The sequence below is a fragment of the Amycolatopsis acididurans genome (assembly GCF_012328925.1).
In the GTDB taxonomy this organism is placed as follows: Bacteria; Actinomycetota; Actinomycetes; order Mycobacteriales; family Pseudonocardiaceae; genus Amycolatopsis_E; species Amycolatopsis_E acididurans.
In genome coordinates this window covers 55233-165715 of record NZ_JAAXLS010000010.1, presented here as the reverse complement: position 1 = coordinate 165715, position 110483 = coordinate 55233, and the positions used below count along the sequence as shown (strand labels likewise).

Here is a 110483-nt window from a genome sequence, read left to right as displayed (position 1 = left end):
CCCTGTTCGACAAGGTGATCGCGGTGAACCTCAAGGGCCCGTTCCGGCTGATGGCCGCCGCGGGCAAGCGGATGGTCGCGCGTGGTGGCGGGGTCATCCTCAATATCTCGTCGATGGGTTCGCAACGGCCGACCGCCCACGATCTGCCTTACACGGCGGCGAAATCCGCGCTCAACACGCTCACCGCCGGGTTCGCGCAGGAGTACGGGCCGAGTGTGCGGGTCAACACGATCCTGGCCGGGCCGTTCCTGACCGACATCAGCAAGGCCTGGGACATGGCCGCGGTGGAGGAGATGGCCAAGGACTGGCCGTCGAAACGCGCGGGCGACCCGGAGGAGATCGTCGGTGCCGCGCTGTACCTGTGCGGGCCGCACGCGACCTACACGACCGGTGCACTGCTGGCCGTCGACGGAGGAAGGCTGGCCGCACCGTGACGACAACCGTGGACGACTCCCTGTTCACCGAGACCGCGGACGGAATCGCTTTGCTCGGCAGCGAATGCACCGACTGCGGTGCGTACACGTTCCCGCGCCAGGGCGGCTGCCCGCGCTGCACGGGCTCGGCCATGCAGGACGTTCCCCTCTCCCGCAGGGGGATCCTGTGGTCCTGGACGATTCAGGGTTTCCGGCCCAAACCGCCCTACACCGGCGCTGACGACACCTACGGCGTGGGCTACGTCGAGCTGCCCGGGCAGTTGATCGTCGAGAGCAGGCTCACCGAGACCGATCCGGCGAAGCTGCGCATCGGGATGCCGGTGCGGCTGACGCTCGTGCCGTTCCGGCAGGACGAGAACGGGCAACCGGTGCACACCTTCGCTTTCGAGGCGGTGAACAATGACTGAGGTCGCGATCGTCGGGATCGGCATCCATCGCTTCGGCCGCACCGACAGGGTGTCCGGCCGGGCCCAGGCCGTGCACGCCGCGCGGGAGGCGTTGCGGGACGCGGGCGTGTCGTTCTCGGACATGGGATTCGCGTTCGGTGGCTCGCATTCGGCGGGCGATGCCGACACGCTCGTCTCCGAACTGGGGCTGACCGGATTGCCGTTCATCAATGTCTACAATGGATGCGCCACCGGCGGTTCCGCGTTGATCGCCGCGGATGCCGCGATCCGGTCCGGGCAGCACGATATCGGCATCGTGATCGGGTTCGACAAGCATCCGCGCGGCGCGTTCAACACCGATCCGGCCGAGCACGGCATCGGTTCCTGGTACGGCGAGACCGGCCTGATGGTCACCACGCAGTTCTTCGGCATGAAGATCCAGCGGTATCTGCACGAGCACGATATCGACCCCGGTGTGCTCGTGCGGATCGCGGAGAAGGCGTTCCGCAACGGTGCGCGCAACCCGATGGCATGGCGGCGCAAGGAGATCAGCGCGGCGGAGATCGCGGCCGCGCCGATGATCTCGCATCCGCTCACGCAGTACATGTACTGCTCGCCCGGTGAGGGTGCGGTGGCACTGGTGTTGTGCCGTGCGGACAAGGCACGCGAGTACACCGGGCGCCCGGTATTCCTCTCCGGTGCCGCGTTCCGCAGCCGCCGCTACGGTTCCTTCGAGGTGTTCTCCCCGTGGATCGCGGCCGAGCGGGCGGATTCGCCGACGGTGGAGGCGTCGCGGGCGGTGTTCGAGGCGGCCGGTGTCGATCCGTCCGAAGTGGACGTCGCGCAGATTCAGGACACCGAGACCGGCGCCGAGCTGATGCACATGGCGGAGACCGGACTGTGCGGCCACGGCGAGCAGGAGAAGCTGATCGCCGACGGGGAGACCGAGATCGGCGGCAAGAGGCCGGTCAACACCGACGGCGGCTGCATCGCCAACGGCGAGCCGATCGGCGCCTCGGGTCTGCGGCAGGTCTACGAAAACGTGCTCCAGCTGCGTGGCGCGGCCGGTGAGCACCAGGTTCCGGGAGACCCGCGAGTCGGGTTCACCCACGTCTACGGTGCGCCCGGCATCTCCGCCTGCACCGTGCTCACGCGTTAGGAGTGACCATGAGCTGGGGTTTCGAAACCGAACCCGAGGTGCAGCGCGAGCTGGACTGGGTCGAGGAGTTCGTGCGCACCGAGGTCGAACCCGTCGACCAGGTCGTCGAACACGCCTGGAATCCGCGCGATCCGGTGCGCAACGCGCTGATCAAACCGTTGCAGGAGCAGGTGCGCGAGCACAACCTGTGGGCGGCGCACCTCGGCCCGGAGCTGGGCGGCAAGGGGTACGGGCAGCTGCGGCTGGCGCTGCTGAACGAAAAGCTCGGCCGCACGCACTCCGGTCCCGTCGTCTTCGGCTGCCAGGCACCGGATTCGGGCAACGCGGAGATCCTCGCGCACTACGGCACCGAGCATCTGAAGAAGACCTACCTCGAACCGCTGATCGAGGGCGACATCGTGTCGTGCTTCTCGATGACCGAACCGCACGGCGGCTCGGATCCGACCGGGTTCCGCACCACGGCCAGGCTCGACGGCGACACGTGGGTGATCAACGGCGAGAAGTGGTTCTCCAGCCACGCGTTGTTCGCCGAGTTCCTCATCGTCATGGCGGTCACCGAGCCGGATGCGCCGCCGCACAAGAGCATGTCGATGTTCGTCGTGCCCGCGGACACGCCCGGCATCGAGCGCGTCCGCGACGTCAGCGTGTGGGGACACGAGGAACCCGTCGGCACACACCAGTATCTGCGCTACACCGACGTCCGGGTCCCGGCCGAGAACCTGCTCGGCGAGCGGGGGCAGGCGTTCGCGGTCGCGCAGACCCGGCTCGGCGGCGGGCGGATCCACCACGCCATGCGCACGGTCGGGCTGGTCACCTCGGCGTTCGAGATGATGAAGCGCCGCGCGGTTTCCCGCACCACCAGGGGCCAGCGGCTGGCCGACAAGCAGCTCGTGCAGGAGATGATCGCCGACTCGTGGATCCAGCTCGAACAGTTCCGGCTGCTCGTGCTGCGCACCGCGTGGCGCATCGACCGGTACAACGACTACAAGAAGGTCCGTGCGGACATCTCGGCGGTGAAGGCGGCGATGCCGAAGGTGCTCGCCGACATCGCCGGCCGCGCCATCCAGATCCACGGTTCCCTTGGCATCTCGAAGGAACTGCCGTTCGGCAAATGGGTCATGGAGTCGTTCCACATGGGACTCGCCGACGGGGCCACCGAGGTGCACAAGGTCAACCTCGCGCAGGCCCTGCTGCGCGGCACCCAGCCTGACGAGGGCCTGTTCCCGCCCTACATCCTGCCGACCCGCCGCGCCGAGGCCCGCGAACGCTTCGCCGACGTGCTCGCCGCTGCGGCCGACGACGGGGAGGATCTCCGTGTCTGAGCCGCGCACCCGCGAGGTCGACACCGCGCCCGTGCGCCCGGGGGAGGACCTGGATTGGCCGAGGGTGGAAGCGTATCTGCGCGAACAGCTGCCGGAGCTGACCGGCGCGTTCTCGGTGCTGCAGTTTCCCAACGGCTCCGCGAACCTGACCTACCAGATCCGCTTCGGCGACACCGCGCTCGTGCTGCGGCGGCCGCCGTTCGGCACGATCGCTCCCGGCGCGCACGACATGGGCCGCGAGTACAAGGCGCTGTCGCGGCTGTGGAAGGCCTACCCGCGTGCGCCGCGTGCGCTGATGCTGTGCACCGATCCCGACGTCGCGGGCTCGGATTTCCTGTTGGTGGAATACCGCTCCGGTGTCGTCGTGTGGGACTCGGTTCCGTCCTCGATGGAGGGGCTGCCGGAGGCGGGCCGCCGGATCGGTCTCGCCGTGATCGACGCGCTCGCGGACCTGCACCGCGTCGACCCACAGGAGTGCGGGCTGGGCGATCTCGGCCGTCCGGACGGGTTTCTGGAACGGCAGGTGCGCGGCTGGCGCAAACGCTGGGATCTGTCGGCGACCGACGACAGCGATCCGAACGCGGCGGTGCTCGGGGAACGGCTGGCGGACGCCCTGCCGCGTTCCGGGGCGCCGGCCGTGCTGCACAACGACTTCAAGATCGACAACTGTCAGTTCGCGGCCGGCGACCCCGACGAGGTCGTCTCGGTCTTCGACTGGGACATGGCCACGCTCGGTGATCCCCTCGTGGATCTGGGGACCCTGCTCAACTACTGGCCCGATCCGGAGTTCGGCGACGCCGGTGCGCTCGCCTCGCTGGGACTGTCCTCACTCGGCCTGCCCGCACGCGACGAGCTGATCGAGCGGTACTCGGCGCGCTCGGGTATCGACGTCGGCGACATCGACTGGTACGAGGCCTATGGCTGTTTCAAGACGGTCGTGATCCTGCAACAGCTCTACGCCCGCTACGTGCGCGGCGAATCCAGCGACGAACGCATGGCCTCCCGTGCCGATCACATCCCGGTACTGGTGCGGCGGGGACTGGCCAGGCTTGACCGTGCTAGTGGACGCTGACCGGGACGTCGGACGGTTCGACCGCTGCGGCACCGGCGCGCTGTTGCGAGGCGCTGCCGTTCGACGGTGAGGTGTTCGACCTGGGGCTGAGCACCATGTCGTTCACCGCTGGGCTGTTCGCCGACGCCTGCCTGTCCTCAGGGAACTAGCACGCACCGTCCGACGATCTCGCCGCGGTGCAGTCGTTCCATCGCCTCGGCGGCCTCGTCGAGCGGGGCGGCGGTCGCCTCCGTGCGCAGCGCGCCGCGTGCGGCCAGTGCGACGACCTCCTCCAGTTCGGTGCGGGACCCCCAGAACGGCACGGAAATCCGCAGCCCCTGGGGCAGTGTCCCGGCCTTGGTCACCTCGAACGAACCACCGCCGGAGCCGACGAGGACGAGTTCACCGGCGGTGCGCAGCAAACCGGTCCCGAACGCCGTCGTCGCGGGCACCCCGGCGAAGTCCAGCACGGCGTCCGCGCCCCAGCCGCCGGAGAGCCGGTGGACGGCGGCCGCCGCCTCGCGGCCGTCCCGCACCACCGCGTCCGCGCCGAGTGTCTCCGCGAGCCCCAACGCTTCGGGCCGGGTGTCGACGGCGACGACCCGCGCGTCGAACAACTCCTGCGCCATCTGCAGTGCGAGATGCCCGAGCCCGCCGACGCCGATCACGACGATCAAGGCGCCCTTTTCCAGCCCCCGCGCCGAAGTCAGCGCGTGATACGAGGTCAGCCCGGCATCGGTGAGGGTCGCCGCGAGGCAGGGGTCGATTCCCGGCGCGGGCACGACGGCACCGGCATCGACCACAATGGACTCGGCCATCCCGCCGTCGACCCCGAGCCCGATGCCCGCGGCCGGAAGCTCGCGGCGGCGATCGCAGTAGTTCGTCACGCCCGCGCGGCAGCGGGCGCACTCGCCGCAGCCAAGGGGAGCGTGCACCACGACCTGTGTTCCCGGCTCGAGCCCGCTCACGCCGTCACCGGCCTCGGCGACGGTTCCGCAGATCTCGTGTCCGAGGGTGAACGGCATTGCCCAGGCGGCGCCGACACCTTCGTGGATCACGTGCAGATCCGAGTGACAGACACCGGCCGCCGACACGGCGAGCCGCACCTGGCCGGGGCCGGGGGAGGGTTCCGGAACGTCACCAAGACGTGCGTCACCGGCCCCTACCAGGCGAAATGCGCGCATTAGATCTCCTTCCCTGCGCACGTCAGCGCGCGCTCCAGCCTCCGTCGACATAGAGCTCCGAACCCGTCGTGTAGCCGGAGTCGTCGCCGGCCAGGAACGCGACCGCGGCGGCGACCTCCTCGGGTTTGCCCAGCCTGCCCATCGGCGTGTTGGCGAGCATCGCGGTGTGCCGTTCGCTGCCGCCGTACCGGCTCAGCAGCTGCTCGGTGCCGATGAAGGCGGGCACCACCGCGTTCACCCGCACGCCGCGCGTGGCCCAGTGCAGCGCGGCGTTCATCGTCATCGAGCGCACCGCGCCCTTGGCGGCGGCGTAGGAAAAGCTGTTCGCCAGGCCGCCGGTCGCGCCGAGGATCGACGCGAGGTTCACGATCGAACCGCCGCCGCTGCGCTCGATCGCCGGGCCGGCATGTTTCATCCCGAGCCACGTGCCCGCCTGGTCGACCGCGACGACCTTCTCCCACTGCTCGCGCGTCTCGTCCTCGACCGTCGCGAGGCTGCCGATGCCGGCGTTGTTGACCAGCACGTGCAGCTCACCCCATTCGCGCAGCACCCCCTCGACGGTCTCGCGCCAGCCGTCTTCGTCGCGGACGTCCAGACCGAATACTGCGGTGGGCCCGTCGAGCTTCGCCGCGAGCGTGGCGCAGTCCGCCGCGCTGACGTCGCTCAGCGCCACCGCCGCGCCCTCCTCGCAAAGCCGTGTCGCGATCGCGGTGCCCAGGCCACCGGTCGCCCCGGTCAGCAGCACCTTCTTGCCCGACAGGCCCTTCATGGCGTTCCTCCCTGCCCTTGACATTCAAACCAAACTGAGCTTAGTTCAATTTATGGACGCTGACGAGATGCTGGCAACGACGCGCGCGGTCCGGAAGCGACTGGATCCCAGCCGCGAGGTGCCGGAGAACCTGATCCGGGAGTGTGTGGATCTCGCGCTCCAGGCGCCCGCCGGTTCCAACGTCCCGCGCACGAGGTTCGTCGTGGTGCGAGATCCGGAGTTGCGCGCCGCGATCGCCGAGATCTACTCCGACATCTACCTCAACAGCTACCGCGAATCGGCCGGCTACATCGGGCGGGTCGAGGCGAAGGACGCGGGCATTCAGCAAAGGACCGCCCGCTCGGCCGACGCGCTGGAACGCGCGCTGCACGAGGTGGGCACGATCGTCATCGCGTGCCTCGACGGAGTCCGGCTCGACGGGAGCCCGGCCTTCGCGAGCGCGTCGATGCTCGGGGGAGTGCTCCCGGCGATGTGGAGTTTCATGCTCGCCGCGCGTGCGCGCGGGCTCGGCACGTGCTGGACCACGATGCATCTGGCCAGGGAACGCGATGTCGCGGACGTGCTCGGCATTCCGTTCGACACGGTGCAGCAGGTCTGCCTGACCCCGCTGGCCTACACCAAGGGTGAGAAGTTCGGCCGCGCCGACAGGCCCGAGGCCGACGAGATCATTCACTGGGACCGCTGGGATTCCGGCAAACTCGCCGCGCCGCCGATGAACGGCATCGCGCGGGTGTCCTCTTGACATCGCATATCCAGGACCGCAACACTAAGATGAATTCAGTTCAATCGGAGGAATCAATGGCAGTCGAGGACGATCTCCAGTTCGAGCGGGACGGCCACGTCGCGCGGATCTGGTTGAACCGGCCGCACAAGCGCAACTGCATCACGGTGCCGATGCTGCACCGGCTCGACCAGCTCATCACCGAGATCGAGGCCGACCCCGAACTGCGAGTCGTCGTGGTCCGTGGTCGCGGCAACACCTTCTCGTCCGGGTTCGACCTGGACAGCCTGCAGTCGGACTTCATCGGCACCAGCACCGCGATGGACGTCGCGGTCGTCTCGGCGAAGGTCTGCGACCGGCTGTACAACATGTCGAAGCCCTCGGTCGCGGTGCTCGAGGGTTACGTGACCGCCGGCGGGTTCGAGGTCTCGATCTCGTGTGACTTCGCGATCGCCGACGAGACCGCACAGATCGGCGACTTCCACATCCGCCGTGCGCTCTTCGGCGGCGCGGGCCCGATCTACCGCCTGCCGCGCATGCTGGGCATCCGCAAGACCAAGGAGCTCATGCTGACCGGAAAGCTGTTGTCCGGCAAGGAAGCCGACGAGTTCGACCTGATCAACGCCAGCGCCCCGGCCGACAAGCTCGACGAGACGGTGGAGGAGTTCATCAGCCACCTGCTCGACAAGAGCCCGTTCCAGATGAAGCTCACGAAGATGGCCGTCGACCGCGGACTGGACGCCGACATCGCTTCGCTGATGGTGCTGGAGCACCTCGCCGTGGGCGTCACGCTGAACTCGCAGGATGCGGCGGAGGGCGTCGCGGCGTTCCTGGAGAAGCGCGAACCCAAGTGGACCGGACGCTGAGCGGATCCACGATGAGTGCACCGGTCCCTTCCCCCGCGGAACTGTTCGACCTCACCGGCCGGACCGCGGTGGTCACCGGTGCCTCGTCCGGACTCGGCGAGCGCTTCGCCGAAGTGCTCGCCGCCGCCGGTGCCACGGTGTGGATCACCGCGCGGCGCAGGGAAAGGCTCGCGGCACTGGCCGAACGGAGTCCGGCGCTGCGGCCCTTCCCCGCCGATGTCTCGGACGCGGCCGACCGGGAGGCCCTGTTCGACGCCGTGCGCGAGGAGTCCGGGACGGTCGACGTCCTGGTCAACAACGCGGGTGTGGACGGGCATGTGAAGCCGGAGCAGGAGACGCCGGCGGAGTTCGCCGGGGTGCTCGGCACGAACCTGGTCGGCCCATTCCACCTGGCGCAGCTCGCCGCCGCGCTGGGCGGACCGCTGTCGGTGATCAACATCAGCTCGATACTGGGACTCGTGTCGGCCGCGCCGCTGGGCACCGCGAGCTACGCCGCGAGCAAGGCCGGGCTGCTGGGACTGACCAGGGAACTGGCCGGGCACTGGGGCCGGCACGGAGTACGGGTCAACGCGCTGGTGCCGGGCTGGTTCCAGACCGAGATGAACGGCCGGCTGTTCGCCGACGAGCGCTCGGTCCGGTGGATCGAACGCAACACGATGGCGGGCCGGGCGGGACAACCGTCCGAACTGGACACCGCGTTGCTGTTTCTCGCTTCTCCGGCTTCGAGTTACGTCACCGGTCAGGTTATCACTGTGGACGGGGGGTGGACAGCCCGATGAGAATCACACCGGATCAGGACGCCGAGGCGCTGCGCGAGGTCGTACGCGACTTCCTCGGCGGCGACGCGACCTGGCAGCGCTTCGCCGCCGAGCTGGGGGTGGCCGCGCTCGACGTCCCCGAACGGCTGGACGGCGCGGGGGCGAGTTTCCGCGAGGTCGGCGTGGTGGCCGAGGAGATCGGCCGGGCGCTGTCCCCGCTGCCGTGGTTGTCGACCTCGATCCTCGCCGCCGGGGTTCTGTTGCACATCAAGGGATCCGACGACCTGCGCGCGCGGCTGTCGAGTCGGCTCGCGTCGGGGTGCATCGCGACGCTCGCGTACCAGGGACCTGAGGTCAGCGCCAGGCAGGACGGCCGGAGCTGGCGGCTGACCGGGACCAAGACGCTTGTCGTGGACGGTGCTTCGGCGGATTTCCTTTTCGTCGCAGGGAATTCCGGCGTATTCGTCGTCGAGGGCGACGCCGAGGGGCTCACCCGCACCCGAACGCCCGCCATGGACCTCACGCGTGAGCTGGCTTCCGTCACGCTGGCCGGCACCCCCGCCGTGTGGCTGGGCGAAACGACGCTCGAGCGGGTCCTCGACCGTGCGCGGGTCGCGCTGGCGTGCGAACAGGCGGGCGGTGCGGCCGCCGCGCTGGAGATGACGGTGGAGTACGTCCGGCAGCGGGTGCAGTTCGGGCGCCCGATCGCGACGTTCCAGGCGGTCAAGCATTGCTGCGCAGACATGCTCGGCCAGGTCGAAGCGGCCCGGTCGGCGTCGCTGTGGGCGGCGGCGGTCGCCGCCGACGAACCCGCGAACCTGCCCGCGGCGGCGGCCGCGGCCGCAATCGCCTGTGGCGACGCCTATTGCTGGGTCGCGGGGGAGACGGTGCAGTTGCACGGCGGGATCGGTTTCACCTGGGAGCACCCCGCACATCTGCACGTGCGGCGGGCGGCCACGGACGCTGTGTTGTTCGGCGACCGTGGCAGGCACGCCGAGACACTGATGACGCACGCCGCTCGCCAACCGGCGACGGTCTGACAACGGAGGCTGCGCGTGAAGGACAACGTCGACCTGCTCGTCGTCGGCGGCGGTATGGCCGGGCTGACGGCCGCCGCGCGGGCGGCGCGCCACGGACTGGACGTCCTGCTCGTGGACAGCGCGCCGAACCTCGGCGGCTCGGCGCTGTACGCCGGGTACCTCTGGACGGCGCCGACGATCGAGGCGATGGACGAAGCCAATCCCCACGGCGATCCGGCGCTCAATGCGGCACTCGTCGACGGGTTCGGCGGCGCCGTGGATTTCCTGCGCGGGCTGGAAGTTCCGTGCGGGCCCGCCGTTCCGATCCTCCGTTTCGGTCGCGGGCACCAGTTCGACACCGCGCTTTACGTCGACACGTGCCGGAAGATCGTGCAGGAGGGCGGCACTGTTCTCATGTCCACGACGACCGAGAAGCTCGTGGTCGATGCGGGCGTGGTGACCGGCGCGGAACTGACGCTCCCCGGTGGGGAGAGCCGCACCGTGACCGCCAGGGCGACGCTGCTCGCCACCGGTGGTTTCCAGGCCGACGCCGGGCTGCGGGCCGAGCTGGTGCACGACAGCGCGCGGGAGATCCCGCTGCGTTCCAACCCGTTCAGCCGTGGCGACGGGCTCCGGCTGGCGCAAGGCGCCGGGGGAGCGGCGGTCAACGAGCGCGGCGGGTTCTACGGTCACCTGGTGCCCGCGCACGTTCCGCTCGAACCGGACGTGTTCGTCGATCTTGCGTTGTACTACAGCGAGCACGCGCTGCTGTTCAACCTGGCAGGAGAGCGCTTCATCGACGAGACCGTGGGCGACCACCTCAACGCGATGGCGCTGCTCGACCAGCCGGAAGCACGCGGGCTGCTGGTCACCGATGCGCGTGGCTACCGCGAGTTCGTCACCGGTGCCTACGTCGAAGGCGCCCCCGCGACCGACAAGTTCGCCCTCGCCTGGCGCCGCGGCGGCCGCTGCGTGATCGCCGACGACGCGGAGGACTTCGCCGCGATGCCACCGGAATGGGGCTACGACGGGGCGCGGATCGCGGAGCAGGTCGCGCGGCTGGCGCGAGGCGAGGCAGCCGGTCCCGCTCGCGAGTTCGATCCCCGGCCGCTGGACGAACTGCCGTACTACGTCGTGGAGACCGTCCCGGCGATCACGTTCCCGTTCGCGGGCGTGCGGATCGATCCGCGCGGACGTGTCCTGTCGGCGACTGCCAAGGTCGTGCCGGGGCTGTACGCGGCGGGATCCGACATCGGCGGACTGTACGTGGGCGCCTACGCGGGCGGACTCGCCCCCGCCGTCGTGTTCGCGCTCGCCGGCGCTGACGACATCGCTGCGACCCTGAAGTGATCTCAGGCTACGGTTGCCCGAAAAGCGTCCGGAGGAGGGATCCCGAAATGAGCATCGAAGCAGTGACCGAGGCGGCCGACGGCCCGCGCTCGAAGCGGCCCGCCATTCTCGCTGCGGCGATGGAGCGCTTCGGCGAGGTCGGGTACGAGGCGATCAAATGGTCGGAGGTCGCCGATCGGGTCGGGATCGGCCAGACGGCGCTTTACCACTATTTCGAATCGAAGGCGCACTGCCTGCTGACGATCATGCGCCTGGCCCTGCGCAATTCGGACGAGGCGTTTCGCAAGGCCGTGGAGGATACGGACAGTTCGCTCGCCGCCCTTCGTGCCGCCGTGCGCGCAGCGTATGCGCTGACGCCGCTGGAAGTGCAGCAGAACCGGATCCTGCAGGCCAACATCTCCATCCTGGCCAACGAGCGCTCCTCGAAACGCGAGGAGAACGAGCGCGGGCTGTGCCGGGAACTGGTGGCCAAAATCGAACGGAACTGGTCGGAACTGCTCGAACAGGGAATGGCCGGTGGTGAGTTCGCCAAGCAGGATCCGCTGCTGATGGCGCGCAGTCTGCTCGGGCTCATCGTCAGCGTCTGGCGCTGGTACCGGCCGGACGGCCCGCTCACGCTGGAGACCATCGCCGCGTTCGTCGAGAACTCGTGCGTGCTGATGGCGACCGGCGACAAACCTCGCGAGTAGGTGTAAGCCAGAAAGGAAGTGCAGATGGTCATCGAGGACTACTACGCACGGCTCGACGGTCCGGAACCGCTGAGCGGGCTCGATCTCCTGGAGCCCGATGTGGAGTTTCTATTGGCGCTGCCGGGAAAAGAGGTCACCGGCCGCGGCCGTGATGACATGCGGGCCTACGTCGCCGGGCGGCCCGCGGTGGGCCGCAGGCACAACGTGGTGCGCCGCGGCAGCGACGGTGACCTGGAAATGGTGTACGGCTTCATCACCGAGCAGGACGGCAGGGGCACCGGCTCGTTCACCTCGGTCGTGCTGCTGTCCCCGGACAAGAAGATCGCACGCTACCAGTCGTTCTTCTCCCCGGCGTTCAACCTGTTCCCGCTGCCCGAGGGGGAGGCCGCGTGAGCGCCCCGTTGCTGACCAAGTGGTTCGAGGTGATCGACTCCGACCATCCCGACGGCATCCTCGACCTGATCGCGCCGGACTTCCGGTTCTCCATCGTGTTCGGCACCGGTGGCGCCGCCGCCCGCGACTTCAACGGCGGGCGCGAGGCGATGGAGGGTTATCTCGCGCAGCGTGAGAAGGGCGTGCTGACCCACCACGTGCTCTCCGCCTCGACCGTCGGCCCCGACGAACTGGTCCTCGGCCAGGCCCGCCGCGCCGGCGAGTTCGAGTCCACGTTCGTCGCGTGCGCCCGGCTGAACGACGCCGGGAAGGTCGCCACGCTGATGATCGGGCGGTCCCCGGAACTGGACATCGAAGCCCGCTGAACAACGAGAAGGAGACACCGATGTTCAATCTCGCCCTGCTCGCCGCGCGCCCGCCGGAGTGGACCCATGAGCAGTTCATCGACTGGTGGCGCGGCGAGCACGCCGAGGTCACGTATCCGCTGCCGGGGCTGCGGGCGTGGCGGCACACGGCGGTGTCGAGCGCGCTGGAACCGCGCTCCGAGGGCTGGGACGGGCTGTCGGTGCTGAGCTTCGACAGCGAGCAGGCCGCGCGGGCCGCGCTCGCCAGCGACGAGTGGGCCAGGGCCGTCGCCCACGTGGGAAACATGCGCGGCAAGCGGATCGCCCTGCTCGGCGACGAGCGCGAGATGTTCCTGGGCTGAGGGGGCTTCGATGAAGGAACTCGTCGCCGATCTGCGGTCGAGAGACGACGCGGTCGTTGTGCTCGACAACGACGGATCGCACAGGCTGAGCGAGATTCTCGCCGCGGGTCAGGAACTCGCCGGCCGGATCGAGCGCGTGACCGGGCCCGGCGCGACGCTGCTGCTGCAGGCGGACAACACGTGGCGGACCGTGGTCGGCATGGTCGCGGCCGGTCAGCTGGGCGGCACGCTCGCGCTGATCAACCGGCACAGCACGCGGCAGGAGTTCGAGGCCGCGTGCGAGGACATCGTGCCGGACGCGGTCATCGCGGCACCGCCGTCCTTTTCGGACTGGAACGCCGCGTCCTACCGGCCCGAGATCGCCGCTGGAGTCCTTGACGGCTGGCGGTTCGCGGGAGCCGAGGGACAGCCGTCCGGCCGGTGGGGCGACGGTGTGGTGATCGGCCTGACCTCGGGTTCGACCGGCCGGGCGAAGGGCGTGGTGCAGTCAGAGGGGGCGCTGCGGTACGCGTGCCGGGCGACGATCGAGGCGGTCGGGCTGACGGCGGGCGACGCGGTGGGCGCGATGGTGCCGTTGTCCTCGGCGGCCGCCATCTGCTTCGGTGCGTATCTCCCGCTGCTGCTCGGCGGGCGAATGGTGCTGCTGGACCAGTGGGATCCGGCGGAGGCCGTGCGACTGCTGACCGAACACCAGGCGCGGTGGACGATGTGCGTGCCGACGATGGCGCTGCAGATGAGCGCCGCCGCGCCCGAGGAGGGGATGCTGGCCGCGATGACGGCGCTGACCGTCGGCGGCGGGCCGATGGACGCCGGTGCGCTGGGGCGAGCGGAACGGCGGCTGGGCACGCGGTTCCTGCGCGTCTTCGGGATGTCCGAATGCCTCGGCCACACGACGTCGTTGCCGGCTGATGGGGAGGACATTCGTCTCGGCACGGACGGGACCCCGTTCGCCGGGACCGTGCTGCGCGCGGTCGACGAGTCCGGAAGTCCTTTGCCCGCAGGGGAAATAGGCCGGGCGCAGGTGCGCGGGCCGTCCCTGTTCACCGGTTACGCCCGGGGTGGTTCGCTCGCTCGGCCGGAGCTGACGCCGGACGGTTTCCTGCCGACGGGCGACCTCGTCGAGGTCCGGCCGGACGGTCGTGTTGCGGTCAAGGGGCGGGAGAAGGACATCATCATCCGCGGTGGGCGCAATATCGACATCGCGGAGGTGGAGAACGCCGTGGCGCACCATCCGCAGGTGGACCAGGTGTGCGTGGTGGCGGTACCGGACGAACTGCTCGGTGAGCGGGTCGCCGCGCTGGTCGTGACTTCCGCGGAAAGCCTTGGCCTCAGCGAGATTCAGGACCACCTGCGCCAGGAGGGCCTGATGAAGGGAAAGTGGCCGGAGTACGTTTTCCGCGTCGACGCCCTGCCCCAGAACCGGGTCGGCAAATTGTCCCGCCGCGACGCCGCGGAACTGGCCCAGCGCCTGCGGGATGGTACCGTGGTGCCTGGTTGAGATCGGGCCGAAGGGACGCCAGAGCCGAGCACTCCAACGTAACTCGCGCCCCCTCGGCCCGGCACACACGCCTCAGTCGAGGCAGAACTCGTTGCCTTCGGGGTCGGTCATCACGATGCAGCCCGGGTTCAGGGGAGCGGGCTCGTGGCGGCGCACCCGCTTCGCGCCGAGGGCGATCAGGCGGTCGCATTCGGCTTCGAGCGCTGCCATCCGGTCCTCGCCCTGCAGGCCTGGCGCGGCGCGGATGTCGATGTGCACGCGGTTCTTCGCGACCTTGTCCTCGGGGACCTGCTGGAAGAACAGCCGCGGCCCCACACCGTCCGGATCCTCCGCGGCCGAGCGTGAGTTGCGTTCGTCCTCCGGGATGCCGATGCGCTCGAGGAACTCGTCCCACGCCGCCAGCGCGTCGGCACCCTCGGGCAGATCGACGCCGGGCGGGCCGGGAAGGATGTAGCCCAGCGCATCGCGCCAGAAGACCGACTGCGCGCGCGGGTCGTGGGCGTCGAAGGTGATCTGGATCTGACGGCTCATCGGGTCTTTCCGTTCATGTGCAGGTAAAGGTCGCGCAGCAGGCAGACTTCGGACAAGTGGTGGATCAGCTCGCGGTGGATGTGCAGCACCAGGTCGGCCATCGGTGCCTGGGGAAACGGCTCTTTCTCCCCGGCGGGCACCAGCAGGCCTTCCTCGCCGAGTCCGCGCACCCCGGTGAGCCACAGCTCGAGCTGCCGCTCCAGCTGCTCGAGCGCCGTGGCGGCGTCGCCCGCGTACTCCCAGCCCTGGTACGACGCCTCCGGCGCGCCGAAGTGCGCCGCGTTGCGCGTCGCGAGCACGCCGACGATGACGTGCCCGAGCTGCCACGCGATCGTGGTGAACGGCGCCGGTTCGGGCTCGGGAAAGCCGTAGTCGATCGTGAAATCGCCGGTACCCGCCTGGATCGGGGCCGTCGAGGTGCCGCGTGGGCGCACGTTCCAGGCATCGGGCACCGGCGACCAGAAGTACTCCTCGTCGGTCATCCCGGCGAGGCGGTCGCGGATCTGATGGTTCCAGTGGACTTCCCACTGTTCGCGCAGGCTTCGGTTCCAATCGCTCATGGACCCACCCTCACACCGATAGCGGACAGGATCGGTCCGCTATCTCTGGCAGAGTGGTGACATGGCCGGTGACGAGCGGGACACCACGGAGCGCGTGCTCACGCTGCTCGGGCTGCTGCAACAGCGCCCGGTCTGGACCGGCCCCGAACTCGCCGCCCGGCTGGGCGTCACCCCGCGCACGGTGCGCCGTGACGTCGAGCGCCTGCGCACGCTCGGCTATCCGGTGCACGCGACCCAGGGCATCGGCGGCGGTTACCAGCTCGGCCCCGGGCAGGACCTGCCGCCGCTGCTGCTCGACGACGAGGAAGCGATCGCCACGGCGGTATCGCTGCTCGCCGGTGCGGGCGGTGCGATCGCGGGCGCCGGGGACGCCGTGCTGCGCGCACTGACCAAATTGGACCAGGTGCTGCCGGTCCGGTTGCGGCATGAGGTGCGTGCGCTCTCCGGAGCCGTGGAGTCCTTCGGCGGCGGCCGCACCCCGGTCGATTCCGACGTGCTCATGACACTCGCCCGCGCCTGCCGCGACGAGGTCGAGGCCGGTTTCGACTATCCCTCGCGCGGCGAGGTGCGACGGCGGCGGGTCGAGCCCTACCGCCTCGTCGCCTCCGATCGGCGCTGGTACCTGCTCGCCTACGACCTCGACCGCGACGACTGGCGCAGCTTCCGCGTCGACCGGATGACCGGGGTGTCCGCGCGGACCTGGCACTTTCGCCGCCGCGAGGCCCCGGACGCGGCGAGTTACGTGCAGGAAGGCGTCGCGAGCCGGGCCTATCCGCATCAGGCCCGTTTCCTGGTGCACGCCGACGCCGAGACGGTGCGCGCGCAGGTCCCCGCCTCGGCGGCGCTCGTCCGGCCGCACGGCCGCGGGAGCTGCGAACTGGTCAGCGGCGCGGGCACGCTCGACTTCGTGCTCATGCACGTGGTGTTGCTGGGACACGATTTCGAAGTGCTCGATCCGCCGGAGCTGGCCGAACGATGTGACGTGCTGGCGCAGCGGTTGCGCTCCGCCGCGGTCGCGAAACGGCGGCGGAGCTCATGAAGGCGAGCACCAGGTGACCGCCCGGCGCGAGTACCCGGTGGAACTCCGCGAAGTACCGGGGAATTCGCGTCGCCGGGGCGTGAATGACGCAGTACCAGGACACCACGCCGTCCAGTTCGGCGACCCTGCCATCCCGGACCAGCCCGGCGAGACCTCAGAACACCGTGCGTAGATGGGAAACCGCGGCCTCGTGGATCTCCGCGCTGCGCGGGACCGCGCCGGAGGCCCAGTACAGGGCATGGGTCAGCCCGTCGACGCGGGTCGCGGTCACCGGCACGCCGGCCGCCCGCAACGCCTCCGCGAAGGCCTCGCCCTCGTCGCGCAGCGTGTCGAACTCGGTGGTCACCACGAGCGTCGGCGGCAGCCCGGACAGGTCGTTGCGGTCCAGCGCCAGCCGCGGGTCGGTCACGTCTTCGGGGCCGGTGACGTACTGCCCGCCGAACCATTTCAGCGCCTCGAGGTGAATGAGGTAGCCCTCGGCGAATTCGCGCCGCGAACCGGTGTCCGCGACCGGGTTCACGAGCGGGTACAACAGCACGAGCCCGCGCACCGGCGGTTCGCCCTCGTCCCTGGCGCGGATCACCGCCGCGGCCGCGAGGTTGCCGCCGGCACTGTCGCCCATGACCGCGATCCGCTCCGGATCCCCGTCGTGGGCGGAGATCTCCTTGGCGGTCCAGCGCAGGGCGGCGAACACGTCGTCGTGCGCGGCGGGGAACCGCGATTCCGGCGCGCGGCGGTAGGTGACCGAAACGACGACGGCGCCGGCGTCCAGCGCGAGTGCCCGCACCGGTTCGTCCACGACGTCCAGCCCGCCCGCGACGAACCCGCCACCGTGGACGTAGAAGACGACGGGGAACGGGCCGGGGCCCGGCGGGACGTAGATCCGGGTGCGCTGCCCGGGATCCGGGCCGTAGGACACGTCGGTGACGTGGGAGAAACCGCGTTTGGGTTTCTGCAGGCCGGCGAAGGAATCCACGGCCTGGCGGGTGGCTTCGACGCCGATCTTCTCGAACGACTGGAATCCCTGCCGGGCCAGCCCGTCGATCAACGCGGCGACATCCGGGTCGAGTGGCATGAGGATGCTCCTTTCTCAGGCCCGCGCCAGTGCGCGCTCGGCCGGGGACAACGCGAAACCTTCGTAGCCCGCGGCCACGATCTCGTCGCATTTGGCGCGGTAGGCGGGTGCGCCGCCGAGGTAGACCAGCACGCGCCGCGGTTTGCCGGGAATGTTGTCGCCCATGTACCAGGACGTGGGCGAATCGGGCAGCAGGGTCGCCTGAGCGAGCTCGTTGGTGTGCGCGACCCAGTCCTTTTCGGCCTGCGGCGTGGGTTCGATGACGTCGCGGCCGGTCGCGCGCAGGTGGTCCATCGCGGCGACGGAGAAGTCGACGTGGTCCTCGATCGCCAGCGGCATGTTGTAGAGCACCGAGGGGCTCTGCGGACCGGTGATCATGAACAGGTTCGGGAAACCGGCCGCCATCAACCCGAGGTAGGTCTGCGGGCCGTCGGACCAGTGGTCGGCCAGCCGCAACCCGCCGCGGCCGGTGATGTTCATGGCCAGCAACGGGCCGGTGCACGCATCGAAACCGGTCGCGAGAATCAGCACGTCGAAGTGGTGCTCGGTGCCGTCGGCCAGCCGCACCCCGGCGGGTGTCACGGCGTCGATCGGGTTCGACTTGACGTCCACCAGCGAAACGTTGGGGCGGTTGTAGGACTCGTAGTAGTCGGTCTCCAGCGGCGGGCGCTTGGTGCCGTAGGGATAGCCCTCGGGCGCGAGCAGGTCCGCGGTCGCCTTGTCGTGCACGCGCTCGTGGATCCGCTCCCGGATGTACTGCGCGATGGTGTCGTTGGCGGCCTTGTCGAACAGGATGTCGCCGAAGGAGTCGATGAACAGCCGGAAGCCGCCGCGGTTCCAGCGGTCGTCGAACACCTGACGCCGCTGCTCGGGCGTGGCGGCCACGGCGGAGGGCCGCACCTCCGAGTACGGGACGCCGAGGAAGTGGTTGCGGGAGGCTTCGCGGATCGCGGCGTAGTCGGCCTTCTCGGCGCGTTCTTCCTCGGGATCGGTGGGGTAGTTGCCGATCGGCGTGGCGTAGTTCGGGGTACGCTGCAGCACGGTCAGCTCTCCCGCGGTCTTCGCGATCTCGCTGATGGCCTGGATTCCGGACGAGCCGACGCCGATGATCCCGACCCGCGTACCCGCGAAGGACACCTCGTGGTGCGGCCAGTTGCCGGTCAGCAGCACCTCGCCCGCGAAGTCCTCCACGCCGGGGAAGTCGGGCCGTTTGGGCACCGAGAGCGTGCCCGCCGCCGACACCACGAACCGCGCCCGGCAGGTCTGGCCCGCACCGGTCGTCGCGGTCCAGAGCGACTCCTCGTCGTCCCAGGTCAGCGCGGTGATGCGGGTGTTGAAGCGGATGCTGCGGCGCAGGTCGAACCGGTCGGCCACGTGGTCGAGGTAGGACAGGATCTCCGCCTGCGCGGGGAACCGCTCGCTCCAGTGCCATTCCTGCTGCAGGTCCTCGTCGAAGGAGTAGGAGTAGTGCACGCTCTCGATGTCCACGCGGGCACCGGGATAGCGGTTCCAGTACCACGTGCCACCGACGTCGCCTGCCGCGTCGAACGCGACGACGTCGAGGTTCCGCTTGTCGCGAAGGACGTGCACCGCGTACAGCCCGGCGAAACCGGCGCCGACGACGATGGCGTCGTAGGTCTTGGGAGCAGGGGACACCACGGGAATCCAGCCTCCTTGGTGGTTCGGGTGTGATCGCCGCTACAGGCTGCGCCGGGCCGCCGGACGCCGGACAGGGTGAGATCACCCCATTCGCCACCCCATCGCGCTCCACGGGATACCCGCGTGGCCTACGGTCGAGATGACCAGTGAGATCAGGAGGCGTCATGGGCGACGTCACCGGCGACGGTGCGCACGGGCCTGCCGATTTCGCGCTGACCAGTTTCGTGGGCCGGCGCCACACACTGGCCCAGCTGGACGAGGAACTGCGGGCACACCGGCTCGTCACGGTGACCGGGCCCGGCGGCGTCGGCAAGACCCGCACCGCGCTCACCGCGGCGGGCAAGGCGAAGCTGCCCGCGGTGCGGGTGGTCGAACTGGCCAGCGTCACGCACGAGACGCAGGTCGCGCCCACCGCGGCCACGGCGCTGGGCGTGCCCGATCAGTCCAATCGCGACGCCATCGACCGGATCGTCGATCACCTGTCGGGCACCGAAGTGCTGCTGGTGCTCGACAACTGCGAGCACGTCCTCGACGCGAGCGCGCGGTTCGTGATCCGGCTGCTCAACGCCTTACCAGGGCTGCGGATCCTCGCCACGAGCCGCGAACCGCTGGGCATTCGCGGCGAACAGGTGCACCTGCTCGCGCCGCTGGAGGTGCCGGACTCCGACGCCGCCGCCGGGGCCGGCGCGCTCGATCACGTGCCCGCGGTCCGGCTGCTCGTCGACCGCGCGCGCAGCGTCCTGCCGGATTTCACGGTCATCCCGGAGAACCGTGAGGCGGTCGTGGCGCTGTGCCGCAGGCTCGACGGGCTGCCGCTGGCGATCGAGCTGGCCGCCGTGCGGCTGCGGTCGATGTCGGTGTCACAGGTGGTGCGGCGGCTCGACCGGCGGTTCCACCTGCTGGCCGGGCGCGATCCGGCGGCCGATCCACGGCAGCGCTCGCTGCGCGCGCTCATCGACTGGAGCCACGATCTGTGCGGTCCGCAGGAGCGCTTGCTGTGGGCCAGGATGGCGGTGTTTCCGGCCGCGGTGGATCTGGACACCGTGGAGCGGGTGTGTGGTTTCGGCGAGCTGAGCGGCGACCGGCTGGTCGACGCGCTGGACGGCCTGGTCGGCAAATCCGTCGTCGTCGCCGACCGCCAGGGGGAGCAGGTGCGGTACCGCCAGTTCGTGACCCTGCGCGAATACGGCGCCGAACTGCTGGCCGAATCGGGGGAGGTTTCGCTGCTGCGGCGGCGCCACCGGGACCACTACGTCGATCGCGCCGCGCTGTGTGTCACCAGATGGTGTGGACCGCATCAGGCGAGCGACCTGGCCACCCTTCGCGAGGACCATCCGAACCTGCTCGCGGCGCTCGCGTGGTCCGCGGAGACACCCGGCGAGGCTCCCGCCGGGGCCCGGCTGGCGTCGCTGCTGCGGTATCACTGGATCGCCGGGGGCTTTCTGAGCAACGGCCGCCGCTGGCTCGAACGGCTGCTTCCCGAACTGGAGTCCGGCAGCCGCGAGCGTGCCGAGACGCTGTGGTCGGCGGCGTGGGTCGCGCTCATCCAGGGCGACCGGGGTGTCGCGCGGGCGTACCTGGACGAATGCGCGCGGATCTCGGACACGATGGACGATCCCGGTCTGCAGGGCCACGTGCGGCTGTGGCGCGCGCTGCTGAACCTGTTCGAGGGCGATCTGAGCGCGGCGCGGGAGCTGTACCGGCAGGCGATCGAAATCCACCGCTCGCAGGGCGATGTGGGGCTCGCGCTGACCGCGTCGTTCCAGCTCGCGATGGCGCAAGCGTATGCGGGGCGTGCGCGGGAGGCCCTGGCCACGTGTTCGGCGGTGATCGAGGAGGCCTCGGCCGTCGGAGAACGCTGGAATCGCGCCTACGCGCACTGGGCGGCGGCGATCAGCCACCTGCATCTCGGCGACGTCGTGCGGGCCCGGACGGCGATCGCCGCCGCGATGCGGATCGAACAGGACTTCCGCGATGGGGTGTGCACGGCGTTGTGCACGGAGGTCTGCTCGTGGGTCGCGGCGTCGTCGGGACACGCGGCCGACGCCGCCGCGCTGGAAGGAATGGCCGCCTCGGTGTGGCACCGCATCGGCACGTCGCTACAGGCCTTCGGACCGCACGCCGCGCACGAGGGCAGCAGGCACTCCACGCGCGTGGACGCCGAACTCGGCCCGGAGCGGGCCGCGGCCGTGCGGGCCGAGTACGCGCGGGTCACGCTCGCCGAGGCCGTGCGGCTCGGCCTGGACCTCGTCGTCCACCAGAGCCGGGCGACCCGCCCCCTCCGGCGCCCGGAATCGCCGGACTCACCGCTGACCGGGCGGGAACACGAGATCGCCGCGTTGATCGCGAAAGGCATGAGCAACAAGGCGATCGCCGCCGAGCTGACCATCTCGCCGCGCACCGTGGACGGTCACGTGGAGCGGATCCTGCGCAAGCTCGACTTCAGCTCGCGCACGCAGATCGCCTCCTGGCTGGCCGCCAGCAACGGGTGATCAGCCGGCGAGTGCCGCTTCGACCGCCGTGGCCGCCGCGGCTCCGGCGACGCGCAGCGCCTCGGTGCCGCGCATGGCCCGGTCGAGCACGAAGGCCCCTTCGAGCGCGGCGACGAGCAGGATCGCGAGCTCGCGTGCACGCGCCTCGGGGACTCCGGCGTCGGCGAAACGTGTTGTGGCGCCTTGGATCCAGCTTTCGAAGACCTCGGCGGTGGCCTGCCGCAGGGTGTCGTCGGTGCTGGCCACTTCGAGCGCGACCGTCGCGATCGGGCACGCGTCCGCGTAGTCCGTCGCCTTCAGCACCTCGGCCGCTCCGCTGAACACGTTCGCGGTGCCCTCGACCGCGTCCGCGCCGCTGTCGAACACCGACTCGACGAGCTTCTGGTACATGTGCCCGGCCCGGTGCACCACCTCGGCGCCGAGTTGCTGTTTGCCGCCGGGAAAGTGGTGATACAGCGAGCCGAACGGCGCGTTCGCGGCCGCGACCACCTGCTTCAGCCCGGTGCCGGTGTAGCCGTAACGGCGGAACAGCTCCGCCGTCGCGTCCAGAATCCGTTCCCTCGTGGGTGCCACGGTTCTCCTCTCGCCCGCGATGGTGTCCCCATGCTACGGTCCGCTAGAGCGTTCTACCTAGGGGAGGTGGACGGCATGACCGACACCGCGAGCGCCGATCCGGCCGTCATCGCGGCATATCCCGCCGGCGCGTATCACCGGGCCCGTGGCACCGTGCGGCATCTCGCCGGGGTGCTGGCCTGCAACGCGGCGATCCCCGCGTTGCGCATCAGCCTCGAACGCGACGCCGGGCAGCGTGCGCGGCGCCTGCGTGCGGAGGCCGCCGACCGGCTGGAGCAACGCCGCCGTCCCACCCGGAAACGCATGCGCGCCCTCGTCGCCCGGCCCGGAGCCCGCTTCGCCTGGCACGACGTTCCGGCCCCGCCACCGCCAGGGCCCGGCGCCGCGATCGTGCACCCGATCGCCGTCGCGACCTGCGATCTCGACCGCGCCATGGGCCTTGGCCGGACGCCGTTCCCGCTGCCGATGTGCTTCGGCCACGAATGCGTCGCCGAGGTGATCGAGACCGGCGACGACGTGCGTACCGTCCGTCCCGGCGACCGCGTCGTCGTCCCGTTCCAGATCAACTGCGGCGACTGCCGGGCGTGCCGGGCCGGGCTCACCGCGAACTGCACCGGCGTGCCGCCGATCTCCATGTACGGCTTCGGACTCGCCGGCGGTCACTGGGGCGGCGCCCTCGCCGACCTGCTCGCCGTCCCCTACGCGGACGCGATGCTCGTGCCGCTGCCCGGCGGGGTGGACCCGGCCGCGGCGGCGTCGGTGGCGGACAACGTCAGCGACGGCTACCGCAACGTCGCGGCTCACCTGCCCGCGCTGCTCGAGCGCGATCCGGGCATGCCGGTGCTCATCCTCGGCGAACTCGGCCATCGCCTCCCGCTCAGTTCCAGCGTTCCGCTCTACGCCGGGCTCGTGGCCAAAGCCCTTGGCGCACAAAAGATTCACTTCGCCGACCGGCGGCCACACCTGCAACGGCACGCCGGAGAGCTGGGTTTTCACCCGCACGCCACGGTGCGGGGCCTGCCGCCCGCTCCGTTCGTCATCGACGGCACCTGCACCTCACGCGGACTCGCCACGGCGCTGCACCACACCGCACCGGACGGCGTCTGCACCACACCCGGCGTGCTGCGGCGCACGGCCAGGATCCCCACGGCGCTCATGTACGGCCGCAACATCAGCTACCACCTGGGCAGAACACACGCCCGCGCGGTCATTCCGCACGTGCTCGGCCTTATGCGGCAAGGAGAACTCCACCCGGAGACGGTCACCACCCACCACGCGAAGCTCGATGACGCCCCGGCCGCGATCCACGATCACGTCGTGGGTGAAGCGACCAAGACCGTGCTGACCGAATAGCGTCAGCGCCGCGCCTCGGACGGTGCGATGCCGTAGCGGCGGCGGTAGGCGGCGGCGAACCGGCTGGCGCTGGAGAAGCCCCAGGAGGCGGCGACGTCGCTGACCGTCAGGGCGGGGTTGGCCCGCAGATCGGTGTCGGCGCGCCGCAACCGGATCTCGGTCAGGTACCCCGTCGGGCTGCGGTCCAGCCACTGCCGGAAACCCTCCTGCAGCCGCCGCACGCTGGTGCCCGCCACGGCCGCCATCTCGCCCGCGGTCCACGGGCGGGCCGGATCGTCGTGCAACTGCTCGACCACCCGCCGGATCGCCCGGGGTGCGGGCGCGGGCCCGGCACCGGCGTCGGGGCAACCAGCCAGCAGGAAGCCCGCGGCGACCGCGCCGGCCAGTTGCTCACGCACGATGTCGCAGTCGCCGAACAGCCCGGGATCGTGCAGGTTCGTGGCGAGGCCGCCGATGAGCTGGCGCCACGCGCGGGCGCGGCCCGCCTCCAGCGCGAGCTGATCCGGCAGTCCGCTTCGGACATCGCAGCCGAGCACGCGTTCCGCTTCGCGTTCGAGCCAGCCGCTGTCGAACTTCACCCCGAGCACCGTGCAGGTCGCGTCCCAGTGGCTGATCAGCGACGGGGTGTTCGCGCGGAACACGGTGGCCTGGCCCGGCACCGAGGTGACCGGGCCGTGCCTGCCGCGGCTCTCCAGATGCCCGGTCAGCGGCAGGTTGATCTCGTAGGCGCCGGGATAGTCGCACGCGATGCGCACGTCCGCGCCCCACCCGACGTGCCCGACCAGCACCGGCCCGAGGTCGAGCGTGCGCAGGGTCAGCCGGGGGTCACGGCCGCCGCCGAGGGGCCGCAGCTCGTGCGGGAAGTACGCTTCCGCCACCTCACGGGACGCCTCGTCCCAGTCCCGTGGTGCGGCACTACGCCGTGCGCGCATGGCGGAAACGATACTCCAGACCCGGTTCGCGAACTCTTCGCGCGATCCGTGCCGTCGCCGCGCGAAACGTGTCGCCGCAGGTCGCGGGCCCGCCGTACGTTGCCGTCCATCCCGGACAACGACGTGGGAGGACGAGACCAGATGACCACGACCGAACGGCCCGAGCTGTCCTGGCTGGACGACGTGACCATGACCGAGCTGGAACGCAATCCGTACCGGACCTACGAGCGCCTGCGCGCCGAGGCGCCGCTGGCCTACGTTCCGGTGCTCGGTTCCTACGTCGCCTCGACCGCCGAGGTCTGCCGCGAGATCGCGACCAGCCCCGACTTCGAGGGCATCATCACCCCCGCGGGCGGGCGGACGTTCGGCCATCCCGCGATCATCGGCGTCAACGGCGAGATCCACGCCGACCTGCGGTCCATGGTGGAGCCCGCGCTGCAGCCGGTCGAGGTGGACCGCTGGGTCGACGACCTGGTGCGCCCGATCGCCCGCCGCTACCTGGAACAGTTCGAGAACGACGGTCACGCGGAACTGGTCGCGCAGTACTGCGAACCGGTCAGCGTGCGCTCGCTGGGCGACCTCCTCGGGTTGCACGACGTCGAATCCGACAGGCTCAGGGAGTGGTTCGCGAAGCTGAACCGCTCGTTCACCAACGCCGCCGTCGACGAGAACGGCGAGTTCGCCAATCCGGAGGGCTTCGCCGGGGGCGACGAGGCGAAGGCCGAGATCCGGGCCATCGTCGACCCGCTCATCGACAAGTGGACCGCCGAACCGGACGACAGCGCGATCTCGCACTGGCTGCACGACGGGATGCCGCCCGGCAAGACCCGCGACCGCGAGTACATCTACCCGACGATCTATGTGTACCTGCTCGGCGCGATGCAGGAGCCGGGGCACGGCATGGCCTCCACGCTCGTCGGCCTGTTCTCGCGGCCGGAGCAGCTGGAACAGGTCGTCGACGACCCCGCGCTGATCCCGAGGGCGATTTCCGAAGGCATGCGCTGGACCTCGCCGATCTGGTCGGCCACCGCGCGCATCTCGACGAAGCCGGTGACGATCGCGGGCGTCGATCTGCCCGCGGGCACGCCGGTGATGCTGTCCTACGGTTCGGCCAACCACGACACCGGGCAGTACGAGGCACCGTCCACCTACGACCTGCACCGGCCGCCGCTGCCGCACCTGGCCTTCGGCGCGGGCAACCACGCCTGCGCCGGGATCTACTACGCCAACCACGTCATGCGGATCGCGCTGGAGGAGCTGTTCGAGGCCATCCCCAACCTCGAACGCGACACACGTGAAGGCGTGGAGTTCTGGGGCTGGGGCTTCCGCGGCCCGACGAGCCTGCACGTCACGTGGGAGGTCTGAGATGACGTTCGCGGTGAGCGTCGGCGGCCGCCAGGTCGAGTGCGCCGCCGGCCAGACCCTGCTCGACGCGTGCCTGCGGGCCGGGGTCTGGATGCCGAACTCCTGCAACCAGGGCACGTGCGGTACCTGCAAGCTGACCGTTCGTTCCGGCGCGGTCGACCACGGCGATTCGCCGTTGGACACCCTCACCGCGGACGAACGGGCCGCGGGCCTGGCGCTGGCGTGTCAGGCCCGTCCCGTCGGCGACGTCACGGTGGGCGCCACCGGGGCCGAAGGCCGCGCGACGCATCCGCTGCGGGACTTCACCGCCACCGTGCTGGAAGTCGCCGACATCGCCCGCGACACCCGTCGCGTGCTGCTCGGCCTCGCCGAACCGCTGGCCTTCGAGGCGGGGCAGTACGTCGAGCTGACCGTGCCCGGAACGGCCGCGCGACGCCAGTACTCGCCGGCCAACACCGCCGACGAGGACAAGGTGCTCGAACTGCACGTCCGGCGCGTGGACGGCGGCCTCGCCACCGACGGCTGGTTGTTCGCGGGCATCGCCGCGGGTGACATCGTGGAGGTTTCCGGTCCGCTCGGGGACTTCCACCTGCCGAGCGAGGACGAGGGCGGCCCCATGGTCCTGATCGGTGGCGGCACCGGTCTCGCGCCGCTCGTGGGTATCGCGAGGACCGCGCTGCGCCGTCACCCCGACCGGGAAATGCTGCTGTACCACGGTGTTCGCGGCGCGGCGGATCTCTACGATCTGGACCGTTTCGCCGAACTCGCCGAGGCGCACCCGAACTTCCGTTTCGTGCCGGTGCTTTCCCACGAACCGGAGCCGGGCAGGCGAGGCGGTTTCCCGACGGACGCGTTCGTGGAGGACGTCGCCGGCGCACGAGGCTGGTCGGGCTGGCTGTGCGGGCCGCCGCCGATGGTGGAGGCCGGCGTGAAGGCGTTCAAACGCCGTCGCATGGCACCCCGGCACATCCACCGCGAGAAGTTCACCCCCGCGGACGAGGGATGACCGGCGCGCTGGCGTGGCTGGTGGTCCTCATCGCCATGGCTGCACTCCTCCGTAGCGGACGAGTTCGCCGTACTGACCGCCGCGCACGGGCTCGGTGGCCAGATCCAGCACCGCGACCGCGGCCTCGGCCGGGCCGGGTGCGTCGCTGACGTCCCACCACTCGGCCGAGGTGGGCGTGTTCATCATGCCGGGGCAGACCGCCGCGACGAGGATTCCGCGCCCGGCGTCCTCCTCGCGGCGCTGCTTCGCCAGCGCGCGCACGGCGGCGACCTGGCCGATCTTGGACGGGATGTTGACGAAACCGGGCCACGGGCCCGAGCGGGCACTGCCGTCCTTGACCGCGTCACGCCAGGCCGCGACCTGCTCGTCCACCTCGTCCAAAGAGGACAGATCGGCGAAGTGGTGGTGCAGTACGGGTGCCAGGAAGCGCAGCGAGCCCAGCCTGCTCGCCACCACGATCAGCCTGCCACCGTCGCGCAGCAGCGGGGCGAACGCGCGCAGCACCCTGGTGGTGCCGAAGTTGTTCACTTCCACGTAGCCGTCCACGATCTCGCGGGGATCGTCGCCGGGCCCGATCCGCATGACGGCGTTGTTGTACACGATGTCCACCCCGCCGTGGCGATCCCGCAGCAGCCCGGCGAGCCGGGCCGCGGCACCGGGATCGGCGACGTCGAGAATCTCGCCGCGGACTCGCGCCCCGCCGCCGGGCATGGCTTCCACGGCCTGGTTGACCCGGGTCAGGTCGCGCCCGGTGAGGTAGACGGTGTCCTGCGGGCTCAGCCGCCGTGCGAGCCCTTCGACCAGTGCGAGCCCCAGGCCCTGAGTCGCCCCGGTGACCAACGCGATCTTGCTCATGCTTGCTCCAGCAGGGTTTCCGAAAGCGTCCACAGGCGGCGCGCGCCTTCGGCGTCGAGGGCGTAGCGGGCGACGCCGTGCAGGCGAGGCGCGTCGCCGCCGGTGGTCGCGGCGATGTTGGCCACCCCGGCGGCCGTGCTGCCGAAACCGAAGGGCGTTCTGATCAACGTCATGACTTCAGGCTAGGAAGCCGCGAGACATGTCGAAAGCGATAATCAGTCAACCCCGGTATGCGTAATAGTCATGACTTTCACCGATGCCTCGCTCACCGCGCTCCGGGTCTTTCGCGAGGTGGCCGAGCGGGGCACGCTCACCGCTGCGGCCGCCGCACTCGGCTACACGCAGTCCGCGGTCTCCCGGCAGATCGCCTCGCTGGAACGGGCCGCGGGTGCGCCACTGCTGGAGCGCCGCCACGACGGGGTGCGCGTGACCTCCGCCGGGCAGGTCGTCCTGCGCCGCGCCACGGTCGTGCTCGACCAGGTCGATGCCACCGCCCGCGAGCTGGCCGGAATGCCCGACGAGCAGGCCACGGTCCGGCTCGGCTGGTTCGCCAGCGCGGGTGCTGCGCTGGTACCCCGGGCGCTGGGCGCACTGCACCGCACGCATCCGGGGATCACGGTGGTCACCCGCGAGGGCAGCACGCCGGCGCTGGTGCGGGCGCTGCGTGCCGGAACACTGGACCTCGCGCTGATCGCGTCGGCGCCCCCGTTCCGGCCGCCCGACACCGAAACTCCGGCACTCGTGCTGCGTACCCTCACCGAACGCAGCCTGTGCGTCGCCGTGCCCGGGACACATCCCTTGGCGCGCAACGATTTCATCGACGTCACCGACCTGCACGGCCAGCGCTGGATCGCCGGTGCGGGCGGGGAGCGGCTGATGGGTGTGTGGCCCGGCCTGGACGAACGACCGGAGATCGCGCACACCGCGCGCGACTGGCTGGCCAAACTGCGGCTCGTCGCCGCGGGCACCGGGGTGACGACCGTGCCCGCGGTACTCGCCAGCGCGATGCCGCCCGGGGTGCGCGTGCTCCCCGTGCGTGGCGGCCCCGCCGAGCAGCGGCGCATCGTGCTGGCCCGGCTGCCTCAGCCGGTGAGCGACCCCGCCGCCCGCCTCGCCGACGCGCTCCGCGCCGCCGCGATCGAGCTGGACGACGACCTCACCGGTGGCGGGTGATCAGCTGCCGCATCCGCACCGGCCTGCTGGTCGGCCACCGACGCCACCGCGGTGATCAGTGAGCAACCGGTGCGGTGCCGTGGGAAACCCACGGCACCGCACCGGTTGCCTTCCCGGTCAGGCCGCCCGGCTCGGCTCGGGCAGCGGGGTTTCCCTCGTCGCCTTCAGTGCCGCGTCGCGTTGGGGCTTGCCCCACGTCTCACGGGTGACCAGTGCCGACACCAGGCCCAGCACCGAGTACGCGAGGAACAGCAGCGCCGGTCCCAGCCACCCCAGCCAGATGAACAGCAGCGTCGTCACGAACGGCGTGATGCCCGAGATCATCGCCGAGATCTGGTACGCCAGCGACGCCCCCGAAGACCGGGTCGCGGCCTGGAACAGCTCCGGGAACCACGCGCCCTGCGCACCGGCGAGCGCGTTCTGGCACACGCCGTAGGACACGATCACGGTCGCCACGATCGCGAGCAGCGCGCCCGTGTTCACCAGCAGGAACATGGGAATCGCCCACACGGCCGCGAAAAGGGTCACCCAGATGTACACCGGGCGCCGTCCGATGCGGTCGGTGAGGCCGCCCCACCCGATCGTCGCGCCGATGCCGATGGCCGACGCGATGCACAGCGCCAGGATCGTTTCGCCGCTGCTGGCCAGTTTCTGCGACTTCAGGTACGAGATCATGTACGTGATCGCCACGGCGTAACCCGCGGTCTCCGCGATCCGCAGCCCGATCCCGCGCAGCACGTTGCGCCAGTCGTCGCGCAGCACCTCCACGATCGGCGCCTTCACCAGGTCACCGCTGTCGCGCACATCTTCGAACACCGGCGACTCGGGCACCTTCGCGCGCACGATCAGGCCGACGATCACCAGGATGAGGCTGGCCAGGAACGGCACGCGCCACGCCCAGTCGCCGGAGAGGTTCACCGAAACCAGGAACACCAGGTTCGCCAGCAGCAGCCCGATCGGGAAACCCGCCTGCACGATCCCGGTGAGCGCGCCCTTTCGCCGCCACGGCGCGTGTTCGTAGGTCATCAGGATCGCGCCGCCCCATTCGGCGCCGTACGCGATGCCCTGGATGATCCGCACCGTCACCAGCAGGATCGGCGCGAGCACGCCGGCCGCCTCATACGTCGGCAGCAGGCCGATCGCGAACGTCGCCAGCCCCATCACGACCAGTGACGCGACGAGCACCGGCTTCCGGCCGATCCGGTCGCCGAGGTGACCACCGACGACACCGCCGAGCGGGCGGGCGATGAACCCGACACCGAGCGTGGCGAACGAGGACAGGGTGCCGACGACCGGCGACACGTTCGGGAAGAACGCGTGGCCGAGGTAGAGCGCCGCGGCGGTGCCGAAGCCGATGAAGTCGTAACTTTCGATGACGGCTCCCGCGGTGGAGCCCCAAGCCACCCTGCGGGCGTCGCGGGTGCCGTGCACCGGGCCGCGCATCGTGAGCGCTTCGCTGCGCATGTCATTGCCTCTCTGGTTCCGGGGCGACCTTACGTGAGACCGCTGCCCTCCTGTTGACAATGGAGCACATCGTGCGTGCCGAATCGGTCGGTGTCAACAGTGTATTTCCGCGAAGATCAGGCTGTTTAGGGCAAATCCAGCGGAAACCTTGTCTGTTGACATATCTCTGTTAACATCGCTTTTCATGGAACGAACCGGTTGGCCGGGCTGCTCCTCGATCAGCTTCCGGCACCTGCCACTGGCGGCGGCGCTGGCGGCCATCTCGGAGTGCGGCTTCTCCGAGATCGACCTCGGTGCGCTGCCCGGGGTGTGCGACCACGTCCCGTACGAGCTGACCGACGCCGCGGTCCGCGAGGTCGCCGCCGGGGTACGGGCGTCCGGGCTGGGGGTCCGGTCGGTCAACGGCGATGTCGGCGACCTCAACCGCCCGCTCGACGCGACCGGACGCCGCGACCGCGACGACCACCTGCGCCGCCTGCTCGACCTCACCGCCGCCTGTGGTGCGCGAGCGCTGGTCCTGCCGTGCGGGGCGCAGTCCCACGAGCCGGTCACCGGGCTGGACACCGACCTCGACCTGGTCGTGGCGGAGCTGCACCGCGCGGCGGAAACCGCTGCGGCGCAAGGGATCGAGATCTGGGTCGAGGCCCCGCATTACTTCCGGCTGTGCTGGAACACCGACCTGGCCGGGCAGCTCGCCGGCCGGCTCGACCCGGCCGTCGGCCTCGTCCTCGACACGAGCCACATCGTCGCCTCGGGCGGGGACCCGGCGGAGTTCGCGCGAAGGTTCGCCGGCCGGATCAGCCACGTGCACCTGCGCGACGCCACCCCGGGTTACATCAACCACAGCATCGGCAACGGGATCACCGATTTTCCCGCCACCTTCGCCGCTTTGCGTGAGGTGGGCTACCGCGGCCACAGCTCGCTCGAACTGGAGACCCGCGACGTGACCGACGGCGAGCGCCCCGCCGCCGCGGTCAAGGCCGCCGAGTACATCGCGGGTCTGTAGATCCACAACATCAAGGAGAAGACACTGATGTCCGAGACCAAGCGCACGGCCGTGATCACCGGGGCCGGTGCTCCGCGCGGCATCGGCAAGGCCACCGCGGCGCGCCTGGCCGGTGACGGCTGGGCCGTGGCCGTGCTCGACCTCGACGAGCCCGCCGCCAAGACCGCCGCCGACGAGATCGCGACCGAGACCGGGGCGCCGGTGTTCGCGCACGGGGTCGACGTCGCCGACGAGCCGTCCGTGCTCGCCGCCTACCGAGCGGTGCGCGCCGAGGTCGACGCCGGACGCCTGCCGGCCGTCGGCGCGGTGATCAACATCGCCGGCATCACCTCGCCGGTGCCGTTCCTGGAGACCACCGTGGAGCTGTGGAACAAGGTCATGGCCGTCAACGCGACGGGCACCTACCTCGTCACCAAGGCGTTCCTGCCGGACCTGATCGACGCGGGCTGGGGCCGCATCGTGAACATGTCCTCGGTGTCGGCACAGCAGGGCGGCGGCGTGTTCGGCCGCACCCCGTACAGCTCGGCCAAGGCCGCGATCCTCGGCTTCACCAAATCACTGGCCCGCGAGCTGGGCGCGGCGGGTGTGACCGTGAACGCGGTCGCGCCGGGCGCGGTGGACACCGACATTCGGGCCGCGGCGACCACCGACGAGCTGGAGGCCGCCATCGTCGCGAGCGTTCCGCTCGGCCGCCAGGCCACCAGGCAGGACGTCGCCGGGGTGATCGCGTGGCTCACCTCCGAAGACGCCGGTTACCTGCACGGCGCCTGCATCGACATCAACGGCGGATCTTTCCTCCACTGAGGACGGACAAACGCGATGACCTATGTGAGCAACGATCCGGCGGACTTCGCCGAGGACGCACTGGCCGGGTTCTGCGATCTGCACGCCGACACGGTGCGGCAGGTGCCCGGCGGGGCCGTGCGCCGCGCCCGGCCCGCCCGGCCCAAGGTGGCCGTGCTGCCCGGTGGCGGTTCCGGCCACTACCCGGCCTTCTACGGGATCATCGGTCCCGGTTTCGCCGACGGAGCGGTGAGCGGCAACCTGTTCACCTCGCCGTCCGCGCAGGACGCCTGTTCGGTGGCGCTGGCCGCGCATTCCGGCGCGGGCGTGGTGTTCACCTACGGCAACTACGCCGGTGACGTGATGAACTTCGGCCTTGCCACGGAACGCCTTCGCGCCCGCGGTATCGAGGCCGAGAACGTGATCGTCACCGACGACATCGCCAGCGCGCGCACCACCGCCGAACGGCGCGGAATCGCCGGGGACTTCACGGTTTTCAAGGTGATGGGCGCCGCCGCCGAGGAAGGCATGGACCTCGGCGAGGTGGTCCGCGTGGGGCGCAAGGCCAACGACGTGACCCGCACGATCGGCACGGCCTTCGCGGGCTGCACGTTCCCCGGTGCCGCCTCGCCCCTGTTCACGGTCCCGGACGGGCAGATGGGGCTCGGCCTCGGAATCCACGGCGAACCAGGGCTGCGCGACGTGCCGAAGCCGTCCGCGCGTGCGCTGGGGCAGGACTTCGTCGCGAGGCTGCTCGCCGAAAAGCCCGACGGGGCAGGGGATCGCGTCGCGGTGCTGCTCAACGGGCTCGGCTCGGTCAAGCACGAGGAACTGTTCGTGCTGTGGACCGACGTGGCCCGGCTGCTGCGCGAGTCCGGGCACACGCTGGTGCTGCCCGAGGTGGGTGAGCTGGTCACCAGCCTGGACATGGCCGGAGTGTCGCTGACCGTCACGTGGCTGGACGACGAGCTGGAACGCCTGTGGACCGCGCCGGCGTGGACCCCGGCCTTCCGGCGCGGCTCGATCACCGCCGCCGACACCGGGGCCGGCACCGAGGAACTCGCGGAGACGGAGACGGCCGGGTTCGCCGAGGCCTCCGCGGAGTCGCGCCGCCTCGCCGAGTCTGTCCTCAGTGGACTTCGTGTGGTCCGGAAGGCGTTGCACGAAGCGGAAGCCGAGCTCGGCGAGATCGACGCGGTGGCCGGCGACGGTGACCACGGACGCGGCATGGTCCGCGGCATCGACGCCGCCGTCGCGGGTGCGGAGACGGCCTGCGAAGCCGGTGCCGGTGCGGGCGACTGCCTCGCCGCGGCGGGCGACGAATGGGCCGCCCGCGCCGGCGGCACCTCCGGTGTGCTGTGGGGCGCGGGACTGCGGGCCGCGGGTGAGGTGATCGGCGCCGAGTCCGGCACGATCGACGCATTCGCCGCGGTGACGGCCTTCGCGGACCGGATCATCTCGCTCGGCGGCGCGGAACCCGGCGACAAGACGCTCGTCGACGCGCTCGTGCCGTTCCGCGAACGGCTCGCCGCCGGGAGCTGGTCGTCGGCCGCCGAAACCGCCGAGCAGGCCGCGCGCCGCACGGCGGATCTCGTGCCACGCAAGGGACGAGCACGGCCACTGGCCGAGCGCAGCGTCGGAACACCCGACCCCGGTGCCGTGTCGCTGGCGTTGATCGCCCGTGCGATCGGGGAGTTTTCGAGGGGAGAACGAGCATGAGAATCGTGGTGGGCTGCGACGACGCCGGCCTGGACTACAAGGAACGGATCGCCGAGGATCTGCGCGCCGATCCCCGGGTGAGCGAGGTGATCGACCTCGGCGTGCACCGCGACGCCGAGGACGTGCACCGGCCGTACCCGGAAATCGGCCTCGCCGCGGGGGAGGCCGTTCGCGACGGCAAGGCCGACCGCGCGGTACTGATCTGCGGAACCGGCATCGGCATGGCGTTGTCGGCGAACAAGGTTTCGGGCGTGTGGGCGACCACGGCACACGACTCGTTCTCCGTCGAACGCTCGATCCTGTCCAACAACTGCCAGGTCCTGACGCTCGGGCAGCGCGTCGTCGGGCTGGAACTGGCGCGCCGCCTGGTCGGCGAATGGCTCGGATACACCTTCGACGATCAGTCCGCGAGCGCGGCGAAGGTAGGATTGATTAGCGAGTACGAGCGGTGCTGACAGCAAACCCGGGGAGGTCGCGCGTGACCAGTCAGCCGGGCCGCAATCTGCGGCAGATGGCGGTCGACACGCTGCGCCGGGCCATCACCACGGGCGAGTTCCCCCCGGGCAGTCACCTCGGCGAGGTGCAGGTCTCCGAACAGCTCGGCATCAGCCGCGGCACCCTGCGCGAGGCCTTCCGGCAGCTCCAGCAGGAAGGTCTGGTCTCCTACGGCGAGCGCGGCCGGGTCACGGTCCGGTCGGTCAGCGAGAAGGACATCATCAACACCTTCACCGTCCGCGCGGCGCTGGAGGCGCTCGCGGGCGAGACCCTGGCCGCGAGCTACTACCGCGAGGAGCACTGCCGCAAGCTGCGCGCCGCGGTGGACGACATGGCCCGTGCGGCGCGGGTGTCGCTGGAAGCGCAGATCGAGGCCGATCTCGCGTTTCACGAACTGCTGTGCGAGCTGACCGACAACGACGCCCTGCTGCGCTCGTGGAAACTGCTCGAAGGCCCGATCCGCATGTGCATCATGTACCGCGGCCTGGAGCGGGCGCTGTCCAACATGAGCGCGGGACGGCACCTGGAGATCGTCACCGCCATCGAGTCCGGCGACCCGGTCAAGACGCAGAACGTGATCTCCGATCACATGGTCGCCACCGCGCAGGCGCTGCTGTTCGGCACCGTGCGCACCCGCCCGCGGATCGAGCTCGGCGACTAGCACAACCGATCATCAACTCTTCCGGGTGATAAGAAAACCCCAGTTCAGGGACTTGTGTCCGGCTAAATCTTGATTGATTCCAGATTTTGCGGCAGACTGCCCCGCGTGCCATCGACTACGGACTTCGAGCGCATGTTACGTGGGGTTGCGCTGCGTGTGACGCGTCCTCGGGTAGCGGTCCTGTCCGCGGTCCACGACAACCCGCACGCCGACACCGAAACGATCCTCGGTGCCGTGCGTGACAACCTCGGTGCGGTGTCCCACCAGGCCGTGTACGACGTGCTGCGCGCGCTCACGGATACCGGACTGGTCCGCCGCATCGAACCACCCGGCTCGCTGGCTCGCTACGAGGCGCGGGTCGGGGACAACCACCATCACGTCGTGTGCCGGTCGTGCGGCGTCATCAGCGACGTCGACTGCGCTGTTGGCACCGCGCCCTGCCTCACGGCATCGGATGATCACGGGTTCGTCATCGACGAGGCCGAGGTCATCTACTGGGGACTGTGTCCCAACTGCTCCACCGCAACCCACTCTGATTCCCGGAAGGATTCCCGTGTCTGACAAGCCGAACGCCGAAGTCGGCGAACTGAACGTGGAGAGCGCGGGCGGGTGCCCTGTCCACAACGGACGTTTCGCGCACCCCACCGAGGGCGGCGGCAACCGTGACTGGTGGCCCAACCAGCTCAACCTGTCGATCCTGCGGAAGCACAACGCCGTCGCCGACCCGATGGACGCGGACTTCGACTACGCCAAGGAGTTCCTCAGCGTCGACCTCGACGAGCTGGCCGAGGACGTGGACGCGATCCTGACCAGCTCGCAGGACTGGTGGCCCGCCGACTTCGGCAACTACGGTCCCCTGATGGTCCGCATGGCGTGGCACTCGGCCGGCACCTACCGGGTGCACGACGGCCGTGGCGGCGCGGGTTACGGCCAGCAGCGTTTCGCGCCGCTGAACAGCTGGCCCGACAACGGGAACCTGGACAAGGCGCGCCGCTTGCTGTGGCCGGTCAAGAAGAAGTACGGCAAGAAGATCTCGTGGGCCGACCTGATGATCTTCACGGGCAACCGCGCCCTGGAGACCATGGGCTTCAAGACCTTCGGTTTCGCCGGTGGACGCGCGGACGTCTGGGAGGCCGACGAGGACGTGTACTGGGGTCCCGAGCGCACCTGGCTGGGCGACGAGCGCTACAGCGGTGACCGCGACCTGGAGAACCCGCTCGCCGCGGTGCAGATGGGTCTGATCTACGTCAACCCGGAGGGCCCCAACGGCAACCCGGACCCGCTGGCCGCTGCCCGCGACATCCGCGAGACCTTCGGCCGGATGGCGATGAACGACGAGGAGACCGTCGCGCTCATCGCCGGTGGCCACACCTTCGGCAAGACCCACGGTGCGGGCGACGCCGACCTGGTCGAGGCGGAGCCCGAGGGCGCGCCGATCGAGCAGCAGGGCCTCGGCTGGAAGAGCGGCTTCGGCAGCGGCAAGGGCCGCGACGCGATCACCAGTGGTCTGGAGGTCACCTGGACCCCCACCCCGACCAAGTGGAGCAACTGGTTCTTCCACAACCTGTTCACCTACGAGTGGGAGCTCACCAAGAGCCCGGCGGGTGCGAACCAGTGGAAGCCCAAGGACAACGCCGCCGCGAACACCGTCCCGGACCCGGAGACCGGTGAGCTCAACCGCGCGCCGTCGATGCTGACCACGGACCTCGCGCTGCGCTTCGACCCGATCTACGAGCCGATCTCGCGCCGCTTCTACGAGAACCCGGACCAGTTCGCGGACGCGTTCGCCCGTGCCTGGTACAAGCTGACCCACCGCGACATGGGCCCGCGGCAGCGTTACCTCGGCCCGCTCGTGCCGCAGGAGACGCTGATCTGGCAGGACCCGGTTCCGGCCGTCGACCACGAGCTGGTGGACGCCGCGGACGTCGCCGCGCTCAAGGCGAAGGTTCTCGAGTCGGGCCTGTCGGTGTCGCAGCTGGTCTCCACCGCGTGGGCGTCGGCCTCGACGTTCCGCATCGGTGACAAGCGCGGTGGCGCCAACGGTGCCCGGATCCGGCTCGAGCCGCAGCGCGGCTGGGAGGTCAACGACCCGGACAACCTGGCGCAGGTGCTGGGCAAGCTCGAGCAGATCCAGGAGTCCTTCAACAGCTCGCAGAGCGGGAACAAGAAGATCTCCCTGGCCGACCTGATCGTGCTCGCCGGTGCCGCGGGGGTGGAGAAGGCCGCCAAGGACGGTGGCGTGTCGATCGCGGTGCCGTTCACGCCGGGCCGCACCGACGCGACCGCCGAGATGACCGACGCCGACTCCTTCGCCCCGATGGAGCCGACCGCCGACGGCTTCCGCAACTACCGTGGCAAGGGCAACCGGCTTCCGGCGGAGTACCTGCTCCTCGACCGCGCCAACCTGCTCGACCTGAGCGCACCCGAGATGACCGTCCTGGTCGGCGGTCTGCGTGTGCTCGGCGCGAACCACAAGCAGTCCGACCTCGGTGTCCTCACCTCGAACCCGGGCACGCTGACCAACGACTTCTTCGCGAACCTGCTGGACATGGGCGTGGAGTGGAAGTCGACGTCGGAGGACCAGGAGACCTTCGAGGCCCGCGACCGCGCCACCGGCGAGGTCAAGTGGACCGGCACCCGCGCCGACCTCGTGTTCGGCTCGAACTCCGAACTGCGTGCCGTCGCCGAGGTCTACGCCAGCGACGACGCCAAGGAGAAGTTCGTGCGCGACTTCGTCGCCGCGTGGGACAAGGTCATGATGCTGGACCGGTACGACCTGGTCTGATTCCGGCCTGACACAACGAAAACCGGCCCGGGCGAAGCAGCTTCGCCCGGGCCGGTTCGCGTCGCGATCAGGCGAGCGCCGGGTGCCGGTAGGGCACGGCGGTACCGATCGAGCCGGCCTGGTGGGGTAACGGACCACAGTGCATGACCGTGCGTGTCCCGAGGGGATCGAATGTTCATCGGCCGGCCGGGTCCTTGCTGAGTTCGCGATACTCGCTCAGCAGGTCCTCCAGCCCGCGCACGATGAACCGGTAGTAGTCGCGCATCTGCCGCAGCCGTCGCCGTCCGGTGGCGCTCAGTTCGGTGGCCACACGATGCCGGCGCTCGGCCAGCTCCAGCAGTTGCTTCGTCTGGTCGAGTGTGTGCTGCAGGCAGCCGACCCACGCGTCGTCGCGCCAGCGGAACACGAAATGGCGGCTGCCTGTCTCCTTGAAGCGTTCCACGGTGCCGTGAGTGATCAGCAGCCGTGTCGTCTCCGACACCGAACCTTTGCTCGCGTCCAGTGCCTGCTGCAGCTCTGCCAGCGTCATCGGGGTCTCGCTGAGCATGAGCACCGCCGCGGCTTTGCCCGCCATCCTCGGCCACCCCATCGCGCGGCCGATGTGCTCACCGAAGTCCTCGACCAGCGAGACCATCAACGCCTCCCTCTCGGTTCAGGCAGAAATGAAAATTCATTCTTGACTGAACACTTATGTCTGGCGCAGAGTGTAGTCCTCATCGCGAATCCGGGAGAAGACATGACCAACCGAGGGTGGGATCTTGTCGTGGTCGGTGCCGGTTCGGCGGGCGCCGCGCTCGCCGTCCGGTCGGCGGCCAAGGGTAAGCGCGTGCTCCTGCTGGAGGCCGGCGCCGACTACCGCTCCGCCGAAATGCCGGAGGAATGGCGTTCTCCGAACCCTGTCGTCGCGTTGACACATCCCACCGCTGCCGCCGGAATGGTGTGGGAGGGTCTGAACGCCACCCGCACCGACAAACAGTCCGCCGCCCCGTACTGGCGGGGCCGCGGTGTCGGCGGCAGCTCGGCGATCAACGGGCAGATCGCCATCCGGCCACCGGTGGAAGACTTCGCCGAGTGGGGTTTCGAAGGCTGGTTGCCAGCGGACGTGCTCCCCTATTTCGCTCGGCTGGAGGACGACGAGGAGTTCGGCGATGAGCCCTACCACGGTCGCGGCGGACCGACGCCGATCTACCGGACGCCGCAGGAGAAGTGGGGCGGGGTGGACGCCGCACTGGCGCGTTCGGCGCTCGCGGCCGGCTACCCGTGGGCGCCGGACGTCAACGCGCCTACAGCGACCGGCGTTTCGCCGTACCCGATAAATTCCCGTCATGGCCGACGGGTATCGGTCAATGACGCATATCTGGAGACCGCGCGCGAACTGGCGAACCTCGTCGTGCGCGGCGATGCGCTCGTGGACCGGGTCTTGTTCGAAGGCGGCCGCGCGGTCGGCGTCCGCGTGATCGCCGGCGGTGCCGCCACGACCGAGTACGCCGACACGGTCGTGCTCAGCGCGGGCGCGATCCACTCTCCGGCGATTCTGCTGCGCTCCGGGATCGGCCCGGCCGCTCACCTGCGTTCGCTGGGAATCGAGGTGCGGCAGGAGCTCCCGGTCGGAGAGAACCTGCAGGACCATCCGATGACGGCCGTGTCCCTGCCGCTGACCGAGGCGGCCGCCGTCAAGACGCCGCACGACCGCCACACCAACGTGTGCGTGCGCTGGACGAGCGCAGCCGGCGAGTTCTGCGACGACATGATGTTCGTGTCGATGAACCAGAACGTCCTCGCGATGGCCGCGGCGGACACGGGTGTCCACCGCGGCGCCTTCGGGGTGTGGCTCAACCAGAACTACTCCCGCGGCGTACTGACCCTGACCTCGGCCGATCCGCTGGAGCAGCCGCAGGTGCACGAGCGGATGCTGGCCGACGAACGGGATCTGGCGCGGATGCGCGAGGGCGTGCGGAAAGTGGTCGAGCTGGCCAGGAGCGCCGAGACCGCGTCGATCATCGGCGGTTCGCTCGAGCAGGAGAACGCGGCGCTGTTCGGCGTGCTGGACAACGACGCCGGGCTGGACGAGCACCTGCTCGCCACGGTCGTCGACGCCCAGCACGGCACCAGCACGTGTGCGATGGGCTCCGTTGTGGACTCGTCCTGTGCGGTACTGGGGGTGGATGGCCTGCGCGTGGTCGACGCGTCGATCTTCCCGTCCGTGCCGCGCGCCAACACCAACCTCGCCACCATCATGCTCGGCGAGCTGATGGCCGATCGGCTCGGCTGAGGAGCGTGCGTGCGAAACCTGGTCACGTCCACAAAGGACGCTGTGCGGCGGCGGATCGAGCAGGCGGGGGAGCGGTTGGTCCGGCTCTCTCACCGGATACACGCCAATCCGGAACTGGCCTTCGAGGAGGTCAAGGCCAGCGGCTGGGTCGCGGATGCCTTGCATGAGGCGGCATTCGAGGTGCGGCACGGCGCGTTCGACCTGCCGACGGCGGTGCGTGCGACGGTCGGCTCGGGTCCGCTGCACATCGGGATCTGCGCCGAATACGACGCGCTGCCGGGAATCGGGCATGCCTGCGGGCACAACATCATCGCCGCCGCGGCGGTCGGTGCCGGGCTGGGGCTGGCCGAGGTCGCCGACGATCTCGGGCTGACGGTGACAGTGCTGGGCACTCCGGCAGAGGAGGGTGGCGGCGGCAAGGTACTGATGCTCGAACGCGGCGCGTTCGACGGGCTCGGCGCGGCGATGATGGTGCATCCGGCGGCGACCGAGCTGACCGCGATGCCCGGCACGGCGGTGTCCCAGTTCGATGTGTCCTATCAAGGCAGACCGTCGCACGCCGGACTGCATCCGGAACTGGGCGTCAACGCGGCCGACGCGATCACCGTCGCGCAGGTGGCGATCGGTCTGCTGCGCCAGCAGACCCGCGGCGTCGACCGGATCGGCGGCGTCGTCACCGCTGCGGGTTCGGCACCCAACATCATCCCCGGTGAGAGCCGGGGCCGGTGGATCGTCCGCTCGGACACGGCGGAGGAACTGGCAGCGCTCAAGGCCCGGGTGCTGCGGTGCTTCGAGGCCGGGGCGCTCGCGACCGGCGCGGAGCTGTCCGTCCGCCCGTCCGGCCCGGACTACGCGGACCTGCGCCCGGACGAGGCCATGCTCGCCCTCTACCGCGCCAACGCCGAAGCACTGGGCCGGGTCTTCTCCGAACCGCCCGCGGACGGCGGCGCGGCCACCGACATGGGTAACGTGTCGCACCACGTCCCGACGATCCACCCGATGCTCGGGCTGGACTGCTTGCCTGCCGTCAACCACCAGCCGGAGTTCACGGCGGCATGCGTGACGGCGGCCGCGGACCGGGCCGTGCTGGACGGGGCGATCGCGATGGCCTGGACGGCGATCGACCTCGTCTGACCGGTCACTTCCCCAGGTGGGCCTCGGCCGCCTTCCGAAACGCCGCCACGAGCCGGTTGCGGTCACCGGCGCGGGTCGCCAGCACTACGTGGCTGGGCTCGACGCCGTGGAGCGCAACGGTGGTCAGATCGTCGCGAAAAGCCGTCATCCCGGACGGGGCGGGGATGATCGCCACGGCCTGCCCGCTCGCCACGAGCTCGATCTTGTCCTCGACCGAGTCGATCAGCGGGCCGTCGGCCTTGGCGCCATCGGCCCAGAACGCGTTCCAGTCCGGATCGGTGCTGCGGGGGAGGGTTTCGCCCGCGAGATCGTCCACTGTGACCGATTCCTTGCCCGCGAGGCGGTGGTCGACCGGGACCAGCAGCACGCGCGGCTCGTCGTGAAGAACGGTGACCCGCAGCCGCTCGGTCGGAAACGGCAGCCGGGCCACGACCGCGTCCACGCGGTGACCGAGCAACGCTTCGCGGGGCTCGCGCCAGTCCAGGTGCACGGTGCGCACATCGGCCTCCGGATACCGGTGCCGCAGCTCGCGCACCGCCGGGGTGACGATGATGTTGGTGATGTAGCCGATCGTGATGCGGCTGGGCCGGGCCGCCGCCCTGGTGGACGCCGCGGCCTGTTCGGCGGCGCGCAGCAGCGCCTTCGCCTGCGGCAGGAACACCTCGCCCGCCTCGGTCAGTTCGCTGCCGTGCGGCGTCCGGTTTAGCAGCCGGGCGCCCAGTTGCTGTTCGAGGCGGTGGAGCTGCCTGCTCAGCGACGGCTGGGTGGTGTGCAGCGCGGCGGCGGCGCGGCCGAAGTGGCGGTGTTCGGCCAGCACCGTGAAGCACCGCACCAGCCGCAGGTCGAAGTCCACACCACCCGTTATACGCCGGACGTATTACCGAATACGAAACATTCATTGGACGTGCGGGCCGCTCCGGTCGCAGTGTGGAACTCATGGCAACCACACTCGGGCCGCTCGGCGTGTTCCTCCCGATCTCGTTCACGAAACCGATTTCCGCGGACCGGCAGCGCGAGGCCGCCGTCCGGCTCGAGCACGCGGGCTGTCGTACGGTCTGGACCAATGAGGTCGTCGGCGGCAAGGACGCGCTGCTGCAACTGGCCGTGCTGATGGCCGCGACCGAACGGCTGGTGTTCGGCACCGCCATCGCGAACATCTGGGCCCGGGAACCGCAGCACATGCACGCCGCGGCCGCGCAGCTGGCGGAGGCGTATCCGGACCGGTTCGTGCTCGGCATGGGCGTCGGCTATCCGCAGCAGGCGGCGGCCACCGGACGCGAGTTCGGGCGCCCGCTGGCCACGATGCGCGACTACGTGCGCCGGATGGACGAGCAGACCTGGCCGCCCGCACCGGACGTGGCGTATTCGAGGATCATCGGCGCGAACGGCCCGAAGATGCTCGCGCTGGCCGGCGAGATCGCCGACGGCGCACTGCCTGCCGGGCGGCCACCGGAGTTCACCGCCGAGGCGAGGACGACGCTGGGGCCGGACAAGCTGCTGGTGGTCGCGCTGCCGGTGGCCGTCGGTACCGAACCGGCCGAAGTCGCGGCGAACGTGCGGGAGCACCACGAGACGGGCGCCGACCACGTCATCCTGATGCCCCCGATGGATGTCGGCTTCGAATCCTGCATGGCCTACTGGGACGAACTCGCGCCGCGGCTGTGACCGCCACGCGCGTGCGTCACCGCGGCGCGAGGCTTCGGTCCCTGCTCGGCGGATTCAGCGCCACGAACGCGCCGAGCACCACCACGAGAACCAGTGCGGCGAACGCTATGAGCGTGCGCGCGTCCGGATGGATCAGCGCCTGCCCGCGCAGCGCCTGCCACGTCACCAGCACGACCAGGCCGGCGTAACCGAAGCCGGCGACCAGCACGAGCCGCGTGCGCACCGCGTCGTTCCGCAGCCGTGCGAACCGTCTCGCGAGCAGCGTCAGCGCGAGTACCAGCAGCGGAAGTGCTTGTAGCGCATGCATTCCGACGAAATGCGGGATGCGAAGATCGCCGCCGGTCGTGCTCCAGCCGGTGACCGGCATCGCGGGCCCGCCGTCGGTCACGCCGACGCTGTGCGCGCCGATGAAGCCGGTGGGCCGTCCCTCGCGCATGGCCTGCGCCTGCTCGCCGGTCGGGCCGAGCATCAGCGCGCCGAGGCCGATCCCGACCAGCGAGACGATCGCGCCGAGCAGGAACGCCCACCGCGCCGCCGGATCGGCGATTTTCGTGCGCAGCAACAGGATCGTCAGTATCAGCGTGGCTGTCCACAGTGCCGCGATCGAAACGCCCATGATCAGGAACAGGGCCGAGTCGAATGTGGTCGAGGCGTTGAAATGGCTTGCCCTGCCACGGATCACCTGCGCGACGATGATCGCGTATTCGACGCCGAAGATGACCACGAGGCCGGTGGAGATCCGGTTCGCCGTCCGCCGGCCGCGCCGGAGCAGGGTCAGCAGCCAGGCCCAGGTCACGCAGTACGCGGCGATGGAGACCGCGAACTTGAACGGTTTGAGCCAGATCGGCGCGCCGAGCAGGACGCGGTCGTCGAACACGAGGCCGCCCGCCGACACCACGGCCATCGCCGCCATGACCGCGGCGGTCCACATCATCGGGCGGTGCCAGCTCGAAACCCGGCCGAGCAGAGTACTCATCGCGTCTCCCCAAATGGATAGTAAGACTATCTGTTATGGGAAGCTACACTATCCATGTCGTGGTGTCTACGGAGTGAGGACGCGTACGGATGCGGATGGCGGAGCTGAGTAGGGAGTCGGGCGTGACCGTCGCGACGATCAAGTACTACCAGCGAGAGGGGCTGCTCCCGCCCGGTGAGCTGACCAGTCCCAACCAGGCGCGCTACGACGCCTCGCACGTCCGGCGCCTCAAGCTGGTGCGCGCTCTGCTGGACGTCGGCGGGCTGTCGATCGCGTCCGTGCGCGAGGTGCTCGCGGCGATCGAGGACTCGGCGGCCTCGACGCACGATGTGCTCGGGCTCGCCCAGCACGGCCTGCCGATCGCGCGGCTGGAGGTGAGCGAGCAGGACCGCGCGTGGGCGATGGAACAGTTCGAGGCGCTGGCCGGGCGGCGGGGCTGGCAGGTGTATGAGGACTGGCCGGTGACGGAGTCGCTGATCAACGTGATGTGTGCGCTGCGCGAGGTCGGGCACGAATGGGTGCTCGGCTCACTGAACGAGTACGCACAGGCCGCGGATCTCGTGGCCGAGGCCGACATCGACGCCGTCGCCCGCCTCGGCCAGACGGAGGCGATCGTGGAAGGCGCGATAGTCGGCACCGTCCTCGGCGACGCGCTCTTCGCCGCCCTGCGCCGCCTCGCGCACGCCGAGGTCTCGCGGAAGCGCTTCGGTTAGGGCTCCAGGACGTTGAGGACCCCGCAGAGCGCGGAGCCGAGTACGCCGGTGGGCGGGCAGTCGGGGATCGGGGTCGGCGACTGGCCCGGGTCGGCCGGGTCGGTGGTCGGCGGCGACGTCGGATCCTCCGGCGTGGGCACCGGGGTGGTCGGATCGACCGGGACAGGGTCGGTGGGCGGCACGCCAGGAGCGGGGGAGGTGCCGGGCGCCGGGATCGTGCCGGATGCCGCGGGCGTGCCCGGCGCGGCCGGGGTGCCGGGGATGCCCGGTGTGCCGACGCCGGCGCCCGCGTCCGGTAAGGCGCCCGCGTCCGGCAGGCCGGGCGTGCTCGGCGGGGCGGCGCTGGTGCTGCCCGGCGCCGGCGTGACGGGCGGGGCTCCGGGAGCGACCGGCCGCGTGGCGGATGGCGGTGCCGGAGCGGGGCCCACGGCGGCGATCGTGCCCGGCCACAGGTCCACGTCCATCTCGCGCAGCACCGTGCCCAGCGCCCACATACAGGAGAACGCGGCGAGCAGAGCCGCCGCGTAGGTGCCGAGCTTTGCCATCGCAGTCATACCGAAATTCCCGTCCATAGTGGACCGTCGCGCACACACCGTTCCGGCGCACCATACGGCCATCCGGCGTGTCCGGTCAGCCGTCGGGGGGAATTCTCCCTGAAATGGGCTACCGGCCCCGCAAATGCGTTACGCGGAGCCGGTCGTGGATGGAAACGAGCCCGGCACGTGCGTGTGACGTGCCGGGCCCGCGCTCTCACTTGTTGGTGCCGGGGGTGAGCACCTTGTCGATCACGAACACGGTCGCGTTCTTGGTCGGGATGTTGCCGCACAGCACCTTCGCGCCGTTGACGGTCATGTTGTCGCCGGAGCCCGCGATCTTGATCGGGCCGCCGTCGGTGTTGAGCGTCATCACACTGCCTGCCGCTTCCAGGCCCTTGGCGTCGAAGCGCTGCGGCAGGACGTGGTACTGCAGGATCGGTGCGAGCTGGCTGGGGTTGGCCGCCAGCTGGTTGAACTTCGCGTCGCCGAGCGCGGCGAACGCGGAGTCGGCGGGCGCGAACACGGTGATCGCCTGCTGGCTGTTGAGCGTGTCCACCAGGTTCGTCGCCTTGACCGCCGCGACCAGCTTGGTCAGCAACGGGTTGGTCGACGCGGCCGAGGCGACCGGCTCCGGTCCCATCGAGTCGAGGCTGCCGGGAGCGCTGCCCTGCGGAAGCTGGCCGCAGGCCGGGCCGAACACGTCGGCGTTGGTCGTGACACCGTTGCTCGCGCTGCTCGACATGGGCGCAGACATCGAACTCGACATCGGGGCCATCGAGCTGCTGCTGGCGGCGTTGCTGCCGTTTTCGCTGGTGCCGCAAGCGGCCAGTGCCAAGCTGGCCGCGGCGGCGAGCCCGATACCTGCGATCCGAACGGTCTTCACAACGATCACTCCATTCTGGAATCTTGCTGCTGTCGAGAGGTATTCGGAGCGGTGGTGGCCCCGGATTGGTGTTATTTCGCGGAAAATGTGACGGTGTGCCAGCCGGTCGCTCCATCCGGGACAGTGCCGGCCCGGTCGGAGGTCTGCGTGTAGCCGCTCTGGTCGGTCGCGCGGCAGGAAATCTGGTGCGTACCCGCGGGCACGGGCAGCTCGGCCCACCACATGCGCCAGGTGTCCACATTGACCTGTGTGGACAGGTTCGCGGGTTGCCACGGGCCGTTGTCGAGGCGTACCTCGACCTTCGCGATGCCTCGGTGCTGGGCCCAGGCGATACCGCCGCAGCGCACGATGCCCGCCGGAACCGAGGCGAAGCCACGGGGGAAGTCGATACGCGACTCGGTCTTGATCGGCGCCTGCTCGGCCCAGCCACGTTTGAGCCAGTACGCCTGCCTGGCCTGCCACGTGGTCAGTTCGAGGTCGGTCACCCATTTCGTCGCCGACACGTAACCGTAGAGGCCGGGAACGACCAGCCGGGCGGGAAAACCGTGTTCAAGGGGGAGCGGTTCCCCGTTCATGCCCAGCGCCAGCATCCCGCGTTCGAGGGCGGCGGCAACTGGGGTACCCGAGGTCCATCCGTCCACACTGGACGAGAACAGCTGCTCGGCGCCCGGCCGCACGCCGGCCTCGCCGAGCAGATCGGCCAGCTCGATCCCGACGAAGTCGGCCGTGGACACGTATGGTCCGCCGACCTCGTTGGACACGCACGTCATCGTGATCGTCCGTTCGACCAGCGGCCGGTTGCGGATGTCGTCGTAGGAGTAGCGCTTCTCCCGTTCGACCATTCCGTGGATCCGCAGCGACCAGTCCTCGGCGCGTACCTGCGGCACGGTCAGCGCCGTGTCCACCCGGTAGAAATCCCGGTTCGGCGTCAGGAAGGGCGGGGTGCCGAGCTTGGCGAAGTCCGCGTCCGCGGGGATCGCGGGCGCGGTGCGCGCCGGGACCAGCCGTCCCACCGCGGCGCGGGAGGCGCTCGCGTCCCTGGTCGAGCCCAGCAGCTGCCCGCCGACGCCGGCGACGGCGGATCCGGCGAGCACACCGAGCCCGGCGAGCAGAAACGACCGCCTGGAGGCGTCTTCGCGGTGTGCGCGACGGCGGAGCAGGAGGAACGTCGCGACACCGGCGACCAGGCTGGCCAGCGGCGCGAGCAGCGCTACCGCGTCGAGGTCCGGTCTGGTGTAGACGGCGACGAGGCCGACGAGCCCGAAAGCGGCGATCACGGCGAGTCCGGGCCACGGCCTGCGGCGCGAGGCGAGCCCGGCCAGTGCCGAGACCAGGAGCAGCACGAGGGCCATGCCGGACAACAGGACCAGCTTGTCGTGCGTGCCGAACGTGCGGACCGCGAAGTCCTTCAGTTCGACCGGGGTGAGGTCGATCGCGCTGTTGCCGACCGCGAGGTAGGGCGAGGCGTTGACCGAGATCGGCCCCGCCACCAGGTGTCCGGCCGCCAGTGCGGCGAGCAGCGCGAGCACGCCGGAGAGGGCGGCCGCGGGGCGGGAGATCGGTGCCATGGTCCCTTGTTCGGAACCGGCGGCTCCCGGTATTGGTCGTTACACCAGGAAGGTGAACAGCGGGCTGTCCGGCGGCACCCGCTCGACCCGGTGCGGGGCCGCGTCCATGCGCTTGAGCATGGGTTCCAGGTTCTCCGGCGCGCCCAGCTCGATCCCGACGAGCGCCGGGCCGGTCTCCCGGTTGTTGCGCTTGACGTACTCGAACAGCGTGATGTCGTCGTCGGGACCGAGCACACCGTCAAGGAACCGCCGCAACGCGCCCGGCTCCTGCGGGAACTCGACCAGGAAGTAGTGCTTGCGGCCCTCGTACACCAGCGCCCGCTCGACGATCTCGGCGTAGCGGCTGACGTCGTTGTTACCGCCGGAGAGGATGCACGCGACGGTGGCGCCCTCCGGCAGCCCGAGGTCGAGCCCGAGCGCGGCCGAGGCCAGCGCGCCCGCCGGTTCGCTGATGATGCCGTCGGACTGGTAGAAGTCGAGCATTTCCACGCAAATCCGGCCCTCGGGCACCGCGACGAGCCGCGGCCTGCGTTCCGCGGCGATCGCGAACGTGTGGTTGCCGACCTGGCGTACGGCGGCGCCGTCGACGAACGGGTCGACGTGGGCCAGCCGGGCGGGCCGTCCCTCGGCGAGCGCGAGCGCCATGCTCGCCGCGCCCTCCGGTTCGGCGCCGATCACCGTCACGCCGGGGTGGTTCTCGCGCAGCCACGCCAGCGTCCCGGCGAGCAGGCCACCGCCGCCGACCGGCACGACGACCGCGTCGGGTGCCGTGCCGAGCTGCTCGATGATCTCCTTGACCACGGTGCCCTGGCCCGCGATCACGCGCGGTTCGTCGAAGGCCGGAACGAGCGTGGTGCCGGTGGCCTCGGCGTGGGCGGCCGCGGCCGCGGCGCTCTCGTCGTAGGTCTCGCCCTCGACCACGATCTGCACGTACTTTCCACCGAGCGTGGCCACGCGGTCACGCTTCTGCCGGGGCGTGGTGCGCGGGAGGTAGACCCGGGCGGACACGCCCAGCGACGCGCACGCGAAGGCGACGCCCTGACCGTGGTTGCCCGCGCTCGCGCACACGACACCACGTTCGCGCTGCGCCTCGGGCAGGCCGCTGACCAGGTTGTAGGCGCCGCGGCCCTTGTAGGAGCGGACCGCGTTGAGATCCTCGCGCTTGAGCCACACGTCGAAGCCGTGCCGTTGCGAGAGGCGGTCGTTGCGTTGCAGCGGACTGGGCGGGATCACCCCCGCGAACCGCTCGGCCGCCGCGGCGATGTCCGCCGCGCTCACGCCTGCCCGCGGGCCGTCCTGCACCACGATTCCTCCTGATCCTGCCAGAACCGCAGTCTAGTGAGTGCCCGCGACGGCCCCGCCCGCGGTGCCCGTATGCGCCGGTAGTCCACAGTGGACAGCGGGAACATGAACTACACTTCCGGTATGGACGGTCAGGAGCCCGCGGCGCAGGAGGTGGACCGTCCGGCGCCGGGGCAGGGACGGCTGGAGCGGGCGATCGCCGGGCAGGTGCGGCGCCTGCGTCGCGCGCAGGGCCTGACGCTCACGGAACTGGCCGCCCGCACGGGAATCTCGGTCGCCATGCTGTCGAAGATCGAAAACGCGTCCATCTCGTGCAGTCTCACCACGCTCGACCGGCTCGCCGACACCTTCGACGTGCCGGTGACCTCGTTGTTCCGCGGTGCGGACACCCCGCGCGAGGCGGTGCACACCCCGGCCGGGGCCGGCGCCCGCATCGTGCGCCGTGGCACCCGCGCCGGCAACGACTACACCCTGCTGGGCGCGCTACGTGGTCCGCACAAGCGGATGGAGGCGCATCTGGTCACGCTGACCGAGCGCGGCGAGGAGGCCGCGCTGTTCCAGCATCCCGGGACCGAGCTGGTGTACATGCTCGAAGGTGAGATGGTCTACGCACACGGCGACGCCAGCTACCCGATGCGTCCCGGTGACGCGCTGCAACTGGACGGCGAGGGCGTGCACGGCCCGAGGGAGCTCCTGCGGCTCCCGGTCCGCTTCCTGTCGGTGGTCGCCTACGGCGAGGTGGCCGCCGAATAGGCGAAGGCATGCGCGACCCGCGGGGGCCGCGCATGCCGGGGTTGGTGGTTCGCGGCCGGTCAGCGGGCCGGTTTCATGACCCGGCGGGTGCTGGCGAGCAGCATGCCGATGTTCACCGACTTCGGGCAGACGACCACGGCGACGATGTCGTCGCCGCCGGTGTTGCTGCGCACGAACAGGTGCGTCAGATGGGCACTGTTGACCAGGATCTCCTCGAAGTAGTGCTCGGAGCTGGTGACGCCGCGGCGTTCCTTGAACACGTCCTCGATCATCACCACCGTGCGGCCCTGGAACAGGTCCAGCGTCGCGCCCGCGAGCAGGTCCATGACCTCGCTCGGGTGGTTGTCGGTCGTGTCGAATGCCAGGAGCATGCCGGTCGCCATGTCGACCACACCGGTCGCCAGGCAGTCGGGTACTTCTTGGCGTAGTCGTTTGACCAGCAGCCCCACCTGGTCCGACATGCTCTTGAGGTTCATTCTCGTTGTTCCCTTTCCTCTTCTGTGTTCGCTGCTCCCCGGCGGGATCGGTGCTCAGCTCGCGGTTGGCTGAACGGCCGACAAGGTCGCGCCGAGGTGGTCGATGGTGGGCCCGGCCTCCTGGTGCAGCCGCTCGATGGCCAGGCCCTCGTCGCCGAGTACCGCGAGCAGCCCGTTCTCGCCGATCGCGTACACCGCGAGATAGCCGCCGCTGCCGGCGATGACGTTGTGCCGGAACATGCCCTGGTCGACCGCGATCGCGGTCCTGCGGCACAGGCCGAGCCCCGCGGCGGCCAGCGCCGACAACCCGTCCGGGTCGATGCCCTCCGCAAGGTCCTCGACGACGAGCAGGCCGTCGATCGCGGCGATCAGCGTGCCCGTGATGCCGGGTACTCGCTCTCGCAGTGCCCTCAACTCGGACACCAGGGCGTCACGGTTCATGCGATTCCTTTCTCATCAGATTGAGCAGCCGGGGCAGTACCTCGGCGACGCCGCTGCCACCCGGTTTGCGCCGTGGTAACTGGCCCTCGTGATTCAGCTTTCCGGACTGCTGTTTCGCTGTGACCGGTGCGGCAGGCGGATTGGGGGCGATGTTCACGGCAATTCTCATCAGGCCTTCCTGCAGCATTCGTGAAATCTCGATCGTCACCGGATAAATGCCACGGCACACCACGAACGCGATGTCGCGTGCGCTGCGCCGTCCGTTCGCGTTGGCCAGAATCTCCCGCCGGTTCGCGGCCAGCGAGTCCGGATCGACATCGGGCGCGGGCAGGAAACGTTCGCGGTAGGGCGAAACCGGGTGCGGCAGGGCCGCGAGTGCGGTGAGCCTGCGCGCGGTCTCCCGGATCAGCCAGTCGGGATCGGCGCCGCGTGCGAGTGGCAACGCGGGCCCGTCGGTCGCTTTGTCGACAACGCACTCCTCGACCGATCCGGCCGCGATGGCGAAGGCCGCATCCTGTGCGACCACGGTGGAAACGACCTCCAGTTCGCTCGATCCGACGTTCCCGGCGGCGATCAGCCCGGGCCGGTCATGCGTAGCCGACATCCATTCCGCCTCGCTGACCCGGCCCGAGCGCAGCAACAGTGTTTCCGCGCCGGGTGCGCCAGGGCTGGTCACGCCCACAACCTCGCCTTGTCGCATATGGACCGCGCCGCCGGGGAATCCGACGAAACGCACTGCTCCGGTGATCTTTTCCCGTCCCGACCCGGTAACGGCACGCGCGAGTACTTCGAAAGCTTTTCCGGTGCCTGTCAATGAACTCCCTGGTCGAGTGCGCGAATGCCGAACGGAATACGCGCCAACGGGAGGCGACTATATGTCATGGAACGAGCCCGGATAAGAGGCCGGACTACGGAAGTTTTTTTCGATATCGCGGGAAAGTCGGCTTCCTACCGTCCCGTAAAGAACAACCGCAGGACCTTATCCGTCTACTTCGGACAGCAGGCTGAGCAGCTCGCCGGCCAGGCCGGGGCACACCGCGATCGTCGCGGCCGATGCGGTGGTGTGCTCGCTGCCGTCGGCGTCGAGCACGAGCCCGCCCGCCTCGCGGACCAGCAGCGTGCCCGCCGTCGTGTCCCACGGCAGGTTCGCGAGGATCACCGTGGCCTCGAGCTTGCCGTGCGCGACCCAGGACAAATCGATCGCGGCGGTGCCGAGCATCCGGATGCGTTGTGCCCGCGCGCCGAGCCGGTCCAGCAGTTCGAGGCGGACCCGGTTCTTCGCGGCAGCCCCCTCGCCGGTCGCGAAGTCCCCGATCGAGATCACCGCGTCGGGCAGTTCGCGCGCCGGGGAGACCCGGATCCGCGCATCGCCGGCGTACGCGCCATGACCCTCGGCGGCGGTGTAGACGGTGTCCAGGAAAGGAAGATCGATGGCAGCCAGTACGCTACGGTGACCGGACACCAGACCCAGCGACACCGCACAGAGCGGGATCCCGCGCACGAAGTTCGACGTGCCGTCGACGGGATCCAGCGCCCACCACAACGCACCGGGATCTCCGCTGCGCCCGTGTTCCTCACCGAGGATCCCGATTTCCGGTGTCTCCCGGGCGAGGAACTCCCGTACCGCGTCCTCGACCGCGAGGTCGACGTCGCTGACCAGGTCACGGTCGCCCTTCGCCCGCACGGACGCGGGCACGCGGGAGCGGATCACGCGGCGCGCCAGCGCGACCGCTTCGCGCGCGATCGGCAGCAGGTCCCGCATCAGGGTTCGGTGACGAACTGGTCGAGCTGCGGCAGATCGTGCCCGAGCCGGTCGCGTTTGGCCGTCAGGTAACCGATGTTGTCGGCGCTCACCGGTGCGAGCAGCGGAACCCGTGCGCTCACGGCGATTCCGTGCGATTCCAGCGCTTCGATCTTGTCCGGGTTGTTCGACATCAGCCGGACCGAGCGCACGCCGAGGTAGCGCAGGATGCGCGCGGCGGGCCCGTAGTCGCGGACGTCCACCGGCAGCCCGAGGCTCGTCGCGGAGTCCACCGTGTCCAGCCCCTGCTCGTCCTGCAGGATGTGCGTGCGCACCTTCGCGACCAGGCCGATTCCGCGGCCCTCGTGCCCGCGCAGGTAAATCAGGATGCCGCCGCCCGCGTCGACGATCGCGTCCAGCGCCGCGTCGAGCTGCTCGCCGCATTCACACCGGGTCGAGCCGAAGACGTCACCGGTCAGGCATTCCGAATGCACCCGCACCAGGACGTCCTCGCTCGCCCGCGGACCGTGGACCAGCGCCATGTGCTCCGGCCCGCCCGGCTCGTCGCGGAAGGCGACACTCGAGAACGTGCCGCGCCGGGTCACCAGTTTCGACTCCGCGATGTCTGCCTCGCGCATCCGGTCTCCTCCGTTTGGTATCCCTGACACTATGGATCTCCTGCCCACGGACACGACCACCGAAATCCGCGACCGCGGGCCCGAAGTGGCGGTGCTGCCGGTCGGCAGCTTCGAGCAGCACGGCGAGTTCCTGCCGCTGGCCACCGACACGGTCATCGCGTGCACGATCGCGGCCGAACTCGCGGCGGCGCATCCGGTGCGCGTGCTCGCACCGGTGACCGTGTCGTGTTCACACGAACACGCGGCATGGCCCGGCACCGTGAGCATTTCGGCGACCACGCTGTCCGCGGTCGTGCGCGACATCGCGGCCTCGGCGGGCGCGCGGAAACTCGTGATCGTCAACGCCCACGGCGGGAACTACGTGCTCGGCAACGTCGTGCAGGAGGCGGGCGGCGCGATGGCGTTGTTCCCCGGCATCCAGGACTGGCTGGACGCGCGCGCAGCGGCGGGGCTGGAGACCTCGATGGACACCGACATGCACGCGGGGGAGCTGGAAACCTCGATTCTGCTGCACGCGCACCCCGAACTGGTCAGGCCCGGCTATGAGACGGCGGATTGGATCGCGGACGATCGCCGGCACCTCCTCTCCCGAGGCCTGGACGCGTATACCGAGTCCGGTGTGGTCGGGCGGCCTTCGCTGGCCTCGGCACGCAAGGGACAGGTTCTGCTCGCGTCGTTGGCGCGCTCGTTCGGCGAGTACCTCTGAACAATGTCACGGCACCCGGCAGGCTCGCCACCAGCGCGAGCACGCCGTAGACCACCGCGGTGGTGAGTCCGGCCGTCGCGCCGAGTCCGGTGGTGCCGAACGCCAGCGCGGTGAAGCCTTCGCGGGGCCCCCAGCCGCCGACGTTGAGCGGCAGGCTCATCACCACGAGCGCGAGCAGCATCAACGGCATCAACGTGAGCACCGGCGCCGACACCCCGGCCGTCCGCGCGGCGATGACGAACAACGTGACGTGCCCGGCGATCGCGGCCGCGGACAGCAGCGCGGCCTTCGGTGCGACGGGAAGCAGTTCGCGTGCGCGCGCGAGCGTCGTGCCCAGCGCGGCCCTTGTGCGGACCACGACGACGGCGGCGACGACAAGCACGACGGCCGGCAGGACGAGCGCCGTGCGGCCGGGCAGGACCATGCCGAGGAACGAGGGCTGGGCGAGCAGGACCGCGGCGCCGAGGACGAGCAGCACGGCCTGTCCGGCGAAGCGTTCGAGCACCACCGCGCGCACGCCGTTGCCAACGTCGCCGGACCGGCGCCCGTGGTTGACCGCGCGGTGCACGTCGCCGAGCACTCCGGCGGGCAGGACGGCGTTGAGCAGCAGCGAACGGTAGTAGTCGGCGATGGCGGCGGGCAGGCTGAGCGCCAGTCCCAGCCCGCGGGCGATCAGGCACCAGCGCCACGCGCTGAGCACCGTGGTCAGCAGCCCGATGCCGAGTGCGGCCAGTACCGGCCCCACCGTGATGACGCGCAGTCCGTCGACGAACGCCCCGGTCCCCATGCGCCACACCAGCGCCCCCAGGATGGCCAGCCCGGCGACGAGCCGCAGCCAGGGCCACCACCGCACGAGCGGGGTCGCGGTACTCATGGGCAGGCCACCGCCAGCAGGTCGGTGTGGTGAACGATCGCGCGCAGGTCCGGGTTGCCGAGTCGCCGGGCGAGGTAGGGCCCGGCCTCGGAAGTCAGCGCGGGGTTCTGCTCGCACGCCGCGGCGACCCAGCCGCGCAGCCACTTCTCCAGCAGCGGCCCGGAATCCAGCCGCCAGGGGCTGGGGGCGGTGTGGACGGTCATGCCGCACTCGGCGAACGCCTCCGCGGCCGCCGCGACCGCGTCCGGCCCCAGCCGTCCTTCGCGGCGCTGGTGGTCGTTGAAGGCGGCGGTCAGGCCGGCGTCCAGCGGGTCGGGCGGGTCGAACTCGACGCGGCCGGACACCGACAGCGTGAGCAGCGCCGGGCACCGCGCCTCGGCACAGGCCGCCGCCAGCCCGTCGATCTCGTCCCGGGTCAGGATGTCCAGCAGCGCCGACGCGGTCAGCACCGAGGTGCCGTGCAGGTCCGCGCCGGACAGCTCGCCCTGGCGGGTCTCGAACGTGACGGTGCCGCCGTCCGCGGCCGGGCCGGTCACGGTCGCCACCGCGAGCAGGGCGGGGTCCCGATCCTGCAAGATCCAGTGCTGCGGACCGGGCAGCCGCCCGGCCAGCCATCGTCCCATCGATCCTGTGCCACATCCCATGTCACGAAGGACCAGGGGTAACCGGTTCAATGCGAGATCGCAAAGGGTTCCCACCAGCGCGGCCGCACGGGCCGTGGCGTCGGCGGGTTCGCGCAGTTCGAGCCAGTCGGCGGCGAAGATCAGCTGTTCGCCAGGACCTGAGCCATCCGTTGTGCGGTGTGCGTCCACGGCGTCAGGGTGCCACGGCGAAGCAGCGCCGATCGGCGGAGTCCGGCACGCAGGGCGGGCCGGTCGAACCAGTCACGCAGCGCCTCGGTCAGCGCTCGGACATCGCCGGGCGGGAAGCAAAGCCCAGCGCTGTCAAGGGCATCGGGGGCGGCGGAGGCCAGCACGGGGATGCCCCGCGCCAGCGCCTCGGTCACGGCCATGCCGTAGGTCTCCGACCGCGAGGGCAGCACCACGAGATCGGCTCGCGCGTAGCTGTGCTCCAGTGCCTGGCCGGTGCGCGATCCGGTCAGCCGGATACGCTCGTCCAAGCCGTGCGCCGCAATCAGCTCCCGTACTCGTGACACGTAGCGCGGGTCTCGTTCCAGCGGCCCGACACAGTCGCACGCCCAGTCCCGGTCGGCGACCGCGGCGAGCGCGGTGACCAGCAGGTCCTGGCCCTTGCGCGGCGTCAGCGACGCGACGCACAGCAGCCGGGACACCCCGTCGGTGCCCGGCGCCGGATCGGCGACGTCGGTGCCGGGGATGACGACGTGCACCTCCGTCAGCCCGTGGTGCGCCCGTACCCGCTCGGCCGCGCGTGGACTGGTCGTGACGACGGCGCGCGCCGCGTGCAGCACCTCCCGCTCCCGCGCGTCGAGGTCCGGCCCGCCCTCGTCGGCCAGGGGCAGATGTACCAGCACCACCAGCCGCAGCCGGTCCGCGTGCGGCACCACGATCTCCGGAACTCCGCAGGCCACCAGCCCGTCCAGCAGCACGAGCGCACCGTCCGGCGCGGCGCTCAGCTCGCGGCCGAGCGCGGCTCGTTCGGTCGCCGAGGGCCGTGGCCAGGAGCCGGTGACGGCGGATTCCGTGACGTCCCAGCCGATCTCGCGCAGGCCGTCGAGCACGCGGCGGTCATAGACGTTGCCGCCGCTGGGAATCGCGTCAGCCGGCAGTACGAAGATCACGTTCGTAGCTCGCCCACGCGACGTGTGACTCGTGCAGCGTCACGGTGATTCCCGCCAGGCCACGCGCGCCCTCACCGAGGGCTCCGGCGTGCACGCGGTCGGCGAGCCGGTCCGCGATGACCTTGCACAGGAACTCGGTGGAGGTGTTGATCCCGGCGAACTCCGGCAGGTCGTCGAGGTTGCGGTAGTTGAGATCGCCCAGCGTCTCGCCGAGTTCCTTGGTGGCCAGCCCGATGTCCACCACGATGTTGGCGGCGTCCAGCTCGGGCCGCTTGAACGTCGCGTCCACGACGAACGTCGCCCCGTGCAACCGCTGCGCGGGCCCGAACACGTCCCCCCGGAAGCTGTGGGCGATCATCACGTGATCCCGCACGGTGATGCTGAACAAAGAAACCTCCTGGTTGTTGTCCTGAATGCCGGCTTGCGGGCGGTGCGGGTAGCGGTGCCGGTTGACAGCCCACTGCAAGCGGCTCCGCCGCTTCGTAAGATCTCCTAGTAAGCGATCCGGTGGCATAGTGCCGGAATCTCGCCGGACATCAGTCGCGGCAGGACCGACGGCAGGTCGTTGAAAGCGCTTTCTCCCGTGATCAGCGCGTCGAAGCGTGGATCGGCGAGCAGGTCGAGCGCGAGCGCGAGCCGTTGCGCGTAGGTGCGTTTGCGCGCCGGGGACACGGTGCCGACCTGGCTCGCACGGATGGTCAGCCGCCGCGAGTGGAAGTTCTCGCCGAGCGGCAGGCTCACCCGCCGGTCGCCGTACCAGCTCAGCTCGATCACCTGTCCCTCCGGCGCCAGCAACTCCAGCGCCCGCGCCAGGCCCGCCTCGGTGGCGCTCGCGTGCACCACGAGATCGCAGTCCCCGGCGGCATCGGCGGGTGTGGCGAACTCGACGCCGAGCGCCGCGGCGGTCGTGGCCCGCGCCGGGTCGATGTCGACCAACTGCACCTTCGCGCCGGGAAAACCCGCCAGGATTCCCGCGACCGAGCAGCCGACCATCCCGGCGCCGAGCACCGCGATCCGGTCACCGACCAGCGGCGCGGCGTCCCACAGCGCGTTCACCGCGGTCTCCACCGTGCCGGCGAGGATCGCCCGCGAAGCCGGCACACCCTCCGGCACCACGGTCACCGCGCCGGCCGGGACGACGTAGCGTGTCTGGTGCGGGTACAGGCAGAACACGGTGCGCCCGGTCAGCGGCCCGTCCTCGACAACGCCGACGTTGAGGTAGCCGTACTTGACCGGCCCCGGGAAGTCGCCCTCCTGGAACGGGGCCCGCATGACCTCGTGCTGGCTCGGCGGCACGCCACCGCGGAACACCAGCGATTCGGTCCCGCGGCTCACGCCGGAGAACAGGCTGCGGACCAGCACCTCACCGGGGCCGGGATCCCCCACTCGGGCGGGGCGGATCTCGCCGGGGCCAGGGGGATTGAACCAGAACGCACGTGCCGAACGTGTCATCCCTACAACCTCCGCACGAAGGGTACGCGAACCACCATGATCGTTCAGGCTCAGCGTCCTGGCACGCTCGCGGCGGGCCAGGACCAGGGCATCGCCCTGTGTGCGCAGGTCGTGCTGCTGACCGCGCTCGGCGTGGGGCCGGCGGGCTGGCTGGCCGGTGCCGCGTACGGCGTGGCGTTGTGGCTCGTCCTCACCCAGGCCCTGCGCCGGTCCGGCACCTATCTCCTCGGGCCCGCCGACCGCGTCACGCTCGCCCGCGCGACGCTCGCCGGGGGAGTGCTCGCGCTCGTGGTGTCCGGTGTGGACGGTCCGCTGCTGGTCGGGGTGGCCTCGGTGGCGTTACTGCTGGACGCCGTGGACGGGCAGGTCGCGCGCCGTACCGGCACGGTGTCGGCGCTGGGTGCGCGGTTCGACATGGAGGTCGACGCGTTTCTCATCCTCGTGCTCAGCGTCGAGGTCTCGTTGTCGGCGGGATGGTGGGTGCTGGCGATCGGCGCGATGCGGTACGCGTTCGTCGCGGCGGCCCGGTTCGCCCCGTGGCTGGGCGCCGACCTGCCGCCGAGTCGCGCGCGCAAGATCGTCGCCGCGATGCAGGGAGTTCTCCTTGTCGTGGCCGGAATACTGCCGGCGACGGCCGCGATCGCCGTCGCCGCCGTGGCGCTCGCGTCGCTGGTGTGGTCGTTCGGCAGGGACATCGGACGGCTGTGGCGGAGGCGGGTGTCATGACGAGAACCGTCGTGGGCGGCACGCTCACCGTGCTGGCGGTCGTGCTCGTGGTCGCCGCGCTCGTCCTGCCCAACGACCTCGCCCTGCTCACCCCGGTGGCGTTCCTGCGGCTTCCGGTGGAGGCGATCGCGGGCGTGGCGCTGGTGCTGGTGCTGCGCGGGCGGGCGCGCGCGATCGTGGCGGTCACCGCCGGCGCGCTGCTCGGCGTGCTGACCCTGTTGAAGCTGGTCGACATGGGGTTCTTCGTGGCGTTCGACCGGCCGTTCAACCTGGTCTTCGACTGGAGTTTCCTCGGACCCGCGCTGAGCCTCGTGCACGGCGGGACGCTCGCCGTGATCGGGATCGTGGTGGCGGCGCTCGCCCTGATCGCCGCGACGGCGTGGGCCGCGCTGCGGATGACGCGGCTCGCGGTCCGGCACCGCAGCGTCTCGGCCAAGGTGGTCGCGGTGCTCGGCGTCGTCTGGCTCGTGGCCGCGGTTTTCGGCGCCCCGCTGGCATCCCGCGGCACGGTCGGGCTGGCCTATCGCGACGTGCGGCAGGTGAGTTCGGATCTGCACGACAAGAGCGCCTTCGCCGACGCGCTCGCCGTCGACGCCTTCCGCGACACCCCGCCCGGCAAACTGCTGACCGGGTTGCGCGGCAAGAACGTCGTCCTCGCGTTCGTGGAGAGCTACGGCCGCGTCGCCGTGCAGGACTCCGACATCGCGCCGCGGATCGACGCCCTGCTCGACTCGGGGACGCAGAGCCTCGCCGCCGCGGGATTCCAGGCCCGCAGCGCGTTTCTCACCTCGTCCACGACCGGCGGCGGGAGCTGGCTGGCGCATTCCACACTCGAATCGGGGCTGTGGGTGGACAACCAACAGCGCTACACGACATTGACCGGCAGCGACCGGTTCACGCTCAGCGCCGCCTTCGCTCGCGCGGGCTGGCGCACCGTGAACTCGCAGCCCGCGAACATGGCCGACTGGCCCGAAGGCAGGTTCTACGGCTACGACAAGCTCTACGACTTCCGCGACCTGGGCTATCGCGGGCCCGCGTTCTCCTACGCGTCGATGCCCGACCAGTACGCGATGGCCAAGCTCCAGCAGGACGAACTGTCCACACCGGACCATCCGCCGGTGATGGCGCACATCGATCTGGTGTCGAGTCACTGGCCGTGGGCACCGCTGCCGCGCATGGTCGACTGGAACGCGCTGGGCGACGGCACGATCTTCAACCCGATGCCCGCACAGGGCAAGCAGCTCAACGACGTCTGGTCGGATCCGGCGAAGGTGCGCGCCGCCTACGCCGATTCGATCCAGTACTCGCTCACCGCGGTGCTGTCGTGGCTGCGGACCTACGGCGACGACAACACGGTGCTGATCTTCCTCGGTGACCACCAGCCGAACACGAGCGTCACCGGCAGCGACAACGCAAGCCGGGACGTGCCGATCACGATCGTCACGCGGGATCAGGCGGTGTTGTCCCGGATTTCGGCCTGGGACTGGCGTCCCGGCCTCAACCCCGCCCCGGCGGCGCCGGTGTGGCCGATGGACGCGTTCCGCGACCGGTTCCTCGACGCCTTCGACGGGTGATCGTTGGCTGTCGCCGGAAAGCCGGTCCCGGCGGTGATTTCTTCCCATTCGAAACAGAGTCTTGCCTGCGCATGAACGGCCATTTAGGCTCCACCGCATGCTCCAGGCCGGTAGGCCTAACGGAGGCAACGTATTTCCCCGCGCAGCGCGGCGCTTGTTCCAGTGAGGAAGGAAGCACGTGGATTCGGTGCGCCTGCGGGCGAGCTGGCATTCGCTGACCGCGCACGGCGGGCAGGTTCCGCTGTTCTTCTATTCGACGTTGTTCCTGGCCAATCCCGACATCAGGCAGATGTTCCCGGCCGCAATGGCGGGCCAGCGGGACAAGCTGATGGCCGCACTCGGCAACGTCGTCGCCAACGTGGACACCCTCGACGCCGCCGTGCCGTTCCTGCAACAGCTCGGGCGTGACCACCGGAAGTTCGCGGTGACCGCCGAGCACTACCCGGCGGTGGGGCACGCCCTGCTCGCGACGCTGGCGCACTTCCTCGGCGAGGAGTGGACGAACGAGCTCGCCGACGACTGGGCCGCGGCCTACAAACTCGTCGCCGACGTGATGATGGCGGCCGCGCAGCAGCGCGCGCACGCGGAGCCCGCGTGGTGGGAAGCCGAGGTGATCGCGCACGAGCGGCGCACACTGGACGTCGCGGTGCTCACCGTGCGCACCGAACCGGCCATTCCTTACCTCGCGGGGCAAAGCGTCGCCGTGGAGACCGCGCTGCGGCCGCGGGTGTGGCGTTACTACACACCCGCGAACGCGCCCTCGCCCGACGGGACCATCGAACTGCACGTACGGCTGGTCGACGGTGGTCCGGTCAGCTCGGCACTGGTGCAGGCCGTGGGCGTCGGCGACGTGCTGCGGCTCGGCGCCCCCGTCGGCACGAACCTGACGGTGTCGCATTCGCGGGATGTGGTGTTCGTCGCAGGCGGTACGGGGCTCGCACCGTTCAAGGCGCTGCTCGGGCAGTTCGCGGGCGAGCCGTTCCGGCGGCGGGTGCACCTGTTCGCCGGAGCGCGCTCCGGGCGGGAGTTCTACGATCTCGCCGCCCTGTCGGAATGGCAGCGCGCACTGCCGCAGCTGACCGTCGTGCGGGCGGTGTCGGAGGATCCGCGCTTTCCGGGGGAGCACGGCGACGTCGCCGACGTCGCGGCGCGCTACTCGTCGTGGCCGGACCAGGAGATCTACGTCTGCGGTTCGCCGGAGATGGTCGCCGCCGGCCGCAACCGGCTGCGGGCGGCCGGAGTGGGGGCAGAGCGGATCCACTGCGAGGACTTCACCACCTACGCCGGACCGACCGAACTGTCTACAAAGGACCAGCTATGACCGTGCAGACAGGTTTCCGCCGCATCCTCACCCCGGAACGCATCCGCGGCCTGGTGTTCAGCAAGGCTCCGCTGGGCAGGCGCGGGGTGGACCCGAACGAGGTCGAGCTGTTCCAGAAGCGCCTGGCCGAGGAGATCGCCGCGGGCGACGCCGAGAACGCCAGGCTGCGTGCGGAGAACGACCGGCTGCGCCGGTGGTACCGGGACCAGGGCGAACGGGTCGACGGTGCGGTCCAGATCGTGCCTGTCCAGGTCGACGTCGACGCGGTGAACCTGCTGTCGGAGGCGCAGCTGCAGGCGGAGGCCTACATCGCGCAGGCGGAGGCGCACAGCCGCCGGGTCACGGTCGAAGCACGCAGGCAGGCGCAGGAAATCCTGCGCGACGCCCAGGAACAGGCAGAGGTCGCCGCGCAGAACGCCGCGCAGGTGTACCGGGCCGGCGCCGGTGGCGGGTACGCCGCGGAGCTGGAGGAGATGGAGCGGCGGCTGGCGTGGCTGCGCGCGTTCGGCCACGCCGTGCAGGTCCAGCTGCGCGCCGCCTCCGACGCGTTCACCCGGGAGATCGAGAAGCTGACCGAGTTCCCGGACCGCCGCTGAGGGGCTGGACGCGGGCAGGCAACGCTGCGACCCTGGTTCGAGTCAACGCCGTCGCGCTGGAGACTGGACCAAAACCATGTACACCAACACAGCGAAGGCACCAAGTAACGGAACACTACGCCCGCTGCGCAAACCCACGCCGGGCTTTCCCGTCTACCCCAACCTGACCGACACACTGCTCGACGCGATGCGGACACCGGGTAAACCGACCTACAGCCAGCATGCCGGTAAGGCCGAACTGGATCTCGTCGTCGCGCACGTACTCGCCACCTGCGCCTCCTACGCCTACTCCGACGAGGACACGCTGTCGATGATCATGGCGAGGCTGGGGCTCGCGGACAATCGCGTGCTGCGTGTTTCCCTCGACGTGGACGCGATGCTCATCGCCTCCACCGCCTTCCTCGTGCAGAGCGCGGACGGCCGTGTGGTGATCCTGTGCTACCGGGGCACCCCGCCGACCGATCTGATCAACTGGTTCGCCGACATCCAGGTCGATCCCGAGCGCATCCGGTTCCGCCTCGACGGCGCGACCCCCACCGTGCACGCGGGTTTCTACCGCAACGCCAGGTCGACGCGGTACCGGATCGTGGAGGCACTCGCCCACGCGGTGAACGCCGAACCGCTGGACGAGAGCTTCCCGAAACCGGATCATCCACTGGAGGCGTTGTTCATCACCGGGCACAGTTTCGGCGCGGCGATGGCGGCGCTGATGGGGGTCATGCTCAAGACCGATCCGGACCGGGCGCCGATCGCCGACAAGATGTACCCGGTGCACACGTTCGGGCAGCCGATGGTCGGAGACGGCGAATTCGCCCGGAAATGCGAGGAGATCCCGTGGAACGGTGACGGGGATTCGCCGTTGAGTGAACATTTCGTACGGTGGGTCTACCAGAAGGACATCGTGGCGGTGCTGCCGCCCACGGCGTCCGGGTCGTTCGAGCATTTCGGGGTGGAGTACCAGTTCGAGGGCGAGGTCTGGAAGCGCCGGGACAAACCGGTGAGGCAGTTGCGAAATCTCGCCGGACTGGTGACCGCGCCGATCGGTTTTCTCACACGGCAGGTCGAAGCGCTGCGCGAGGTGCGCGTCGGACCTTCCATCGACGATCATTTTCCGCATCACTATGTCGCGAGACTGACCCCGGCGGGCGTTCTCAGTGAATTCGGGGACTGATCTGTGGCAGGCTGATGCGGTGCGTCCCACGTTGTACGAGTTCGCCGGTGGCAAGCCCGCCTTTCTGGCACTGGCCAGGGCACATCACGAGCGGTGCCTCGCCGATCCGGAGCTCAACCATCCGTTCTCGCATCCGGATCAGCATCCCCAGCACGTGGAGCGGCTGGCCGCTTACTGGGCGGAGGTGATGGGCGGGCCGCCCGAGTACTCCGGAAAATGCGGCGATCATTCGGCAATGCTGGTCATGCACGCGGGAAACGGGGACATGAGCGACCTCGGCCGGCGTTTCGTCGAGTGTTTCGTGGCCGCGGCCGACGATGCGCGACTTCCCCAAGATCCGGAGTTCCGCGCGGCGCTGCGGGACTACATGGAATGGGCCGTCGCGGAAGTACTCAGCTACCCCACGGACGATATTCCCGTGCCGTCCCGGTTGCCGATGCCGCGCTGGTCCTGGCACGGACCGGAAGCCGGAAGTTCCGTCGAATCGCTGTTGTGACCAGGGCCACGACGGTGCCAGTATGGGCGCCTCATCAGTGGCGATGGAGGAGGAACTGATGGCTTCTCGGCTCAACCCATACATCACTTTCGACGGTTCCGCTCGGCAGGCACTGGAGTTCTACAAGCAGGTTTTCGGTGCCGGTGAACCCACCATGAGCACGTTCGGCGAATTCGGGCAGCCCGATGCGCCCAACGCGGACAGGATCATGCACGGGATGCTGGAAACGCCCGGCGGCTTCACGTTGATGTGCGCCGACATCCCACCGGGCGAGGAATTCAAGCCCGGCAACAACATGTCGATCAGCCTCAGCGGGGACGACGGCGACGAACTGCGCGGTTACTGGAACAAGCTCGCCGAGGGCGGCACCGTCGCAGTTCCGCTGGAGAAGCAGATGTGGGGCGACGAATTCGGCATGTGCACCGACCGGTTCGGCATCGCCTGGATGGTCAACATCAGCGGCCGGACAGAGTCCTGATCACCAGTCCCGCCGACGCACCGGCCGCGAGCGTCGCGCTCGCGTGCCGGGCGTCGGCGGGCAGGTCGGAATCGTCCGGGCCGGTCGTGGTCCAGACGGTCACCAGAAGCAGCCAGCGCACCACCAGGTAGACGAACAGCAGCAGGCCGACGAGCGCGCCGAGCGTTGCCACGGCGGGGGATTTGCCGAGCAGGCGCAGGTAGAGACCACCGGCCTGCTGCAGTGCGCCGAGCCCGACCGCCGCGACGGCCGCGGGCCGCAGGTGCGCCGACACGCGCAGCCGCTGCCGCGGCAGTTTCGCGAGGCACCACGCGATCACCAGCCAGTTCGCGGCGAGGCTGAGCACCAGCGAGCCGAGCACCAGCACGACGTGCGCGCCCGCCGTCCCGCCGAGACCGGTCAGCGACAGCAGCCACGCGCCGACCGTGCCGGTCATCGACGCCAGCGCGAACGACACCGTCAGCGCGAGGCCGATTCCGAGCAGGGTCGCGACGTCGGCGAGGATCGTGCGCAGCAGGGAGCGTTGTTCGCGCGGCTGGGCACGCACCGCGCTGACCGCGTCCCGCAGGTTGCTGATCCAGCTCCAGCCCGAGTACACCGACACCGCGAGCGCGACGATCCCGAGCCGTCCCCGCTCGTCGACGACGAGGCCCACGATGTGCCCGACCTGGTCGGCGGCCGGAGCGGGAAGCGCGGCGCCGAGAGCCTTCTCCAGTTGCGCGACGAGTTCCTGGTCCTCGGCGAGCACGAACCCGGCGACCGAGACCGCGATCATCAGCAGCGGCACCATGGACAGCAGCGTGAAGAAGGTGATGGCGGCGGCGTAGTGGTCGCCGTCGCGCTGCCGGTACCGCACGAGCGTGGCCGCGAGGCGGCGCAGCCACCGGTGCCGCCGCAGTGCCGCGCTGGTGATCCGTCGCATGGTGCCCCTTCTGCTCGCGCGTCCCTCCTCGCCAGACACACCGGCGACGAGATCGTCACGCCAGGCTAGGGGCCTGGTGCCGGCACCTGATCAACGCGCTCCCGATCGGGGCGACTTGACCGGTTTTCCCCGCCGGGCGCGGCCGGGGCGGATTATCGTGCCAGGCATGACCGATGGCGGCATTTCGGTGTGGGGGCCGGGGCACCGGGCGGGGGAGATGGCGCGTTCCGGCTGGGGTGTCATCCTGCTCGGCGCCGTGTCGCTGGTCGCGGGTGTACTCGTGCTGGCCTGGCCCGGCGCCACGCTGCTCGCGATCGCCATCGTCTTCGCCGTGCAGGTGCTCGTCGGGGGCGTGCTGCGGCTCGTCGCCGCGCTGTCGGCGGAGGAGATCCGCGGCGGCGGGCGGGTGCTGCTCGCGTTGCTGGCCATCGTGTCGATCCTGGCCGGGGTGCTCTTCCTGCGGCATCCCTTCCAGACGCTCACCGTGCTCACCCTGCTGCTCGGTCTGTTCTGGGTCATGGCGGGTGTGCTGGAGACCGTGCACGCCGCGGGCGCGCGGGACATGCCCGCGCGCGGCTGGGCCGTCGCCGGTGGCGTGCTCGGCGTGCTTGCCGGCATCGCCGTGCTGGCCTATCCGGGAATGAGCCTGCTCGTCCTGGTCTGGTTCCTCGGCCTGGAACTGCTGATCTACGGCGCGTTCACCATCACGCGCGGCGTGCGCATCCGCGCCGCACGACCCTGACTGCCGCGAACGGCGTCACGACGGCATACCTACCTGCTCGTCCCCGAATCGGTGACACGCCGGTCCGAAAAGTTGACAACCGATAGAACGAATGTTCGACTGGGTGTGACCTGGCCGGCCGGGGGAGACGGGCGGCCCAGTGAGCGTTCTCAGGGGAGTGTGCATGCCGTACAAGATCACGCATCGGTCGCGTCCGCAGGAGATCCTGTTCCCGACTCAGCTGGCTGCCGAGGACTACGCTCACCGGTTCGGCGGCGGGCTGGAGAACTGGAAGCTCGTGGCCGCCGGCACGGAACGGAAGCAGGACCCGGCCGCCGAGTCCACAATGGACTAAAGTCGCTTCTCGAACCAGTGATGGGCGTAGCGTTCGGCGTTGTACGGAGGTATCTCCGCAAACCCTGCCGATCGGTACAACCCGATCGCTTCGCTCAGCGCGCGGTTGGTCTCCAGTCGCAGCACCGTGACGCCCCGCCCGACGGCATAGGCTTCCAGTTCGGCCAGTAGCCGCCGCCCGACGCCGAGACCACGCACCCGCTCGCCGACCCACATCCGTTTGATCTCGGCGGGTTGGTCGCCGTGCAGCTTCAGGCAGACGCAGCCGACGGGCTCGGCGTGCAGCCAGGCCAGCAGCATGACCCCCGCCGGCGGAGTCACCTCGTCGTCCTCGACCGGCAGGGCCTCGCCCGGGTCGTAGCCGTCCTCGAAGCGCTGCTTCAGTTCCCCGAAGTACAGCTCCAGGCATCGCCGCGCGTCCGGATGCCGGGGATCGCACGGCTCGATCCGCACCGAGGACGCCGTGAGCAGGCGTTCCACCTCCGCCATCGCGGCGACGAGCCGCTCGCGCTGCCGCGGTCCGAGCGGGGCGAGCATCGAGGCGGCCGCCTCGTCGGAAAGCCGGTCCAGTTCGGCACGTTCGGCCAGCCCGGCTTCGGTGAGCCGGGCCGTGCGCACCCGCCCGTCGCTCTGGCTGCTCTCGACCGTCACCAGGCCCGCGGACTCCAGCGAGCGCAACAGCCGGCTCAGGTAACCCGAGTCCAGATCGAGCCGGGCGCGCAACGCCCGCACGTCGCTGCCCTGGGTGCCGATCTCCCACAGCACGCGAGCCTGCCCGAGCGCCCGGTCCCTGGCGAGGAACTCGTCGTCGAGCGCGCCCACCCGCTGCGTCACGGTCCGGTTGAAGCTGCGCACCCGTGCCACGTCCATTTCTCTGACCTTAGTCAGAAGAATGCCGGAGTGCCAGGATGGAACCGTGATCGCGCTGCGAAGGCTCACGCCGGAAGACTGGGAGGTGTGGCGCGAACTCCGGCTGGCCGCGCTCAGGGACGCGGCGTACGCGTTCAAGACGAGCCTGGCCGAATGGCAGGATGCGCCGGAGCAACGTTGGCGGCAGCGGCTGACCGACGTGGAGCTCAACGTGCTGGCGGAATGCGACGGCGAGCCCGCCGGCATCGTCAGTGGCACGCGCACCGACGGCACGGTGCGACTGCTCTCGATGTACGTCGCGCCTTTCGCCCGCGGCCGGGGCGCCGGGGACGCGCTGGTGCGCGCGGTCGTGCGCTGGGCGGGGGAGAGCCGCGTGCTGCTGCGCGTGTTCGACGACAACGAACCTGCCAAGAAACTGTATCGCCGCAACGGTTTCGTGCCGGCCGGACTGTTCGGGCGGGAGCGGGAGATGGCCCATCCCGGCTAGCATCGGGCGGCGCGGGGCAAGGAGCCACTCCATCTAGTTCACGTATTAACTACTTCTGGCCCCCAGGTGCGGTAGGGTGCCGGTATGAGTGCGGGTGACCTCGACTTCTGGTCCTTCGTCGAGCTCGCCAACAAGCGGCTCGCCGAGGAGTTCGGGTTCAAGCATCAGCTCGCCACCGAGGTGCTGCTGACGCTCAACCGCGCCTCGAACATCGTCACCTACGACCTCGAGGCCACGGTGCACCGTCCGCGCGGGCGGTCGTGGTCGGGCTTCCGGCTGCTGTTCGTCACCTGGCTGGCAGGCCCGCTGGAGGCCAAGAAAGCCGCGGAGCTCACCGGGATGAGCAGGGCCGCGGTGTCGAACCTGATGAAGAGCCTCGTCGCGGACGGGCTGCTGGAGCGCGCGCCGGGCGAGCACGACGGCCGCAGCGTCCTGCTGTCGCTGACCGAACGGGGCCAGGCCGAGATGATCGAGGTCTTCCGCGCGCAGAACGAGCGCGAGTACGAGTGGGCCAGCGTGCTCACCGAGGCCGAGCAGCGCATCCTCGTGATGCTGCTCGACAAGCTCATCACCAACCGTGACCAGTTCGACGTCCGCGGACGCAACTGACGGTTGCGCGGTCGCGATGTAGTACATACATTAACTACATCGGACCGAGGGCAAGGAGGCGAGGGTCATGGCGTACTACCGGCAGGTCGGTACGGTGCCCCCCAAGCGGCACACACAGCACCGGACGCCGGAGGGCGGCCTCTACTACGAGGAGCTGATGGGGGAGGAGGGCTTCTCCAGCGACTCGTCGCTGCTGTACCACCGCCACATCCCCTCCGCGATCGTCGATTCGGCGCCGTGGCAGCTGCCCGATCTGAACACCGAGCCGAACTACCCGCTCAAGCCGCGTCATCTCAAGCTGCACGAGCTGTTCCCCGGCGAGGAGTGGAAGCGCCACGACGTCGTCACCGGGCGCCGCCTCGTGCTCGGCAACGGCGACGTGCGCATCTCCTACGTCGCCGCCGGCGAGGCGTCTCCCTTGTACCGCAACGCGATCGGCGACGAGTGCGTGTACATCGAATCGGGCGAGGGCACCGTCGAGACCGTCTTCGGCGCGCTTCCGTTCCGGCAGGGTGACTACGTACTCCTGCCGCGCGCGACCACGCACCGGTGGGTGCCGGACGGCCTCGTGCGCGCCTACGCGATCGAGGCGAACTCGCACATCACCCCGGCCCGCCGCTACCTGTCCAAGTTCGGCCAGCTGCTGGAGCATTCGCCCTACTGCGAACGGGATCTGCACGGGCCGGGCGAACCGTTGCTCGCCGAGGGTGAGGACGTCGAGGTGCTGGTCAAACACCGCGGCAGCCAGGGCATCGTCGGTACGAAGTTCGTCTACCCGCAGCACCCGTTCGACGTGGTCGGCTGGGACGGCTGCCTGTACCCGTACACGTTCAACGTCAGCGACTTCGAGCCGATCACCGGCCGCGTGCATCAGCCGCCGCCCGCACACCAGGTGTTCGAGGGCGACAACTTCGTCATCTGCAACTTCGTGCCCCGCAAGGTGGACTACCACCCGCTTTCCGTCCCCGTGCCGTACTACCACTCCAATGTGGACTCCGACGAGGTGATGTTCTACTGCGGCGGGGACTACGAGGCACGCAAGGGATCCGGCATCGGCCAGGGCTCCGTCTCGTTGCACCCCGGCGGCCATTCGCACGGCCCGCAGCCCGGCGCGTACGAGCGCAGCATCGGCGTGGAGTTCTTCGACGAACTGGCCGTCATGGTCGACACGTTCCGTCCGCTGGAGCTGGGCGAGGGTGGCGCCGCGGCCGAGGACGGCGGCTACGCGTGGACCTGGTCGGGACGGGGTCCGAAGTGATTCCCGCGCTCTACAAAGGACTTCTCGACGACGCCGCGGTCTTCCCGCCCGGCCTGATGCCGCTCGCGGACGCCGTACCGGCGCACGCCCGGCACCTGGCCGCGCCCTACGCCGACATCGTGGGCCCGCTCGTGCTCGCGGCACCCGCGCTCGCCGACCTCGGCGACGTCGATGTGGAGCTCTCGGTGACGCTGCCCGGCGGACCCGCGCAACTGCCCGAGGTGCTCGAACGTGCGGGGAAACGGTTGCGGGGACTGGAAATCGCGGTGCCGGGGGAGATGAGCCCGCGGGAGTTCTTCGCCGCGCTCGTGCCGGCGGACGTTCCGGTGTTCGTGGAGGTGCCGCGAGACGAGCGGCGCCCGGAGGTGATCGCGCTCTGTGCGGAGCACGGTCACCAGGCCAAGTTCCGCACCGGCGGCGTGAAGGCCGAACTCTATCCCGATGAAGCCGAGCTGGCGGCCGCGGTGCGCGCCGTGGTCGACGCGGGCGTGCCGTTCAAGGCGACGGCCGGGCTGCACCACGCGATCCGCAACACCGATCCCGCAACGGGTTTCGAGCAGCACGGGTACCTCAACCTCATGCTCGCCACCGCCGCCGCGCTGGACGGCGCGGACGAGGCGCGGCTGGCCGGGATACTGTCCGAACGCGACGGTGCCGCGATCGCCCGTGATATGTCCACGATGGATTCTCCGGTGCGTGCGAGGTTCCGCTCGTTCGGCACCTGCAGTATCACCGAACCGTTGACCGAGCTGGTGGCGCTCGGTCTGCTCCCCGGCCTGGAAGGAGTCACCGCGTGAGGATCGAGATCGCAGCAGGATCCCATTTCGGGACCGCGAACCTGCCCTACGGCGTGTTCTCCACGCCGGGCACCGAGCGGAGGGTGGGCGTGCGCGTCGGCGATTCGGTCGTGGACCTCGCGGTGGCGCTCGGCGACGACGTGTTCGCGAAGCCCAGCCTGAACCCGTTCATGGCGCAGGGATACGACCGCTGGGTGGAGGTGCGGCGGCGGATCACCGAACTGGTGTCGGGTGAGGTGCCGGACGAGGCCGTGCACGCGGTCGCCGACGTGACGATGCACCTGCCCATCGAGGTCGCGGACTACGTCGACTTCTACGCCTCCGAGCACCACGCGTCCAACCTCGGCCGCCTGTTCCGGCCCAACGCCGAGCCGCTGATGCCGAACTGGAAGCACCTGCCGGTCGGCTACCACGGGCGCGCGGGCACGGTGGTCGTGTCGGGCACGGACATCGTGCGGCCGTGCGGGCAGCGCAAGGCAGCAGACGAGGACGCCCCGACCTTCGGGGAGTGCCGTCGCCTGGACATCGAGGCCGAGATGGGCTTCATCGTGGGTGCGGGGTCGCCACTCGGTTCGTCGGTGCCCACGGCCGAGTTCGAACGGCACGTGTTCGGCGTGGTGCTGCTCAACGACTGGTCCGCGCGGGACATCCAGGCCTGGGAGTACGTGCCGCTGGGCCCGAACCTGGGCAAGAGCTTCGCGACGTCGATCTCGGCGTGGGTCGTGCCGCTGCTCGCGCTGGGCGCCGCGCGCGTGCCGACCCCGGTGCAGGACCCGAAGCCGTTGCCGTACCTGGAAGAGCGCGAGCCGTGGGGCCTGGACATCGACCTGTCGGTAGCGTGGAACGGGCAAGAGGTGACGCGGCCGCCGTACCGGGAGATGTACTGGTCACCGGCCCAGATGCTCGCGCACCTGACGATCAACGGCGCCTCCTCCCGCACCGGCGACCTGTACGCGTCGGGCACGATCTCCGGCCCGGAGAAGAACCAGCGGGGCGCGTTCATCGAGCTGACCTGGGGCGGCAAGGAACCGGTCGAGGTCGGCGGTGAGCAGCGCTCGTTCCTGCTGGACGGCGACGAGGTGACGATCACCGCCACCGCCCCCGGTGCAGACGGCACCCGCATCGGTTTCGGCGAGGTGACGGGCCGCATCCTGCCGGCCACGGAGGCGAAGCGCTAGAAGAGGGACACGTCGTTGCCGGTCGCGACGTCGGCCGCCGGTTGAGGCGTGGCGTCGGCTGTGGCCGCCGTCGCCGCCCTCACGGCACCTGGGCGGGCTCCGGGGCGGGTGCGGCCTCGGGCGTGCGGTCCTCGGGGCCGGGGGCCATCAGGACGGCGCAGATCGGCACCGCCATGGCGATCGCGGCCAGGATGAAGACCGGGAACAGGAACGAGAACACCTCGGTGCCGGACGGGTCGGGTGCCGAGAGGTCCAGATGCACGCGCACGGCCGCCATGCCCGTGTAGTGCATGCCCGTCACGGCGGCGCCCATCACCAGGCCCGCGCCCAGGCGTGGCAGCAGGCGATCGAGGCCGACGGTGAACCACAGCGCCGCGGTGGCCGCGACCACGGCGATGACGATGGACAGCACGACGAGCCCCGGCTGGTAGCTGATCGTGCCCTTGACGCGCAGCGCCCACATGCCGGTGTAGTGCATGAGGTTCACGGCCAGCCCGGTGATCAGCCCCGCGACCAGCAGCCGCCACCAGGCGAAACCGGCGCGCACCCCGAAGACCAGCAAGCCGCCGAACACGGCGCCGATCGCCAGTACCGCGGACAGGACGGTGCGCCAGATGTCGTAGCGCACCGGAAGACCCGGCGTGGCGAACCCGAGCATCGCGATGAAGTGCATGACCCAGATGCCGACCCCGCCGATGGACACCGCCGCCAGCGCGAGCCACCTCAGCCGTCGGCCTTCGGTCGCCGCGTTGCGGGCCTGCAGCGTGCACGCGAGGCCGAGCGCGCACCCGACGACCGAGGTCAGATAGGCGAGAACCAGCAGCCACTGGCCCATCGCGAAGTGCTGAGCGTGGTTCGTATCCACCGGGGGGACTCCTGACTACGGGATGGACGCCCCCAGCCGGGACATGGCGTGCTCGGTGGCCACGATCAGTGCCTGCTTGGCCGACTGCGCCGAACGGGCGTCGCAGGGGATGATCGGGATCCGCGAGTCGATCGCGAGCGCGGCGCGCACGTCCTCGGTCGGGTGCTCGTGAGTGTTCTCGAAACGGTTGATCGCGATGATGAACGGAAGCCCGCGTGACTCGAAGAAGTCGATCGCCGCGAAGCAGTCCGCCAGCCTGCGCGTGTCGACCAGCACGACGGCACCGATCGCGCCGTGCACCAGGTCGTCCCACATGAACCAGAAGCGATGCTGGCCCGGCGTGCCGAACAGGTAAAGCACCAGGTCACCGCCGAGGCTGATCCGGCCGAAGTCCATCGCGACGGTGGTGGAGGTCTTGCTGGGCACGGCGGCGGTCTCGTCGATGCCGATACTCGCCGCCGTCATCGTCGCCTCGGTGCGCAACGGCTTGATCTCGGACAGGGTGCCGACGAACGTCGTCTTTCCTGAACCGAAACCACCAGCGATGATGATTTTCGCCGACGTGATGCCGGCTTCGTCTCTGTCAAAGTGTCCGTAGTCCACTGAGGACCCTTTCCAGCAGTTCGTGGCGCTCATCCCAAGTGGCGTGCTCACTCAGCGTGTCACGCACGATTACCAGACGCGCGTTGAGGAGATCGCCGACGAGCACCCTAGCGACTTGCAGCGGCACGGAAAGATGGGCCGCTATTTCCGCGATCGAGCGGGGCTGCAAGCACAGCTGGGTCACCGAGGACAGCGGGCTCGCCCGATTGGGCGGAACCGCCCTGCCTTCGACAGTGGTCTGGACCAAAGCTTCGATAGCGAGTTCGACGGCAGGCCGGGTCCGGCCCTCTGTCCAGGCATAAGGACGCGCGAACGAGGGACCGGGCCGCGGTCTGTCCTGGTCACTCACGGTCCCGCCTGCCGGAACCCGCCCGCAGCGGGGTGTCGACCACCTTGCCGACCCGGTCCACCAACAACGTCATCTCGTAGCCGACGAGGCCGATGTCGCAACCGGGGCTCGCCAGCACGACGAGGTTCGATCCGTCGCCGACGCTCATCAGCAGCAGGAACCCTTCCTCCATCTCGATCACCGACTGCACGACGCGGCCGGCGGAGAAGAGTTCGGCGGTTCCGAGCGACAGGCTGGACAGCCCGGACGCGATCGCGGAGAGCTGGTCGGCACGGTCTCGCGGCAGGCTCTCCGAAGCGGCGACGAGCAGCCCGTCGGCCGACACCAGCGCCGCGTGCGAGACGCCCGCGACCTCCTCGGCGAACGCCGACACGAGCCAGGTCGGGGACGGGGCGGCGGTGGGTGAGCTGGTCACGATCCCTCCTCAGATTTTCGCGGGTGTGGGCCCGCGCCGGAAGCCGGGGACTGCTGTGCGGTGCGCTGCCTCGCCGCCCGCATCCCGTTGTAATGCCTGGACAGGTTGTTGCGGACCGCCGCCGGATCGCGGAAGCCGCCGCGTTCCGGCTTGTCCGGCCGTGAGGCCGCCGCGCCGGGCGCGAGCTGCGCGCCGGGCTTGCGCGTCGGCAGGCCCGACCGTGGCGCGGTGGCGGCCGCGGGCTGCCGGAGAGCGCTTTCCGCGGCTCGTCTCGCCTCGTCGCCTGCCGAGAGCCAGTTCACCGAGGGCGGCGCGGGTTCGGCGAGGTCCGGTGGGTTCGCGGTGAACCAGTTCGTCATGACGCGTTCGAAGATCGGGGTCGGCGCGGGCTCGTGGTGCGCACCGTTCGCGGGAGCGTGCTGCTGGGGTGTCTCCGCCTCGTAGCCCACGCCGTTGACCACCGGCTGCTGCCGCCGTGGCCCGCTGTCGGCGAGGATCAGCTCGCCCGGCACGTGCACGCTCGCGGTGACCCCCGACCGCCCGGCGCGGCTCATCGTCGTCCGCAGCCGCACGATGATGCCGTGCGGCGCCGCGAGCCGCCCCACCACGAACAGGCCCATCCGCCGCGCCGTTTCCGGGCCCACGATGTCGCCGGCGGCCGCGAGCCGCTGGTTGGCGGCGTCGAGGTCCTCGGGCGCCATGCCGAGCCCGTGATCGACGACCTCGACGAGCAGCCCGCCGTCGGCGCCCCGGTCGGCGGTCAGCACGACCTTCTCCTCCGGCGGCGAGAACCTCGTCGCGTTCTCCAGCAACTCGGCGAGAATGTGCACGATGTCCGCGGCCGCTTGCGAGCGCACCGCGCCGCCCGGCACGTTGACCAGCGAAATCCGCCGGTAGTCCTTGACCTCCGAGGTCGCTCCGCGCAGCACCTCGACCATCGAGACCGGCCCGGTGTCGGCTCTTGCCGGGCTGCCGCCCGCGAGCACCTGCAGGTTCTCGCCGTTGCGGCGCAGCCGGGTGGCGAGATGGTCGACCCGGAACAGCTCGTCCAGCCGATGCGGATCCCGCTCGTCGGATTCCAGCCCCTCCAGGACGGTCAGCTGCATTTCGACCATCGACTGGCTGCGCCGGGCCAGCGTCATGAACATCTCGCTGACCTGCTTGCGCAGTTCGGCCTGCTCGCCCGCGAGCCGCACCGCCTGCCGCTGCATCTCGTCGAAGGCTCGTGCCAGCTGGCCGATCTCCTCGCCGGTCTCGACGCCGACGGGCTCGATCGTGTCCCAGGAAACCGGCTCGCCCTTGCGCACCCGGGTGATCGTGTCCGGAAGGCGCTGGTGCGCGGCGGTGAGTGCGGCGGCGTGCAGGCGCCGCATCGGCGAGAGCAGGGACCGCGCCATCAGCAACGCGACGGCCAGCGCGCCGAGCAACGCCCCGAGCACGAGCGCGGTGTCCCGCAACGCCGTGGACCTGGCGTCGTTGGTCAGCGCCTCCAGCGAGTCCGACAGCCTGGCGGTCAGATCGGTCAGCAGCCCGCCGAGTGCGGCGCTTTCGGTGGCGATCGGCAGCAGCAGCTGGTTCAGCTGCGCCGGGCTGCCACCCGCGAGCACCTGACGCAGCACGCGCTGCCGTTCGGTGGTCGGCTCGACCGCGTCGGCGAAGCGCGCGGCGGTGCCCGCATCGAGCTGCTGGCGCACCCGGTCGCCGATCACCTGGCTCTCCGCGATCGCCTGCGCCACGTTGGGCAGCGCGACGACGGTGTCAGTGGGCGCCGTGCGCAGCAACGATTCCTGCACCGCGAGCGCCGCGCGCAATTGCACGAGTGAGCGCGCGGTGTCCGCCTCGCCGTCGAGGTCGAGCCGGTCGGACGCGGCGATCACGCCCGGCACGACGTCGCTGAGCGCCTTGATGACGTCGCGGTACCCGGTCGCGCGGGTGGTCGGATCGGCGCCGGCCCCGCCACTGCGCAGGCCGCTGAGCCTGCCCAGCGTCGTGTTCAGCACCCGGTCGGTGTCGGCGGGCAGCCCCGCGAAGTCGGCGTCCCGCTGGACCTGCGCGATCTTGGCGTTGACCGCGTCGATCTGCTGCGCGGGCGCGGCACCGCCCTTGGCGGCCGCGATCATCTCCTGCCCGATCAGGTCGGCGAGATCGATCGTCTCGCGCAGCACCGGCAGCCGGTCGCGGACGGCGCTGAGGTTGCCCGCCTCGCTCACCTCGCCCCTGATCCGCACGCCGGCGAGCGTGACCGCGACGATCACCGGAAGAAGCAGGACGACGGAGACCTTCGTGCGAAGGCTCCAGCCTCCGGGTGGCCAGGCGACGCTCCCCGATCGCCGTGCCGAGTTGGTTTCACGCATTGTGCGAGCTGCCCGATTCTTCAGTGAATTCGAAATTCCTGCCCCCCGACCGCAAGCAGAGCGAGCAGAGACTTCCGCATGGCGATCGTTCTTGTCAAGCAAGGGATCCCGCGCGCTTATGCACTGGTCGTGGCAATGCGTGACGGTTGATCAACTCGTTGTACAACGTTCTGCTCAGCGTGACGAAAAGCTGTCTGAAAGCGCTTTCGTGTGCACGCTCGGTACAGCGTTTCACTTCTTCGGTGTGAAATGTAATGTCTCCGGATCCGCGCACTGCCGGTATTAATACCGGCTATCCGGAAGCTAATTGACGCCGTGTTTTACGGTCTATTGCGTTGGTTATTTGTTCGCGGGCGGGTGTGTCATCATCGTGGGCATGGAACCGAAAGTGGTCCGCAACGACGAGCAGGGCCGGTACGAGCTGTGGGCGGACGAGGAGCTCGCGGGCATCGCCGAGTACCGGACGCAGGGCGAACGCATCGTGTTCACGCACACCGAGGTCGGCGAGGCCTTCGGCGGGCGCGGCTTCGGCCGGGTCATCGCGGCCGGTGCGCTCGACGACGCGGTGGAGCGCGGGCTGACGATCGTGCCGGAATGCCCGTTCATCGCCGCCTACCTCAAGAAGCACCCCGAGTACGCCGAGCACGTCCACTGGCCACCCGAGGCGCGGCAGTGAGCAACCTCGAAACCCATCCCGCGGTGACGCCCTGCCACGCGGCGCCGGAGGGCAGCCCCGCCGCACAGCTGTTCCAGCCGCGCGAGGTGCCACTGGGTGGCATCCGCGGCGGCATGCGCGTCGAGCGGGTGCTGCCGCAGCGGGCGCTGACCACGGTCGGCGCGTGGTGCTTTCTCGACAGGTTCGGCCCGCAGCGCACCGACATGCGCGTACTGCCACATCCGCACACCGGGCTGCAGACCGTGACGTGGCCGTTCGCTGGCGAGATCCGGCACCGCGACACCCTTGGCTCGGACGTGATCGTGCGGCCCGGCCAGCTGAACCTGATGACGGCGGGCGAGGGCGTGGCGCACTCCGAGTTCTCCCTCGGCGACGAACCGTTGCTGGACGCGTTGCAGCTGTGGGTCGCGCTGCCCGCCGGCCGGGCCGGCGCCGGGCCCGCGTTCGAGCAGCACACCGAACTGCCGCGGCACGCCAGCGACGGCTGCACGGCGACGGTGTTCATGGGCGCGCTCGGCGGCACCGTTTCGCCGGCCACGGCGCACACACCGATCGTCGGCGCCGAGCTCGCGGTCACCGGCAGGGCCGCGCTGCCACTGCGCCCGGACTTCGAGTACGCGCTGCTGCTCGTGGAGGGCACGCTCGACGTCGCGGGCGTCGCGCTGAGCCGTGGGCCGCTGCTGTATCTGGGCACCGGACGCGACGAGGTGGTCGTCTCCGCGTCCGGGAACGCCCGTGCCGTGCTGCTGGGCGGTGAGCCCTTCCCCGAGGAACTCGTGATGTGGTGGAACTTCGTCGGCCGCAGCCACGAGGAGATCGCCGCCGCGCGGGAGCGCTGGGAGGACGGCGGTTTCGGCGTCGTCGCGGGGCACGGCGGCGAGCGCATCCCCGCGCCCGCACTGCCCGGCGTCCGGTTGCGGCCGCGCGCACGGCACTGATCCGGCAGGATCGGGGCATGACGAGCGAACGACGAGCGGTGCTCGCACTGCACTGGCAGGTCAACGTGATCAAGCCGGAGGGGTTCTTCGGCGGCATGCTCGCCGAACCCGTCGCGCGCAGCGGAGTCCTGCCGCGTGCGGTGGCCTTCCACGAGGCGGCGGCGCGGGCCGGGCTGCCGCTGATCTTCACGCGGTTCACGATCCCGGAGGGCGAAGGCGCTCTGGTCCGCAACACCGGGTTCATGCGCGCCGTCGGCGAGGCGCAGCAGTCCTTCCGGCCCGATGCCGGCGGTTCACAGCTGATCCCGGAGATGGCCGGTCAGCCGGATCTGGTGGTGGACAACCAGAAGCTGTCCGGGCTGGCGGGCAACGGGCTCGCCGACGAGCTGGCCGCCCGCGGCATCGGGACGCTGTACGTGACCGGGGTGGCCACGAATCTCACCGTCGAGCAGACCGCTCGTCACGCCACCGATCTGGGCTTCACCGTGCACGTGATCAGTGACTGCGCCGCCGCCGCGGACGAGGCCACGCACGCCGCGTCGCTGGCCAATCTGGAGCTGACCACGGCGGGCTGCGTCCCCGCCGCGGACGCACTCACCTGACGCGGGGGAGCGCGGCGCGGTTGCCGAGGGCGAACAGGTCGCCGTACTCCTCGGCGCGGTCGAGGACGTCGTCGGAGGTGAAGGTGAGATCGGCGACGCGGCGGCACGCCTCGACCTCGTCCCAGGTGACCGGTGTGGACACCGTCGGCTGCTCGCGGCCGCGCAGTGAGTACGGCGCCACAGTCGTCTTGGCGGGGTTGTTCTGGCTCCAGTCGATGAACACCTTGCCGGGCCGGATCGCCTTCGCCATCACGGCCACGATGAGGTCGCGATGTTCCGCCGCGAGTTCCTCGGCAAGTGCTTTGGCGTACTCGGAAGTGGCCTCCGGACGCCGGGTACGGATCGCGCAGTAGAGCTGAAGTCCTTTGGAGCCACTGGTTTTCGCGTAGACGTCGAGTCCGTCGGCGGTGAGCCGCTCACGCAGCAGGCAGGCGACGCGGCAGCATTCGACGATGGTCGCGGGCGCGCCGGGGTCGAGATCGAACACGAGCAGATCCGGATTTCGCTTGGCGTCCTTGGGACCGACCATCCACTGTGGAACGTGAAGTTCGAGTGCGGCGAGGTTCGCCGCCCACACGAGTGTCGGCAGATCGTCGATGAGCGGATAGGCGTTGATCTCGTCGTCGCGGCGGCTGACGATGCGGGCCACGCGCACCCAGTCCGGCGCGTGCCGGGCGACGTCCTTCTCGAAGAACGGTTCGGCCGCCACGCCCTCGGGATAGCGGCGGAACGTGGTGGGCCGCTTGCGCAGATGCGGCAGCATCAGCGGCGCGATCTTCGCGTAGTAGTCGATCACATCGCGCTTGGTGAACCCGGCCTTGGGGTAGAGCACCTTCTCCAGGTTCGTGAGGCCGAGTCTGCGCCCCTCGACCTCCACCATGACCCGCTGACCAGTCATAGCAACACCTTGCCCGAAGTGGCCGGTGTTCGCAGGGGGTAAGAGGGTCCCCGGCGGGGCAGGGGGTTCCCGCCGAGGACCACTGGACGCCCAGCGCCCCGAGGGGGGAGGTGAGCGCTGGGCGAGACAGAGGAGGAGGCTGGTGTTCAACGCCCCTCGCCTTTCAGTGTAGGGCGGATTTCGCGGCGAATGCGCCTATTCACAGAAGACGCTCAGCGAAAACGGGCTGACCAGCCAAGACACCATCAGGTGATCGCTGTATGCAGTCCGGCGGCTACTCTGTGTTCAAGAAGAAAGTGTTTTATGGGCGGGTTTGCATAACCCCGGCCATGTCTTCGATGCCGCGCACCCAGCGCCACGAGTGGAAGCGCACCATCTCGGCCAGTACCGGGTCCGAGCCGACGACCACCGGATTGTCCACAGTGGACATCATTTCCAGGTCGGACGAGTGGTTGCCGTACGCGTAGGCCCGAGAGCGCGGGATGCCGGTGTTCGCCAGCAGTTCCCGGGTGGCCTCGGCCTTGCCGATGCCGTCACGGAACCGCAGCAGCCGTCCGGTGTAGACGTCGCCGGAGACCTCCGGCACCGACCCGAGCACCACGTCCGCCCCGACGTACTCGGCGATGGGGTCGAGACAGGCCGAGAACGCGCTCGACATCAGGACCGTCAGGTGGCCCATGTTGCGGTGGCGGTCGAAGGCGCGCAGCAGCGGCCGGTGGAACAGGTGGCGGGTGCCCAGCTTGCGCTCGAACCACGCCTCACCCGCGGCGGCGACCTCCGTGATGGTGCGTCCGGCGAGCTGCCGGTAGGGCTCGCGCTCGTCCGCGACGGGTCCACAGTCGAGGAACGACGTGAGGATGCGGCACGTGACCAGCGCTCGGTCGACGTCGAAAAAGGCGACGTGCTTCACGTTCGACATGGCCTCCGGTCCCCGGTTGTGGGCGCGTGACTCAATAACAAACCAACCGCCCTGTTTTGTCAACCACGGCCCGCTGTCACGGTGGACTAAGAGGGTACTGGGCTGAATAGGGCAACGGCCTGGAGCGATCGGGTGAGGAGCACGCTGACCAGCGGCCGCTGAGGGTGAGTGAAACCTTGCGGTCGGTTTGTGGTTCGGTCAAGGTGACGACGTCTTACCACTGGAGGGGGCGTCATGACCGTGATCTCCCGGGAACAGGCGGGAAATCCTCTGTCGTTCGCGTCGGGTGTGCCGTGCGGGCTCGTGCACCGGCGCGCGGTGGCGGAGGTGCTGATCACCGATTGGCGTGCGGCCGGTCCGGACACGTTCGAATGTGCCGCGCAATGGCCCCGCGGGCACCGGCTCTACCGCGTACGCGACGGGCGGCACGATCCGTTGCTGGTGGCGGAAACGTTGCGCCAGGCGGGAATCCTGCTCTCCCATGTCGCATACGAGATTCCGCACGAGCACGCCTTCCTGATGGACCGCCTCGCGTTCGAGGTGGACCCGGCGGGGCTCGCGGCCGGCCGTGAGCCCGCCGACGTGATCGTGCGGATCGCGTGCACCGTGGGGCGGCGCACAAAGGCACAGACCAGCATCCGGTTCGATATGGACTTCCGGCGCGACGACCGTTCGGTCGCGACCGGCATCGGCGTGGTCCGCTGCGTCGCACCGGCGCTCTACGCGCGACTGCGCAAGGACGCGGCCGTGGCGGGCACGTCGCCGCCGAACCAGCCCGATCCCGTCGAAGCGGGCAAGGTCGGCCTGCTCGATCCCGCGGACGTGGTGGTCGGCGACGATGCGCAGCCGGGGCTGTGGCCGGTGCGCGTGCCGGTGGACCATCCGGTGCTGTTCGATCATCCGCTGGACCACGTGCCAGGAATGCTCGTGTTCGAGGCGCTGCGCCAGGCCGGGCGGTTGCGGCTGGGCAGGCAGCACGCGCAGCCGGTGGCCGCCGATATGACGTTCGGCCGGTTTCTCGAGCTCACCGACGGTTGCGCGGTCGGATTGGACAGTGACGAGGAGCAAGGCGACCGCACGATTCTGCGGGTGCGGGCCGAACAGGGCGGGCAGATCGCCGCCGAGGGCACGATGACGCTGGCCGACGGCGTGTGATCACGCTTGCGGGGTAACGGTTTCCTCGGGGTCGGTCGCCCCGCGGGCGATCCGCCGGTAGTAGGGCAGCTTGCGCTCCGGCACGAGACCGGGCAACAGCAGCTCCCACATCTCCTGCACGCGCTCGCGCAGGTCCGCGCGGCCGGTGAGCACCTGGGACAGCACCTGCACGCCGGTGAACGCGCCACAGGCGAACCGGGCCACCATCTCCGGCCGGACGTTCGGCCGCAGTTCCCCCGCCTCGGCGGCACGCTGCAGCAGCCCCGTCGTGGCGTCGATCCATTCCTGGTAGGGATCGGGCATCGCGGCGTCGAACGTGCCGGTCTCCATCGTGAGCCGGATGCCGGCGCGGACGATCGGATCGTTCTGCAACTGGCCCGCGAGCCGGTGCGAAAGCTGGATCACCGTCTCCAGGCCGGGCGCGTTGCCCTCCAGTTGTTGCACGGCGGGGCCGACCGACCACGCGTGCTGCTGGCGGATCACGGCCTGCGCGAGCTCCTGTTTGGAGCTGAAGTGGAAGTACAGCGCGCCCTTCGTCACACCCGCGAGTGCGATGACGTCGGACAGGCTCGTGGCCCCGTAGCCGAACCGGTCGAATGCCTCGGCGGCGCCGCGGACGATGGCCGCCCTGGTGACCTCCGAGCGAACCTGCTTCGCCACGATGCCCTCCCTCCGACGTGGTGTGCGGTGATGAATAGTACCGGTCGGTTGGTTTCTTCCGAAGCCGATTCAGAATATCCGCGATGATTGTCCTACCGGAAAGGGCCGGATGAACAGGGTTTTGCTGACCGGGGCCACCGGTTTCATCGGTGGCGCGACGGCGGCCGTACTGCGCGGTATGCCGGAAATCTCGCTGACCACGCTGGTCCGCGGGCCGGGACGACCCGACCTCGCCGATCCGCGGAGCTTGGCCGGACTGTGCGACGGGGTGGACGTGCTCGTGCACGCGGCGTCCTACGTCGGGGATGATCCCGAACGGTGTTCGGTTGTCAACGACGCCGGCACGGAGGCGCTGGTCGGCGAGGCGCGGCGCGCGGGAGTGCGCCGGATCGTCTACGCGAGCACGGCCGCGGTCTACGGCCTCGGCCCGCATCGCGGCGAGCGCCCCGACGAACTGGACTGCCGCCCGGTCTCGCCGCGCAGCAGCAGCCGCCTGGCCGCGGAGGGCCACGTGCTGGCCGCCGGGGGAGTCGTGGCGCGCCCGCATCTGGTCTACGGCGAGGGCGACAAGTGGTTCGTGCCCAGCCTGATCCGGCTGCGTCAGGCGCTGGGTGGCTGGCTCGCCGACGACTCCGCGCGCATGTCGGTGGTCCACGTCGCCGACCTCGCGCGCCTGCTCGCCGGCCTGGTCACCGCGGACGTGCCGCCCCGGACGGTGCTGCACGCGAACCATCCCGAACCGGTCGAGGCCGGCACGGTCATGAGCGTCGTCAGCGCGGTGCACGGCCTCGGCGAACCGGAGCGCAGGCTCACGCTCGCCGAAGCCGAGGCGGTGCTGAACCCGCGCCACCTCGACCTGATCGCCAACGACCACTTCTACGAGTCGGCCACCATCTGGCGCCTGACCTCCCTCGAACCCGGCCCGCCGTTCGCGCAGGCGTATCCGGCGGGGTGACGGTGCACGTGCGGCGGGTACCGCTCATTTCCGGGACCGGACACCGCTGGACCGGCCACGCGGCCTAAGCCTCCGCGGCCACGGCGACCGCCGGCTCGGCTTCCGGAACGCGGCCGCGCAGGGCGAGGGCGGCCAGGCCGGTCGCCGCCAACGTGACGAGCCCGGCCAGCAGCAGCGCCTGCTCGGGTCCGGCCTGCTCGCACAACCAGCCGAGCAGCGGCGCACCGAGCGCACCCGCGCCCGCCGCGACCGCGCCGTGGATGGACAGCACGCGGCCCCGCATCCCCTCCAGCGAGTCCAGTTGCAGGCGGGTGCTCTTGGCCGTGTCGATCACGACCGCGCCCGCCGCGATCGGCAGGATCATCGCGGCGAATCCCACCAGCCCCGGCAGGTATCCGCTCACCGCCTGCAACGCGCTGGTCAGCGCGCCCGCGCCGAGCAGCACCGGAATGGTCAGTTCCGGAATCCGCGCCGCGACGAGGCCGCCGAGTACCGTGCCCACCGCGAAGATCGCCGACAGCAGGCCGTATCCCGCGGCACCCGCGTGCAGCGGTCCTTCGGTCATCGCGGCCATCGTGACCTGGTAGTTGCGCCCCAGCGCGGACAGCACGAACCCGAGCGCGAACAGCAGGAGCAGCGTGCGGTTCCGGCCCACGTACCGCAGCCCGGCCCGCACCCCGGCCTGCTCCGGCGGGCTGACCTCGAGCGGGTGGAACTCCGCGGGCCGCATCACGAAGATCGCCACCAGCACCGCGACGAAGCTCGCCGCGTTGACCACGAACAGCAGCGCGTTGCCCACCAGCGCGGCGAGCACCCCGGCAAGGCTCATGCCCAGCACCCTGCCGACCGAGTTGGTGACAGAGTTCCAGGCCAGCGCGTTGCCGAGGTCGGTCCTCGGCACGACCTGCCCGGCGAAGCGGCCGAGCGCGGGCCCTTCGAACGCGCCGATCAACCCGCCGAACGCGGTGAGTCCGTAGATCCCGGCCAGTGGCAGGTCCAGCCCCACCATCGCCGCCAGCAGCAGCGCGGTGACCAGGTGCAACATCTCGCCGGCCAGGATGAGCCGCCGGGGTGGGAACCGGTCGGCCAGCGCGCCCGCCCACGGTCCGAGCAACAGTGCGGGCAGCGTGCTCAGCAGCACCGAGAAACCGACCGAGGTCGCCGATCCGGTGCGTTCGAGTACCACCCAGTTCAAGGCGAGCACCTGCATCCAGCTGCCCGTCACCGACACCAGGTCCGCGGCCGCCCACAGGCGGTAGTTGCGATTTTCGAGCGCGCGAAGCATCGGCGGCATGGTTCGCCGCAACTTGGGAATCCTTTCGACAAAGCAGAAGCAGGCAACACCGGCCTGCGCGGAATCCGGGTGCGATCACCCGGGCGCAGAATCTACCTGTCGATCACGTGGGTTGTCGCCCGAAACGGCTGTGTCGATTCCGACAGCGCGTACTGCTAACACTTCTCATGGGCGAGTTTCGCGGCGCGCCGCCGGGTACCCACGCTGGCACGGGAAGCATCGGCGGCGCGGGGTGATCGGGCATGTTGAGTCAGTTCGAACGGCGAGAGCTGGAGAAGATCGAGGCCTGGTTCCGCGAGGCCGACCCCCGGTTCGAGAAGGCGCTGGCGGCGGGGGAGCCACCGCCGGGTCGGTTGCGCGCCCGCGCGGGCAGGGCGGCCGCCGACGTCGTCGCGGCCGCCCTGCTGCTGCTCGGCCTGGTCACCGCGAACGTGCTGCTCGTGCTCGCCGGGGCGGCCGGGCTGTCGATCGCGGCGTGGCTGCACATGCGCGATTGATCAGCGCTGCGCGGCCACCAGCTCCCTCGCCTCTGCCTCGCTGGTGACGATGGGCGCCGATCCGCTCAGCGGCCGCCGCGCCGACTCGCGGGTCAGCACGATGCAGATCGCGCCGACCACCCCGGCACCCATCAGGTAGTACGCGGGCCAGTTCAGATCGCCGGTGCCCGCGACGAGCGCGCTCATCACGGTCGAGGTGGTGCCGCCGAACAGCGAGACCGAGATGTTGAACGCGATGGACAGCCCGCCCGCGCGGATGTGCGTCGGGAACATCGCGGGCAGCGTCGAGGGCAGTACCGCGGAGAAGCACACCAGCGTCAGTCCCATGATCAGCAGCCCGATCAGCGTCGCGGTGTCCCCACCCGACCGCAGCAGCAGCACCGACGGCAGCGACAGCACGACCAGCGCGACGCACCCGGCCATGACGACCTTCCGGCGGCCGATCCGGTCCGACAGCCGGCCGAGGAAGGTGATCACGATCATCAGCACGACCAGCACGACGATCTGCAGCACCTCCGAGGCCGTCTCGCCGGCGCCCGGCTGGCCGTGCTTGGGCAGCGTGTCGGTCAGGTAGGTCGGGATGTAGCTGGTGAGCATGTAGTTGGTGACGTTCCAGGCCAATACCAGGCCTGCGACCAGCAGCATCACCGGCCAGTAGTCGACGAACACCGAACGGAACTCCGACTTGGTCGGCTTCTGCTGCGCTTCCTTGGCCTTCAGCGACGCGAACGCGGGCGACTCCTCCAGCCGCAGCCGCAGGTAGAGGCCGACGGCGCCGAGCGGCAGCGCGATCAGGAACGGAATACGCCAGCCCCAGGACACCAGCTGGTCGGCGCTGAGCACGGTGCTGAGGACGGTCGCGATGGTGGCGCCGAACGCGTACCCGGTCAGCGTGCCGAACTCCAGCCAGCTGCCGAAGAAGCCGCGGCGCCGGTCCGGCGCGTACTCGGCGATGAAGGTCATCGCGTTGCCGTACTCACCGCCGGTGGACAGGCCCTGCAACAGCCGCGCGAGCAGCACCAGCACCGGGGCGGCGATCCCGATCTGCGCGTAGCCGGGCACGATGCCGAGGATGAACGTGCCCGCCGCCATCATGATGACCGTCAGTGAGAGCACGCGTTTGCGGCCGATCTTGTCGCCCAGCGGGCCGAAGATGAAGCTCCCGAACGGACGGATCAGGAACGACACGGCGAAGACGCCGAAAGTCGCGATCGTCCCCATCGTGGGCGAGAGGTCCGAAAAGAACACTTTCTGGATCGTGGTCGCCAGATACCCGTAGACGCCGAAGTCGTACCACTCGGTGATGTTGCCGATCGCGGCCGCGCCGACCGCGCGTTTGACCATCGCGGGCTCGGCGATGTTGACGTCTTCGAGGTTCAGTTTGCCGTTCGATTCGGACACACGCACTCCAGCTTTACGACACAGATGATCCGGAGTGCCCCGAGGGTAGTGGCGGCAAACCTCGCCGGATACCCGGTACCCTTTTTCCTCGTGCGTAACCGGGTTCCCGTCATCGTCCTCGCAGGTTATCTCGGGTCCGGCAAGACCACCTTGCTCAATCACCTGCTGCGTGGCGATCACAATGTCGCGATAGGAGTGATCGTCAACGACTTCGGCGCGGTGAACGTGGACGCGTTGTCGGTGGCGGGCCAGGTGGATTCCATGGTGTCACTGGGAAACGGCTGCCTGTGCTGCGCGGTCGACGCGAGCGGGCTGGACAAGATGCTGGACCGGCTCGCACAGGCCGATGTGGACGTCATCGTCATCGAGGCGAGCGGGCTGGCCGAACCCCGCGAACTCGTGCGGCTGGTGTTGTCGAGTTCACACGATCGGATTCATTACGGCGGACTCGTCGAGGTGGTCGACGCGGCCGAGTTCGAGGCCTCCCGGCAGCGGCATCCCGAACTCGACCAGCACCTCGCGTTCGCGGATCTGGTGGTGCTCAACAAGATCGACCGGCTCGACGAGGCGGAACGGGCCGGCGTCACCGCGCTGGTGGACGAACTCGCCGACGGCCGCCCCGTCGTGCCCGCCGCGTACGGCCGGATCGAGCTGGACCTGCTGCTCGAACCGGTCGCGCGCGAGGAAATCCCGGTGGCGCGGCAGATGTCGCTGGACGAACTGCTGCGCGACCAGCACGACGACGATCACCACGACCACTTCCACACCGCGTACTCCAGCGTCGAGTTCGTCTCGGACCTGCCGCTGCATCCACGCAAGTTCCTGCGCTTGCTGGACAGCAGACCCCGTGGTCTCTACCGTGCCAAGGGGCTCGTCTACTTCGGACTACCCGCGCACCGGCAGAAGTTCGTCCTGCACACCGTCGGGCCGTGGCTGGAGTTCGAACGGACGCGCTGGGCGGCCGGTGAAGCGCGGCAGACGCGGCTGGTGTTCATCGGCATGGGCCTGGACGAGGCCGCGTTGCGCGGCGCGCTCGACGCCTGCGTGGAACCCGATCCGGAGTCGGTGGAGGAAAACGCGATGCTTCGCGTGCTCCGCCATGCTGGAATCGAGTAGCGCGAGATTTCGGCGACCTGCTCGCCGAGGGCGAGTCCGTACCGTCGCAGCGCTTTCTCATCGAGGCGTCGAAGTGAGCGTGGCGTGCACCAGCCTGCTGAGCGTGCTCGGCGCGAGCCCGTCGGTACGCCGCCACAGCGTGTTGTCGATGGCGTGGTGCTGGCCGACGTCCTCCAGCACGCCGAAACCGTGCCGCGCCAGTAAGCCGGCCATGTCCTCCGGCGTGAACGAGCTGAGCCACGGTTCACCGCCCTGTGCCGCGATCGGCGCGACGGCGTCCGCGTACGCGTTTCCGGCCTCGTCGCGCAGCTGCGGCGGCACCATGTAGTCCGCGACCAGTTGCGTGTCTTCGGCCAGCTGCGCCAGTGCGGACAGGTTATTCGCCAGCGCGTCCGCGGACAGATACATCGTCACGCCCAGCCAGCTCACGAAAGTGGGCGCTTTCGGGTCAAAACCGGTGCGTCGCAACGCGTCGAGTAGCGATCCGGTTTCCAGGTCCACCGCGACGTAGCAGACCGCGGCGGAGATCCCGGCCGCGTCGAGGCAGGCGCGTTTCCACGCCTGTGTCGCCGGGTGGTCCACCTCGAAGACACGCACGGACAGGTGGCTGCGGTAGGCGAAGGTGTCGAGCCCGGCGCCGAGGACGACGTACTGGCCGGCGCCTGCCTGTGCCAGGCGGCGTTCGGTGTAATGGCTGCGGACGACCACCTGCGTGCGTGCGCCCCGCAGGACCGGATGCGCGCCGCTGACCTTGTGGTAGGCGAGGAGTTCCTCGGCCCGATCGCCGAGCACGGTGACCGCGAGGGGATCGGTGAAGATGTGGGGTTCGGCGTCGACGAGCGCATGCGCGGCGCGGGCTGCGGCCGCGGTGAGCGCCGTACTGGAGGGTCCGGAATTCACACAGCCAAACTAGCCGCTGCGCACAACATCATAGCACAAAAAGAAAAATTCCGGAACAGCAAGGAGATCACGATTCCGCCCAGTCCGAATAGGACACCCATGCGCCGAGCTTCAGCCGGCTTTCGAAGCGGCGGCGTTCGCCGGTCAGCGGGTCGGTGAACTCGAGCGTCTTCGCGAGCAACTGCAGTGGCCTGCGGAAATCGTCCAGCGGTGTCTCGACGACGGTGGGGTAGAAGCGATCGCCGAGAATCGGGATGCCGAGATGGTTCATGTGCACCCGCAGCTGGTGCGTGCGCCCGGTAGCGGGTGCCAGCCGGTAGCGGCCCCTGCCCTCGGCGTGCTCGATCAGCTCGACCCGCGTCTCGGCGTTGACCGGGCCGGCGACCTCTTGTGCGGTAATGGTTCCGCGTTCCTTGACGATCCGGCTGCGCACGGTCGCCGGCAGTTCGAGGCCGGGGTCGTGCGGCGCGATCGCCTCGTATTCCTTGGCGACAGCGCGGTCGCGGAACAACGTCTGGTACTTGCCGCGGTTCTCGCGCCGGGTGACGAACATGAGCAGCCCCGCCGTGACGCGGTCGAGCCGGTGCGCCGGGCTCAGCTCGGGCAGCCCGAGGTCGCGGCGCAGCCGGACGAGTGCGGTCTCCAGGACGTGCCTGCCGCGGGGGATGGTGGCGAGGAAGTGCGGTTTGTCGACCACGACCAGGTGCTCGTCGGCGTGCACGATCCCGATCTGGAACGGCACCGGCACCTCCTCGGGCAGATCGCGGTGGAACCAGATGAACGCGCCGGGCAGGAACGGTGTGTCGGCGGTGACCGGCCCGTCCACCCCGACGATGCGCTCCTCGGCGAGCATCTCGTCGAGCCGCTGCGGCGGCAGGCGCGGAATGCGCTCCACGAGGTGGTCGCGGACGGTGGCCCACGGGCCCTCGGCAGGCAGCTTCATCCGGGCCGGGTCGAGGCCGTTGCGCTGCGGCAACGGGGCCGGCTGCCTGCGTCTCATACACTTGACTCTAGCGGCGAGCCCGGCGCACGGAGCGTGACCGAGGGCGGGATGTGCTCCGCGAAAGTGGCGGCGATCGCTGTCCACGCCACGGCGCGATAACCACGGAGTTGTCGTGGGCGTCGGATACCCTGTCCTACCGTGGGTCGCTGGTACGACACCACACTCAAGCCACGACCTGGGAGAAAGACCCTGTGACCGCGTCTGCTGAGCCTCTCTACGGGGCCGATGACCTCACTCATCTCGAGGGACTGGAAGCTGTCCGGAAACGACCCGGGATGTACATCGGGTCCACCGACAGTCGCGGGATCAACCACCTCTTCACCGAGATCGTCGACAACTCGACCGATGAAGGTGTCGCGGGTCACGCCTCGCGCGTCGTGGTGACATTGCACGCCGACGGCAGCGTCCAGGTCGACGACGACGGTCGCGGCATCCCCACCGGCCAGCACGCGAAATCGGGCCTTTCCGGCGTGGAACTGGTGCTCACCCGGCTGCACGCGGGCGGCAAGTTCGGCGGCTCGGGCTACAAGACCTCCGGCGGCCTGCACGGTGTCGGCGCCTCGGCGGTCAATGCGTTGTCGCACCGGTTCGACGTCGTCGTCAAGCGCGACGGCAAGGTCCACGAGATGTCGTTCAAGCACGGCGTGCCCGGTGTCTTCGACGGTCCCGGCCCGAAGGCGAAGTTCACGCCGCAGCCGGGGCTGCGCGTCGCGGGCAGGATGAAGCGCGGCGAGAAGACGGGCACCTCGATCCGGTACTGGTACGACTCGCGGTACTTCGAAAGCGGCGCGAAGCTCGACACCGAGTCGGTGCGCATGAAGCTGCGCAACACCGCGTTCCTGGTGCCCGGCGTCACCTACGTGCTGCGCACCGCGGGCGAGGATTCCATCGGCGAGGAGACCTTCCACTATCCCGGCGGCCTCGCCGACATGGTGGACTTCCTGAGCCCGTCCGGCGACAAGCCCGTCTCCGGCACGCTGCTGATCAACGGCGAGGGCACGTACAAGGAGAACGCGGCCGACGCCAACGGCGTAATGCAGTCCAATGTGGAGCGTCACGCGGAGGTCGAGGTCGCGCTGCGCTGGGGCACCGGCTATGAGCGCACGATCGAGTGCTTCTCCAACACGATCCGCAACATGCACGGCGGCACGCACCGCAGGGGCTTCGACCGCGGAGTCACGAAAGCCTTGCAGGAGGCCATTTCCAAGACCCGCGGGCTGCTCAAGCCCAAGGAGGACCTGCCGACGCTCGACGACGTGCTGGAGGGCATGACCGCGGTCGTGCACGTGCGCGTGCCCGAGCCGCAGTTCACCTCGCAGACCAAGGACGAGCTGTCCACCGCGGGCATCACCCGGGTGCTCCAGGGTCTGGTCGAGCGCGAGATCAAGGCGTGGACGGAAAACCGCAGGACCAAGTCCGAAGCCAAGATCGTGCTGCAGAAGATCGTGGACGCGGCGCGTGTGCGGCTGGCGCAGAAGCAGCAGAAGGATGCCGCGAGGCGCAAGACCGCGCTGGAGGGCGCGGCGATGCCGCCGAAGCTGGTCGACTGCCGCACCACCGGCATCTCACGCAGCGAGCTGTTCCTCGTCGAGGGTGACAGCGCACTCGGCTCGGCGCGCATGGCGCGGGTTTCGGAGTACCAGGCGCTGCTTCCCTTGCGCGGCAAGATCCTCAACGTGCAGAAGGCCAGCCTCGGCGACACGCTCAAGAACGCCGAGATCGCCTCGATCGTGCAGGTGCTCGGCGCCGGTTCGGGCCGCACGTTCGACCTGTCCACGATGCGTTACGGCCGGGTGATCCTGATGGCGGACGCGGACGTGGACGGTTCGCACATCCGCACGCTGCTGATCACGCTGTTCGCGCGGTACATGCGCCCGGTGATCGAGGACGGCAGGCTCTACGCCGCGATGCCGCCGCTGCACAAGATCGTCACCAAGGGCCGCAACTCCGAGACCCACTTCACCTTCACCCAGCGCGAGATGGAGCAGAAGGTCGCCGAGCTCGAAGAGTCGGGCAGGCAGATCGTCAAACCGGTGCCCCGGTTCAAGGGGCTCGGCGAGATGGACGCCGACGAGCTGTGGGAGACGACGATGAACCCCGCCACGCGCTCGGTCCGCCGCATCACGCTCGACGACGTGGACGCCGCCGAGGGCGCGCTGGAGTTGTTGATGGGCGAGAAGGTCGAACCCCGCCGCAACTGGCTCATCGACTCGTCCTCCCGGGTCGACCAGGCCGCGATCGACATCTGATATCGCAGGAGACGTTGAGCAATGGCACGCCGTAAAACCCCCACCACGCGGGTCGATCCGAGCGCGTTCGACCAGGCTGGTGCGCAGGTCTTCGAGAATCCGGTCAAGACCGAGATCGAGGATTCGTATCTGGAGTACGCGTACTCGGTCATCCACTCGCGGGCGCTGCCCGACGCGCGGGACGGGCTCAAGCCCGTGCACCGCCGCATCCTGTTCTCGATGAACGAGGCCGGCTACCGGCCCAACCACGCGTACGTGAAGTCCTCGCGCGTGGTCGGTGACGTGATGGGCCGCTACCACCCGCACGGCGACACCGCCATCTACGACGCGATGGTGCGGCTGGCGCAGGACTTCTCGATGAACGCGCCACTTATTGACGGGCACGGAAATTTCGGTTCCCCGGACGACGGCCCGGCGGCCAGCCGGTACACCGAGGCCCGCATGTCGCCCGAGGCGATGCTGCTCGTCGGCGAGCTCGGTGAGGAGACCGTCGACTTCCGGCCCAACTACGACGGCTCGCTGTCCGAGCCGTCGGTGCTGCCGGCGGCCTATCCGAACCTGCTCGTCAACGGCACGTCCGGGATCGCGGTCGGCATGGCCACCAACATGATCCCGCACAACATGGGCGAGGTCATCCAGGCCGCGCGGTGGCTGATCAACCACCCGAACGCCTCGCTGGACAAGCTGATGGAGTTCGTGCCCGGCCCGGACCTGCCCACCGGCGGGTTGCTGCTCGGCCTCGACGAGGTACGCAAGGCGTACGAGACCGGCCGCGGCGTGGTCCGCATGCGCGCGAAGGTCGAGATCGGGCCGCTGGAGGGCAGCCGCGGCCGCCAGGCCATCACGGTCACCGAACTTCCCTACGGTGTCGGGCCGGAGAAGGTGATCGAGAAGATCACCGACGAGGTCAACAAGTCCAAGCGCCTCACCGGGATCGCCGACGTCAAGGACCTGACCGACCGCGAGAACGGCACCCGGCTGGTCATCGAGTGCAAGGTCGGGGTCAACCCGCAGCCGTTGCTGGCCGATCTGTACCGGCTCACCCCGCTGGAGTCCTCGTTCGGCATCAACAACCTGGTGCTCGTGGACGGGCAGCCGCAGACGCTCGGGCTCAAGCAGCTGCTGGACGTGTTCCTCGACCACCGCTACCAGGTCGTCACGCGGCGCACCCGGTACCGGCGGCGCAAGCGCGAGGAACGGCTGCACCTGGTCGAGGGCCTGCTGATCGCGTTGCTGGACATCGACAAGGTGATCCGGCTGATCCGCAACAGCGACAACGCCGCCGAGGCCAAAGAGGGCTTGATGAAGCGGTTCAAGCTCTCCGAGATCCAGGCCACCTACATTCTGGACACTCCACTGCGGAGGCTGACCAAGTACGACAAGCTCGAGCTGGAAGAGGAACAGGACCGGCTGCGCGAGGAGATCGCCGAGCTGACCAAGATCCTCGACGACGAGCGGGAACTGAAGAAGGTCGTCTCGAGCGAGCTGGCCAAGATCGCCAAGGACTTCCAGGCCGAGCGGCGCACCGCGTTGATCGACGGTGACCTCAAGGAAGTGCTGGCCGCGTCCAAACCGGCCGGTCCGCTGGAGGTCGCCGACGATCCGTGCCAGGTGATCCTGTCCGCGACGGGCCTGGTGGCGCGGACCGCGGCGGAGTCGGAGGAAGCGCCCGAGGTACGGCGCCGCGCGGGCCGCGTGAAACACGACGCGGTCGCGGCGATGGTCCATTCCACCGCGCGCGGGCAGGTGCTGCTGGTCAGCAACCGGGGCAGGGCGTTCAAAACGGACGTATTGCCACTGCCGGTGCTGCCGGAACAGCAGGGCACGGTGTCGTTGCGCGGCGGCATGGCGGCGCGTGAGCTGGCGCCGCTGGAGAAGGGCGAGCGGATCATCGGCATCGCGCCGCTCGGTGAGCAGGCCGCGGGATCACCGGGGCTCGCGCTCGGCACGCGGCAGGGCGTGGTCAAGGTGTGCGCGCCGGAATGGCCGGTGCGCTCGGACGAGTTCGAGGTGATCAGCCTCAAGGACGGCGACGAGGTCGTCGGTGCCACCTGGCTCACCGACGGCTCGGAATCGCTGGCCTTCGTGGCCACCGACGCTTCGCTGTTGCGGTACGACGCGTCGCTGGTGCGGCCGCAGGGGCTCAAGGGCGGCGGCATGGCCGGTATCAAGCTCGCGGCCGGCGAGACTGTGGTGTTCTTCGGTGCGCTGCGCACGGACGATCCCGAGCACGGCGAGCCGATGGTGGTCACGGCAACGGGCACGACGGTCAAGATGACTCCGTTCGCCGAGTATCCGGCGAAGGGCCGCGCCACCGGTGGTGTCCGTGCACAGCGGTTCCTCAAGGGAGAGACGGCGTTGTCGGTGGCCTGGATCGGTCAGCGGCCCGCGGGCGCGGCCCGCAACGGCGATCCGGTCGAGCTGCCCGAGCCGACGGTGCGCCGCGACGCGTCCGGTGCCGCTCACCCCGGTCCGGACGTGGTGGGGCATCTCATCGAGCGCGGCTGAGAAATCCCGCGGCGGGCGCGTTTGACGCGCGCCCGCCGGGGAACACCTCTGTGGACAGCGCGCCGCGAGGTTTTCGTTTCCGCGTTCTGGTTAACCTGACTTCATGGCACACTCGGCGAGCGCGGAAGACAGGCTGCGCCGTATCGGCTTCGTCAGCGACAACGCGCTCGCTCACCTCAAGGGCGACACCCTGCTCACTGAACTGCTGGACAGGGTGTGCCAGATCATGCACTCCGACACCGCGGTCATCCTGACGCTGGAGCCCGGCTCGCAGGAGCTGGTGGCCACGGCGACGCAGGGCATCGAGTCCGAGGTCCGTCAGGGCGTGCGGATCCCGCTCGGTAAGGGATTCGCCGGACGGATCGCGGCCGAGCGGCGGCCGGTCACGCTCGACCGCATCGACAGCACCACCGTGGTCAACCAGCTGTTGTGGGAGAAGGGCATCCGTGCGCTGCTCGGGGTGCCGCTCATCGTCGGCGGCGCGGTGATCGGGGTGCTGCACGTCGGCAGCCTCACCGATCGCGAGTTCACCGACGACGAGGTGGAGTTGCTCCAGCTCGCGGGCGACCGGATGGCGCTGACCATGCAGGCGCACCGCTCCCAGGCGGCCCGCGCCGCCGCGGCCGAGCTGCAGCGCAGTCTCCTGCCCACCAAGTTGCCGACGGTGCCCACGCTGGATTTCGGGGCCCGCTACGTGCCCGGTGGCGAGTCGAGGGTCGCGGGGGACTGGTACGACGTGTTCACGCTGCCCTCGGGCTGGCTGGGCATCGTGATCGGCGACGTGGTGGGGCACGATCTGCCCGCGGCGGTCGTGATGGGACGGTTACGCAGCGCTCTTCGCGCGTACGCACTGGAGACCACCGACCCGGCCGACGTGCTGAGCAGACTCGATCGCAAGGCCCAGCATTTCGAGCCCGGCATGATGGCGACGGTGCTCTACGGCACGCTCGAACCGAACTTCGAACGCCTGCACCTGTCCTCCGCCGGGCATCTCGCGCCGCTGGTGACGGTCCCGGGGGAGCGTGGCGATTTCCCTCAGCTGCCCATCGACCCGCCCATCGGCGCGGTGCGCGAGGCGCGGCGGCGGGCCACGGCGGTCGAGCTGCCGCCCGGTGCGCTGACCTGCTTTTTCACCGATGGTCTCGTGGAGCGCAGGCACAGCCCGCTCGACGTCGGGCTCGACCTGCTCCGCGAGACGGTGTCGGTCAAGCGGGCGGACAAGGTGTGTGCCGAGGTGATGGCGCGGCTCATCGGCGAGGACGCGCCCGAGGACGACGTCGCACTGCTGACCTTCCGCCGTGAGAGCCTCGACGAGACCGGCCCGCTGGAGCTGGTGCTGCCCGCGCTTCCGGAGTCGCTCAAGGATTTCCGTGCCGCGATGCGGCGCTGGCTGTCCGTCGCGGGCGCCGACGCCGACACGGCGGGGGACCTGCTGCTCGCGGTCGGCGAGGCCTGCACCAACGCCGTGGAACACGCTTACGGCCCGTCCGGCGGCACCGTCGAGCTGCGTCTCGAACTGCAGGGCAGCGAGGTCGTCGCTAGTGTTCGAGACCATGGGCAATGGCGGAAGCCGAGAGGAGAGAACCGGGGGCGTGGCATCCTGCTGATGGAAAAATGCGGTGACGAAGTGCGCGTCGAGCAGACCGGGGACGGGACCCTGGTCATGATCCGCCGCGATCTGAGCTCGGAATCTCGCCCATGACGGCTGCCCGGGTGGAGGCCGACGTCCGCGGAGACATGGTGTGCATACAGGTCTCGGGTGAGATCGACCTGGCGAACGCGAGCCTGGTGCAGGAGAAGATCAACGCCGCCATCACCAACGAAGTGCGCACCGTCGTGATCGACATGACCGGGCTGGAGTACCTCGACAGCGCGGGCCTGCGCGTGCTGTTCACCCTCGCCGACCGGCTGCGGGTGCTGCAGATGACGCTGGAACTGCTCGTGCCGCCGAACTCGCCGGTGCGCAAGGCCGTCGAGCTGTCCGGGCTCGAGCCTCTCGCACGGCTGCGGCCCGGACAGCGCGGCCGTTAGTGCGAATCCCTGGGCACGGCGTGGCCGCGCTTGCCGCGCAGGAAGTCGAAGTCAGCGCCCTCGTCGGCCTGCAGCACGTGCGTCGTATACAGCCAGGTGTAGCCGCTGGCCGAAACCGGCTCCGGGGCCGTCCACTGCGCGCGGCGGCGGTCGAGTTCGGCGTCGTCCACGTGCAGCGTCAGTGACCGCGACGGCACGTCGAGGGTGATCTCGTCGCCCGTGCGCACCAGCGCCAGCGGCCCGCCGACCGCGGACTCGGGTGTCACGTGCAGCACCACCGTCCCGTACCCGGTGCCGCTCATCCGCCCGTCGCAGATGCGGATCATGTCGGTCACCCCGGCCTTGAGCAGTTTCGCCGGCAGCACCACGTTGGACACCTCGGGCATGCCCGGGTACCCCTTCGGCCCGGCGCCGCGGATCACCAGGATGTCGGACTCGGTCACGTCCATGTCCGGGTCGTCGCACACCGCGTGGTAGTCCTCGGCGGTGTCGAACACCAGCGCGCGGCCCCGGTGCGTGAGCAGCTCCGGGGACGCCGCGGACTGCTTGATCACCGCGCCGCCGGGAGCCAGATTTCCGCGCAGTACCGCCGTCGCCGTGCCGGCGGGCTGGAACGGCGCGTCCATCGGCGTGATCACCTCGTCGTTCCAGCACTCGGCGCCGCTGACGTTGTCGCCTGCGCCCTTGCCGGTCACCGTGACCGCCGACGAGTGCAGCAGCCCGGCCTCGGCGAGGCGCCGCATCACCACCGGCAGACCGCCCGCGTAGCAGAAGTCCTCCATCAGGAACTTCCCGCTGGGCATGAGGTTCACCAGCGTCGGCACCGCGCGGGCCGGCACGTCGAAATCGTCCATCGACAGGCGCACGCCGGCGCGGCCGGCGATCGCGAGCAGGTGGATGATCGCATTGGTGGACCCGCCGATCGCGGCGTTGACCCGGATCGCGTTCTCGAACGCCTCACGCGTGAGGATGCCCGAAGGCCGCAGCTCCTCGTCCACCATGGCCACGATGCGCCGCCCCGCGTCCTGTGCGATCTCGAACCGGCGGGCGTCCACGGCGGGCCAGGTGGCCGAACCGGGCAGTTGCATGCCGAGCGCCTCGGCCATGCACGCCATCGTCGAGGCGGTACCCATCGTCATGCAGTGCCCGTTGGAGCGGGCCATGCAGCCCTCGGCGAAGAAGCACTCCTCCTGGGTCATCCGGCCGGCCTTGAGCTCCGCCTCGAACTTCCACACGTGCGTGCCGGAGCCCACGTCCTCGCCGCGGTACTTGCCGTTGAGCATCGGACCACCGGTGACCATGACGGCCGGAATGTCGACGCTGGCCGCGGCCATGAGCATCGCGGGCGTGGTCTTGTCACAGCCGGAAAGCAGCACCACGCCGTCGAGCGGGTTGGCGCGGATCAGCTCCTCGACCTCCATCGCCATCAGGTTCCGGTAGAGCATCGCGGTGGGCCGCATCAGCGTTTCGCCGGTGGCCATCGTGGGAAACACCAGCGGAAAACCGCCCGCCTGCCACACCCCGCGCTTGACGGCCTCCGCGACCCGGTCCAGGTGTGCGTTGCACGGAGCCAGCTCCGAAGCGCTGGTCGCGATGCCGATGACCGGACGGCCGTCGAAGACCTCCGGGCCGAATCCCTGGTTGCGCATCCACGAGCGGTAGATCATGCCCGCCCTGCCGGTCTCGCCGAACCATGCCGCGCTGCGTCTGTTGCCCGTCACCAGCTGTTCCTCTCCTTCGAAGCCCCCGGACAAACATTAAATCATTAGATGATTGTGTGTCCAGGAGCGAATCGTTGTAGGGTAATAACTGTTGTAGATCTACAAGCGATCCCGGAGGGTATGTGACATACCGACGCAGACTGCTCGTGCTGGCGATCTGCTGCCTGAGCCTGTTCGTGGTCTCGCTCGACAACACGATCGTCAACGTGGCGCTGCCCTCGATCCAGCGCGAGTTCTCGGCGCAGGTCTCCAGCCTCCAGTGGACGATCGACGCCTACTCGGTCGTGCTCGCGAGCCTGCTGATGCTGTCGGGTTCGACCGGCGACCGGGTGGGACGGCGCCGGATCTTCCAGACCGGGCTCGCGGTGTTCACGGTCGGCTCGCTGTTGTGCAGTCTCGCGCCGAACATCGAGCTGCTCATCGTGTTCCGGATGATGCAGGCGGTCGGCGGTTCTATGCTCAACCCGGTCGCGATGTCGATCGTGACCAACACCTTCACCGATCCGGCCGAACGCGCCCGCGCGATCGGCATCTGGGGCAGCGTGTTCGGCATCAGCATGGCGCTGGGCCCCGTCGTGGGCGGCGCGCTCGTGGACGCGGTCGGCTGGCGCTCCATCTTCTGGGTCAACGTGCCGATCGGCCTCGCGGCGATCGTGCTCGCGGCGCTGTTCGTGCCCGAGTCCAAGGCGCCGCGCCCCCGGCGGATCGATGCCGTCGGGCAGTTGCTGGTCGTGGTGATCCTGGGCAGCCTCACCTACGGCATCATCGAGGCGCCGCACGCGGGCTGGGGCTCGGCGCAAACGCTGGGCTGCTTCGTGCTGGCCGTGCTCGCACTGGGTGCGCTCGTGCCGTACGAGAAGCGCCGCGCGGAACCGTTGCTGGATCCGCGGTTCTTCGCCAGCATCCCGTTCTCCGGCGCGACGGTCATCGCGATCACCGGGTTCGCCTCGTTGAGCGGTTTCCTCTTCCTCAACGCGATCTACCTGCAGACGGTGCGGGGCTTCTCGCCGCTGCAGGCGGGGCTGCTGACGCTGCCGGCGGCGCTGATGATCCTCGCGTTGTCGCCGGTGTCGGGGCGGCTGGTCGCGAGCCGGGGCGCGCGGCTTCCGCTGACGGTCGCCGGAGTGGCGATCGCGATCGCGGGCGTCCTGCTGACCACGATCGGCGCCGAGACCTCCATCCCGACGCTGCTGATCACCTACTTCCTGTTCGGGATCGGGTTCGGGCTGGTCAACCCGCCCATCACCAACGCGGCCGTGTCCGGGATGCCGCGTGAGCAGGCCGGGGTCGCCTCCGCCGTCGCCTCCACCAGCCGCCAGGTCGGCAACGTGCTCGGCGTGGCCGTGCTGGGCGCGGTCGTCACGTCACACGTGCGCGGTCCCGTCGAGACCGGCTTCGCGTCGGCGAGTCACATCGCGTGGTGGATCATGGCGGTCAGCGGGATCGCGATCACGGCGCTCGGGTTCGTGGTGACCAGCCTGCGAGCACGGCGGTCCGCGGAACGGCTGGCGGTCGAGGAGATGGCGGTGCACGCGTGAACGAGGTGGCGGAGCGAGTCTGGGAACGCATGCGTGAACTGGTGCTCGAACGCAACGACCGGCGCAAGCAGGTCGTCGACGCGCTCGGCATGAGCTTCGCCAAGATCAAGGCGCTGCGGCGGATCGCGGCCGCGCCGAGAACGATGCGCGAACTGGCGGAGGAACTGCTCACCGACCGGCCCTACACCACGCTTCTGGTCGACGATCTGGAAACGCGGGGCCTGGTGGCGCGCTCGGTGCATCCGCAGGACCGGCGGTGCAAGGTCGTCACGGTCACCGAAGAGGGCGCACAGGTCGCGGCGAAGGCCAACCGGATTCTCGGGATGCCACCGGAGGAGTTGCAGGGGTTGCCCGCCGCGGACCTGAAGCGGCTGGACGAGATCTTGGCCCGGTTGAGCTGATTCTGTTCAATGGAACGATGACGGTCACCTCGCCGGAACGTGCGCGCACCCTGTTCCGCGCGGGCGCGGCCAGTCCCACCTCGGGCTGGGCTCCCGGCTTCACCCAGGTCAATCTCATCGCCGTGCCAGGGGACTGGGCCTACGAGGTGCTGCTGTTCTGCCAGCGCAATCCGCGGCCGTGCCCGGTGCTGGACGTGACCGATCCCGGCAGCACGTCGACGGTGCTCGCGCCCGGCGCGAACCTGGCCACCGATCTGCCGAAATACCGGATCTGGCGGGACGGCGAACTGGCCGGGGAAGCCGGTGCGGTGCCGTGGCGGGACGATCTCGTCGCGTTCCTGATCGGCTGCAGCTTCACCTTCGAGGCCGGACTGACCGCCGCGGGCGTTCCGCTGCGGCACGTGGAGCAGGGGCGCAACGTGTCGATGTACGTGACGAACCGGCAGTGCCGTGCGGCCGGGCGGTTGCGCGGGCCGATGGTCGTGTCGATGCGGCCGATGCCCGGAGGCATGGTCGATCTGGCGGTGCGGATCAGCGGCCGGATGCCCGAGGTGCACGGCGCACCCGTGCACGTGGGCGATCCGGCGGAACTGGGCATCACCGACCTGGCGCGGCCCGATTTCGGGGACCCGGTCGAGGCGGAACCCGGTGACGTGCCGGTGTTCTGGGCGTGCGGGGTGACGCCGCAGGCGGCGCTGATGGCCTCCCGCCCGCCCTATGCGATCACGCATTCGCCGGGGTACATGTTCATCACCGACGTTCCGGACGAGCGGTACCGGATCGCCTGAAACCGGTCCCGCCTAGCAGGCGAACGTGCGGCGGTAGTCGTGCGGGGACACGCCCACGACCTTGTGGAAGTGGTGCCGCAGCAGGGCGGCCGTGCCGAAACCGCAGCTCCGGGCGATCTCCTCGATGCCGAGCTTGGACTCCTCCAGCAGGGTCCGCGCGTGCAGAACCCGTTGTGTGGTCAGCCATTTGTGCGGGGTGGTGCCGGTTTCGCCGGTGAACCGCCGGGCGAACGTGCGCTCCGACATCTGCGCCCGCCGGGCGAGCGCGGCCACACTGTGGTCCGCGGCGAGGTTGTCGAGCATCCAGGCCAGAATCGGCTGCAGGCTGTCGGCCGTGCACTCGGGCACGGGCAGCTCCACGAACTGCCGCTGTCCGCCGTCGCGCTGGGGCGGCACCACCATGCGCCGCGCGATCGTCGTCGCGACGGCCGTGCCCAGTTCGCGGCGCACCAGGTGCAGGCACGCGTCGATCCCGGCGGCCGTGCCCGCGCTGGTGATGATGTCGCCCTCGTCGACGAACAGCACGTCCGGATCGACCTTGGCCTCGGGGAAGCGCTGTTCGAACTCCTTGATATAGCGCCAATGCGTCGTGCAGTGGCGGCCGTCGAGCAGTCCGGTGGCGCCGAGGAAGAACGCGCCGCTGCACACCGACAGCAGCGTGGCGCCGTTGGCGTGGGCCTCGCGCACGGCGTCGAGTACGGCGGGCGGGTATTCCTCGCGCACGTGCGTGGCGGGTAGCGCGACGAGATCCGCGTCCCGCAACCCGTCGAGGCCGTCGGACGGGGTGAACATCACGCCGGGGATCGTCGCCCGCAACGGTTCGCCGGGGCGTTCGCCGCAGATCCGGAACTCGATCGGCGGCACTCCGTCGTCGGTGCGGTCGAGGCCGAAGACCTCACAGATCACGCCGAATTCGAACGGCGCGAGGTGGTCGATCAGCGCCGCGGCCACGGTTTTCAGCATGGCAGGATTTTATCGCACAACGACAGATCTGCCACTGGTGGCAGTAAGTTGATGAACGGAAACTTCATGCCATGATGAATCTTCTGATTTTCCTGGCAGTTCTCGGTCTCGTGCTGTACGGCCTGGAGCGCAACCACCGCCGTCAGCGCCCCGCGCGAATGAACGGCAGCGTGAATTTCGAAGATCGCGACATTCCGCGTGCCCACGAGGAACTCCACGCGATCCCGGTGCGCCGCCTGTCCCGTGGCGACGTCCGCTTGGCCGGTTAGTTTTTGCGGGGCAGGCGATTCCGGTCGCGGCCCGCCTGCCCCGCCGGCGTCACTTCGTGGCGATCCGCTGGCCGATCAGGATCAGGTCCGGGTTGGGGATGTGGTCGGCGTTGAGCTTGTGCAGCTGCTGCCATCCGCCCGCCACGCCGAACTTCTGCGCGATGCCGGACAACGTGTCCCCGGCGACGACGGTGTAGTCCCCGCCCGGGTTCGTGCTCGGCGCCGCGGTGGACGTCTCGACGGAATCCTGCTTGACCGTGGTCTTGGTCTGGACCTGCGGGGCGCTCGCGGCCGGCTCGGAGGCGCCGCCGCCGGAGTTGCCGAAGTTCGCGAAGGCGGCCGGGCCGGCGCCGGTGTGGCATTCCCACGGCGCCGCGCCCGAGCGGGCGTAGATCCGGTCCGCGACGATCTGCTGCTGCCACGGCGCGGCCTTGTCGGCGGTCGGGGCGTACTGGCCGCCGCCGTTGGCCAGCCAGGTCTGCGTGACGATCTGGAACAGGCCGGCGGGGCGTCCGGCGCGCTGTCCGGCCGCGGTGTTGTTGACCACGGTGGGATTGCCGCCACTTTCGCATTTGACGAGCCCGGCCTGCCCGGGGAAGGCGCTGGCGGTACCGGCTCCGACGATGCCGATGCCACCGACGGCGGCACCCGCCAGCGCGGCGGTCGCGCTCGTCCGCTTGATGACGGTCTTGGTTTTGCTCGGTTTGCTGTGTCGGCCCACGGGGGTGGGGCTCCTTCGTGCTCGCATCACGGACGGCGACAAGGGCGGGGGATCCCTTGAGAGTTCCGTGATGGCTCGCAGCCGCTGATCCTCGGGGTAGATCGCAGGTCACCGCGAAGGCTCAGCGAGGTTACGAAAAAGACACGGCGAAAGTCACGAGTCAGTAACCATCGACACAGATCAATAGCGCGGTAATGACGTCGCGACACAGTGTTATGGAGTCCGGGGCGGTTGCGGGCAGGAAATCTCCGCTCAACCACAACGATTTCCGCTGCCACTCGGGGAAATACCCATACCGGCCGATATTTTCCTACAGATCGATCGTCCCGGTGGATTCTGGCGTCGCCGGAGCTTGCGGTGTGCCTGTCCCTCGTGGTCCCAGGATCGAGGGGCCCTGCCATACGCTCCCGGCATGGCGCATGGTGGAGACATGACAGGCAAGACAGTTCTCGGTGGAACATTCACCATGGGCGATGTGACGGTCACGCGCATGGGCTACGGCGCGATGCAGTTGGCAGGCCCGGGGGTCTTCGGTCCGCCCGCGGACCGGGACGCCGCCATCGCCGTACTGCGTGAGGCGGTCGCCCTCGGCATCAACCACGTCGACACGGCCGACTTCTACGGCCCGTACGTGACCAACGAGATCATCAAGGAAGCGCTGCACCCCTACCCGGACGATCTGCACATCGTCACCAAGGTGGGCGCGACGCGCGACGCCGAGGGGAACTGGCCGCACGCGCGCGAACCCGATCAGCTGCGCCGTCAGGTGCACGACAATCTCGAACGCCTCGGTCTGGACACCCTCGACGTGGTGAACTTCCGCGTCGGCGGCTTCGAGCGCCCGGAGCCCGGTTCGGTCGCGGCCGGATTCGAGGCGCTCGCGGAGCTGCGGCAGCAGGGGCTGATCAGGCACCTCGGCGTGTCCACCGCGAGTGCGGAACAGGTGGCCGAGGCGCAGCGGATCGCGCCGGTGGTGTGCGTGCAGAACCGCTACAACGTCGCCAACCGCGAGGACGACGAGCTGATCGAATCCCTTGCCGCGCAAGGGATCGCCTACGTGCCCTACTTCCCGCTCGGTGGGTTCTCGCCGCTGCAGTCCGAGGAGCTGAACGGCGTGGCGGCCCGGCTGGGCAGCACGCCGATGGCGGTGGCGCTGGCCTGGCTGCTGCACCGTTCGCCGAACGTCCTGCTCATCCCGGGCACATCCTCGGTGGCGCACCTGCGGGACAACGTCGCCGCGGCCTCGCTCACCCTGCCCGAGGATGCGCTGGCCGAGCTGGACAAGATCGCGGGCTAACGGCGCTCGAGCCGGGCGCCGAGCCGTTTGCTGATCTCGCCCGCGTTCTCCGCGATCACGGGCAGCAGCTCCTCCTCGATCTGTTCCATCGCGTAGGCGCGGGCGGGCACGGACATCGACAGAGCCGCGATGACCCGCCCGCCCGCGTCGCGCACCGGTGCCGACAGCGACCGCACGCCCTCCTCGAACTGCTGGTCCACGATTTCCCAGCCCCGGCAGCGCACGTCGTCGAGAATCTTGCGCAGGCAGGCCAGTTCCGTGACGGTGTGCGCGGTCAGCGGCGTCAGCATGATCCCCGCCAGCACCTCCTCCAGCTGGTGCTCGGGCAGCCCTGCGAGCAGCACCCGGCCCATCGAGGTGGCGAAGGCCGGCAGCCGGGTGCCGGTGGTCAGCGTCGTGCGCATGACCTGTTTCGCGGGCACCCGGGCCAGGAACACCGCGTCGTGACCGTCCAAAGCAGACAGCGAGCAGGTGTGCCCGGTCTGCTTGGTGACCTCCTCCATGAACGGCTGCGCGACCTCGGTCAGGTTCAGCGACGACAGGTACGCGTAGCCGAGCGCGAGCACGTGCGGGGTCAGGGAGAACTGCCGTGCCTCGCAGCGCACGTAACCCAGCTGCTCCAACGTCAGCAACAGCCGCCGCACGGTCGGCCGCGACAGCCCGGTCAGTTCGGCGACCTCCGACAGCGTCAGCTGCGGATGGTGGTCGGAGAACGCGAGAATCACCGACAGTCCTCGTTCCAGGGACTGCACGTAGTCCTTCTGATCCTCCGACTTCACCACCCGGTGCCTCCCCTGGCGTATCGGCCCACCTGGTCGAGATCGAGTTCGACGCCCAGGCCCGGCCCGTCCGGGACCACCAGTTCGCCGTGCTCGTAACGTACCGGGTCGATCACCACGTCCGCCGCGAGCAGCGACGGCCCGAACAGCTCGCAGCCGAAGGTGACGTTGCCGATCGCCCCGTAGGCGTGTGCCGCGGCGGCCGTGCCGACGGAGCTTTCGATACTGGACCCGCCGTGGCAGGGCACCCCGGCGGCCTCGGCGACCGCGGCGGCTTTCCTCGTCGCGGCGAGCCCGCCGAGCTTGTGGATCTTCAACGAGAAGATGTCGGCGGCCTCGGCGCGGCACAGGGCCAGCGCGTCGTGCACCGAGGCGAGGCTTTCGTCGGCCATCACCGGAATCGTCAGCCGCGCGGCGATCCGGCGCATCGCCTCGATGTTCCATCCCGGCACCGGTTGTTCGATGAGGTCGACACCGGCGTCCTCCAGCCTCGGCAACCACCGCGTGGACGTCGGTTCGTCCCACGCCGCGTTGAGGTCCACGCGCACGCTGGCCCGGTCGGCGAGTGCCTTGGCGACCGCGACGATCCGCGCCGCGTCGCCACGCGGATCGGTCGCGCCCATTTTCAGCTTGAAACTGGTGTGCAGCCCCGCTTCGAGCTTCTCCTCCGCCTCGGCGATCACGATGTCGGCGTCCTCGGCGCCCAGCGCCCACGTGACCGGGATCGACTCGCGGTACAGCCCGCCGAGCAGCCGGTGCACCGGCACCCCGAGCGCCCGCCCGCAGGCGTCGAACAACGCGATCTCGACGGCGGCCTTGGCGAAGGAATTGCCGGCCGCCACCCGGTCGAGCCGGTGCGTGAGCAGCTCGATCCGGGTGGCGTCGCCGCCGAGGAGTTCCGGTGCGAGATAGCCGTCGATGACCGCCCGCATCGTTTCGACGCTTTCCCCGCCCCACCACGGCCCGCCCGGCACGACGGACTCGCCGATACCGTCGATGCCGTCCACCGTGCGCACCCGCACCAGCAGATAACTCTGGTGCGTCGCGGTCATCGACTTGAACCGATGCGGTCGCCGCAACGGCAGGTCGACGATCACGGTGTCCATCCCCGCGATGGTCAGGGCTGACATCAGAACTCCCATGTTCCTGGCTTGCGCCGCGGTGCCGGCCGTCGTCCTCATGGCAAGCGGCTCCGCCGCTTCTCAAGCGGCGTCGCGTTCCAGCACGAAGTCGTATTCCGCGTGCAGTGTGCCGTCGTCGCCGGGTTGGGGATTGAGCACCAGCTCCGGTTTCGTGGCCTGCGCGACATCACTGTCGAGCCAGTCGCCGCCCTGGAAGTACAGCTGCGTGGTGATCTTGCGGTGGCCGGGCGCGCGCACGAGCAGGTGCAGGTGCGCGGGCCGCCACGGGTGCCAGCCCGCCGCCTCGATCAGTTTCCCGGTCGGCCCGTCGGTGGGGATCTGGTACGGTGCGGGCCGGATCGTGGTGACGGTGAAGCGGCCCTCGTCATCGGTGACGATGACTCCGCGCAGATTCCCGTCCGGCAGATGCGGCGCGAAACCGGAGTAGTAGCCGTCGCCGTCGGCCTGCCACAGGTCCAGTTCCGCGCCTGCCAACGGTTTTCCTTCGGTGTCGCGCACCTGGCCCGACAGCACGAGCGGCGTGCCCTTCTCGTCGGAGCGCATCGGCAGCGTCGCCACGGACGGCAGGCGAACCTGGTCGGGCAGGTAGTACGGGCCGAGGATGGAACCCTTGGTGCCGGACTGGGTTTCCGCGGCCACGTGCTCGACCTCGTGCTCCACGAAAACGTCGAGGAACAGCGGCCATTCGCCCCCTTCGCCGACCTCGATCAGCCACTGCTTGGCGGCCTGGAACTCGGGATAGGTGAGCTTCTTCTCGCGGATCGCGTTGTGCACGCCGGCCAGCACGGCGGACACGACGTCGCTGATCCGTTCGGCCGTGACAGCTGCGGTGTCGTGGCGGGTAGCGCGGAACGCTTGTGTCGCCGAGGCGCCGGAGCCCGCGGCGGTGGGGGATGCGGTAGTCATCGTCGACTCTCCGGGTTGATCAAATCGGGGGCGGTCCAGCCGTCCAGGTCGTACTCCGCCATGCATTGCTCGGCGAAGCCCTTCATCGCGTCCGCGGCACCGGATTGCTGCGCGGCCAGCAACAACTCGGCGCGGACGCCTTCGTGGTTGCCCGAGTAGTTGCGTTCGTAGAGTTCGTGGCGGCCACCGAACTCGCTGCCGATCGAGTCCCAGATCAGCTTCATCAGCTTCACCCGCTCGACGGCGTCCATCCCGTTCGACCCGCGCACGTACTGGTCCAGGTACGGGCGGATCTCGGGCGATTTGAAGTCGTCGGCGTGCGAGGGCAGGTAGATCAACGCCGAACCCAGGTCCTGCATGATGATCTCGCGTACCCGCGGATAGCCGACGGTCATGAACCAGCGGTAGGCCAGCCCGTAGTCCAGGTGCGGCAGCACCGCGCCGTGAATCCACTCGTCGGGCTTGGCGGCCATCGCGTCGGACAGCGCCCAGAACATGTTGCGCCAGCCGATGACTTCGCCGACGCGGGTCTGGATGCCGCGGAAGTCCTTGGTGCCGGTGGCTTCCACGCCCTTCATCAGCAGTCCGGCGATGAAGTCGAGCTTGACCGCCAGCCGGGTGACGCCGTGGAAGGTGAAGCGGTGCAGGAAGCCCGAGCCGGGGAAGAACGTGGACGCCTTCTCCGGATCCGCGTAGATGAACACGTTCTCCCACGGGATCTTGACCTTGTCCAGGATGAAGATCGTGTCGTTCTCGTCGAAGCGGGAGGACAGCGGATAGTCGAACGGGCTGGAGGCGTTCTGCGCGTAGGAGTGACGGCAGATCAGCTTCATGCCGGGCGCGCCCATCGGCACCGTGCACACGAGCGCGAACTCGCGTTTCTTGATCGGCAGGCCGTAGTGCGCGATGAAGTTGTAGTGCGTGATCGCCGATCCGGTCGCGACCACCTTCGCGCCCGACACGATCAGCCCGTCGTCGCGCTCCTCCTCGACGTGGATGAAGATGTCCTTCACCTCGTCCGGCTGCCGGTCGCGGTCCACCGGCGGGTTGATGATCGCGTGGTTCCAGTACAGGACCTTCTCCTGCGATTCGGTGTACCAGCGCCGCGCGTTTTCCGCGTACGGCTCGTAGAAGTCGGAGTTGGCGCCCAGCGTGCCGAGGAAGGCGGCCTTGTAGTCGGGGCTGCGGCCCATCCAGCCGTAGGTCATCCGGGCCCATTCGGCGATCGCGTCACGGTCGGCGTAAAGATCGGCGCTGCTGCGCGGGGTGCGGAAGAACGGATGGGTGAACCCGCTGCTGCCGGTGTCCGTCGGCGCGGTCAGCACGTCCTTCTTGTCCGGGTCGTGCAGTGCGTCGTAGAGCCGGGCGGTCGTCCGCACCGAGTTGCGGAACGCCGGGTGTGTGGTGACGTCGTCGACCTTGTCGCCGTAGATGAAGATCTCCCGGCCGTCGCGGAGACTCTCGATGTACTCCTCGCCGGTCATCGGGCGCGTCGGCCTGGTCTCGGCCCCGGCCGCGGGCCGCTCCTGCTGGGTGGTCACGATCTTTGCTCCTCGCCGTTGAGTTGCGGTGTCACTGCGCCGGGCGCAGCCAGCTGAAGTCCATAACGGACGGATAATCGGCCGAGCTCATCCACGGCACCGTCTCGAAGGCCGGCCCGAGATGACGGAACTCGCCGAGGTAGAACACCAGTGGGTCACCTCCGGTGAACTCGATTTCCTCGACCTGGCCGAGGAACAGCACGTGATCTCCGCCGTCGTAGTTCCGCCACGGTGCGCAGCTCACGTACGCCAGCGAGCCGGACAGGCGGGGACCGAGGCCGTGTTCGCTCCACTCCCACTCGACCGGCTCCGTGCGGGGTTTGCCCGCGAAGTGCAGCGCGACGTCGTCCTGCGGTTCGCGCAGCAGGTTCACCGTGAACGGCCTGCCTCCGAGGTAGGAACAGGCCTTGCTTCTGCGGTCGAGCGAGACGAGCACCAGCGGCGGGTCGAGCGACACCGCGGTGAAGGCGTTCACGGTCGCGCCGTGTGGCTGCCCGTCGACCTCGGTGGAGACGACGGTGACGCCGGTGGCGAAATGCCCGAGGCAGTTCCGGAGCTGACGTGGATCTGGAGTCATAACCCGTCCGCAATGCGTACGTATCGTTCACTATCCGGCAACCGGTAACTGTGACTCAGGCCACTAACCGTGTCAAGTGGCTGCCGGATTCGCCTTGCGGCAGGTGATCCGAGGGGATGTACGCATCGCGTACTACTGGACAGGATGCGAACAAGGCGCTGTACTCGCTGTGCGCGTTCGGTCGTGAGAAGAGGAGAGGCGCTCGATGCGGAGCTTCGTGTACCAGGCCCAGCCGGTTCGGGTGGTGTTCGGGTCCGTCAGCCAGGTGCGCGAGGAGGTGGAGCGGCTCGGTGCCCAGCGTGTGCTGCTGCTGGCGCGGCCGCGGTCGGCGGCGCTCGTGCGGGAAGCACTCGGTCCGTTGCTGGCCGCGGAGTTCGACGGCGCCGCGATGCACACGCCGGTCGAGGTGACCGACCGGGCGCTGAAGGTGCTCGGCGAACACGACGCGGACTGTGTCGTCGCGATCGGCGGCGGCTCCACGACCGGACTGGCCAAGGCGCTGGCGGTGCGCACCGGTATCGCGCAGGTGATCCTTCCGACGACCTACGCGGGCTCCGAGGTCACGCCGGTGCTCGGCGAAACCGAGAACGGACGCAAGACCACGCGCTCGTCGCCGGACATCCTGCCGGAGACGGTCATCTACGACACCGGCCTGACGCTCGGCCTTCCCATGGCCACCTCGGTGGTGAGCGCGATCAACGCGCTCGCGCACGCGGTCGAGGCGCTGTACTCCCCGCAGGCCAATCCCGTGGTCGACGGCATGGCGCTCGACGCGATCACCCGGATCGGCCGCGCCCTGCCCGTCCTCGCGACCGATGAGTCCAATGTGGACGCGCGCGCGGATCTGCTGGAGGCGGCGTGGCTGGCCGGAACGTGCCTGGCGTCGGTGGGCATGGGGCTGCACCACAAGCTGTGCCACACGCTCGGCGGCTCGTTCGACCTGCCGCACGCCGAAACTCACACGGTCATCCTGCCGCACGCGATGGCCTACAACGCCTCCGCCGCACCCGAGGCGATGGCCCGCATCGCCGAAGCGCTCGGGGCCACCGACGCGCCCGGCGCGGTGTACGACCTCATCGCCAACTGCGGCGGCCCCGTGTCGTTGCGCGAACTGGGCCTGGCCGAGTCCGACATCCCGCGCGCCGCGGAACTCGCCACGGGGCAGCCTTATCCGAACCCGCGTGAGCTGACCAGGGACGGCATCGAGGGGCTGCTGCGTGACGCGTGGGCGGGCACTCGTCCCGGCGGCGGCCGGACGGTGCCGGACCTGTCGTGGCTGACCGCACAGGTCGTCGCGAGCTTCGACCAGGCGCCGGAACCGCGCGTGAAACAGCTGGTCACCGATCTGGTGCGGCACCTGCACCACTACGTGCGCGTCAACGACGTCACCCAGGCCGAATGGCAGTACGCGATCGATTTCCTCACCCGTGCCGGGCACATCACCGACGACAAGCGGCAGGAGTTCGTGCTGCTCTCGGACGTGCTCGGCGTGTCGAGCGCGGTGGACGTGCTGACCAACTCCCGGACCCCGGACACCACCGCCTCGGCGGTGCTCGGCCCGTTCTACGTCGAAGGGCCACCGGTCGCCGAACAAGGCGCCGACATCAGCGGCGGCCTGCCGGGAACGCCGCTGTGGTCGGACATCCGGGTCACCGACGTCGACGGTGCGCCGGTTCCCGGTGCCGTGGTGGACGTGTGGCAGTCCAATGAGGACGGTTACTACGACGTGCAGCTGCCCGATCTCGAGGGCCCGGTGCTGCGCGCCCGGTTCCACACCGACGACGACGGACGGCTGGTGTTCTGGTCGATCCTGCCCAGCGAGTACCCGATTCCCGACGACGGCCCGGTGGGCCGGATGCTGGCCGCGACCGGACGGCATCCGTGGCGGGCCCCGCATCTGCACTTCATGATCAGCAAGCCGGGGTATTCGCAGCTGATCACACAGCTGTTCGTGCGCGGCGGGCCGTACCTCGACACGAGCGCGGGCCGCGGCGACACCGTGTTCGGCGTCAAGGACGAACTCGTGGTGGATTTCGTGCCGCGGCAAGACCCGGCGCCCGACGGCCGTCTCATCGACGGCGAATGGCGGCTGCTCGAATTCACCTTCAGGATCTCCGCGTCCCGCTAACATCGCCCTCGTGGCCGACGAGGGAGAGCTCATCGCGGACCGCTAC

At 69.7% G+C, this 110483-nt stretch carries 116 protein-coding genes and 1 pseudogene (2 of these 117 cut by a window edge); 67 read left to right on the top strand and 50 right to left on the bottom strand.

The window, feature by feature from the left end; all coding sequences use genetic code 11:
* The 5 genes in view from HFP15_RS17625 to HFP15_RS17605 are tightly spaced (at most 8 nt apart) and all read left to right on the top strand, a layout consistent with a single transcriptional unit that may run on beyond the window.
* Positions 1 to 434, top strand: partial view of an SDR family NAD(P)-dependent oxidoreductase gene (locus HFP15_RS17625; protein WP_246271792.1) — the 3' portion only. The gene continues 361 nt to the left of window position 1, outside the view; the window shows 434 of its 795 coding nt (coding positions 362–795); its start codon lies off the left edge, out of view; its stop codon occupies positions 432 to 434.
* Complete coding sequence (locus HFP15_RS17620; RefSeq protein WP_168516853.1) at positions 431 to 841, top strand: Zn-ribbon domain-containing OB-fold protein; 411 nt, start codon at positions 431 to 433, stop codon at positions 839 to 841. Before HFP15_RS17625 ends, HFP15_RS17620 begins: the two co-directional genes overlap by 4 nt.
* On the top strand, positions 834 to 1979 hold the full coding sequence (locus HFP15_RS17615) for a thiolase family protein (protein WP_168516851.1): 1146 nt from the start codon (positions 834 to 836) through the stop codon (positions 1977 to 1979). The genes HFP15_RS17620 and HFP15_RS17615 overlap by 8 nt, the downstream gene beginning before the upstream one ends.
* A gap of 8 nt (positions 1980 to 1987) precedes the next feature.
* Positions 1988 to 3301: an acyl-CoA dehydrogenase family protein gene (locus tag HFP15_RS17610; RefSeq protein WP_168516849.1), complete on the top strand. Its 1314-nt coding sequence runs from the start codon at positions 1988 to 1990 to the stop codon at positions 3299 to 3301.
* A complete protein-coding gene (locus HFP15_RS17605; protein WP_168516847.1) occupies positions 3294 to 4373 on the top strand; it encodes a phosphotransferase family protein in 1080 nt (359 codons plus the stop codon). The genes HFP15_RS17610 and HFP15_RS17605 overlap by 8 nt, the downstream gene beginning before the upstream one ends.
* A 137-nt stretch (positions 4374 to 4510) precedes the next feature.
* On the opposite strand, the gene HFP15_RS17600 is transcribed toward HFP15_RS17605, so the two are convergent.
* Complete coding sequence (locus tag HFP15_RS17600) at positions 4511 to 5536, bottom strand: alcohol dehydrogenase catalytic domain-containing protein (protein WP_168516845.1); 1026 nt, start codon at positions 5534 to 5536, stop codon at positions 4511 to 4513.
* A 22-nt stretch (positions 5537 to 5558) separates the two neighbouring features.
* Positions 5559 to 6305, bottom strand: coding sequence for an SDR family NAD(P)-dependent oxidoreductase (locus tag HFP15_RS17595; RefSeq protein WP_168516843.1), 747 nt, complete (start codon positions 6303 to 6305; stop codon positions 5559 to 5561).
* A 67-nt stretch (positions 6306 to 6372) separates the two neighbouring features.
* On the opposite strand from HFP15_RS17595, the gene HFP15_RS17590 reads away from it, so the two are divergent.
* The 10 genes from HFP15_RS17590 (at position 6373) to HFP15_RS17545 (ending at position 14305) form a co-directional block, all read left to right on the top strand.
* Complete coding sequence (locus HFP15_RS17590; protein ID WP_246271791.1) at positions 6373 to 7047, top strand: nitroreductase family protein; 675 nt, start codon at positions 6373 to 6375, stop codon at positions 7045 to 7047.
* Positions 7048 to 7103: 56 nt separating this feature from the next.
* Positions 7104 to 7892: an enoyl-CoA hydratase/isomerase family protein gene (locus HFP15_RS17585; RefSeq protein ID WP_168516839.1), complete on the top strand. Its 789-nt coding sequence runs from the start codon at positions 7104 to 7106 to the stop codon at positions 7890 to 7892.
* A gap of 11 nt (positions 7893 to 7903) precedes the next feature.
* A complete protein-coding gene (locus HFP15_RS17580) occupies positions 7904 to 8671 on the top strand; it encodes an SDR family NAD(P)-dependent oxidoreductase (RefSeq protein WP_168516837.1) in 768 nt (255 codons plus the stop codon).
* Positions 8668 to 9690 (top strand): acyl-CoA dehydrogenase family protein, encoded by a 1023-nt coding sequence (locus HFP15_RS17575; RefSeq protein WP_168516835.1) that lies wholly within the window; start codon positions 8668 to 8670, stop codon positions 9688 to 9690. The genes HFP15_RS17580 and HFP15_RS17575 overlap by 4 nt, the downstream gene beginning before the upstream one ends.
* Before the next feature lie 15 nt (positions 9691 to 9705).
* The gene (locus tag HFP15_RS17570; protein WP_168516833.1) at positions 9706 to 11019 is read left to right on the top strand and encodes an FAD-dependent oxidoreductase; all 1314 of its coding nucleotides are present in this window, start codon (positions 9706 to 9708) and stop codon (positions 11017 to 11019) included.
* Positions 11020 to 11081: 62 nt separating this feature from the next.
* Positions 11082 to 11708 (top strand): TetR/AcrR family transcriptional regulator, encoded by a 627-nt coding sequence (locus HFP15_RS17565; protein ID WP_312871631.1) that lies wholly within the window; start codon positions 11082 to 11084, stop codon positions 11706 to 11708.
* A gap of 24 nt (positions 11709 to 11732) precedes the next feature.
* The gene (locus HFP15_RS17560; protein ID WP_168516829.1) at positions 11733 to 12101 is read left to right on the top strand and encodes a nuclear transport factor 2-like protein; all 369 of its coding nucleotides are present in this window, start codon (positions 11733 to 11735) and stop codon (positions 12099 to 12101) included.
* On the top strand, positions 12098 to 12466 hold the full coding sequence (locus tag HFP15_RS17555; protein WP_168516827.1) for a nuclear transport factor 2 family protein: 369 nt from the start codon (positions 12098 to 12100) through the stop codon (positions 12464 to 12466). Before HFP15_RS17560 ends, HFP15_RS17555 begins: the two co-directional genes overlap by 4 nt.
* 20 nt (positions 12467 to 12486) lie before the next feature.
* Complete coding sequence (locus HFP15_RS17550) at positions 12487 to 12807, top strand: EthD family reductase (RefSeq protein WP_168516825.1); 321 nt, start codon at positions 12487 to 12489, stop codon at positions 12805 to 12807.
* A gap of 10 nt (positions 12808 to 12817) precedes the next feature.
* The gene (locus HFP15_RS17545; protein WP_168516823.1) at positions 12818 to 14305 is read left to right on the top strand and encodes a class I adenylate-forming enzyme family protein; all 1488 of its coding nucleotides are present in this window, start codon (positions 12818 to 12820) and stop codon (positions 14303 to 14305) included.
* 72 nt (positions 14306 to 14377) lie between these two features.
* Here HFP15_RS17545 and HFP15_RS17540 read toward each other — a convergent pair whose 3' ends face one another.
* Entirely contained in the window at positions 14378 to 14836 is a 459-nt protein-coding gene (locus HFP15_RS17540) for a VOC family protein (RefSeq protein WP_168516821.1), read from the bottom strand.
* On the bottom strand, positions 14833 to 15396 hold the full coding sequence (locus tag HFP15_RS17535; RefSeq protein WP_168516819.1) for a DinB family protein: 564 nt from the start codon (positions 15394 to 15396) through the stop codon (positions 14833 to 14835). Before HFP15_RS17535 ends, HFP15_RS17540 begins: the two co-directional genes overlap by 4 nt.
* A gap of 61 nt (positions 15397 to 15457) precedes the next feature.
* Here HFP15_RS17535 and HFP15_RS17530 point away from each other — a divergent pair, with 61 nt between their 5' ends.
* A complete protein-coding gene (locus HFP15_RS17530) occupies positions 15458 to 16435 on the top strand; it encodes a helix-turn-helix transcriptional regulator (protein WP_168516817.1) in 978 nt (325 codons plus the stop codon).
* 154 nt (positions 16436 to 16589) lie between these two features.
* On the opposite strand, the gene HFP15_RS17525 is transcribed toward HFP15_RS17530, so the two are convergent.
* Entirely contained in the window at positions 16590 to 17510 is a 921-nt protein-coding gene (locus tag HFP15_RS17525) for an alpha/beta hydrolase (protein ID WP_168516815.1), read from the bottom strand.
* A gap of 15 nt (positions 17511 to 17525) precedes the next feature.
* A complete protein-coding gene (locus HFP15_RS17520; protein WP_168516813.1) occupies positions 17526 to 19169 on the bottom strand; it encodes a flavin-containing monooxygenase in 1644 nt (547 codons plus the stop codon).
* A 164-nt stretch (positions 19170 to 19333) separates the two neighbouring features.
* On the opposite strand from HFP15_RS17520, the gene HFP15_RS17515 reads away from it, so the two are divergent.
* Entirely contained in the window at positions 19334 to 21661 is a 2328-nt protein-coding gene (locus HFP15_RS17515; protein WP_210717370.1) for a helix-turn-helix transcriptional regulator, read from the top strand.
* Here HFP15_RS17515 and HFP15_RS17510 read toward each other — a convergent pair whose 3' ends face one another.
* Complete coding sequence (locus tag HFP15_RS17510) at positions 21662 to 22234, bottom strand: TetR/AcrR family transcriptional regulator (RefSeq protein ID WP_168516811.1); 573 nt, start codon at positions 22232 to 22234, stop codon at positions 21662 to 21664. It abuts the gene before it with no gap.
* A gap of 75 nt (positions 22235 to 22309) precedes the next feature.
* On the opposite strand from HFP15_RS17510, the gene HFP15_RS17505 reads away from it, so the two are divergent.
* On the top strand, positions 22310 to 23587 hold the full coding sequence (locus HFP15_RS17505) for a zinc-dependent alcohol dehydrogenase (RefSeq protein WP_168516809.1): 1278 nt from the start codon (positions 22310 to 22312) through the stop codon (positions 23585 to 23587).
* A gap of 2 nt (positions 23588 to 23589) precedes the next feature.
* On the opposite strand, the gene HFP15_RS17500 is transcribed toward HFP15_RS17505, so the two are convergent.
* Positions 23590 to 24519 (bottom strand): AraC family transcriptional regulator, encoded by a 930-nt coding sequence (locus tag HFP15_RS17500; RefSeq protein WP_168516807.1) that lies wholly within the window; start codon positions 24517 to 24519, stop codon positions 23590 to 23592.
* A gap of 141 nt (positions 24520 to 24660) precedes the next feature.
* Between HFP15_RS17500 and HFP15_RS17495 the strand changes: the two genes are divergently transcribed.
* Positions 24661 to 25884, top strand: a complete 1224-nt coding sequence (locus HFP15_RS17495) for a cytochrome P450 (RefSeq protein ID WP_168516805.1) — start codon at positions 24661 to 24663, stop codon at positions 25882 to 25884.
* A 1-nt stretch (position 25885) separates the two neighbouring features.
* Complete coding sequence (locus HFP15_RS17490; RefSeq protein ID WP_168516803.1) at positions 25886 to 26890, top strand: 2Fe-2S iron-sulfur cluster-binding protein; 1005 nt, start codon at positions 25886 to 25888, stop codon at positions 26888 to 26890.
* Positions 26891 to 26917: 27 nt separating this feature from the next.
* On the opposite strand, the gene HFP15_RS17485 is transcribed toward HFP15_RS17490, so the two are convergent.
* Complete coding sequence (locus HFP15_RS17485; protein WP_168516801.1) at positions 26918 to 27745, bottom strand: SDR family NAD(P)-dependent oxidoreductase; 828 nt, start codon at positions 27743 to 27745, stop codon at positions 26918 to 26920.
* Positions 27742 to 27918 carry a hypothetical protein gene (locus HFP15_RS42195; protein ID WP_210717369.1) on the bottom strand — a complete coding sequence of 59 codons (177 nt, stop codon included), beginning with the start codon at positions 27916 to 27918 and terminating at the stop codon, positions 27742 to 27744. The genes HFP15_RS17485 and HFP15_RS42195 overlap by 4 nt, the downstream gene beginning before the upstream one ends.
* 70 nt (positions 27919 to 27988) lie before the next feature.
* Between HFP15_RS42195 and HFP15_RS17475 the strand changes: the two genes are divergently transcribed.
* Positions 27989 to 28918 carry a LysR family transcriptional regulator gene (locus HFP15_RS17475; protein ID WP_168516799.1) on the top strand — a complete coding sequence of 310 codons (930 nt, stop codon included), beginning with the start codon at positions 27989 to 27991 and terminating at the stop codon, positions 28916 to 28918.
* A 117-nt stretch (positions 28919 to 29035) separates the two neighbouring features.
* Here HFP15_RS17475 and HFP15_RS17470 read toward each other — a convergent pair whose 3' ends face one another.
* Positions 29036 to 30382 carry an MFS transporter gene (locus HFP15_RS17470; RefSeq protein ID WP_168516797.1) on the bottom strand — a complete coding sequence of 449 codons (1347 nt, stop codon included), beginning with the start codon at positions 30380 to 30382 and terminating at the stop codon, positions 29036 to 29038.
* Between the two features lie 184 nt (positions 30383 to 30566).
* Between HFP15_RS17470 and HFP15_RS17465 the strand changes: the two genes are divergently transcribed.
* The 7 genes from HFP15_RS17465 to katG all read left to right on the top strand — a co-directional run bounded on the left by HFP15_RS17465 (position 30567) and on the right by katG (position 37831).
* A complete protein-coding gene (locus tag HFP15_RS17465; RefSeq protein WP_168516795.1) occupies positions 30567 to 31388 on the top strand; it encodes a sugar phosphate isomerase/epimerase family protein in 822 nt (273 codons plus the stop codon).
* 27 nt (positions 31389 to 31415) lie between these two features.
* A complete protein-coding gene (locus HFP15_RS17460; RefSeq protein ID WP_168516793.1) occupies positions 31416 to 32192 on the top strand; it encodes an SDR family NAD(P)-dependent oxidoreductase in 777 nt (258 codons plus the stop codon).
* A 15-nt stretch (positions 32193 to 32207) separates the two neighbouring features.
* Positions 32208 to 33890 carry a dihydroxyacetone kinase family protein gene (locus HFP15_RS17455; protein WP_168516791.1) on the top strand — a complete coding sequence of 561 codons (1683 nt, stop codon included), beginning with the start codon at positions 32208 to 32210 and terminating at the stop codon, positions 33888 to 33890.
* On the top strand, positions 33887 to 34345 hold the full coding sequence (locus tag HFP15_RS17450) for a ribose-5-phosphate isomerase (protein ID WP_168516789.1): 459 nt from the start codon (positions 33887 to 33889) through the stop codon (positions 34343 to 34345). Before HFP15_RS17455 ends, HFP15_RS17450 begins: the two co-directional genes overlap by 4 nt.
* A gap of 23 nt (positions 34346 to 34368) precedes the next feature.
* The gene (locus HFP15_RS17445; protein WP_168516787.1) at positions 34369 to 35046 is read left to right on the top strand and encodes a GntR family transcriptional regulator; all 678 of its coding nucleotides are present in this window, start codon (positions 34369 to 34371) and stop codon (positions 35044 to 35046) included.
* Between the two features lie 105 nt (positions 35047 to 35151).
* A complete protein-coding gene (locus tag HFP15_RS17440; RefSeq protein ID WP_168516785.1) occupies positions 35152 to 35607 on the top strand; it encodes a Fur family transcriptional regulator in 456 nt (151 codons plus the stop codon).
* Positions 35600 to 37831, top strand: coding sequence for a catalase/peroxidase HPI (katG, locus tag HFP15_RS17435; protein ID WP_312871630.1), 2232 nt, complete (start codon positions 35600 to 35602; stop codon positions 37829 to 37831). Before HFP15_RS17440 ends, katG begins: the two co-directional genes overlap by 8 nt.
* A gap of 175 nt (positions 37832 to 38006) precedes the next feature.
* Here katG and HFP15_RS17430 read toward each other — a convergent pair whose 3' ends face one another.
* A complete protein-coding gene (locus HFP15_RS17430; RefSeq protein WP_168516781.1) occupies positions 38007 to 38465 on the bottom strand; it encodes a GbsR/MarR family transcriptional regulator in 459 nt (152 codons plus the stop codon).
* Between the two features lie 102 nt (positions 38466 to 38567).
* On the opposite strand from HFP15_RS17430, the gene HFP15_RS17425 reads away from it, so the two are divergent.
* Together HFP15_RS17425 and HFP15_RS17420 are read left to right on the top strand one after the other, a co-directional pair.
* Positions 38568 to 40103 carry a GMC family oxidoreductase gene (locus tag HFP15_RS17425; RefSeq protein ID WP_168516779.1) on the top strand — a complete coding sequence of 512 codons (1536 nt, stop codon included), beginning with the start codon at positions 38568 to 38570 and terminating at the stop codon, positions 40101 to 40103.
* A 9-nt stretch (positions 40104 to 40112) separates the two neighbouring features.
* Positions 40113 to 41237, top strand: a complete 1125-nt coding sequence (locus tag HFP15_RS17420; protein ID WP_312871629.1) for a M20 family metallopeptidase — start codon at positions 40113 to 40115, stop codon at positions 41235 to 41237.
* Between the two features lie 4 nt (positions 41238 to 41241).
* Here the strand turns inward: HFP15_RS17420 and HFP15_RS17415 are convergent, their stop codons facing one another.
* Entirely contained in the window at positions 41242 to 42090 is an 849-nt protein-coding gene (locus tag HFP15_RS17415) for a LysR family transcriptional regulator (protein WP_168516777.1), read from the bottom strand.
* 83 nt (positions 42091 to 42173) lie between these two features.
* Between HFP15_RS17415 and HFP15_RS17410 the strand changes: the two genes are divergently transcribed.
* Positions 42174 to 42902, top strand: a complete 729-nt coding sequence (locus HFP15_RS17410) for an LLM class flavin-dependent oxidoreductase (RefSeq protein WP_168516775.1) — start codon at positions 42174 to 42176, stop codon at positions 42900 to 42902.
* 16 nt (positions 42903 to 42918) lie between these two features.
* Here HFP15_RS17410 and HFP15_RS17405 read toward each other — a convergent pair whose 3' ends face one another.
* Entirely contained in the window at positions 42919 to 43878 is a 960-nt protein-coding gene (locus HFP15_RS17405) for a hypothetical protein (RefSeq protein ID WP_168516773.1), read from the bottom strand.
* A gap of 89 nt (positions 43879 to 43967) precedes the next feature.
* Here HFP15_RS17405 and HFP15_RS17400 point away from each other — a divergent pair, with 89 nt between their 5' ends.
* Positions 43968 to 44591: a MerR family transcriptional regulator gene (locus HFP15_RS17400; protein ID WP_168516772.1), complete on the top strand. Its 624-nt coding sequence runs from the start codon at positions 43968 to 43970 to the stop codon at positions 44589 to 44591.
* Here HFP15_RS17400 and HFP15_RS17395 read toward each other — a convergent pair.
* Positions 44588 to 45145, bottom strand: coding sequence for a hypothetical protein (locus HFP15_RS17395; protein WP_168516770.1), 558 nt, complete (start codon positions 45143 to 45145; stop codon positions 44588 to 44590). The two genes, HFP15_RS17400 and HFP15_RS17395, sit on opposite strands and share 4 nt — an antisense overlap.
* Before the next feature lie 196 nt (positions 45146 to 45341).
* Entirely contained in the window at positions 45342 to 45962 is a 621-nt protein-coding gene (locus HFP15_RS17390; protein ID WP_246271811.1) for a fasciclin domain-containing protein, read from the bottom strand.
* Here HFP15_RS17390 and HFP15_RS42840 point away from each other — a divergent pair.
* A complete protein-coding gene (locus HFP15_RS42840; RefSeq protein ID WP_246271819.1) occupies positions 45850 to 46101 on the top strand; it encodes a hypothetical protein in 252 nt (83 codons plus the stop codon). The two genes, HFP15_RS17390 and HFP15_RS42840, sit on opposite strands and share 113 nt — an antisense overlap.
* Here HFP15_RS42840 and HFP15_RS17385 read toward each other — a convergent pair.
* Positions 46082 to 47578, bottom strand: a complete 1497-nt coding sequence (locus HFP15_RS17385) for a molybdopterin-dependent oxidoreductase (RefSeq protein ID WP_168516766.1) — start codon at positions 47576 to 47578, stop codon at positions 46082 to 46084. The two genes, HFP15_RS42840 and HFP15_RS17385, sit on opposite strands and share 20 nt — an antisense overlap.
* A 39-nt stretch (positions 47579 to 47617) precedes the next feature.
* Positions 47618 to 48856: a threonine ammonia-lyase IlvA gene (gene ilvA, locus HFP15_RS17380; protein ID WP_168516975.1), complete on the bottom strand. Its 1239-nt coding sequence runs from the start codon at positions 48854 to 48856 to the stop codon at positions 47618 to 47620.
* A gap of 147 nt (positions 48857 to 49003) precedes the next feature.
* Between ilvA and HFP15_RS17375 the strand changes: the two genes are divergently transcribed.
* Positions 49004 to 49633: a helix-turn-helix domain-containing protein gene (locus tag HFP15_RS17375; protein WP_246271790.1), complete on the top strand. Its 630-nt coding sequence runs from the start codon at positions 49004 to 49006 to the stop codon at positions 49631 to 49633.
* A 59-nt stretch (positions 49634 to 49692) separates the two neighbouring features.
* Here the strand turns inward: HFP15_RS17375 and HFP15_RS17370 are convergent, their stop codons facing one another.
* From HFP15_RS17370 to HFP15_RS17350, 5 genes are all read right to left on the bottom strand, one after another.
* Positions 49693 to 50109: a hypothetical protein gene (locus tag HFP15_RS17370; RefSeq protein ID WP_168516762.1), complete on the bottom strand. Its 417-nt coding sequence runs from the start codon at positions 50107 to 50109 to the stop codon at positions 49693 to 49695.
* Positions 50110 to 50163: 54 nt separating this feature from the next.
* Positions 50164 to 50550: a roadblock/LC7 domain-containing protein gene (locus HFP15_RS17365; RefSeq protein WP_210717368.1), complete on the bottom strand. Its 387-nt coding sequence runs from the start codon at positions 50548 to 50550 to the stop codon at positions 50164 to 50166.
* On the bottom strand, positions 50540 to 51226 hold the full coding sequence (locus HFP15_RS17360) for a MarR family transcriptional regulator (protein ID WP_168516760.1): 687 nt from the start codon (positions 51224 to 51226) through the stop codon (positions 50540 to 50542). The genes HFP15_RS17365 and HFP15_RS17360 overlap by 11 nt, the downstream gene beginning before the upstream one ends.
* Before the next feature lie 303 nt (positions 51227 to 51529).
* The gene (locus HFP15_RS17355; protein WP_168516758.1) at positions 51530 to 52312 is read right to left on the bottom strand and encodes an inositol monophosphatase family protein; all 783 of its coding nucleotides are present in this window, start codon (positions 52310 to 52312) and stop codon (positions 51530 to 51532) included.
* On the bottom strand, positions 52312 to 52929 hold the full coding sequence (locus HFP15_RS17350) for a GTP cyclohydrolase II (RefSeq protein ID WP_168516756.1): 618 nt from the start codon (positions 52927 to 52929) through the stop codon (positions 52312 to 52314). Before HFP15_RS17350 ends, HFP15_RS17355 begins: the two co-directional genes overlap by 1 nt.
* Positions 52930 to 52960: 31 nt before the next feature.
* Here HFP15_RS17350 and HFP15_RS42190 point away from each other — a divergent pair, with 31 nt between their 5' ends.
* Entirely contained in the window at positions 52961 to 53635 is a 675-nt protein-coding gene (locus tag HFP15_RS42190) for a creatininase family protein (protein ID WP_210717367.1), read from the top strand.
* A gap of 28 nt (positions 53636 to 53663) precedes the next feature.
* Here the strand turns inward: HFP15_RS42190 and HFP15_RS17345 are convergent.
* The 5 genes and pseudogenes from HFP15_RS17345 to HFP15_RS17325 all read right to left on the bottom strand — a co-directional run.
* Positions 53664 to 54509: pseudogene (locus tag HFP15_RS17345) on the bottom strand (lysylphosphatidylglycerol synthase transmembrane domain-containing protein); the annotation flags it as partial.
* On the bottom strand, positions 54506 to 55321 hold the full coding sequence (locus tag HFP15_RS17340; RefSeq protein ID WP_312871628.1) for a class I SAM-dependent methyltransferase: 816 nt from the start codon (positions 55319 to 55321) through the stop codon (positions 54506 to 54508). The pseudogene HFP15_RS17345 and the gene HFP15_RS17340, both read right to left, overlap by 4 nt.
* Entirely contained in the window at positions 55273 to 56268 is a 996-nt protein-coding gene (locus HFP15_RS17335) for a glycosyltransferase family 4 protein (RefSeq protein WP_168516751.1), read from the bottom strand. Before HFP15_RS17335 ends, HFP15_RS17340 begins: the two co-directional genes overlap by 49 nt.
* The gene (locus HFP15_RS17330) at positions 56246 to 56656 is read right to left on the bottom strand and encodes a 6-pyruvoyl trahydropterin synthase family protein (protein ID WP_168516969.1); all 411 of its coding nucleotides are present in this window, start codon (positions 56654 to 56656) and stop codon (positions 56246 to 56248) included. The genes HFP15_RS17335 and HFP15_RS17330 overlap by 23 nt, the downstream gene beginning before the upstream one ends.
* 104 nt (positions 56657 to 56760) lie before the next feature.
* Entirely contained in the window at positions 56761 to 57720 is a 960-nt protein-coding gene (locus HFP15_RS17325) for a zinc-dependent alcohol dehydrogenase (RefSeq protein ID WP_168516749.1), read from the bottom strand.
* Between the two features lie 36 nt (positions 57721 to 57756).
* On the opposite strand from HFP15_RS17325, the gene HFP15_RS17320 reads away from it, so the two are divergent.
* From HFP15_RS17320 to HFP15_RS17290, 7 genes are all read left to right on the top strand, one after another.
* Positions 57757 to 58446 (top strand): CDP-alcohol phosphatidyltransferase family protein, encoded by a 690-nt coding sequence (locus tag HFP15_RS17320; protein WP_168516748.1) that lies wholly within the window; start codon positions 57757 to 57759, stop codon positions 58444 to 58446.
* The gene (locus tag HFP15_RS17315) at positions 58443 to 60020 is read left to right on the top strand and encodes a sulfatase-like hydrolase/transferase (RefSeq protein WP_168516746.1); all 1578 of its coding nucleotides are present in this window, start codon (positions 58443 to 58445) and stop codon (positions 60018 to 60020) included. Before HFP15_RS17320 ends, HFP15_RS17315 begins: the two co-directional genes overlap by 4 nt.
* A 178-nt stretch (positions 60021 to 60198) precedes the next feature.
* Complete coding sequence (locus HFP15_RS17310; RefSeq protein WP_168516744.1) at positions 60199 to 61341, top strand: globin domain-containing protein; 1143 nt, start codon at positions 60199 to 60201, stop codon at positions 61339 to 61341.
* Positions 61338 to 61937 carry a DivIVA domain-containing protein gene (locus HFP15_RS17305; RefSeq protein WP_168516742.1) on the top strand — a complete coding sequence of 200 codons (600 nt, stop codon included), beginning with the start codon at positions 61338 to 61340 and terminating at the stop codon, positions 61935 to 61937. The genes HFP15_RS17310 and HFP15_RS17305 overlap by 4 nt, the downstream gene beginning before the upstream one ends.
* Positions 61938 to 62013: 76 nt before the next feature.
* The gene (locus HFP15_RS17300) at positions 62014 to 63108 is read left to right on the top strand and encodes a lipase family protein (protein ID WP_168516740.1); all 1095 of its coding nucleotides are present in this window, start codon (positions 62014 to 62016) and stop codon (positions 63106 to 63108) included.
* Positions 63109 to 63127: 19 nt separating this feature from the next.
* Positions 63128 to 63604, top strand: a complete 477-nt coding sequence (locus HFP15_RS17295) for a group II truncated hemoglobin (protein ID WP_168516738.1) — start codon at positions 63128 to 63130, stop codon at positions 63602 to 63604.
* 58 nt (positions 63605 to 63662) lie between these two features.
* Positions 63663 to 64082 (top strand): VOC family protein, encoded by a 420-nt coding sequence (locus tag HFP15_RS17290; RefSeq protein ID WP_168516736.1) that lies wholly within the window; start codon positions 63663 to 63665, stop codon positions 64080 to 64082.
* Here the strand turns inward: HFP15_RS17290 and HFP15_RS17285 are convergent.
* Complete coding sequence (locus tag HFP15_RS17285) at positions 64060 to 65004, bottom strand: YihY/virulence factor BrkB family protein (protein ID WP_168516734.1); 945 nt, start codon at positions 65002 to 65004, stop codon at positions 64060 to 64062. The genes HFP15_RS17290 and HFP15_RS17285 overlap by 23 nt on opposite strands.
* 166 nt (positions 65005 to 65170) lie before the next feature.
* On the opposite strand from HFP15_RS17285, the gene HFP15_RS17280 reads away from it, so the two are divergent.
* Together HFP15_RS17280 and HFP15_RS17275 are read left to right on the top strand one after the other, a co-directional pair.
* Positions 65171 to 65746: an HdeD family acid-resistance protein gene (locus HFP15_RS17280; RefSeq protein ID WP_168516732.1), complete on the top strand. Its 576-nt coding sequence runs from the start codon at positions 65171 to 65173 to the stop codon at positions 65744 to 65746.
* Between the two features lie 163 nt (positions 65747 to 65909).
* On the top strand, positions 65910 to 66080 hold the full coding sequence (locus HFP15_RS17275; RefSeq protein WP_168516730.1) for a hypothetical protein: 171 nt from the start codon (positions 65910 to 65912) through the stop codon (positions 66078 to 66080).
* Here the strand turns inward: HFP15_RS17275 and HFP15_RS17270 are convergent.
* Positions 66077 to 66949 carry a helix-turn-helix domain-containing GNAT family N-acetyltransferase gene (locus HFP15_RS17270; protein ID WP_168516728.1) on the bottom strand — a complete coding sequence of 291 codons (873 nt, stop codon included), beginning with the start codon at positions 66947 to 66949 and terminating at the stop codon, positions 66077 to 66079. The two genes, HFP15_RS17275 and HFP15_RS17270, sit on opposite strands and share 4 nt — an antisense overlap.
* Positions 66950 to 66995: 46 nt before the next feature.
* On the opposite strand from HFP15_RS17270, the gene HFP15_RS17265 reads away from it, so the two are divergent.
* The 5 genes from HFP15_RS17265 (at position 66996) to fahA (ending at position 71278) form a co-directional block, all read left to right on the top strand.
* Complete coding sequence (locus HFP15_RS17265; RefSeq protein WP_168516726.1) at positions 66996 to 67436, top strand: GNAT family N-acetyltransferase; 441 nt, start codon at positions 66996 to 66998, stop codon at positions 67434 to 67436.
* Positions 67437 to 67520: 84 nt separating this feature from the next.
* The gene (locus tag HFP15_RS17260; protein WP_168516724.1) at positions 67521 to 68045 is read left to right on the top strand and encodes a MarR family winged helix-turn-helix transcriptional regulator; all 525 of its coding nucleotides are present in this window, start codon (positions 67521 to 67523) and stop codon (positions 68043 to 68045) included.
* A 67-nt stretch (positions 68046 to 68112) separates the two neighbouring features.
* Positions 68113 to 69303, top strand: a complete 1191-nt coding sequence (locus tag HFP15_RS17255) for a homogentisate 1,2-dioxygenase (RefSeq protein WP_168516722.1) — start codon at positions 68113 to 68115, stop codon at positions 69301 to 69303.
* Positions 69273 to 70100 carry a hypothetical protein gene (locus HFP15_RS17250; RefSeq protein WP_168516720.1) on the top strand — a complete coding sequence of 276 codons (828 nt, stop codon included), beginning with the start codon at positions 69273 to 69275 and terminating at the stop codon, positions 70098 to 70100. The genes HFP15_RS17255 and HFP15_RS17250 overlap by 31 nt, the downstream gene beginning before the upstream one ends.
* A complete protein-coding gene (fahA, locus tag HFP15_RS17245) occupies positions 70097 to 71278 on the top strand; it encodes a fumarylacetoacetase (protein WP_168516718.1) in 1182 nt (393 codons plus the stop codon). The genes HFP15_RS17250 and fahA overlap by 4 nt, the downstream gene beginning before the upstream one ends.
* A 79-nt stretch (positions 71279 to 71357) precedes the next feature.
* Here the strand turns inward: fahA and HFP15_RS17240 are convergent, their stop codons facing one another.
* From HFP15_RS17240 to HFP15_RS17220, 5 genes are read right to left on the bottom strand one after another with little or no spacing between them, the layout of a single operon-like run.
* A complete protein-coding gene (locus tag HFP15_RS17240) occupies positions 71358 to 72113 on the bottom strand; it encodes an MHYT domain-containing protein (RefSeq protein ID WP_168516967.1) in 756 nt (251 codons plus the stop codon).
* A gap of 45 nt (positions 72114 to 72158) precedes the next feature.
* The gene (locus tag HFP15_RS17235) at positions 72159 to 72746 is read right to left on the bottom strand and encodes a GTP-binding protein (RefSeq protein ID WP_312871627.1); all 588 of its coding nucleotides are present in this window, start codon (positions 72744 to 72746) and stop codon (positions 72159 to 72161) included.
* Positions 72727 to 73095 (bottom strand): DUF742 domain-containing protein, encoded by a 369-nt coding sequence (locus HFP15_RS17230; protein ID WP_168516714.1) that lies wholly within the window; start codon positions 73093 to 73095, stop codon positions 72727 to 72729. The genes HFP15_RS17235 and HFP15_RS17230 overlap by 20 nt, the downstream gene beginning before the upstream one ends.
* Positions 73088 to 73510 (bottom strand): roadblock/LC7 domain-containing protein, encoded by a 423-nt coding sequence (locus HFP15_RS17225; RefSeq protein ID WP_168516712.1) that lies wholly within the window; start codon positions 73508 to 73510, stop codon positions 73088 to 73090. The genes HFP15_RS17230 and HFP15_RS17225 overlap by 8 nt, the downstream gene beginning before the upstream one ends.
* Complete coding sequence (locus HFP15_RS17220) at positions 73507 to 75864, bottom strand: sensor histidine kinase (protein ID WP_168516710.1); 2358 nt, start codon at positions 75862 to 75864, stop codon at positions 73507 to 73509. Before HFP15_RS17220 ends, HFP15_RS17225 begins: the two co-directional genes overlap by 4 nt.
* Before the next feature lie 376 nt (positions 75865 to 76240).
* On the opposite strand from HFP15_RS17220, the gene HFP15_RS17215 reads away from it, so the two are divergent.
* From HFP15_RS17215 to HFP15_RS17205, 3 genes are read left to right on the top strand one after another with little or no spacing between them, the layout of a single operon-like run.
* Positions 76241 to 76540, top strand: coding sequence for a GNAT family N-acetyltransferase (locus HFP15_RS17215; protein WP_210717366.1), 300 nt, complete (start codon positions 76241 to 76243; stop codon positions 76538 to 76540).
* Positions 76537 to 77478: a pirin family protein gene (locus tag HFP15_RS17210; RefSeq protein ID WP_168516706.1), complete on the top strand. Its 942-nt coding sequence runs from the start codon at positions 76537 to 76539 to the stop codon at positions 77476 to 77478. Before HFP15_RS17215 ends, HFP15_RS17210 begins: the two co-directional genes overlap by 4 nt.
* A 17-nt stretch (positions 77479 to 77495) precedes the next feature.
* Positions 77496 to 78080 carry a cysteine hydrolase family protein gene (locus HFP15_RS17205; RefSeq protein WP_168516704.1) on the top strand — a complete coding sequence of 195 codons (585 nt, stop codon included), beginning with the start codon at positions 77496 to 77498 and terminating at the stop codon, positions 78078 to 78080.
* Here HFP15_RS17205 and ligD read toward each other — a convergent pair.
* Together ligD and HFP15_RS17195 are read right to left on the bottom strand one after the other, a co-directional pair.
* Positions 78073 to 78978, bottom strand: a complete 906-nt coding sequence (gene ligD / locus HFP15_RS17200; RefSeq protein ID WP_168516702.1) for a non-homologous end-joining DNA ligase — start codon at positions 78976 to 78978, stop codon at positions 78073 to 78075. The genes HFP15_RS17205 and ligD overlap by 8 nt on opposite strands.
* A gap of 301 nt (positions 78979 to 79279) precedes the next feature.
* Entirely contained in the window at positions 79280 to 79897 is a 618-nt protein-coding gene (locus HFP15_RS17195) for an HAD family hydrolase (RefSeq protein WP_168516700.1), read from the bottom strand.
* 234 nt (positions 79898 to 80131) lie between these two features.
* Here HFP15_RS17195 and HFP15_RS17190 point away from each other — a divergent pair, with 234 nt between their 5' ends.
* Positions 80132 to 81052 carry a ScbA/BarX family gamma-butyrolactone biosynthesis protein gene (locus HFP15_RS17190; RefSeq protein WP_168516698.1) on the top strand — a complete coding sequence of 307 codons (921 nt, stop codon included), beginning with the start codon at positions 80132 to 80134 and terminating at the stop codon, positions 81050 to 81052.
* Here the strand turns inward: HFP15_RS17190 and HFP15_RS17185 are convergent, their stop codons facing one another.
* On the bottom strand, positions 81053 to 81712 hold the full coding sequence (locus HFP15_RS17185; protein ID WP_168516696.1) for a ScbR family autoregulator-binding transcription factor: 660 nt from the start codon (positions 81710 to 81712) through the stop codon (positions 81053 to 81055).
* A 109-nt stretch (positions 81713 to 81821) separates the two neighbouring features.
* On the opposite strand from HFP15_RS17185, the gene HFP15_RS17180 reads away from it, so the two are divergent.
* A complete protein-coding gene (locus HFP15_RS17180) occupies positions 81822 to 82667 on the top strand; it encodes an NAD-dependent epimerase/dehydratase family protein (protein ID WP_168516694.1) in 846 nt (281 codons plus the stop codon).
* Between the two features lie 64 nt (positions 82668 to 82731).
* Here the strand turns inward: HFP15_RS17180 and HFP15_RS17175 are convergent, their stop codons facing one another.
* On the bottom strand, positions 82732 to 83952 hold the full coding sequence (locus HFP15_RS17175) for an MFS transporter (protein WP_168516965.1): 1221 nt from the start codon (positions 83950 to 83952) through the stop codon (positions 82732 to 82734).
* Between the two features lie 251 nt (positions 83953 to 84203).
* On the opposite strand from HFP15_RS17175, the gene HFP15_RS17170 reads away from it, so the two are divergent.
* Positions 84204 to 84458 (top strand): DUF3040 domain-containing protein, encoded by a 255-nt coding sequence (locus tag HFP15_RS17170; protein ID WP_168516692.1) that lies wholly within the window; start codon positions 84204 to 84206, stop codon positions 84456 to 84458.
* On the opposite strand, the gene HFP15_RS17165 is transcribed toward HFP15_RS17170, so the two are convergent.
* Positions 84459 to 85859 carry an MFS transporter gene (locus HFP15_RS17165; RefSeq protein WP_446680247.1) on the bottom strand — a complete coding sequence of 467 codons (1401 nt, stop codon included), beginning with the start codon at positions 85857 to 85859 and terminating at the stop codon, positions 84459 to 84461. It abuts the gene before it with no gap.
* A 90-nt stretch (positions 85860 to 85949) separates the two neighbouring features.
* Between HFP15_RS17165 and HFP15_RS17160 the strand changes: the two genes are divergently transcribed.
* Positions 85950 to 86975, top strand: a complete 1026-nt coding sequence (locus HFP15_RS17160; protein ID WP_312871626.1) for a CobW family GTP-binding protein — start codon at positions 85950 to 85952, stop codon at positions 86973 to 86975.
* 57 nt (positions 86976 to 87032) lie between these two features.
* On the opposite strand, the gene HFP15_RS17155 is transcribed toward HFP15_RS17160, so the two are convergent.
* Both HFP15_RS17155 and HFP15_RS17150 read right to left on the bottom strand, forming a co-directional pair.
* Positions 87033 to 87875: a class I SAM-dependent methyltransferase gene (locus HFP15_RS17155; protein ID WP_168516688.1), complete on the bottom strand. Its 843-nt coding sequence runs from the start codon at positions 87873 to 87875 to the stop codon at positions 87033 to 87035.
* Between the two features lie 67 nt (positions 87876 to 87942).
* Positions 87943 to 88875: an RluA family pseudouridine synthase gene (locus tag HFP15_RS17150; RefSeq protein ID WP_168516686.1), complete on the bottom strand. Its 933-nt coding sequence runs from the start codon at positions 88873 to 88875 to the stop codon at positions 87943 to 87945.
* A 194-nt stretch (positions 88876 to 89069) separates the two neighbouring features.
* On the opposite strand from HFP15_RS17150, the gene HFP15_RS17145 reads away from it, so the two are divergent.
* The 4 genes from HFP15_RS17145 (at position 89070) to HFP15_RS17130 (ending at position 95666) form a co-directional block, all read left to right on the top strand.
* Positions 89070 to 91127 (top strand): DNA gyrase/topoisomerase IV subunit B, encoded by a 2058-nt coding sequence (locus HFP15_RS17145; protein WP_168516684.1) that lies wholly within the window; start codon positions 89070 to 89072, stop codon positions 91125 to 91127.
* A 21-nt stretch (positions 91128 to 91148) separates the two neighbouring features.
* Positions 91149 to 93635 (top strand): DNA gyrase/topoisomerase IV subunit A, encoded by a 2487-nt coding sequence (locus tag HFP15_RS17140; RefSeq protein ID WP_168516682.1) that lies wholly within the window; start codon positions 91149 to 91151, stop codon positions 93633 to 93635.
* 103 nt (positions 93636 to 93738) lie between these two features.
* Entirely contained in the window at positions 93739 to 95337 is a 1599-nt protein-coding gene (locus HFP15_RS17135; RefSeq protein WP_168516680.1) for an ATP-binding SpoIIE family protein phosphatase, read from the top strand.
* On the top strand, positions 95334 to 95666 hold the full coding sequence (locus HFP15_RS17130) for an STAS domain-containing protein (RefSeq protein WP_168516678.1): 333 nt from the start codon (positions 95334 to 95336) through the stop codon (positions 95664 to 95666). The genes HFP15_RS17135 and HFP15_RS17130 overlap by 4 nt, the downstream gene beginning before the upstream one ends.
* Here HFP15_RS17130 and HFP15_RS17125 read toward each other — a convergent pair.
* The gene (locus HFP15_RS17125) at positions 95663 to 97387 is read right to left on the bottom strand and encodes an IlvD/Edd family dehydratase (RefSeq protein ID WP_168516676.1); all 1725 of its coding nucleotides are present in this window, start codon (positions 97385 to 97387) and stop codon (positions 95663 to 95665) included. The two genes, HFP15_RS17130 and HFP15_RS17125, sit on opposite strands and share 4 nt — an antisense overlap.
* Before the next feature lie 122 nt (positions 97388 to 97509).
* Here HFP15_RS17125 and HFP15_RS17120 point away from each other — a divergent pair, with 122 nt between their 5' ends.
* Genes HFP15_RS17120 through HFP15_RS17110 form a run of 3 tightly spaced genes read left to right on the top strand, consistent with a single transcriptional unit; the run spans position 97510 to position 100114 of the window.
* Entirely contained in the window at positions 97510 to 98925 is a 1416-nt protein-coding gene (locus HFP15_RS17120) for an MFS transporter (protein WP_168516674.1), read from the top strand.
* Positions 98922 to 99326, top strand: coding sequence for a MarR family winged helix-turn-helix transcriptional regulator (locus HFP15_RS17115; protein WP_312871625.1), 405 nt, complete (start codon positions 98922 to 98924; stop codon positions 99324 to 99326). The genes HFP15_RS17120 and HFP15_RS17115 overlap by 4 nt, the downstream gene beginning before the upstream one ends.
* Positions 99327 to 99343: 17 nt before the next feature.
* Complete coding sequence (locus tag HFP15_RS17110) at positions 99344 to 100114, top strand: putative hydro-lyase (protein ID WP_168516672.1); 771 nt, start codon at positions 99344 to 99346, stop codon at positions 100112 to 100114.
* Positions 100115 to 100126: 12 nt separating this feature from the next.
* Here HFP15_RS17110 and HFP15_RS17105 read toward each other — a convergent pair whose 3' ends face one another.
* Positions 100127 to 101077 carry a helix-turn-helix domain-containing protein gene (locus tag HFP15_RS17105; protein WP_168516670.1) on the bottom strand — a complete coding sequence of 317 codons (951 nt, stop codon included), beginning with the start codon at positions 101075 to 101077 and terminating at the stop codon, positions 100127 to 100129.
* 71 nt (positions 101078 to 101148) lie between these two features.
* Here HFP15_RS17105 and HFP15_RS17100 point away from each other — a divergent pair, with 71 nt between their 5' ends.
* Positions 101149 to 101346 (top strand): hypothetical protein, encoded by a 198-nt coding sequence (locus HFP15_RS17100; protein WP_168516668.1) that lies wholly within the window; start codon positions 101149 to 101151, stop codon positions 101344 to 101346.
* Positions 101347 to 101395: 49 nt separating this feature from the next.
* Here the strand turns inward: HFP15_RS17100 and HFP15_RS17095 are convergent, their stop codons facing one another.
* Complete coding sequence (locus HFP15_RS17095) at positions 101396 to 102067, bottom strand: LysM peptidoglycan-binding domain-containing protein (RefSeq protein WP_168516666.1); 672 nt, start codon at positions 102065 to 102067, stop codon at positions 101396 to 101398.
* A gap of 430 nt (positions 102068 to 102497) precedes the next feature.
* On the opposite strand from HFP15_RS17095, the gene HFP15_RS17090 reads away from it, so the two are divergent.
* On the top strand, positions 102498 to 103364 hold the full coding sequence (locus HFP15_RS17090; RefSeq protein ID WP_168516664.1) for an aldo/keto reductase family oxidoreductase: 867 nt from the start codon (positions 102498 to 102500) through the stop codon (positions 103362 to 103364).
* Here the strand turns inward: HFP15_RS17090 and HFP15_RS17085 are convergent.
* The 5 genes from HFP15_RS17085 to HFP15_RS17065 form a co-directional block, all read right to left on the bottom strand.
* The gene (locus HFP15_RS17085; protein WP_312871624.1) at positions 103361 to 104143 is read right to left on the bottom strand and encodes an IclR family transcriptional regulator domain-containing protein; all 783 of its coding nucleotides are present in this window, start codon (positions 104141 to 104143) and stop codon (positions 103361 to 103363) included. The genes HFP15_RS17090 and HFP15_RS17085 overlap by 4 nt on opposite strands.
* Positions 104140 to 105273 (bottom strand): muconate cycloisomerase family protein, encoded by a 1134-nt coding sequence (locus HFP15_RS17080; protein ID WP_168516662.1) that lies wholly within the window; start codon positions 105271 to 105273, stop codon positions 104140 to 104142. Before HFP15_RS17080 ends, HFP15_RS17085 begins: the two co-directional genes overlap by 4 nt.
* Before the next feature lie 72 nt (positions 105274 to 105345).
* Positions 105346 to 106191 carry a catechol 1,2-dioxygenase gene (catA, locus tag HFP15_RS17075; RefSeq protein ID WP_168516660.1) on the bottom strand — a complete coding sequence of 282 codons (846 nt, stop codon included), beginning with the start codon at positions 106189 to 106191 and terminating at the stop codon, positions 105346 to 105348.
* Positions 106188 to 107675, bottom strand: coding sequence for a 4-hydroxyphenylacetate 3-hydroxylase family protein (locus HFP15_RS17070; RefSeq protein ID WP_168516956.1), 1488 nt, complete (start codon positions 107673 to 107675; stop codon positions 106188 to 106190). Before HFP15_RS17070 ends, catA begins: the two co-directional genes overlap by 4 nt.
* A gap of 88 nt (positions 107676 to 107763) precedes the next feature.
* On the bottom strand, positions 107764 to 108309 hold the full coding sequence (locus HFP15_RS17065) for a flavin reductase family protein (protein ID WP_168516658.1): 546 nt from the start codon (positions 108307 to 108309) through the stop codon (positions 107764 to 107766).
* 205 nt (positions 108310 to 108514) lie between these two features.
* Here HFP15_RS17065 and HFP15_RS17060 point away from each other — a divergent pair, with 205 nt between their 5' ends.
* Together HFP15_RS17060 and HFP15_RS17055 are read left to right on the top strand one after the other, a co-directional pair.
* Positions 108515 to 110437 carry a maleylacetate reductase and hydroxyquinol 1,2-dioxygenase domain-containing protein gene (locus tag HFP15_RS17060; protein WP_168516656.1) on the top strand — a complete coding sequence of 641 codons (1923 nt, stop codon included), beginning with the start codon at positions 108515 to 108517 and terminating at the stop codon, positions 110435 to 110437.
* A gap of 10 nt (positions 110438 to 110447) precedes the next feature.
* Positions 110448 to 110483, top strand: the 5' end (the start) of a protein-coding gene (locus HFP15_RS17055; RefSeq protein ID WP_168516654.1) for a protein kinase domain-containing protein. 1257 nt of this gene lie beyond the right edge of the window; the window shows 36 of its 1293 coding nt (coding positions 1–36); it begins with the start codon at positions 110448 to 110450; its stop codon lies beyond the right edge, outside the window.

Excerpts from the sequence above, each read along its gene's own strand:
- HFP15_RS17465 (WP_168516795.1), top strand. The coding sequence starts at position 30,567 with ATGGAACGAACCGGTTGGCCGGGCTGCTCCTCGATCAGCTTCCGGCAC.
- HFP15_RS17275 (WP_168516730.1), top strand. The coding sequence starts at position 65,910 with ATGCCGTACAAGATCACGCATCGGTCGCGTCCGCAGGAGATCCTGTTC.
- HFP15_RS17455 (WP_168516791.1), top strand. The coding sequence starts at position 32,208 with ATGACCTATGTGAGCAACGATCCGGCGGACTTCGCCGAGGACGCACTG.
- HFP15_RS17180 (WP_168516694.1), top strand. The coding sequence starts at position 81,822 with ATGAACAGGGTTTTGCTGACCGGGGCCACCGGTTTCATCGGTGGCGCG.
- HFP15_RS17615 (WP_168516851.1), top strand. The coding sequence starts at position 834 with ATGACTGAGGTCGCGATCGTCGGGATCGGCATCCATCGCTTCGGCCGC.
- HFP15_RS17325 (WP_168516749.1), bottom strand. The coding sequence starts at position 57,720 with ATGACACGTTCGGCACGTGCGTTCTGGTTCAATCCCCCTGGCCCCGGC.
- catA (WP_168516660.1), bottom strand. The coding sequence starts at position 106,191 with ATGACTACCGCATCCCCCACCGCCGCGGGCTCCGGCGCCTCGGCGACA.
- HFP15_RS17270 (WP_168516728.1), bottom strand. The coding sequence starts at position 66,949 with ATGGACGTGGCACGGGTGCGCAGCTTCAACCGGACCGTGACGCAGCGG.
- ligD (WP_168516702.1), bottom strand. The coding sequence starts at position 78,978 with ATGACTGGTCAGCGGGTCATGGTGGAGGTCGAGGGGCGCAGACTCGGC.
- HFP15_RS17585 (WP_168516839.1), top strand. The coding sequence starts at position 7,104 with ATGGCAGTCGAGGACGATCTCCAGTTCGAGCGGGACGGCCACGTCGCG.
- HFP15_RS17315 (WP_168516746.1), top strand. The coding sequence starts at position 58,443 with ATGACGAGAACCGTCGTGGGCGGCACGCTCACCGTGCTGGCGGTCGTG.
- HFP15_RS17430 (WP_168516781.1), bottom strand. The coding sequence starts at position 38,465 with ATGGTCTCGCTGGTCGAGGACTTCGGTGAGCACATCGGCCGCGCGATG.
- HFP15_RS17535 (WP_168516819.1), bottom strand. The coding sequence starts at position 15,396 with ATGAGCGATTGGAACCGAAGCCTGCGCGAACAGTGGGAAGTCCACTGG.
- HFP15_RS17370 (WP_168516762.1), bottom strand. The coding sequence starts at position 50,109 with ATGAACCTCAAGAGCATGTCGGACCAGGTGGGGCTGCTGGTCAAACGA.
- HFP15_RS17350 (WP_168516756.1), bottom strand. The coding sequence starts at position 52,929 with ATGCGCGAGGCAGACATCGCGGAGTCGAAACTGGTGACCCGGCGCGGC.
- HFP15_RS17575 (WP_168516835.1), top strand. The coding sequence starts at position 8,668 with ATGAGAATCACACCGGATCAGGACGCCGAGGCGCTGCGCGAGGTCGTA.
- HFP15_RS17500 (WP_168516807.1), bottom strand. The coding sequence starts at position 24,519 with ATGCGCGCACGGCGTAGTGCCGCACCACGGGACTGGGACGAGGCGTCC.
- HFP15_RS17595 (WP_168516843.1), bottom strand. The coding sequence starts at position 6,305 with ATGAAGGGCCTGTCGGGCAAGAAGGTGCTGCTGACCGGGGCGACCGGT.
- HFP15_RS17260 (WP_168516724.1), top strand. The coding sequence starts at position 67,521 with ATGAGTGCGGGTGACCTCGACTTCTGGTCCTTCGTCGAGCTCGCCAAC.
- HFP15_RS17385 (WP_168516766.1), bottom strand. The coding sequence starts at position 47,578 with ATGGCACCGATCTCCCGCCCCGCGGCCGCCCTCTCCGGCGTGCTCGCG.
- HFP15_RS17490 (WP_168516803.1), top strand. The coding sequence starts at position 25,886 with ATGACGTTCGCGGTGAGCGTCGGCGGCCGCCAGGTCGAGTGCGCCGCC.
- HFP15_RS17560 (WP_168516829.1), top strand. The coding sequence starts at position 11,733 with ATGGTCATCGAGGACTACTACGCACGGCTCGACGGTCCGGAACCGCTG.
- HFP15_RS17540 (WP_168516821.1), bottom strand. The coding sequence starts at position 14,836 with ATGAGCCGTCAGATCCAGATCACCTTCGACGCCCACGACCCGCGCGCG.
- HFP15_RS42195 (WP_210717369.1), bottom strand. The coding sequence starts at position 27,918 with ATGACGTTGATCAGAACGCCCTTCGGTTTCGGCAGCACGGCCGCCGGG.
- HFP15_RS17285 (WP_168516734.1), bottom strand. The coding sequence starts at position 65,004 with ATGCGACGGATCACCAGCGCGGCACTGCGGCGGCACCGGTGGCTGCGC.
- HFP15_RS17190 (WP_168516698.1), top strand. The coding sequence starts at position 80,132 with ATGACCGTGATCTCCCGGGAACAGGCGGGAAATCCTCTGTCGTTCGCG.
- HFP15_RS17305 (WP_168516742.1), top strand. The coding sequence starts at position 61,338 with ATGACCGTGCAGACAGGTTTCCGCCGCATCCTCACCCCGGAACGCATC.
- HFP15_RS42190 (WP_210717367.1), top strand. The coding sequence starts at position 52,961 with ATGGATCTCCTGCCCACGGACACGACCACCGAAATCCGCGACCGCGGG.
- HFP15_RS17530 (WP_168516817.1), top strand. The coding sequence starts at position 15,458 with ATGGCCGGTGACGAGCGGGACACCACGGAGCGCGTGCTCACGCTGCTC.
- HFP15_RS17100 (WP_168516668.1), top strand. The coding sequence starts at position 101,149 with ATGATGAATCTTCTGATTTTCCTGGCAGTTCTCGGTCTCGTGCTGTAC.
- HFP15_RS17365 (WP_210717368.1), bottom strand. The coding sequence starts at position 50,550 with ATGAACCGTGACGCCCTGGTGTCCGAGTTGAGGGCACTGCGAGAGCGA.
- HFP15_RS17140 (WP_168516682.1), top strand. The coding sequence starts at position 91,149 with ATGGCACGCCGTAAAACCCCCACCACGCGGGTCGATCCGAGCGCGTTC.
- HFP15_RS17475 (WP_168516799.1), top strand. The coding sequence starts at position 27,989 with ATGACTTTCACCGATGCCTCGCTCACCGCGCTCCGGGTCTTTCGCGAG.
- HFP15_RS17080 (WP_168516662.1), bottom strand. The coding sequence starts at position 105,273 with ATGTCAGCCCTGACCATCGCGGGGATGGACACCGTGATCGTCGACCTG.
- HFP15_RS17195 (WP_168516700.1), bottom strand. The coding sequence starts at position 79,897 with ATGTCGAACGTGAAGCACGTCGCCTTTTTCGACGTCGACCGAGCGCTG.
- HFP15_RS17410 (WP_168516775.1), top strand. The coding sequence starts at position 42,174 with ATGGCAACCACACTCGGGCCGCTCGGCGTGTTCCTCCCGATCTCGTTC.
- HFP15_RS17355 (WP_168516758.1), bottom strand. The coding sequence starts at position 52,312 with ATGCGGGACCTGCTGCCGATCGCGCGCGAAGCGGTCGCGCTGGCGCGC.
- HFP15_RS17505 (WP_168516809.1), top strand. The coding sequence starts at position 22,310 with ATGACCGACACCGCGAGCGCCGATCCGGCCGTCATCGCGGCATATCCC.
- HFP15_RS17580 (WP_168516837.1), top strand. The coding sequence starts at position 7,904 with ATGAGTGCACCGGTCCCTTCCCCCGCGGAACTGTTCGACCTCACCGGC.
- HFP15_RS17550 (WP_168516825.1), top strand. The coding sequence starts at position 12,487 with ATGTTCAATCTCGCCCTGCTCGCCGCGCGCCCGCCGGAGTGGACCCAT.
- HFP15_RS17590 (WP_246271791.1), top strand. The coding sequence starts at position 6,373 with ATGCTGGCAACGACGCGCGCGGTCCGGAAGCGACTGGATCCCAGCCGC.
- HFP15_RS17515 (WP_210717370.1), top strand. The coding sequence starts at position 19,334 with ATGGGCGACGTCACCGGCGACGGTGCGCACGGGCCTGCCGATTTCGCG.
- HFP15_RS17060 (WP_168516656.1), top strand. The coding sequence starts at position 108,515 with ATGCGGAGCTTCGTGTACCAGGCCCAGCCGGTTCGGGTGGTGTTCGGG.
- HFP15_RS17375 (WP_246271790.1), top strand. The coding sequence starts at position 49,004 with ATGGACGGTCAGGAGCCCGCGGCGCAGGAGGTGGACCGTCCGGCGCCG.
- HFP15_RS17525 (WP_168516815.1), bottom strand. The coding sequence starts at position 17,510 with ATGCCACTCGACCCGGATGTCGCCGCGTTGATCGACGGGCTGGCCCGG.
- HFP15_RS17170 (WP_168516692.1), top strand. The coding sequence starts at position 84,204 with ATGTTGAGTCAGTTCGAACGGCGAGAGCTGGAGAAGATCGAGGCCTGG.
- HFP15_RS17395 (WP_168516770.1), bottom strand. The coding sequence starts at position 45,145 with ATGACTGCGATGGCAAAGCTCGGCACCTACGCGGCGGCTCTGCTCGCC.
- HFP15_RS17150 (WP_168516686.1), bottom strand. The coding sequence starts at position 88,875 with ATGAGACGCAGGCAGCCGGCCCCGTTGCCGCAGCGCAACGGCCTCGAC.
- HFP15_RS17425 (WP_168516779.1), top strand. The coding sequence starts at position 38,568 with ATGACCAACCGAGGGTGGGATCTTGTCGTGGTCGGTGCCGGTTCGGCG.
- HFP15_RS17205 (WP_168516704.1), top strand. The coding sequence starts at position 77,496 with ATGACGAGCGAACGACGAGCGGTGCTCGCACTGCACTGGCAGGTCAAC.
- HFP15_RS17065 (WP_168516658.1), bottom strand. The coding sequence starts at position 108,309 with ATGACTCCAGATCCACGTCAGCTCCGGAACTGCCTCGGGCATTTCGCC.
- HFP15_RS17545 (WP_168516823.1), top strand. The coding sequence starts at position 12,818 with ATGAAGGAACTCGTCGCCGATCTGCGGTCGAGAGACGACGCGGTCGTT.
- HFP15_RS17280 (WP_168516732.1), top strand. The coding sequence starts at position 65,171 with ATGACCGATGGCGGCATTTCGGTGTGGGGGCCGGGGCACCGGGCGGGG.
- HFP15_RS17215 (WP_210717366.1), top strand. The coding sequence starts at position 76,241 with ATGGAACCGAAAGTGGTCCGCAACGACGAGCAGGGCCGGTACGAGCTG.
- HFP15_RS17600 (WP_168516845.1), bottom strand. The coding sequence starts at position 5,536 with ATGCGCGCATTTCGCCTGGTAGGGGCCGGTGACGCACGTCTTGGTGAC.
- HFP15_RS17470 (WP_168516797.1), bottom strand. The coding sequence starts at position 30,382 with ATGCGCAGCGAAGCGCTCACGATGCGCGGCCCGGTGCACGGCACCCGC.
- HFP15_RS17070 (WP_168516956.1), bottom strand. The coding sequence starts at position 107,675 with ATGACCGGCGAGGAGTACATCGAGAGTCTCCGCGACGGCCGGGAGATC.
- HFP15_RS17110 (WP_168516672.1), top strand. The coding sequence starts at position 99,344 with ATGACGGTCACCTCGCCGGAACGTGCGCGCACCCTGTTCCGCGCGGGC.
- HFP15_RS17175 (WP_168516965.1), bottom strand. The coding sequence starts at position 83,952 with ATGCTTCGCGCGCTCGAAAATCGCAACTACCGCCTGTGGGCGGCCGCG.
- HFP15_RS17240 (WP_168516967.1), bottom strand. The coding sequence starts at position 72,113 with ATGGGCCAGTGGCTGCTGGTTCTCGCCTATCTGACCTCGGTCGTCGGG.
- HFP15_RS17450 (WP_168516789.1), top strand. The coding sequence starts at position 33,887 with ATGAGAATCGTGGTGGGCTGCGACGACGCCGGCCTGGACTACAAGGAA.
- HFP15_RS17610 (WP_168516849.1), top strand. The coding sequence starts at position 1,988 with ATGAGCTGGGGTTTCGAAACCGAACCCGAGGTGCAGCGCGAGCTGGAC.
- HFP15_RS17485 (WP_168516801.1), bottom strand. The coding sequence starts at position 27,745 with ATGAGCAAGATCGCGTTGGTCACCGGGGCGACTCAGGGCCTGGGGCTC.
- HFP15_RS17105 (WP_168516670.1), bottom strand. The coding sequence starts at position 101,077 with ATGCTGAAAACCGTGGCCGCGGCGCTGATCGACCACCTCGCGCCGTTC.
- HFP15_RS17495 (WP_168516805.1), top strand. The coding sequence starts at position 24,661 with ATGACCACGACCGAACGGCCCGAGCTGTCCTGGCTGGACGACGTGACC.
- HFP15_RS17220 (WP_168516710.1), bottom strand. The coding sequence starts at position 75,864 with ATGCGTGAAACCAACTCGGCACGGCGATCGGGGAGCGTCGCCTGGCCA.
- HFP15_RS17300 (WP_168516740.1), top strand. The coding sequence starts at position 62,014 with ATGTACACCAACACAGCGAAGGCACCAAGTAACGGAACACTACGCCCG.
- HFP15_RS17090 (WP_168516664.1), top strand. The coding sequence starts at position 102,498 with ATGACAGGCAAGACAGTTCTCGGTGGAACATTCACCATGGGCGATGTG.
- HFP15_RS17405 (WP_168516773.1), bottom strand. The coding sequence starts at position 43,878 with ATGAGTACTCTGCTCGGCCGGGTTTCGAGCTGGCACCGCCCGATGATG.
- HFP15_RS17135 (WP_168516680.1), top strand. The coding sequence starts at position 93,739 with ATGGCACACTCGGCGAGCGCGGAAGACAGGCTGCGCCGTATCGGCTTC.
- HFP15_RS17130 (WP_168516678.1), top strand. The coding sequence starts at position 95,334 with ATGACGGCTGCCCGGGTGGAGGCCGACGTCCGCGGAGACATGGTGTGC.
- HFP15_RS17460 (WP_168516793.1), top strand. The coding sequence starts at position 31,416 with ATGTCCGAGACCAAGCGCACGGCCGTGATCACCGGGGCCGGTGCTCCG.
- HFP15_RS17255 (WP_168516722.1), top strand. The coding sequence starts at position 68,113 with ATGGCGTACTACCGGCAGGTCGGTACGGTGCCCCCCAAGCGGCACACA.
- HFP15_RS17400 (WP_168516772.1), top strand. The coding sequence starts at position 43,968 with ATGCGGATGGCGGAGCTGAGTAGGGAGTCGGGCGTGACCGTCGCGACG.
- HFP15_RS17290 (WP_168516736.1), top strand. The coding sequence starts at position 63,663 with ATGGCTTCTCGGCTCAACCCATACATCACTTTCGACGGTTCCGCTCGG.
- HFP15_RS17320 (WP_168516748.1), top strand. The coding sequence starts at position 57,757 with ATGATCGTTCAGGCTCAGCGTCCTGGCACGCTCGCGGCGGGCCAGGAC.